Annotated in this window: 86 protein-coding genes, 1 tRNA gene and 1 pseudogene (2 of these 88 running past the window's edge); 48 read left to right on the top strand and 40 right to left on the bottom strand. The window is 39.8% G+C overall.

Annotated elements, in window-relative coordinates; all coding sequences use genetic code 11:
* Positions 1–180 carry the beginning of a glycosyltransferase gene (locus CAL6303_RS16595; protein WP_015198969.1) on the bottom strand. 816 nt of this gene lie to the left of the window's left edge, so only the first 180 of its 996 coding nucleotides appear in the window; the start codon lies at positions 178–180; its stop codon lies beyond the left edge, outside the window.
* A 386-nt stretch (positions 181–566) separates the two neighbouring features.
* Here CAL6303_RS16595 and CAL6303_RS16590 point away from each other — a divergent pair, with 386 nt between their 5' ends.
* The gene (locus CAL6303_RS16590; RefSeq protein WP_015198968.1) at positions 567–1,565 is read left to right on the top strand and encodes a hypothetical protein; all 999 of its coding nucleotides are present in this window, start codon (positions 567–569) and stop codon (positions 1,563–1,565) included.
* A 2-nt stretch (positions 1,566–1,567) separates the two neighbouring features.
* Here CAL6303_RS16590 and CAL6303_RS16585 read toward each other — a convergent pair whose 3' ends face one another.
* Positions 1,568–2,587 (bottom strand): O-antigen ligase family protein, encoded by a 1,020-nt coding sequence (locus CAL6303_RS16585; RefSeq protein ID WP_238993704.1) that lies wholly within the window; start codon positions 2,585–2,587, stop codon positions 1,568–1,570.
* Between the two features lie 233 nt (positions 2,588–2,820).
* Positions 2,821–4,014, bottom strand: a complete 1,194-nt coding sequence (locus CAL6303_RS16580; protein ID WP_015198966.1) for a glycosyltransferase — start codon at positions 4,012–4,014, stop codon at positions 2,821–2,823.
* Positions 4,015–4,185: 171 nt separating this feature from the next.
* Between CAL6303_RS16580 and CAL6303_RS16575 the strand changes: the two genes are divergently transcribed.
* The 3 genes from CAL6303_RS16575 (at position 4,186) to CAL6303_RS16565 (ending at position 7,053) form a co-directional block, all read left to right on the top strand.
* The gene (locus tag CAL6303_RS16575) at positions 4,186–5,208 is read left to right on the top strand and encodes an aromatic ring-hydroxylating oxygenase subunit alpha (RefSeq protein ID WP_015198965.1); all 1,023 of its coding nucleotides are present in this window, start codon (positions 4,186–4,188) and stop codon (positions 5,206–5,208) included.
* Positions 5,209–5,272: 64 nt separating this feature from the next.
* Positions 5,273–6,097 carry a HEAT repeat domain-containing protein gene (locus CAL6303_RS16570; RefSeq protein WP_041740700.1) on the top strand — a complete coding sequence of 275 codons (825 nt, stop codon included), beginning with the start codon at positions 5,273–5,275 and terminating at the stop codon, positions 6,095–6,097.
* 230 nt (positions 6,098–6,327) lie between these two features.
* The gene (locus CAL6303_RS16565; protein WP_015198963.1) at positions 6,328–7,053 is read left to right on the top strand and encodes a HEAT repeat domain-containing protein; all 726 of its coding nucleotides are present in this window, start codon (positions 6,328–6,330) and stop codon (positions 7,051–7,053) included.
* Positions 7,054–7,246: 193 nt separating this feature from the next.
* Here CAL6303_RS16565 and CAL6303_RS16560 read toward each other — a convergent pair whose 3' ends face one another.
* The 8 genes from CAL6303_RS16560 to CAL6303_RS16525 form a co-directional block, all read right to left on the bottom strand.
* A complete protein-coding gene (locus CAL6303_RS16560; RefSeq protein ID WP_015198962.1) occupies positions 7,247–7,882 on the bottom strand; it encodes a hypothetical protein in 636 nt (211 codons plus the stop codon).
* Positions 7,883–8,205: 323 nt separating this feature from the next.
* A complete protein-coding gene (locus tag CAL6303_RS16555) occupies positions 8,206–8,865 on the bottom strand; it encodes a HEAT repeat domain-containing protein (protein ID WP_015198960.1) in 660 nt (219 codons plus the stop codon).
* Between the two features lie 33 nt (positions 8,866–8,898).
* Positions 8,899–9,984 carry a glycosyl transferase gene (locus CAL6303_RS16550; protein WP_041739704.1) on the bottom strand — a complete coding sequence of 362 codons (1,086 nt, stop codon included), beginning with the start codon at positions 9,982–9,984 and terminating at the stop codon, positions 8,899–8,901.
* A 152-nt stretch (positions 9,985–10,136) separates the two neighbouring features.
* Positions 10,137–10,427, bottom strand: a complete 291-nt coding sequence (gene gatC, locus CAL6303_RS16545) for an Asp-tRNA(Asn)/Glu-tRNA(Gln) amidotransferase subunit GatC (RefSeq protein WP_015198958.1) — start codon at positions 10,425–10,427, stop codon at positions 10,137–10,139.
* 666 nt (positions 10,428–11,093) lie between these two features.
* Complete coding sequence (gene aspS / locus CAL6303_RS16540; RefSeq protein ID WP_015198956.1) at positions 11,094–12,881, bottom strand: aspartate--tRNA ligase; 1,788 nt, start codon at positions 12,879–12,881, stop codon at positions 11,094–11,096.
* Between the two features lie 173 nt (positions 12,882–13,054).
* On the bottom strand, positions 13,055–13,453 hold the full coding sequence (locus CAL6303_RS16535) for a hypothetical protein (protein WP_015198955.1): 399 nt from the start codon (positions 13,451–13,453) through the stop codon (positions 13,055–13,057).
* A 108-nt stretch (positions 13,454–13,561) separates the two neighbouring features.
* Positions 13,562–14,407, bottom strand: coding sequence for a zinc metalloprotease HtpX (locus CAL6303_RS16530; protein ID WP_015198954.1), 846 nt, complete (start codon positions 14,405–14,407; stop codon positions 13,562–13,564).
* A gap of 513 nt (positions 14,408–14,920) precedes the next feature.
* Positions 14,921–16,288 carry an NAD(P)/FAD-dependent oxidoreductase gene (locus CAL6303_RS16525; protein WP_015198953.1) on the bottom strand — a complete coding sequence of 456 codons (1,368 nt, stop codon included), beginning with the start codon at positions 16,286–16,288 and terminating at the stop codon, positions 14,921–14,923.
* Between the two features lie 509 nt (positions 16,289–16,797).
* Here CAL6303_RS16525 and CAL6303_RS16520 point away from each other — a divergent pair.
* Positions 16,798–17,511 (top strand): Uma2 family endonuclease, encoded by a 714-nt coding sequence (locus CAL6303_RS16520; RefSeq protein ID WP_015198952.1) that lies wholly within the window; start codon positions 16,798–16,800, stop codon positions 17,509–17,511.
* 77 nt (positions 17,512–17,588) lie between these two features.
* Here the strand turns inward: CAL6303_RS16520 and murJ are convergent, their stop codons facing one another.
* Positions 17,589–19,211: a murein biosynthesis integral membrane protein MurJ gene (gene murJ, locus CAL6303_RS16515; RefSeq protein WP_015198951.1), complete on the bottom strand. Its 1,623-nt coding sequence runs from the start codon at positions 19,209–19,211 to the stop codon at positions 17,589–17,591.
* A 79-nt stretch (positions 19,212–19,290) separates the two neighbouring features.
* On the bottom strand, positions 19,291–19,872 hold the full coding sequence (locus CAL6303_RS16510) for a pentapeptide repeat-containing protein (protein ID WP_015198950.1): 582 nt from the start codon (positions 19,870–19,872) through the stop codon (positions 19,291–19,293).
* Between the two features lie 782 nt (positions 19,873–20,654).
* On the opposite strand from CAL6303_RS16510, the gene CAL6303_RS16505 reads away from it, so the two are divergent.
* Positions 20,655–21,242: an FKBP-type peptidyl-prolyl cis-trans isomerase gene (locus tag CAL6303_RS16505; protein ID WP_015198949.1), complete on the top strand. Its 588-nt coding sequence runs from the start codon at positions 20,655–20,657 to the stop codon at positions 21,240–21,242.
* Between the two features lie 305 nt (positions 21,243–21,547).
* On the opposite strand, the gene CAL6303_RS16500 is transcribed toward CAL6303_RS16505, so the two are convergent.
* Positions 21,548–23,164 carry a M23 family metallopeptidase gene (locus tag CAL6303_RS16500; protein ID WP_015198948.1) on the bottom strand — a complete coding sequence of 539 codons (1,617 nt, stop codon included), beginning with the start codon at positions 23,162–23,164 and terminating at the stop codon, positions 21,548–21,550.
* 32 nt (positions 23,165–23,196) lie between these two features.
* Complete coding sequence (locus tag CAL6303_RS16495) at positions 23,197–24,105, bottom strand: biotin--[acetyl-CoA-carboxylase] ligase (RefSeq protein ID WP_015198947.1); 909 nt, start codon at positions 24,103–24,105, stop codon at positions 23,197–23,199.
* A gap of 454 nt (positions 24,106–24,559) precedes the next feature.
* On the opposite strand from CAL6303_RS16495, the gene pgeF reads away from it, so the two are divergent.
* The 3 genes from pgeF to CAL6303_RS16480 all read left to right on the top strand — a co-directional run bounded on the left by pgeF (position 24,560) and on the right by CAL6303_RS16480 (position 28,539).
* Positions 24,560–25,345 carry a peptidoglycan editing factor PgeF gene (gene pgeF / locus CAL6303_RS16490; protein WP_015198946.1) on the top strand — a complete coding sequence of 262 codons (786 nt, stop codon included), beginning with the start codon at positions 24,560–24,562 and terminating at the stop codon, positions 25,343–25,345.
* Between the two features lie 293 nt (positions 25,346–25,638).
* Positions 25,639–26,118 (top strand): DUF4079 domain-containing protein, encoded by a 480-nt coding sequence (locus tag CAL6303_RS16485; RefSeq protein ID WP_041739701.1) that lies wholly within the window; start codon positions 25,639–25,641, stop codon positions 26,116–26,118.
* Between the two features lie 78 nt (positions 26,119–26,196).
* The gene (locus CAL6303_RS16480; RefSeq protein WP_015198944.1) at positions 26,197–28,539 is read left to right on the top strand and encodes a ComEC/Rec2 family competence protein; all 2,343 of its coding nucleotides are present in this window, start codon (positions 26,197–26,199) and stop codon (positions 28,537–28,539) included.
* A gap of 113 nt (positions 28,540–28,652) precedes the next feature.
* Here CAL6303_RS16480 and pstB read toward each other — a convergent pair whose 3' ends face one another.
* The 4 genes from pstB to CAL6303_RS16460 form a co-directional block, all read right to left on the bottom strand.
* Positions 28,653–29,447, bottom strand: a complete 795-nt coding sequence (gene pstB, locus CAL6303_RS16475) for a phosphate ABC transporter ATP-binding protein PstB (protein WP_015198943.1) — start codon at positions 29,445–29,447, stop codon at positions 28,653–28,655.
* Complete coding sequence (gene pstA / locus CAL6303_RS16470; RefSeq protein ID WP_041740695.1) at positions 29,441–30,325, bottom strand: phosphate ABC transporter permease PstA; 885 nt, start codon at positions 30,323–30,325, stop codon at positions 29,441–29,443. The genes pstB and pstA overlap by 7 nt, the downstream gene beginning before the upstream one ends.
* A gap of 117 nt (positions 30,326–30,442) precedes the next feature.
* Positions 30,443–31,477, bottom strand: a complete 1,035-nt coding sequence (gene pstC / locus CAL6303_RS16465) for a phosphate ABC transporter permease subunit PstC (protein ID WP_015198941.1) — start codon at positions 31,475–31,477, stop codon at positions 30,443–30,445.
* Positions 31,478–31,564: 87 nt separating this feature from the next.
* Positions 31,565–32,557: a PstS family phosphate ABC transporter substrate-binding protein gene (locus CAL6303_RS16460; RefSeq protein WP_041739698.1), complete on the bottom strand. Its 993-nt coding sequence runs from the start codon at positions 32,555–32,557 to the stop codon at positions 31,565–31,567.
* A gap of 494 nt (positions 32,558–33,051) precedes the next feature.
* Between CAL6303_RS16460 and CAL6303_RS16455 the strand changes: the two genes are divergently transcribed.
* Entirely contained in the window at positions 33,052–33,831 is a 780-nt protein-coding gene (locus CAL6303_RS16455) for a phosphate ABC transporter ATP-binding protein (protein WP_015198939.1), read from the top strand.
* 21 nt (positions 33,832–33,852) lie between these two features.
* On the opposite strand, the gene CAL6303_RS31200 is transcribed toward CAL6303_RS16455, so the two are convergent.
* Positions 33,853–33,996 (bottom strand): MFS transporter, encoded by a 144-nt coding sequence (locus tag CAL6303_RS31200; RefSeq protein WP_255348465.1) that lies wholly within the window; start codon positions 33,994–33,996, stop codon positions 33,853–33,855.
* 57 nt (positions 33,997–34,053) lie between these two features.
* Here CAL6303_RS31200 and CAL6303_RS16450 point away from each other — a divergent pair, with 57 nt between their 5' ends.
* The 4 genes from CAL6303_RS16450 (at position 34,054) to CAL6303_RS16435 (ending at position 44,325) form a co-directional block, all read left to right on the top strand.
* A complete protein-coding gene (locus CAL6303_RS16450) occupies positions 34,054–35,337 on the top strand; it encodes a valine--pyruvate transaminase (protein ID WP_015198938.1) in 1,284 nt (427 codons plus the stop codon).
* Positions 35,338–35,453: 116 nt separating this feature from the next.
* Positions 35,454–36,125 (top strand): ribosome maturation factor RimM, encoded by a 672-nt coding sequence (rimM, locus tag CAL6303_RS16445; protein ID WP_015198937.1) that lies wholly within the window; start codon positions 35,454–35,456, stop codon positions 36,123–36,125.
* 457 nt (positions 36,126–36,582) lie between these two features.
* Complete coding sequence (locus tag CAL6303_RS16440; protein WP_015198936.1) at positions 36,583–42,069, top strand: ATP-binding sensor histidine kinase; 5,487 nt, start codon at positions 36,583–36,585, stop codon at positions 42,067–42,069.
* Positions 42,070–42,510: 441 nt separating this feature from the next.
* Entirely contained in the window at positions 42,511–44,325 is a 1,815-nt protein-coding gene (locus CAL6303_RS16435) for a thiamine pyrophosphate-dependent enzyme (RefSeq protein ID WP_238993703.1), read from the top strand.
* A 168-nt stretch (positions 44,326–44,493) separates the two neighbouring features.
* Here the strand turns inward: CAL6303_RS16435 and CAL6303_RS16430 are convergent, their stop codons facing one another.
* Positions 44,494–45,597: a 3-oxoacyl-ACP synthase III family protein gene (locus CAL6303_RS16430; protein WP_015198934.1), complete on the bottom strand. Its 1,104-nt coding sequence runs from the start codon at positions 45,595–45,597 to the stop codon at positions 44,494–44,496.
* 995 nt (positions 45,598–46,592) lie between these two features.
* Positions 46,593–47,846 carry a vWA domain-containing protein gene (locus tag CAL6303_RS16425; RefSeq protein ID WP_015198933.1) on the bottom strand — a complete coding sequence of 418 codons (1,254 nt, stop codon included), beginning with the start codon at positions 47,844–47,846 and terminating at the stop codon, positions 46,593–46,595.
* A 428-nt stretch (positions 47,847–48,274) separates the two neighbouring features.
* Between CAL6303_RS16425 and CAL6303_RS16420 the strand changes: the two genes are divergently transcribed.
* The 3 genes from CAL6303_RS16420 to CAL6303_RS16410 all read left to right on the top strand — a co-directional run bounded on the left by CAL6303_RS16420 (position 48,275) and on the right by CAL6303_RS16410 (position 50,862).
* On the top strand, positions 48,275–48,937 hold the full coding sequence (locus CAL6303_RS16420; RefSeq protein ID WP_015198932.1) for an ATP-dependent Clp protease proteolytic subunit: 663 nt from the start codon (positions 48,275–48,277) through the stop codon (positions 48,935–48,937).
* Positions 48,938–49,056: 119 nt separating this feature from the next.
* The gene (locus CAL6303_RS16415; protein WP_015198931.1) at positions 49,057–49,653 is read left to right on the top strand and encodes an ATP-dependent Clp protease proteolytic subunit; all 597 of its coding nucleotides are present in this window, start codon (positions 49,057–49,059) and stop codon (positions 49,651–49,653) included.
* Positions 49,654–50,214: 561 nt separating this feature from the next.
* Positions 50,215–50,862: a J domain-containing protein gene (locus CAL6303_RS16410; RefSeq protein WP_015198930.1), complete on the top strand. Its 648-nt coding sequence runs from the start codon at positions 50,215–50,217 to the stop codon at positions 50,860–50,862.
* A 281-nt stretch (positions 50,863–51,143) separates the two neighbouring features.
* On the opposite strand, the gene CAL6303_RS16405 is transcribed toward CAL6303_RS16410, so the two are convergent.
* Positions 51,144–51,755 carry a pentapeptide repeat-containing protein gene (locus CAL6303_RS16405; RefSeq protein WP_015198929.1) on the bottom strand — a complete coding sequence of 204 codons (612 nt, stop codon included), beginning with the start codon at positions 51,753–51,755 and terminating at the stop codon, positions 51,144–51,146.
* A gap of 124 nt (positions 51,756–51,879) precedes the next feature.
* On the opposite strand from CAL6303_RS16405, the gene CAL6303_RS16400 reads away from it, so the two are divergent.
* The 5 genes and pseudogenes from CAL6303_RS16400 to CAL6303_RS16375 all read left to right on the top strand — a co-directional run bounded on the left by CAL6303_RS16400 (position 51,880) and on the right by CAL6303_RS16375 (position 56,961).
* Positions 51,880–52,218: a hypothetical protein gene (locus CAL6303_RS16400; protein ID WP_041739691.1), complete on the top strand. Its 339-nt coding sequence runs from the start codon at positions 51,880–51,882 to the stop codon at positions 52,216–52,218.
* Between the two features lie 42 nt (positions 52,219–52,260).
* Positions 52,261–53,371, top strand: a pseudogene (locus tag CAL6303_RS29375) (IS630 family transposase).
* Positions 53,372–53,448: 77 nt separating this feature from the next.
* Positions 53,449–54,207 (top strand): FAD-dependent oxidoreductase, encoded by a 759-nt coding sequence (locus tag CAL6303_RS16385; RefSeq protein WP_255348422.1) that lies wholly within the window; start codon positions 53,449–53,451, stop codon positions 54,205–54,207.
* Between the two features lie 260 nt (positions 54,208–54,467).
* Positions 54,468–55,649, top strand: a complete 1,182-nt coding sequence (locus tag CAL6303_RS16380; RefSeq protein ID WP_015198928.1) for an ABC transporter substrate-binding protein — start codon at positions 54,468–54,470, stop codon at positions 55,647–55,649.
* Between the two features lie 361 nt (positions 55,650–56,010).
* Positions 56,011–56,961, top strand: a complete 951-nt coding sequence (locus tag CAL6303_RS16375) for a branched-chain amino acid ABC transporter permease (protein WP_015198927.1) — start codon at positions 56,011–56,013, stop codon at positions 56,959–56,961.
* Between the two features lie 266 nt (positions 56,962–57,227).
* Here CAL6303_RS16375 and CAL6303_RS16370 read toward each other — a convergent pair whose 3' ends face one another.
* A complete protein-coding gene (locus CAL6303_RS16370; protein WP_015198925.1) occupies positions 57,228–57,593 on the bottom strand; it encodes a DUF2237 family protein in 366 nt (121 codons plus the stop codon).
* A 396-nt stretch (positions 57,594–57,989) separates the two neighbouring features.
* Between CAL6303_RS16370 and CAL6303_RS16365 the strand changes: the two genes are divergently transcribed.
* Entirely contained in the window at positions 57,990–58,184 is a 195-nt protein-coding gene (locus tag CAL6303_RS16365; protein WP_015198924.1) for a hypothetical protein, read from the top strand.
* Between the two features lie 337 nt (positions 58,185–58,521).
* On the opposite strand, the gene CAL6303_RS16360 is transcribed toward CAL6303_RS16365, so the two are convergent.
* Entirely contained in the window at positions 58,522–60,276 is a 1,755-nt protein-coding gene (locus CAL6303_RS16360) for an iron uptake porin (RefSeq protein WP_015198923.1), read from the bottom strand.
* A 185-nt stretch (positions 60,277–60,461) separates the two neighbouring features.
* Here CAL6303_RS16360 and CAL6303_RS16355 point away from each other — a divergent pair, with 185 nt between their 5' ends.
* Positions 60,462–62,726 carry a hypothetical protein gene (locus tag CAL6303_RS16355; protein ID WP_015198922.1) on the top strand — a complete coding sequence of 755 codons (2,265 nt, stop codon included), beginning with the start codon at positions 60,462–60,464 and terminating at the stop codon, positions 62,724–62,726.
* 27 nt (positions 62,727–62,753) lie between these two features.
* Here the strand turns inward: CAL6303_RS16355 and CAL6303_RS16350 are convergent, their stop codons facing one another.
* Positions 62,754–62,939 carry a hypothetical protein gene (locus tag CAL6303_RS16350; RefSeq protein WP_015198921.1) on the bottom strand — a complete coding sequence of 62 codons (186 nt, stop codon included), beginning with the start codon at positions 62,937–62,939 and terminating at the stop codon, positions 62,754–62,756.
* A gap of 413 nt (positions 62,940–63,352) precedes the next feature.
* Between CAL6303_RS16350 and CAL6303_RS16345 the strand changes: the two genes are divergently transcribed.
* Both CAL6303_RS16345 and CAL6303_RS16340 read left to right on the top strand, forming a co-directional pair.
* On the top strand, positions 63,353–63,640 hold the full coding sequence (locus tag CAL6303_RS16345; RefSeq protein ID WP_015198920.1) for a type II toxin-antitoxin system Phd/YefM family antitoxin: 288 nt from the start codon (positions 63,353–63,355) through the stop codon (positions 63,638–63,640).
* Positions 63,641–63,686: 46 nt separating this feature from the next.
* Positions 63,687–63,968, top strand: coding sequence for a type II toxin-antitoxin system RelE/ParE family toxin (locus CAL6303_RS16340; protein WP_083866321.1), 282 nt, complete (start codon positions 63,687–63,689; stop codon positions 63,966–63,968).
* 154 nt (positions 63,969–64,122) lie between these two features.
* On the opposite strand, the gene CAL6303_RS16335 is transcribed toward CAL6303_RS16340, so the two are convergent.
* Positions 64,123–64,485 carry a hypothetical protein gene (locus CAL6303_RS16335; protein ID WP_015198919.1) on the bottom strand — a complete coding sequence of 121 codons (363 nt, stop codon included), beginning with the start codon at positions 64,483–64,485 and terminating at the stop codon, positions 64,123–64,125.
* Positions 64,482–64,799 carry a hypothetical protein gene (locus tag CAL6303_RS16330; protein WP_015198918.1) on the bottom strand — a complete coding sequence of 106 codons (318 nt, stop codon included), beginning with the start codon at positions 64,797–64,799 and terminating at the stop codon, positions 64,482–64,484. The genes CAL6303_RS16335 and CAL6303_RS16330 overlap by 4 nt, the downstream gene beginning before the upstream one ends.
* 336 nt (positions 64,800–65,135) lie before the next feature.
* On the opposite strand from CAL6303_RS16330, the gene thrC reads away from it, so the two are divergent.
* Entirely contained in the window at positions 65,136–66,227 is a 1,092-nt protein-coding gene (thrC, locus tag CAL6303_RS16325; RefSeq protein WP_015198917.1) for a threonine synthase, read from the top strand.
* Between the two features lie 98 nt (positions 66,228–66,325).
* Here thrC and CAL6303_RS16320 read toward each other — a convergent pair whose 3' ends face one another.
* Positions 66,326–66,775: a hypothetical protein gene (locus CAL6303_RS16320; RefSeq protein ID WP_015198916.1), complete on the bottom strand. Its 450-nt coding sequence runs from the start codon at positions 66,773–66,775 to the stop codon at positions 66,326–66,328.
* 364 nt (positions 66,776–67,139) lie between these two features.
* Here CAL6303_RS16320 and CAL6303_RS16315 point away from each other — a divergent pair, with 364 nt between their 5' ends.
* The 4 genes from CAL6303_RS16315 (at position 67,140) to CAL6303_RS16300 (ending at position 75,158) form a co-directional block, all read left to right on the top strand.
* A complete protein-coding gene (locus CAL6303_RS16315; RefSeq protein WP_015198915.1) occupies positions 67,140–67,835 on the top strand; it encodes a sugar transferase in 696 nt (231 codons plus the stop codon).
* Between the two features lie 815 nt (positions 67,836–68,650).
* Entirely contained in the window at positions 68,651–70,621 is a 1,971-nt protein-coding gene (gene acs, locus CAL6303_RS16310) for an acetate--CoA ligase (RefSeq protein WP_015198914.1), read from the top strand.
* Positions 70,622–71,336: 715 nt separating this feature from the next.
* On the top strand, positions 71,337–73,718 hold the full coding sequence (locus tag CAL6303_RS16305; protein WP_015198913.1) for an ATP-binding protein: 2,382 nt from the start codon (positions 71,337–71,339) through the stop codon (positions 73,716–73,718).
* Between the two features lie 48 nt (positions 73,719–73,766).
* Positions 73,767–75,158 (top strand): response regulator, encoded by a 1,392-nt coding sequence (locus CAL6303_RS16300; RefSeq protein ID WP_015198912.1) that lies wholly within the window; start codon positions 73,767–73,769, stop codon positions 75,156–75,158.
* A gap of 8 nt (positions 75,159–75,166) precedes the next feature.
* Here CAL6303_RS16300 and CAL6303_RS16295 read toward each other — a convergent pair whose 3' ends face one another.
* Together CAL6303_RS16295 and CAL6303_RS16290 are read right to left on the bottom strand one after the other, a co-directional pair.
* Entirely contained in the window at positions 75,167–76,810 is a 1,644-nt protein-coding gene (locus tag CAL6303_RS16295; RefSeq protein ID WP_015198911.1) for an alpha/beta hydrolase, read from the bottom strand.
* Between the two features lie 205 nt (positions 76,811–77,015).
* Positions 77,016–78,032 carry a sulfate/molybdate ABC transporter ATP-binding protein gene (locus CAL6303_RS16290; protein ID WP_015198910.1) on the bottom strand — a complete coding sequence of 339 codons (1,017 nt, stop codon included), beginning with the start codon at positions 78,030–78,032 and terminating at the stop codon, positions 77,016–77,018.
* A gap of 261 nt (positions 78,033–78,293) precedes the next feature.
* Between CAL6303_RS16290 and CAL6303_RS16285 the strand changes: the two genes are divergently transcribed.
* From CAL6303_RS16285 to CAL6303_RS16275, 3 genes are all read left to right on the top strand, one after another.
* On the top strand, positions 78,294–79,211 hold the full coding sequence (locus tag CAL6303_RS16285) for an IS982 family transposase (RefSeq protein ID WP_015198909.1): 918 nt from the start codon (positions 78,294–78,296) through the stop codon (positions 79,209–79,211).
* A gap of 48 nt (positions 79,212–79,259) precedes the next feature.
* Positions 79,260–80,606, top strand: coding sequence for an AAA family ATPase (locus CAL6303_RS16280; RefSeq protein ID WP_015198908.1), 1,347 nt, complete (start codon positions 79,260–79,262; stop codon positions 80,604–80,606).
* Positions 80,607–81,026: 420 nt separating this feature from the next.
* Positions 81,027–85,268: a WD40 repeat domain-containing protein gene (locus CAL6303_RS16275; protein ID WP_015198907.1), complete on the top strand. Its 4,242-nt coding sequence runs from the start codon at positions 81,027–81,029 to the stop codon at positions 85,266–85,268.
* Positions 85,269–85,394: 126 nt separating this feature from the next.
* Here CAL6303_RS16275 and CAL6303_RS16270 read toward each other — a convergent pair whose 3' ends face one another.
* From CAL6303_RS16270 to CAL6303_RS16250, 5 genes are all read right to left on the bottom strand, one after another.
* Entirely contained in the window at positions 85,395–86,441 is a 1,047-nt protein-coding gene (locus tag CAL6303_RS16270; protein ID WP_015198906.1) for a PDDEXK nuclease domain-containing protein, read from the bottom strand.
* A 287-nt stretch (positions 86,442–86,728) separates the two neighbouring features.
* The gene (glmS, locus tag CAL6303_RS16265) at positions 86,729–88,636 is read right to left on the bottom strand and encodes a glutamine--fructose-6-phosphate transaminase (isomerizing) (RefSeq protein WP_015198905.1); all 1,908 of its coding nucleotides are present in this window, start codon (positions 88,634–88,636) and stop codon (positions 86,729–86,731) included.
* Positions 88,637–88,887: 251 nt separating this feature from the next.
* The gene (locus CAL6303_RS16260) at positions 88,888–89,913 is read right to left on the bottom strand and encodes a hypothetical protein (protein WP_015198904.1); all 1,026 of its coding nucleotides are present in this window, start codon (positions 89,911–89,913) and stop codon (positions 88,888–88,890) included.
* Positions 89,910–93,071 carry a WD40 repeat domain-containing protein gene (locus CAL6303_RS16255; protein WP_015198903.1) on the bottom strand — a complete coding sequence of 1,054 codons (3,162 nt, stop codon included), beginning with the start codon at positions 93,069–93,071 and terminating at the stop codon, positions 89,910–89,912. Before CAL6303_RS16255 ends, CAL6303_RS16260 begins: the two co-directional genes overlap by 4 nt.
* On the bottom strand, positions 93,068–94,444 hold the full coding sequence (locus CAL6303_RS16250; protein ID WP_015198902.1) for a helix-turn-helix domain-containing protein: 1,377 nt from the start codon (positions 94,442–94,444) through the stop codon (positions 93,068–93,070). Before CAL6303_RS16250 ends, CAL6303_RS16255 begins: the two co-directional genes overlap by 4 nt.
* 225 nt (positions 94,445–94,669) lie before the next feature.
* Here CAL6303_RS16250 and CAL6303_RS16245 point away from each other — a divergent pair, with 225 nt between their 5' ends.
* Complete coding sequence (locus tag CAL6303_RS16245; protein WP_015198901.1) at positions 94,670–94,963, top strand: TRADD-N-associated membrane domain-containing protein; 294 nt, start codon at positions 94,670–94,672, stop codon at positions 94,961–94,963.
* A gap of 165 nt (positions 94,964–95,128) precedes the next feature.
* Entirely contained in the window at positions 95,129–95,437 is a 309-nt protein-coding gene (locus tag CAL6303_RS16240) for a hypothetical protein (protein WP_015198900.1), read from the top strand.
* On the opposite strand, the gene CAL6303_RS16235 is transcribed toward CAL6303_RS16240, so the two are convergent.
* Positions 95,415–98,360: an NHLP bacteriocin export ABC transporter permease/ATPase subunit gene (locus CAL6303_RS16235; RefSeq protein WP_015198899.1), complete on the bottom strand. Its 2,946-nt coding sequence runs from the start codon at positions 98,358–98,360 to the stop codon at positions 95,415–95,417. The two genes, CAL6303_RS16240 and CAL6303_RS16235, sit on opposite strands and share 23 nt — an antisense overlap.
* A gap of 661 nt (positions 98,361–99,021) precedes the next feature.
* Here CAL6303_RS16235 and CAL6303_RS16230 point away from each other — a divergent pair.
* Together CAL6303_RS16230 and CAL6303_RS16225 are read left to right on the top strand one after the other, a co-directional pair.
* Entirely contained in the window at positions 99,022–99,420 is a 399-nt protein-coding gene (locus CAL6303_RS16230) for a phage holin family protein (RefSeq protein ID WP_015198898.1), read from the top strand.
* A 54-nt stretch (positions 99,421–99,474) separates the two neighbouring features.
* Entirely contained in the window at positions 99,475–99,669 is a 195-nt protein-coding gene (locus tag CAL6303_RS16225) for a YqaE/Pmp3 family membrane protein (protein ID WP_015198897.1), read from the top strand.
* 76 nt (positions 99,670–99,745) lie between these two features.
* Here CAL6303_RS16225 and CAL6303_RS16220 read toward each other — a convergent pair whose 3' ends face one another.
* Positions 99,746–100,381, bottom strand: coding sequence for a hypothetical protein (locus tag CAL6303_RS16220; protein ID WP_015198896.1), 636 nt, complete (start codon positions 100,379–100,381; stop codon positions 99,746–99,748).
* 218 nt (positions 100,382–100,599) lie between these two features.
* On the opposite strand from CAL6303_RS16220, the gene CAL6303_RS16215 reads away from it, so the two are divergent.
* Complete coding sequence (locus tag CAL6303_RS16215) at positions 100,600–101,787, top strand: esterase-like activity of phytase family protein (RefSeq protein WP_015198895.1); 1,188 nt, start codon at positions 100,600–100,602, stop codon at positions 101,785–101,787.
* Positions 101,788–101,826: 39 nt separating this feature from the next.
* Here CAL6303_RS16215 and CAL6303_RS16210 read toward each other — a convergent pair whose 3' ends face one another.
* Entirely contained in the window at positions 101,827–103,023 is a 1,197-nt protein-coding gene (locus tag CAL6303_RS16210; RefSeq protein ID WP_015198894.1) for an RNA-guided endonuclease InsQ/TnpB family protein, read from the bottom strand.
* Between the two features lie 1,121 nt (positions 103,024–104,144).
* On the opposite strand from CAL6303_RS16210, the gene CAL6303_RS16205 reads away from it, so the two are divergent.
* From CAL6303_RS16205 to CAL6303_RS16185, 5 genes are all read left to right on the top strand, one after another.
* Positions 104,145–105,776 carry a serine/threonine protein kinase gene (locus tag CAL6303_RS16205; RefSeq protein ID WP_015198893.1) on the top strand — a complete coding sequence of 544 codons (1,632 nt, stop codon included), beginning with the start codon at positions 104,145–104,147 and terminating at the stop codon, positions 105,774–105,776.
* A gap of 104 nt (positions 105,777–105,880) precedes the next feature.
* On the top strand, positions 105,881–107,428 hold the full coding sequence (locus CAL6303_RS16200) for a serine/threonine protein kinase (RefSeq protein ID WP_015198892.1): 1,548 nt from the start codon (positions 105,881–105,883) through the stop codon (positions 107,426–107,428).
* A 65-nt stretch (positions 107,429–107,493) separates the two neighbouring features.
* Positions 107,494–107,567: transfer RNA gene (locus CAL6303_RS16195), tRNA-Asp, on the top strand.
* A 133-nt stretch (positions 107,568–107,700) separates the two neighbouring features.
* Positions 107,701–109,155, top strand: coding sequence for a glutamate--tRNA ligase (gene gltX / locus CAL6303_RS16190; protein ID WP_015198891.1), 1,455 nt, complete (start codon positions 107,701–107,703; stop codon positions 109,153–109,155).
* A gap of 302 nt (positions 109,156–109,457) precedes the next feature.
* Complete coding sequence (locus CAL6303_RS16185) at positions 109,458–109,952, top strand: hypothetical protein (protein ID WP_015198890.1); 495 nt, start codon at positions 109,458–109,460, stop codon at positions 109,950–109,952.
* 66 nt (positions 109,953–110,018) lie between these two features.
* On the opposite strand, the gene xth is transcribed toward CAL6303_RS16185, so the two are convergent.
* On the bottom strand, positions 110,019–110,804 hold the full coding sequence (gene xth / locus CAL6303_RS16180) for an exodeoxyribonuclease III (RefSeq protein WP_015198889.1): 786 nt from the start codon (positions 110,802–110,804) through the stop codon (positions 110,019–110,021).
* 716 nt (positions 110,805–111,520) lie between these two features.
* On the opposite strand from xth, the gene CAL6303_RS29370 reads away from it, so the two are divergent.
* From CAL6303_RS29370 to clpB, 4 genes are all read left to right on the top strand, one after another.
* Positions 111,521–111,709, top strand: a complete 189-nt coding sequence (locus CAL6303_RS29370) for a hypothetical protein (protein ID WP_015198888.1) — start codon at positions 111,521–111,523, stop codon at positions 111,707–111,709.
* 109 nt (positions 111,710–111,818) lie between these two features.
* Positions 111,819–112,328 (top strand): globin domain-containing protein, encoded by a 510-nt coding sequence (locus CAL6303_RS16170; protein ID WP_015198887.1) that lies wholly within the window; start codon positions 111,819–111,821, stop codon positions 112,326–112,328.
* Positions 112,329–112,697: 369 nt separating this feature from the next.
* Complete coding sequence (locus CAL6303_RS16165) at positions 112,698–113,726, top strand: zinc-dependent alcohol dehydrogenase (RefSeq protein ID WP_015198886.1); 1,029 nt, start codon at positions 112,698–112,700, stop codon at positions 113,724–113,726.
* Between the two features lie 300 nt (positions 113,727–114,026).
* Positions 114,027–115,343, top strand: partial view of an ATP-dependent chaperone ClpB gene (gene clpB, locus CAL6303_RS16160; protein ID WP_015198885.1) — the 5' portion only. It continues 1,353 nt past the right edge of the window; the window shows 1,317 of its 2,670 coding nt (coding positions 1–1,317); it begins with the start codon at positions 114,027–114,029; its stop codon lies off the right edge, out of view.

Raw genomic sequence — 115,343 nt, 5'->3', positions numbered from 1 at the left:
AATTGATAAATCGAGATCAATTACATGTACACCCAATGAAGCAGCTAAGGCGACACTACCATCTGTTGAACCCGAATCTACATAGACAATCACCGCATCTTCCGATGCTACAGATAATAGGCACTGATGCAGACGTTTTCCTTCGTTTCGCCCAATGACAACTACACCAATTGGTTGCATATACAATCCTCACCCCAAATAACTCATTAAAATTAGCAAATTTTGAAAATTGGTTACTAGACTATTTTAACATTGTAACAATGATTATTTTTTGATAGAGTAAAAAATACCATGGGATCCTTGTAATTACTAGGTTTGACTTTAGATGATACGAACTCGTGAATCTATCTACTCCAATCCGATTTTTGTTCAAAATACTGAGCAGCCTACAATGCTAACCACCATTATACATTTTTAATTTGACCTGAATCCTGATAGCTACATTAAGACTAAATTTTCTCTATTGTCATCTAAGTATGTCTGTATTAAAAATGTCTTGATTGGCTTTATAGAAGCAGACTTTTGTAATAAATTTGACCCCTTAACTAAATTTTAATCTGGAAGATATGACAGAAACTGATCAAATTAGTTTTGTTTGCTGTGTAGAATCAGGTTGGCTAGAAACGCAAACAGTGAGAATGATTGAGAGTTTACGTTTGTGGGGTGGAAAATTTGCCAATGCTCCTGTATACGCTGTAACTCCCCGTTTAGGACCACCAATTACCCGCAAAACACGAGAAATTTTTGAGCGGCATCAAGTTCACCATTTAATTTTAAACGACCAAAATAAATATTCCTGGAATAAATTTCTCAATAAGTTAACTGCTTTGACGGCAGTGGAAAAAATTGCTCAAACTGATAGCATTGCTTGGTTAGATAGTGATTTGGTAATTGTCGGGGAACCTGATTGCTTGGAATTAGATGAAATAACTGATTTTCGAGCTTGTGCATCGGATGCTGACTCAAATATAGTTATCACTCATGCTCAAGAACAAAATTATTCCTACTGGCAAGAAATTTGTCAAATCGTTGATCTTGATGTCGAAAAATTGCCCTGGATTGAGTCACAACCAGAGACAATTCCAATTCGTTTATATTGGAATAGTGGAGTATTTGTTTATCGTCGTTCAACAAACTTTGCCAAATATTACCTACAAACTTTTTTAAAGCTTTGTGATGCCCAAATAGCATCAAAAAATTGTGGTTTTTTCTTTAATGATCAAGTTGTATTGGGTTTGACGGTGATTAAGATGGGTTTAGCTTGGGATACTTTACCTTACTCCCACAATTTTGCTTTGGGTAGCAAAGTACCTACAGATTGGTATGATGGGGATAAACTCAAAACCGCGAAAATCATCCATTACCACGATGCCATGTGGGATTGGTTTTGGGATAGGTTCCTGGAAATTTTACGTCCAAATCAGCCAGAAGTAGTAATTTGGTTAGAAAAATTGGGAGCAATGAGGAATGAGGCTCCTGTACAATGGAAAGCAACCAAGAAGGTTCTAGACTTAGTGCGATCGCGTCAAGAGTTGGCTTACTCAAAATCCTGCAAAACCCTTTAATACTAGTAAATTTCCTCACTATCTTCTAAACCTCTACCACGATTGGACAAATCCATTTTTGCCAAAGACAGGGCTGTAGATACGTAAAAAGTCCAGTAAATATTACTCTTGTAAAGCAGAAAACTCTCAGTAATATTATTCATAAACAGGAATAACAAAAAAGCCAAAAACCAGAGATTTTCAGAGTTTGTTGTTGCATAGGCAACCTTCAAAGAGCGAAAATAAGCGATTAAAAAACTAATTGCAAACAAAGCTACCCCAATCAAACCCACATCCAAACCCAAATCAATAAAACCGTTATGTCCATGGGGAGGAATAAAACCATTTGCCACCGCTAAACCAGCTTCCCGTGCATATGGACTATTAGGTTCCCAAAATGCCCCCCTCCCAAAGCCTAATAGGGGTCTTTCCATCAGTCGAGTTAGGGCAACACCCCACATTGGTGTACGTCCTGTTAAAGTTGGATCTCTCCCAAGTGATGTTAACAATTCTGACCAACTACTGAGAATAATAGTTACTAATCCACCCAGCAGCAAAATCAGTAAATCTAAGAAAACGATGGACAGCTTACCTTGCCAGCGATAGTTACGGTAAAATGTCAAAATCAAGAACAGGGTCACGGAAATTACCAGTGAGGTTTTGGAAGTGGAAAGTAAGACGATAGCGATCGCTAAACCTAATCCACCATACTTGTATAGTTTCTGAAGGATATTTTGCGAATTTATGGGTAATAAAAAAAAGGTAAACCCACAAATCACCATCATGCTGCTTAAGTTATTTTTATAACCATATACCCCCTTCCAAGCACCAGGATGATCTAGAGTATGAATCCCAATTTCTGGGACAGCTAAACAGACAAATAAACTCATCAATGCACCAATAAAAAAGGCAACAGCAATCAGTTGAATTTGTTCTTTGAGTAAAAATCTCGTAGCTATATACCAGCCAAAAAAGCTCATTTGCAGGATTTCACGATTATCTTTGAGTGTACTCATCCCTACATCTGACCACAGGAAAGACATAAAGATCACTACTGTTAGCAACAGTAAAAATTTATCGAGACAGATTGTACTAAGTGTATTTTTCCAACGTACACTTAGTAAAAGAAACGTAATACCCCAAATCCCATACCTCACCAGAGACATTGGTTTATCTGGTACTAATTGTGAAAATGTGCCTGAAAAAAACAGTATTCCCAGAACCGCAAAGGTATTTTCAAATATTGTAAATATTTTAATTAAAACCATTTCAGTCCTTATTTACGATCGTATAGTCCAGAAGTTAGACGATGCTGATATAACCAATTCAAACTATCTGAAGAAGCATCAACCCAAGCTGTAATTAAATCAGCCCATTTTACTGGTATTTGTAGTTGTTGCCATGCATCTGCGGCAGCATCGGAAAGATTGGAGTAAAGTTCAGGTTGAGAAAGCAGCTTAGTCATTGATGCAGCTAAAGCCAGGGAATTTTTAGCTGGAAATATCATCGCATTTACCCCATCTTGCAAGTTTCCCCGAAACATTGGATGATCAGAAGCAACCAGAGGAGTACGGGCACAAAAGGCTTCATAGATGGTTAAGGGAAATCCTTCTGGATATTCATGCCAACTGGGAACTATAACTAAGTCTCCTTGACGCATTAAATCTATAACTTTTTGGTGGGGAACTAGTCCCAAAAATTGAACATTTTCTGTAATTTTTAAGTTTTCAGCTTGATGAATGAAATAGTTAGTATCTCCACCTCCAGCTAATTGTAAATTTACAGATATTTTTTGCTGCTTGAGAATGGCTATAGCTTCTAGTATTTCTCCAACTCCTTTAGTTTTGCCTAAAGCTCCGACATATACTAAGTTAAATACATCTCTCTTGGGTAGCTTTTTAGGAGTATAACTATGGGGAGTTAAATCATGATGCCAATCCCAGGGAATAATTTTATCAGGATTGACACCAATGCTTTGCAGCGACAAACAGGAATTAATCCCATGATTTCCAACCCATTCAATATATTGATTATTGAGTAAATAGCTCAGGAAATAGTTTTTTATTCGTTGCCGCAATCCTGTTTTTAAAAACGAATCTGCTAATAAGCCTAAAGTCTTAACTTGTTTTTTGATTGCCCAATTAAATAGTCCAGGGATTGGTGAATGTATCACCAAATGTGTGGGTTTTTGCTCGGCAATAATTTGGCAGAGTAATTTATTTTCTTGAAACGGGTCTAAAGCTGCACCAATTGTCCTGATTCCTGGATACACTACCTCATTATATCTATCTTCAGTTTGACAACAAACTAATATGACTTCCTCAACTTTTTTACTCATGGCAATCATGTTATCAACCACATACTTTTGAGCATGATAGGTTTCAATGCCAGTTGAATTTATAGTTTGGATGGTTTTGCGATAATCACCACCATATTGGACAATTATCAAGCGTTTAGAGTTTGCTGTCATATCGAGTAGTACTAGTTTTCATACATTAATGCTCAAAAATAAACTGAAAGAGTCTTGAGTACTGCATGTATATGGAATTAAGGTAAAATTACGGAACTACATACTGAATAATTTTTGTCAGAATAAGCCTAGCAAAATATTAGTAAAAATACTAGTGAGGGTGAAACTGTTATGTTAGTTACGAAACAAGCAGTGTTTCGACGTTTTTGGTATCCTGTAGTGCCAATTAACCTATTATCTAAAAGTTCTCCCCATGCCTTTACGCTTTTAAATCAGAAAATAGTTCTCTGGCTAGATTCCCAAGGCAATCCCGCAGCAGTAAAAGATCGATGTTGCCATCGTTCAGCACAATTATCCTTGGGAAAGGTCGTAAATGGTGACATTGTTTGTCCTTACCATGGTTGGAATTTTAATTCTACAGGAACTTGTACCCATGTTCCTCAGTTAAATAATGGGATGATTCCCTCCAACTATCAAGTTACTAGCTATGCTTGCGTTGAACGTTATGGTTATGCTTGGGTATGTTTGGAAGATCCTTTGTGCGATATTCCCAATATTCCGGAAGCAAGGAATTTTGAATATCGGCTAATTCATGAGTTTTATGAACCTTGGAACTGTGCTGGGTTGCGAGTGATGGAAAATGAATTTGATACGGCACATCCGACGTTTGTGCATACAACGACATTCGGCAATGAGGAACACCCAATTCCCGATAAAATGGAGTTGGAAGAAAAGGAATGGGGAATTGAGTTTTGGGCAACTTTGGGGGTGACAAATCCCAAGTTACAACAAGAAAACCTGAAATTAGAGGCTGAAAAGACGTTGCGAACTATGCACATGTCTTGGTATATGCCGTTTACCGCTCAACTACGCATCGGTTATCCTAATGGTTTGGTGCATATTGTGGTGAATACAGCAGTACCAATTAATGATTCAACTTCGCAAATCGTCCAGTTTTGTTTGCGGAATGACACCGAAAACGAGACAAAAGCCGAGAATGCGATCGCATTCGACCGCCAAGTCACTTTAGAAGATAAAGTTATCTTGGAAAGCACCGACTATGATGTGCCTTTGGACTTTACCAAAGAACAACACATGATGACCGACAAACCGGGGATGATGATGCGCCGAAAGTTTCTCGCTTTACTCAAAGCACATGGAGAAGTTGAACAAACAAAAGATTCCCACAAATGATAATCTATTGATTGTGGTTGAATCGATCAACCACATAAATGCAATCGTAAAGGCAATTCTCTCCATGGATTCTAGCCTGGAAAATATTGATTCACCAAGCAATGGTGAATCACTCACAATTGAAAGCGCGATCGCAAATCTTAACGGAACTGATTTAGGTTTGCGATTTTATGCAGCTTGGTGGTTAGGAAGGTTTCGTGTCAATGAACCTCAAGCTGTATCTAGCTTAATTAAAGCTTTGGCAGATGAAGATGATCGTACCCCAGAAGGGGGATATCCACTACGTAGAAATGCTGCAAGGGCTTTGGGTAAATTAAGTGATATCACGGCTGTAGCGCCATTAATCACTTGTTTACAATCTTCCGATTTTTATGTACGTGAAGCTGCTGCCGAATCCCTAGGAATGTTAGGAGATAGTACTGCCATCTCTCCGCTAACCCAATTATTAGAACATGGTTTGGAAAATGGCGTATTAGTGGCAACTCAACCCGATACCAAAGAACCATATGATGCCATTTTAGAAGCATTAGGGGCATTAAAAGCAGTGGATACCATCCCCCTAATTCAACCCTTTTTACAGCATCCCATCGAACGAAACCAATATTCCGCCGCTAGGGCAATGTACCAATTAACAGGGGAAGTTGAATATGGCGATCGCTTAATTAAAGCATTGGCTGGAAATGATTTACAATTGCGACGTTCAGCCCTTGCCGACTTAGGTGCTATTGGTTACATTGCCGCCGCCGATGCTATTGCCCAAACCCTGGCAGAAAACAGCTTAAAATTAATCTCCCTCAAAGGATTATTGGAAAAACAGGTATCACCCCTCACCCCAACTTTATCCAGCGATGCTATCAAGGTGATGAATTTAATGGACTTATTGCTGTGAACTTCCTTAGCGTTAATCGTCTAGGAAGTTCCGCACTTTCGTAAAAATCAGGAAATACGGAACAGTAAACAGGGAACAGTGATGAAAATAATTACTTGATAAAAACTACACTAGGTTCAAGCAGCTTGAACTGATAACTGATAACTGGTAACTGGTAACTGATAACTGATAACTGGTAACTAGTAACTGATAACTGAATAACTGGTAACTGAATAACTGGTAACTGATTTATGACTAATTCTCTTACTACTCAAAAATTAATCGATGCTGTCGAACAAGCTGACTCTTCAGCCAAACTCCTAGAAGCAGTTCAAAATCTAGCAACAGCAGCCTCAGTAGAAACTGTCCCTATATTAATTGCCGCTTTAGGATATAATAACCCTGGCGCGGCAGTGGCAGCAGTCGATGGTTTAATCCAAATTGGCGAACCTGCTGTATTACCACTCTTGCAACTAATTGATGATTTTAACTATGGTGCTAGGGCTTGGGCAATTCGCGCTTTAGCTGGAATTGGTGATCCTCGCGGATTAGAAACCCTTTTAGAAGCTGCCGAAAATGACTTTGCCCTCAGTGTACGACGTGGTGCTGCTAGAGGTTTGGGAATTGTCAAATGGCATCAAATGATACCTGAACAACTGTCAGATGCACAGCAAAAAGCCTTTGAAGTTTTAATTAAAGCCAGTAAAGATCCAGAATGGGTTGTACGTTATGCTGCTTCTGTTGGCTTAGAAGGATTAGCGGAAAGCCTGACTGAAAGACAATCTCAGCTAGCTGCACAAATATTTGCCCAATTGGAACATCTCCAAATAAACGACGTGGAACTGTCAGTGCGATCGCGTGTTCACTTAGCGCTGGAAAAGCTACGCAGTCAAACGCCTGTAGAAATACTGAGGAAATTACAAGATAATAATACATCTGAATCAGAAAAAGTATCCCGTGGTGCAGGAAGAAGATAAGGTGCTAAGGAACGCAAATTTAATAACCTGCAATTATAACTAAACTTGGAATGATACGTTACGCAAGGCTTTTCTTGTAGCTTGCTTCCCGTAGGATATGCCGTCAGGCTATACACACCCGACTGTTGCACTTTATTTAATTCACATTCCTAAACCGAATCAATGGCAACAATTATGCGACTACTTAAAACACTCACAAAGTGTCTAAAAATAAAATCTCAGTTTGAATATTGTGACGTGCGACTTGTTCACAGACTGTAAATATTTGCGGTGTTTTGTAGATGCGTGGACGCAAGAGAAACTTCTGCAACACTTGCTTACGTCCTTTAACATAGTCGGTTGTGGCAACCCAATCGTATTCTTGACGAATCGACTTTGCATATTTTTGATATCCCTTCTCATCTGCCGCCAGAATCATCAAATCTGCATCAAGTAATATTTGACTATCTACATCGCCATCATCACATTTATGTTGCTTCGTAACTAAAATTAATTTTTCAACAGTTTTGATAGTTTCCCCATCAACATTCAAATTAGTTAATAGTTCTTTGGCAAAAATAGCACTTTTCTCCTCATTATCAGACCCTTGAGTATCATAAATAACATCATGCAACCAAGCTGCAAGTTGAACAGCGGGAAAATTAATCGCGTAACCCTGTAACTGTGCAATTGTTCCTAGCATTTGGCAAATATGCTCTAAGTTATGATAGTAGCGCTGGGGAGAATCATAAGCTTGAGTAATAGCTAAAAAACTACTTTGAATCAGCTTTGAATCAATTTTGAAGTCTTGAAGTGTTTCTTGCCACTTTAAAAATAGTTTTTCTCTCATACTTAAATTTTAAGTTTTTGCAGAGATATGTAGCAAATCTCAGGTAAATTAAATCCTGCAATATAAACTAATACAGCACTAAACTTATATTAAAGAAAACATATTAAATAAGTGTTGTTACTACTTATCAATTTTCTCCACCACTGCCATCATCAACGCTAGCACCACCACAATCGCAATTAGAGCCAAGATGATTAATCCCACCACCACTATTAGAATCGTCATAAAGTTGTCCTTAACACTATGACAACCTTTATAACCGATCACCGTCATCCTGGATATACTGTCATAAATTGCGCTAGTGGTATATCAAAATAGCTTCATTACGGTAGCAATTCTTCCAAAGCCGCACCCACAACACGGTGATCACTATCTTTCCTTAGCAATTGTAGTGCTTCCTTCGCCTGGGGATTCTCGAAGCGCTTCAAACTATAGGCAACTCGCTGACGTACTCGCCAAGATTCATGGTTGACTAAATTGAGTAATTGTGATATGGAGGCATCATGAACATCTGTGTTTGCTAATGTCCCCATCGCATCAACTGCGGATTCTTGTACGGTAGAATCTTCCCCTTTGATTGCTTCGATGCAGATATCCAGCAATTCGCTGGTGGTTTCCAAGTCTACTAGCGCACCCAAAATACTACGACGCACTAACCAATGATCATCTTGAAAAAATGTGGTGACAAGGTGGGATACTGCAACTCTACCAAATAAGGAGAGGGAATTCGCAGCTTCTGCGCGGACATTAGGTGTATCGTCAAATTTGATCATTTGCATCAATGCTGCAAAGGAATCTGCCGTCTGTTGTTTCCCCAAAGCCATTGCCACAAAGGAACGTACCAAAAATTCCGAATCGTGGAGTTTAGTTTTAAGTAATGGTATTGCAATTTCCGAATCGTAATCTTTGAGAGACGCGATCGCTTTCAGGCGAAACTGGAAATCTGGGTTGTTTAAATCGGTTTGAATTTGGGCAAGTTCCATATCGGCAAGCGGGATTCGGGGCTAAAGTCTATTCTACAGAGTTTTTTCCCTGAAATATTCTAAGACTGCATGGGCAATAGCCTCGTTGCCATTTTTAGCAATTGTCCCTCCACTCAATGGTGCTTTCGGTGTATCCTGCAAAAACTCCCAGTTACCGTGAAAAAATTCATCGGGTGTCAAAATTTGATGCTGATTATAGTTTTTAATCCCTTCTAACAAAAATGCCGCTTCAGCAAAATCATCACGGGTAATGGAAACTATTGGCAAATCCAGCTTCGTCGCTTCTGCAAAGGTACCATATCCAGGTTTGGAAACAACTCGACTGCAAATAGGCATAAAATCCACAGGACGGCATTTTTTATCGGCTATTTTCAACAGGTTTGGTAAATCGGGTGCAGATGCATCAAAGGTGATAAATTGCCAGTCGGGATACTGTTGGAGATTGTGATAGGGGATTGCCTGTAAACCTAAGCCACCAAAGGTGAGTAAAATAGTTTTTTCCACCGGGGTTTCAATTCCCCAACTTGTCCGCAACTCCTCTTTTGTAAAGCGAGGATCACCCCCAGTCAACCCCGTATCAACGATATTGGGAAAAGCAGACATCGGTTCATTAAAGGGTAAACGAAACAAGCGATCGCACTTACTATAACACCCACCAATCCAGTCAGCGATCGCTGTAAATTCACTACCCCAATTACGATAAATTAAATCCCAGCCAAAATTACTCATCATCCAACAGGGTATACCTGCCGCCTTAGCAATTTCCGTTGCCAGAAAAGGAACATCAGCCAAAATCAAATCTACCCGATTTTGACTAATAAAATTAACTTCAGCCTCAATTATTGCCTGTTGATTACTTTGAATCTCTTGCAACTTCGCCAAAGTAGCCAACTTATCCATCTTTAAACTATCAGCTTGCACCACACCCAAATCATAACTACGGGGACGATGGATAAAATCACCATTGATGTAGCACTCCAACAACCAGCGCGGCGCACTAGTAGTCAAAATTAGCAATACCTCTGGACATAACTTTTGAATAGTGGCAGCAACCGCAGCAGTGCGAGTTGCATGTCCAAAACCATGATTAGTAACAGCAATGTATAAAGTAGGACGCATAAACGCTATTTTTAACAAAAGTAGGGTGTGTATAGCCTTGCGGCATATTAAAAAAGACGCACGATTGGATATCATATTTAAGAAAAATCTAAATGCGTCGTAACACACCATTCAGTATAAATACTTACGCAGATAAAACAGATCTAGCTTGATCACTCAACATTCATAATTTTCGGCACCTTGAAAAACTCCCCTTCCTGCTGTGGCGCACCATTGAGAATCGCTTCCCGTCCTGGATATGGTTGCAGACGATCAGGACGTGTCACATTACTAACATCAATTGCCCTTGTAGTTGGTGCAACATCAGTCACATCCAACTCACTCAACTGCTCCACATACTCCAAAATACTACCAACTTGGGCAGTGAATGTTTCTTCCTCTTGGGGAGTCAATTCCAAACGGGCAAGAAGGGCAACTTTACGTACTTGTTCGCGGTCAATCATGGCTTATTGATTAATAATCAGCATCCCAAGATTAACATTCTTCTGGGGATACGAAGCTAAGACGATCTAAATCCCTTTTTGTGATTCTGTAGGGTTTCGGTGGGTGAGGAATCTAGCCCACCGATTTTATGTTGTGGCTTAAATCAGCAGCTATAAAATATATTTTTTCTGTAACATAAGTAACCAAAATCAATATAATTTGCTATGATTAGTTATAGAAAATACTTATACTACACATAGTAAGGGTAACAATCATGGCTCTCAACAGACTCGAGTCCACCGACAGCATTTACAAAGTTCATCAGCAAAACATTCGCAAAAGTCTGGAACGTAGGCTAGAAGTCGCCAGAAGCAAGGGTGACGAGAATTTGGTTCGTCAATTGGAAGCAGAAATGAGATCTTGCGGCTAATAACTATTACCTGAAAATGGGGATAAAAATAATTGCCCCGCAGGGTTTTGATCCTTCTCAACTTGCTATCTCTAAGAATTTTCACTCATTGTAAAAACTCCCCCTGCCTGACAGAGTTCAAGGGGAGTTTTGTATATCTAAGGAAGAATTTATCTCAGAAATAAGGGGAGAAGTTTTCGGTGGGAGTTCAAGCTTCCTTTAAAAACCCGCTTCTTACCTCCTGACTTGCAAGTGAGTAAGGAGTCAAAAAATACACTTAAACCTTAGGTTTATAAGTTGATGCAACGTGGAGTTCTTTGAGTTGTTTTGTATCGACTCCAGAAGGTGCATCTGTGAGTAAGCAGCGTGCTTGTTGTGTCTTGGGGAAAGCGATGACATCACGAATTGATTCTTCACCAGCAAGTAACATCACCAATCGATCTATTCCGAAGGCGATACCACCGTGGGGAGGTGTACCATATTCAAAGGCTTCTAGTAAGAAACCAAATTTGCTTTGGGCTTCTTCTGGGGTGAGTCCGATTGCTGCAAATACCTGTTCTTGGATTTCCCTTTGGTAAATGCGGCGACTTCCTCCACCAACTTCAAAGCCATTTAATACTAAATCATAGGCTTGAGCGCGGGCGGTTTTCAAGTCGTTGATGTCATCCGGATGCGGTGCTGTGAACGGGTGATGTAGTGCTTCCAGCCGTTTTTCGTCGGCATTCCATTCAAACATGGGGAAATCTACCACCCAAAGCAGGTTGATTTTTTCGGAATCAATTAATTTAAATTCTTTGGCAACAAATTGACGTAATCTATCGAGGGTTTTGTTGACTGTAGCAGTGTCAGCGGCAGCAAAGAGTAGTAAATGTCCGGCTTTGGCGTTGGTACGACGGAGAATTTCTTGTTTTTGTTCTTCGCTGAGGTTGTCTTTGATGGCACCGATGGTGTCGATTTCACCGTTTTCTCGCACTCGAATGTAGGCGAGTCCTCTAGCTCCGGCTTCGCTAGCTTCTTTAAAGATATCACCACCTGGCTTGATGCGAACGTTGGAGATGGCATCGTTGCCGTTGGGAATGGGGAGAATTTTGACGGTGCCACCATTTTTAATTGCGTCGGTGAAGACTTTGAAACCGCTATCTTTGAGGATATCGGCAACATCCACTAGTTCCAGTCCATATCGGGTGTCGGGTTTATCGCAACCATAACGTTCCATTGCTTCCGCGTAGGTGAGACGGGGGAAGGGATGGGGTAAATCAATGTTTTTGACGGTTTTGAAGATATGACAAACTAGTTTTTCGTTGAGTTCGATAATTTCCTCTGCGGACATAAAACTCATTTCCATGTCCAACTGAGTAAATTCGGGTTGTCTATCTGCCCGTAAGTCTTCATCACGGAAACAGCGGGCTACTTGGTAATAGCGATCGCATCCTGATACCATGAGTATCTGTTTAAAGAGTTGGGGTGATTGGGGTAGGGCAAACCACTCGCCTTCATTCACACGGCTTGGTAAAATGTAGTCGCGCGCTCCTTCAGGGGTGGAACGTGTAAGAATGGGGGTTTCAACTTCGATGAAGTTTTCCACATCTTCTAAATAGCGACGTACAGCTTTGATGACTTGGTGACGAAGTTGGAGATTTTTCGCCATTCTTTCTCGTCGCAAGTCAAGGTAACGATATTTTAAGCGTAAGTCTTCGCGGACATTTTCGGTGTCTGCCGTGGATACTTGGAAGGGTAACTGTTTGCGAACAGCGTTGAGGAGGGTGATTTTTTCTGCGTAAATTTCGATTTCGCCAGTGGGAATCCGGGTATTTAGGGATTCTTCGGGACGTTGGGTAACTTTGCCGATGATTTCCACAACATACTCGTTACGCAGATCATTTGCTAGTTCATAGGATTCTGGTGTGCGTTGGGGGTCGCTAACTATCTGGACAATGCCAGTGCGATCGCGTAAATCTAAGAATATCACGCCCCCATGATCGCGGCGACGGTCTACCCATCCATATATAGTGACAGTTTTTTCAATATGGGTTTTTTCAAGTTCGCCGCAATAGTGAGTTCGCATAATTACTTAATTATTTAGTCTGATGGTTGGGGCTAGATTTTCGAGTCAATCTTAAAGCTTTTTTATTATCTAGCATCAATAGACATTGTGGTTAATTCTCATTAAATGATTAATATCCCCGACTTCTAGTTTAGAAGTCGGGGATATTTAGGATCAATATACCTTATAATCTACTATGGGCGTGGTGCGTGGAAGGCATCCCATGCAGCTTTTCCTGCATCCTGGAACCGTAAACCCAGTTCTGTAAACTGCTTCACCAACTGCTGCCAGTTTTTTTCTGCTTCCTGTTGAATTGAGTTGAACGAATCCTCAATGCGATCGCGTTCAATGATTTTCTCACCTTCTATGGTTTCTTTGGCGCGTCGCACTGCGTTAAGATAGGTTTCCCGTGTGAGAGTACCAGCCGATTCCGCTTCTGCTTTAGCACGTCTTTTCAATGCTTCAATCAGCGCTTTGGTTTCACGCTTGAGTTCGTCGGTTTCGTTAATCATTTCTTGATCCACCATTTCGTTAGTTTGGGGAGTGATTTCGATTTCTACGGTAGGTGTCGATTCCATATTGTTATGAGTCATAATTTTAGTTTCCTGATTATTTCTGCTTAATAATTCGTATTTTTGTTGACACAGAAGTCTGAATTCAGTTCCTGGGGATGTTTTAAAACCCTGATAACTGTTCACTGTTTACTGATTTAATCTCAGCAATGCTTCCACACGTTGTTCGGTGGTGGGGTGAGTTCTAAATAGGTTGCCGAAGAATTGACCAGAAAATGGATTAATGATTAATAATGGTTCAAATGCTGGATTCGATTGCATCGGAATTTGTCTAGCTGTAGACTCTAATCTTTGCAAAGCACGGGCTAAAGCGCGGGGATTACCTGTAATTCTTGCTGCACCAGCATCAGCAGAAAATTCACGGGTGCGGGAAATAGCCAATTGAATTACAGTTGCGGCAAGGGGTGCCAAAATTACTGTTGCGATTATCCCTAAAGGGTTTCCACCTCGTTCATTGTCGCGGGAACCACCAAACCACATACTGTAACTTAACATTTGTCCCAGGAAGGAGACAGCACCCGCAATAGTCGCAGCAACTGCTTGGGTAAGGGTGTCACGGTTGGCAATGTGGGTAAGTTCGTGGGCAATTACGGCTTCCAGTTCATCTTCTGGTAAAATATTTAAGATACCTTGAGTTACGGCTACCGCTGCATGTTCTGGATCTCGTCCGGTTGCAAAGGCGTTAGCGGTGGCACTATTAACTATATATACTCCCGGCATCGGTAGATTTGCTCTTTCCGATAAACGGCGTACCATTCTGTAAAGTCCTGGTGCTTCAGCTTCACTGACTTCTTGAGCACCATAAGCTGCTAAGGCAATTTTATCAGATTGATACCAGGAAAATAGGTTAGTTGCAGCAGCTATTCCAATCCCAACGAATACACCTGTTGTTCCACCAATTATCCAGTAACTAATTGCAATTAAAAGACCACTTAGGGCAGCTAGTAAAGCAGCTGTCTTAAATTGGTTTCCCATAGTATATACTCTCCAGATTTATACCTATTTTATTTTTTTAAATTGTCTGAATCAACAACTTTATTTCAACTACACTCTGATTGTATCGATTCAGATGTTAGTTTTTCAGGTAGGAATTGTGCTGCAATCATGTTCGGTTCTCCCACTTGAAATTGCTGTTATTTTACTAAGAAGGTGTTTATTAATAAAGAAGAAAATTATTGTAGGGTGTGGAAGACGCACTACTACTCATTTTGAGCAACAATCTAAATGCGTCGTAACGCACCAACTAGCTGGTGCGTTACGACAAACTCACACTGATTCAAACCCCCAAATCCTTACGTAGTCGTAACATACACTACTTAATATTTATTTTATAAAGACCCTCTAAGAAATCCAAATTCAACAATATTGGGGGTCTAATTTCAAATTGGTATAACTCACAAACTACGTCAACTTGAACAAAAAAAACCCCGACTTCTTCAAAAAGTCGAGGATCTAAACCTTTAGATTTAAGGCTATGCCAACACAAATCTATCTATTCACAATTATTTTGCTGCCAGCTTGTTGGTGTGATGTTTCTTCATCAGTAATTAGAACTGATTCCGGGATAATCGTTTGTTCTCCAGTAATGAGTCTGGCACCACGATTCCGAGTAAAGTAGTTCCATGCCCATTGAATCATCACAACAACTTTGTTATCAAATTCAATCAAGAAATAGATGTGGATAAATAACCAAGCAAACCAAGCTGGGAAACCTTTAAGTTTGATAAAACCTAAATCTACGACTGCACAGTTGTGTCCAATTACCGCTAGGCTACCTTTATCAATATATTTAAATTGAGGCAAGGTTTGACCCTGAAGTTTTGCTTTAATTAAAGAAGCAACATATTCACCTTCTTGGATGGCGACAGGTGCAACACCAGGTAAAGGTTTACCATTTTGATGGGAGAAGTTTGCTAAGTCTCCAACAACAAAAATATTAGGATGTCCTTTAATGCTGAGATCTGATTCTACTATTACACGTCCAGCGCGATCGCACTCAGCACCCGTTGACTCTGCTAAAATCTTTCCTAGGGGAGATGCTTTAACTCCAGCAGCCCATAATACTGTTTTGGCGGGGATTTGATGAACTTCCTCACCTTGTTTGATGGTGACAACATCATTCTCGATATTGGTAACAAGGGTTTTGGTTTGAACCGTCACACCCAATTTAGTTAAGGAAGTTTCCGCTTCCTGTGATAATTCTGGTGCAAACGGTGGTAAAACTCGATCTAAGCCTTCCAATAATAAAATCTGCGTTTCCGATGTATCGATATTGCGGAAATCATCCTTCATAGTGTGATAGGCAATTTCTGCGATCGCACCAGCTAATTCTACACCTGTTGGACCACCGCCAACAATTACAAAAGTTAACCAAGCCCGACGTTTTTCTGGAGATGTTTCTTTCTCTGCTGCTTCAAAAGCACTGAAAATCTTGCGACGCATCTCAATTGCATCTTCCACCGTCTTCAATCCTGGTGCGACATTTTCCCACTCATCTTTCCCAAAGTAGGAATGCTTGGCACCTGTTGCTAAAATTAATGTGTCGTAGGGTATTGCCTCATCACCCATTAATACTTGTTGAGTTTGGGAATCGATATGGTTAACTTCTCCAAGTATCACCTTTGTATTTTTACTTTTACTCAGCACTGAGCGCAATGGGGAAGAAATATCCGCAGGTGAAACAGTCCCTGTAGCTACTTGGTACAACAATGGTTGAAATAGGTGAAAATTACGCTTGTCAACCAAGGTGACGCTGACGTTAGTATTAGCTAACGCTTTTGCTGCATACAATCCGCCAAATCCACCTCCCACGATCACTACTTGATGAGGTGGCTTGTTATCAACTGTATCTACCATAAAATCGTTTCCTTCCCTTTTTTATGACATCCCTGTCATTATTCTTAACAAAATCTTATCAAAAATTCACCAGAGTTTTTATGTATTTTTGGTATGTAAAGTTTTGGTAAAGCAAGTGTTATTGCCGGAGAAACTCCAGAAACCCGATTTTTGCACCACTCAGCATGATGATTATTAATATTAACGATGAAAACCGGCTTTCTCTCGTGAGACGAGAAGTCGTGATGAACCTGGTTATCTGGGAGATGAGAAAATCAGATTGCTGCGGGTTGACTGCTTGCGTTGGAAACCCGGTTTTTTTGTGTTAGTCGTTTCCTGCCTTTTCAACTCAGTTAAAATAGGTGTAGTCTTACAGCAATGTCACTGCCATTTCCAGACTGGGTAAGTAGTAGTGCAAAATTAATCATACATTCAGAAACGCTCAAACCCTTGGGATTCCTTCGTTCCTCTATATTTAATTTTGCGTAGCCACTTAATAACCCAGATTAGCAATTAGCAAGGAATGACAAATGGTTACACAATTACCCATCCAAACAGCAGAAATCATCTACCCTGACAGCGACGGACAGTTAATGGCAGATAATACATTACAATACCGCTGGATTGTGACAATTCAAGGCGGACTTGATAGTTTGTTTCAAAATGATCCAAATGTGTTTGTCGCTGGCGACTTACTTTGGTATCCTGTGGAGGGTAGCAACGTCATTCGTAGAGCGCCTGATGTGATGGTGGCTATTGGTAGACCAAAGGGTGATAGAGGGTCTTATCAACAGTGGCGAGAAGAGAATATTCCTCCACAAGTGGTATTTGAGATTCTTTCCCCTGGTAATAGCGTGAAAGAAATGGTCGCCAAACACAACTTTTATCGTCGCTATGGGGTGGAAGAGTATTATTTATATGATCCTGATAAAGGTGATTTAACAGGGTGGATACGTGACGGGGAAGAATTACCAGAAATCGAACAAATGCTAGGTTGGGTAAGTCCCCGTTTGGGAATCAGATTTGAATTATCCCAGGGGCAATTAGAAATTTACCGTCCTGATGGGGAGAAGTTTGTTAGCTACGTTGAACTTGCTAGACAAAAGGAAGTTGTACAACAGGAGTTAGAACAGGAAAAACAACGCGCTGAACAGGAAAAACAACGTGCTGAACAAGCAGAAGAAGAGTTAGAGACTTTACGTGCTTTGCTAGCACAGAAGGGAATTAACCCAGATGAACTTTGATTATCGATAAAATCCCGAATAAAAATATTGAATATGGAGAGACGCGACATGTCTCGTCTCTCAACATTCCAGAAAAACTACTTTTTGAGGATTTTTTGCCGCATCCGCACTACAAAGGTATCGATTTCTGGTAGTTTCATTACAGATGCGATCGCGCCAAATACCAAAAGCCCAATAAAGCCTGCTACTGCTAGTTCAAACAACAGGGTGAGCATATTTTCTTTAACTACTATAAACCGTTGCACTACTTGCAACGCAGCAAAACTGGAGATTCCCCCGGCAAAACTGGCAGCAGTTAACCCCAAAATTGGTAAACTCCATTCTATCCAGGGTAAACCGTGTAATTTGCGGTTGAGTAAATACAGCAGCATGAGGGTGGAACTCAAGTTTACTCCCACGGTTGCCAAAACTAAACCAGGTGCGCCAAAGGATTTGATAAAAATCAAATCTAGAACCACATTTAACAAGATATTAAATAAGCTAATACGGAATGGGGTATCACCATCACCCAAAGCATAGAATACCCTAATTAAAACATCCCGTGCTAAATACACAAACATTCCCACCCCGTATGCCACCAGCAGCGAGGCAACCAAGTTTGAGGCGTTTTGGTCAAATGCTCCCCGCTTGTACACTATACTCACAATGGGCTGTGATAGAGCAATCATTATTGCCCCTAGGGGTAACATTGTAAAAGCTGAGAGAATTAACCCTTGCCGAATCCGTTGTTTGAGTTCACCCCAATCTTGAGGATCTGTAAGACGGGAAAATATTGGTAGTAAAGGGACTAAAACAATGTTGGAAATTACCCCCAAAGGAGTCTGTACCAAAAGGTTTGCGTAGTTTAACCCGGAAGCAGCACCAGCAATATAGGAAGCAAAAATAGAATTTATTTGCCAGTTAATATAAAGCATTCCCGATGAAAAAGTTGCTGGTAGCATGATTTTCATCACTTCTTTCACTGCTGGTTGATTAAAGTCAAACCGCAAGCGAAAGGAACCCATGCCAATTTTGGCTTGTGCTACCAATTGTACTCCCCATTGCAGCACAGCCCCCGCAGTTGTTCCCACAGCTAGAATTGAACCGCTGTATATGACATTTTCAGTTGCATAGATGTTGCTACCCAATTGCAACCAGAGAAATCCCACAGCAATCACAACTGTAATACTTGATAGTAAAGGACTAATGGAAGGTAGCCAATATTGATTAGCTACATTTAGTGTGCCAAAACCGATACCAATTAACCCTGCCAGAACAGCAATGGGTGCCATAATCCGCAATTGTTGAACAGCAATGGTTCTAATCAACTCACCATCCGGACGTTGATTTAAACCTGGTGTTGTCAAATCCAGAATATTTCCGGCAAAAACTACCAATAGAATTGTCACCACCAGCAGCACACAACCCACCAACGTCGTCATGGTTTCTACTAAGGGTGCTGCTTCTTCCTTTTTCCGTTTAGCTAAAACACTGACAATGGCACTGTAAAAAGGGCCATTCACCCCACCCAATAATATCAGTAGAAATCCGGGGATAATATAGGCAAAGTTATAAGCCTCAGCAATAGCATCTGTACCGAATGCAGCCCCAATAGCAACTTGTCGTACTAGCCCAACAACTTTACTAATGATGGTAGCAGCGGCAACAATCCCTGCAATTCCAGCCAGGGAGCGATTTACTTTTTTTTGTTCTTCTGTCACAGGTGATTACCGACAACGGACTGGCAATGGGAGCCTCATGAATACTTATCATGAAATTGGTGGTTATGTCAGGGAAATATTAACGACATTCCAAACTATCGCGGGTATCGACACCAGTTACAGGGTTTGTACCGGAAGCGCGATCGCATAATAGCTTCATCTGGTAGGTATCAATCAGGGCATTACTAAAATCAGCACCAGTAATATCTGCGTCAAATAAACGACTTCTTGTTAATGTGGCATCAGTAAAATTAGCGTTTTTTAAGTTAGCACCATCAAGGGCAACACGATCAACCAAAGCCGCAGTCAGGTTTGCACCTTCCAAGTTAGCCTTCAGCATCACACCCTTAGTTAACATGGCATTGGTTAAATTAGCACCTTCAAAATTTATCCCCCGCATTTCAGCAGCTACAAAATTAATGCCAACTAAATCAGCATGGGAAAAATCACGGTTTTCTAAATTGGCATTATTGTAATTCATGGCGTTGAGTTGACCTATAGCCATAGCTGGGGTTGCATCCAATATTACCCAGAAGCAAGCGAGGGCAATAATTACAACCCAACTGAAAATTCGCCGACAATGCTTCTTGATAGCACCATCAAGACGATGTAATTGAGGATGATTCAAAACCCCTGTTTGGCTGTTTTTAACGCTACTCATAAAAATTAATCCAGATAATCAAAGTAATATTGATTTGAGAGTGTCGATAATTAGTTTATCAAGTTCTATCAACCAACAGAAAATAGACATCTCCAGAAATTAATTATGCGTTAACCAGAACCCTTGTAGAGACGTAGCATTGCTACGTCTCTACCTGTTTTTCGGAGATGTCTAATATCCAACTTAAGTGAATCGGCAGAAATAAACAGAACTATATCAGGAATTACACAATTATTAGGAATTTACGTCATTGCGTAGCTTGCGTCTTCGTAAGGTAGACGCTGAGTCGCAAAGCGACATGCTTCCCGCAGGGTAGCATAAGCCTTTCAGGCTGGCTTCGCCTACTCAAAGTCTACTTCGTTACGATTGCGTGAGTCTTATATAATCGGATGTAAATAACTTTAGACTTTTACCCCTACTGCCTTGTCCCGGTTACAATTTTCAATGCCGATCTACTTATAGGATCAAATTAAAATCGAAAATACTCACCCATTACAACCAATCAAAATATTACCAAAACCTGATACCATTTGCCATGAGTGTCTTTTTTCTGCTTTAGTAAATCAATCCCTAGTGTGTGTTAACCCAGATGAAACAGGAGCAACTTGTGCAGATATCATTTTCTGCAACTCATTCACACCAAAAGAAGAAGTTGAAAGTCCCTGTGTCTCATTTGGGGAAGACGAAGCTGAAAATATCTAACAAGGAAAAGTTACCAATTTTGACAAAGTGAATGTATAATTTACGGCTTGTCCACAAGCAACTAGGAAATTGACTTGAGAATGTTAAAAGCAATGTTATCTCGTTCGGGATTGGTGAGTATATGCTGCTTGATGGTAGCCTGTGCATCAGACACTAAAGTGAGTGAAACAACTACCACGACTACAGCGTCAACAACATCCGCAACAGTGACAGCTAGTCCCACAGCAACTGTAACAGCTGCTCCTACCGTCACAGCTACCGCGACGGTGACAGCTACCCCAATAGTTACAGCAACTGCTACCCCAACTTCAGCAGAGGGAAGCAAAAAAGTCGTAACCACAGCTTCAGGACTGAAGTATACAGATGTTAAAGTCGGTACAGGTGCAACACCAAAAACAGGTCAGACTGTGACAGTACATTATGTTGGCACCTTGGAGAATGGAACCAAGTTTGATAGCTCACGCGATCGCGGTCAGCCATTTGACTTTACAATTGGTAAGGGAGAAGTAATTAAAGGTTGGGACGAAGGCTTAAGCACCATGAAAGTTGGTGGTCGTCGTAATTTAATTATCCCAGCTAAACTTGGTTATGGTGAACAAGGTGCTGGTGGTGCGATTCCTCCCAATGCCACACTACTTTTTGATGTAGAATTACTCGGTGTGAAGTAATATCGGCTTTTCGTGACATGCTCGCCACACTCACGAGTCAGGTGAGTGTGGGCTTCTGAGCGACGCTTCTATATGGTGATCTTGTTTTACCAATTAGATCTCAAGGAAATTGGTCTTATGTGCGTGTAATTTCCGGATCAAATAACCGAGTTAATGGTGTTGAAGGTTAGGTAAATGCTAATTATTTAGCCTGTTCTTGATCACGTTAGAGTATTCCAACAAATAAATTAAAAATATAAAATTAAATCCCCGACCTTTTCAAAAGGTCGGGGATTTATACTACTACAACTAATTTCCAAGCCGCTCTAATTACTTGGTTTTTGAGAAACTTGATTAGTTTGTAAAGCCTGTACCAACTGACTCACAGCCGATTGTAGTGATGCGCCAGCATCAACAGCTACCCAACCATTTTGTGTTAATTGACGTACTTCAAAGTGGAGGTGAGGACCAGTAGAAACACCAGTGCTACCTACCAAGCCAATTACAGTTCCTTGCTGGACAATTTGACCTGGTTGTACATATACCTGTGACATGTGACCATAGAGGGTTTGTTGGGCTGAATTGTGATTGAGAATCACCGTCAAGCCGTAACCACCAACGTAATCAGCTACTTCCACTTGACCCGTAATTGCCGCCAAAACTGGGGTTCCTTCCGCTGCACCCACATCCGTACCGGAGTGGAAACGTTGATCACCTGTAATTGGGTGTGTCCGCCAACCAAAAATTGAAGTAATTGGTGCAGGTATGGATAAGGGGAATATCATTCCCGATGGGTTGTAAGTTGCTGAAGCGTTGTAGGTAACTTGGGGTAGTGTGGTCGCCAAGGGAATATTGTAGGCTACTATACCAGGACGAGGTGCCGTGTTATCGGCGTTGATTGGTAGTGGCAATACTCCCGCACTTGCTGTTAGAGGTGTACCAGTAGTGGTGGGGACAGGTAATTGAACAAAGTTACCAGGGGTTGGAATAAACCGATTTGGATTGTAGTTATTTTTATTTACAGCTTGAGTATTAGGAAGCTGACTAGGTTGGATATTACGAACAATAGCCTTACTACTAATAATGCGAGGTTTACGCCAGTTTGGACTATCGCTAACATTGGAGTTAGGAGCAACAGTGCGCGCGGAAACTGTTTTTGCGGCTGTAGCTGTGATATTTTGTCCTTTTTTAATCCAGCTTGGTGCGTTAGCGCGGGTGATTGGTGCTTGCAGGCAGTTTCCAGTACCTTTTCCTTGACTAATAACTGCTTGGCAACCGCTGGAACGTTCGGTGATTATTACCGAATTTGGAGCTTCTTGATCTCGATTTTGAGCAGTGCTGTAGTCAGTTGGATCAATATAGCTGTTGTTGTAATCTTTACCTGAATTGGAATTATTATTTGTCGTTGCAGGTTGCTTTGTACGTGATACTTCCGGCAGCTTCTCCGGAATGATTACGGGTGCATTTGAAGTTTGGTTTTTTTTGTCACGCGATGCTTCAACTTTTGCCCGTAGACGTTCTACGCCTGTTTTAGGGGTAGAAATTTCAACTTGGGGACGGGTTACTCCTTGTGGAGATGCATTTCGTTTTTTGGGAGTTTCTACCGATTCTGCAACTTGGGAACGATTTAAACGTTGCTTAAGTCGTTGACGACGGGAGGAAAATTCCACAGGGGAAGTTTGCTCGACGGAAGTCGTTCGCATTGTCTCAGGAGCGGATACTTGAGGGTTTCGCTCTATTGTCACCTTTTTGACGCTGTTGCCCGAAGGCTGCGTATTTTCCGAGGTAGGAACAATATTGTCTACTGCGGACTCGCTTTGGGCAAGTACCAAGCCGCTGCTGAGGATGCTAAAGCTACCAAGCAAACAGAGGCTTCGTGCTGGCAGGGAGTGCTGCCATATTTTGTGCAAGTTGTTACGAGCAGGGTCTTTTCGCTGCGTCATTTCTTCTCTGGTGTTGTGTTTAATTAGCCTAGTCAATTCATGCTGTTGGTTTGGTTTGCCGAGTTTGGCTGGGAGTATCCCATAGGTTTTTCAGTAGAATTACCATAGCCCAAACTGATTGTACCTGGCTTCAAGTAAATTTCTGGTGTTCTTACTGATTTTGATTTGGAAGTTTCCATGCGAACATGGAGACAACCTGTAGAAGTTACACCCACTACAGTTCCTACAGTATTATCTACGTTTACTTTATCTCCCATATTGGTTAAATAATTTAAATAGCTAGGCAAGAGTATATCTATTCCTTCTTCAAAAAGGCACCGTACACCGGATTCGATTCCCAGTAGAACTTTACAAATTAGGGTTTCGATTTCTAAAATCTGGTTAGTGCTGCTTTGAGTGGATTTTTGGGATAAATGCGATTTCTCGCACTTGTGCGATTTCTCGCAGAAATGCGATCGCCATAATTCTAAACTAATACCTGTATCGGGAACAGAGTTACGCCAATTGATTCCTACACCAATTACGGCTTGGGTAATTTTTCCCTGGTTGATTTTGGTTTCGGTTAATATACCACCTAGTTTAAGTTGATCTAAAATCAGATCGTTGGGCCATTTGATTTCTACGGGAATATCACAATTTCGCAATTGTTGAGCAATACCCCAAGCAGTGGCAAAGGTAAGTTGATAACTGTCTGTTGCTGTCAAATTTGGTGCGACTGCCACCGAAAGATATAATCCCCCAGTATTAGATACCCAATTTTTTCCCCATTGCCCCCGTCCTGCCGTTTGTTCGGTAGCAATAACTACTTTTCCAGGGACGGCACCTAATTCCCAAAGTGTCTGGTTGGTTGAGGCTAGGTTGTCGTAGAGATGGAGAGAGAAAGGTAAGTAAGGATTTGAACGTGCTGAATTTAACAGAGTTTCGATTTGAGTTTGGTTCACGGGAAGGAAGGGAATGGGGGAGGGGGACAAGGGAACTTAGGGTGTATACACAAGTATTGAATTCGCTAGATTTTCTATAATCCCATGTCCGCCAACGGTTGAAACCGTTGTCTAATAGCTAAAGTCATCTACAAGATGACTAAATGTTTTTCGCACTGAGTTCATTTTAATGGACTTGTGCTGTGAGACTGGGATTTTCAATCCTAGACGGAGTGAGGGATTTACCGAATTGTGTACACCGTAGAACAAGGGAGCAGGGTAAGAAAGAATATTGCCGTAAAACCCCGAAATTTATGCTTGTATCGGGATGTCGGCAATTGAGGTTTGTATTCTGGCTCTTCTGTTAACCTCAAAGTTAGACATCAAGTCTTTTGACACCAACCTTATGCCTTCTTTATCTTGCCTGACTGCAATATATTAGTTTAGTTGAATTTTGTTTCGGGGTTTGATTAAAATGCACACTTGGCAATGGCGTACTTGGAATGAACTGCCGTATTTAACTTGTAGTTTACTAGAAGATTTTCCCCATGGTTTTTTTACCTCTGGGTTTTGGTTACGTCCTCCAGTTGAGTTAACGCCGATTTTAGCTCCGCAAGCATCAACTTATCGCCTCAAGCAGGTTCATGGGAATGTGGTTTTAACACCCCAGGAGATTACCGCGAAGTTAGAGGTAGGTGGGGATGATGTGGAAGATGATTTGGTAATGGGGGATGGGGTGAAAAGCGATCAACCCCAGCAAGGGGTATGGGTAGCTAGTGCAGATTGTACACCTGTTTTGATTGCTGATGCGAAAACCGGTCAGGTGGTGGCGATTCATGCAGGTTGGAAGGGAACCGCGAAAAAAATTGTCCCGGTGGCTATCCAACGGTTGTTGGATGCTGGTAGTAAAATAACAGATTTACGGGTGGCGATGGGTCCTGCGATCGCAGGTGAAGTATATCAGGTTTCGAGGGAAACTGCGGCGGAGGTGGGGGCAACAATTTTGACGGAAACTGAACCAGAAAAAATTGTCAAAACTCTGATGGAGTTAGATAACTCTCCCATACTTCCAGATCCAATTCCTGATAAAGTCCGTTTGGATGTGCGACGGGTGAATGCAATACAGTTGGCTAATCTGGGTATAGGTTCTGAGCAGATAGCGATCGCATCTTACTGTACTTTCCAAACTCCTGAATACTTTTTCTCTTATCGTCGGGAAAAGGCAAAAAAAGTTCAATGGTCTGGAATTGTAAGTCAATAGGAAGGCAGGAAAAACTTTACGAATAAATGCGAAAGTTGACACTCCCCGGCATCAATGCACGGGGATTCTTTGTTCACTCAGATTAATCGGGTTTGCTTTTAATCGCAAAAATTTTTCACAACTACGATGGAAGTGCGAAGCTTCCGCTGTTTCTTGGATGCCAGAATGAATGAGTGTCAGTTCGCGTTTCTTGAGAAGATACTGATCATGGTGTCCTTTTTCCTATACAAACTTTACATTTATTAACTAAGATATAGAAGCCTAATTTTGATTAATGATTTGTAGAGAGGGGAATCGTGAATTTAGCTGAAATTTTAGAACCGATTGCGGCATGGTTCCGTGGTTTTGGGACACCGGATATAATTGTACATTGGGGACATCCGGCGATGATGGGGATTGTGATCGTGGGGATGGGAAGTTTTGTTGGGTATACGGGTTGGCAGGGAAGGTTAGCGGTTGATAAAGATGTGGCTGTGAAAAATCGTGGTGAACATCGGAAGTTAGCACCGCTAATGTTTTTATTTATGGCTTTGGGTTACATAGGTGGTGTCCTTTCATTGGTAATGCAGCGGAAACCAATTTTGGAAAGTTCTCACTTTTGGACAGGTTCAGGTTTGTTATTATTGCTAGCAATTAATAGCGCGATCGCGTTTACTAAATTTGGTGGCAATAAAGCCGGATTGCGATCGCTTCATGCTTATATAGGTAGTACTGCTTTGGTTGTAATGTTAGTACATGCAGCTTTGGGACTCAAGTTAGGTTTATCTTTATAGTTCAAACCTAGAAGCAAAGCTGCTAGAAGTAGACTTTGCTTCTGTCATGAATTTTAGAAGTTTTATTTTTGGATACCGATGATTCAGATTCCCGGTGTAATAATCTGCCTTGGTTATATTTTGGGATTAATGTTGGCTGCACTACCGTGGGGTGGTTGGTGGACATTGGTTTTAGGAATTGGATGTGCGGTGGTTTTTCAAAGACTTCGCCTGATGAGACGTAAATCAAAACCAGGTGCAGAAGAAAAAACAAAAACTACTTCCCAAACTATTCCTCATCCCAGATTTTTTTTGATTGCTGGTTTAGTGGGATTATTAGCTAGCTTTTATGTACAATGGCGGATTCCTCATCCTCAAGCTAATGACATCAGTAATTTTGTACCACCGGGAAATAATAGTAATCAAGAGCAGCTTTTTGTGGTGCGGGGAACTGTAGAAAGTACAGCCCGTGTGACTCGTAGCCAACGGGGGCAGTTTTGGTTAGAAGCAAGTCAGCTGTTGGATGATGTGAAGAAAGAAGAGGGAAATGATGCTGGCAGTAAAGCTGCTACTGGAAAAGTTTATGTAACTGTACCTTTACTACAAGCAACAGGTTTGCGTCCTGGACAACAAATTAGTGTCACAGGTGTGTTGTACAAGCCAAAAGCGGCTGCGAATCCTGGTTCCTTTGATTTTCAAGAATTTTTGAAAAAAGAAGGTGCATTTGCTGGTTTGAGTGGACGACAGGTAAACATTTTACAGGAAGATAAAAAGTGGGGATGGTGGAAGCTACGGGAACAGATTATGCGATCGCATGTTCGCTCTCTAGACATTCCTGAAGGTCCTTTGGTAAGTGCGATGGTTTTGGGTAGTAAGGCGGTAGATATGCCTTACGATGTGCGGGATATGTTCGTACAAGCGGGTTTGGCTCATGCTTTGGCGGCTTCTGGTTTCCAAACTTCGTTGATTTTGGGTGTGATCCTGAGTCTAACAAGGAGAGCAAAACGCAGTACCCAATTAATCGTTGGTTCCATTGCTTTGTTGGGATTTTTGGGTTTGACGGGGTTCCAACCTGCGGTGCTGAGGGCTGTAATTATGGGGTTTGCCGCCCTAATTGCTTTGGTGTTGCGTCGCAAAGTTGTACAGTTAGGCTCTCTAATATTAGCAGCGACACTATTACTGTTATTTAACCCTTTGTGGATTTGGGATTTAGGATTCCAATTGAGCTTTTTAGCAACTTTAGGACTAATTGTCACAGTCCCGGCAATTACGAGACGCTTGGGTTGGATGCCACCTGCGATCGCATCTTTGATTGCAGTCCCATTAGCCGCGACTATTTGGACTTTACCTTTACAAATTTACAGTTTTGGTGTGGTTCCAACCTATAGTTTGTTGTTGAATATTGTCACCACACCCCTGATTTCGGTTATTAGTATTGGTGGATTTCTGAGTGCGATCGCTGCTTTGATAGTACCCGATGCTGGCAGCGCCATCGCCGGAATTCTCCACTACCCCGTACAATGGTTACTGCAATTGGTGCACTTGTTCGCCAAATCACCCGGAAATTCCCTAGCGGTGGGAACTATATCTACCATTCAAATGGTAGTTATCTATACATTATTTGTCTTAGTATGGTTAGTAGATTGGTGGCGTAGACGGTGGTTGTTGGCTGGTGCGATCGCCATTACTTTAATTTTGATTCCAATTTTACATTCGGCAAATACTTTATTCCGGGTGACTATGTTGGCAGCTAGCGGAGAACCTGTCATTGTCATCCAAGATCAAAATAAAGTTACTGTAGTTAATAGCGGTGATGAAGGTATTGGCAGATTTACAATATTACCATTTTTGCAACAACAAGGTGTCAATCAAATTGATTTGGCTGTTGCGTCTGATTTTCAAGGTGATGGAGATAATGGTTGGTTAGAATTATTGCCTCGCTTACCCATCAAAGCAATGTATGATTATTCTTCCAAACCAGAAAATGCTCTAACTAGCATCGCTATCCAAAAAGAAGTTCAAAAACGCCAAGGTATTTATCAACCCTTAGCAGTTGGTCAAACTATAAATGCAGGTTCTGTGGTAATGCAACTTGTCAATGATCAGCTACCAATTCTCCAAATGCAAGTACAAGGTAAAACTTGGTTGTTTATTGGTAATTTGAAAGCTGGTGAAATCCAGCAGTTAGTTAAGGCTGGAACCCTTCCCAAACCTCAGGTTTTATGGTGTCAGCCTCAAACTTTAAAGGAATTAGTTCCTCTGTTGCAACCAGAAGTTTCAATCACAACTAATGCAGATTTAGATGCTCAAGCTTTGTCAGAATTGAGTCAGGTGAAAACAAAACTGTTTTTTACCGGACGCGATGGGGCTATTCAATGGACTCCTAAGGGTCAATTTGAGGCTTTTATTCAGGCAAATGAAAACAAATCATCGGTACTTTAGATTGAACATTGCACATTCTTCATTATTTGCCTTTACATTAAATAGAAAAGAGAGACGTGACATGTCTCGTCTCTACAGGGTTGAAATTTGTTCTCAAACAAACTGCAAAACTCTTAACCGAAACGTCCGCTGATGTAGTCTGCGGTTTGCTTTTGGGTTGGGTTATTAAAAATTGCTTCGGTTTTATCGAATTCCACCAATTCACCCAAATACATAAAAGCTGTAAAATCAGAAACCCGTGCTGCTTGCTGCATACTGTGGGTGACGATGAGAATTGTCACTTGCTCTTTCAATTGGTTGATTAATTGTTCGATGCTGTCGGTAGCAATCGGGTCAAGGGCAGAAGTTGGTTCATCAAATAATACAATTTCTGGCTCCGTAGCTAAAGCCCTGGCAATACATAACCGTTGTTGTTGACCTCCAGAAAGGGCGGTACCAGGTTCTTGCAAACGGTCTTTGACTTCGTTCCATAGGGCTGCTCCCCGCAGGGCAGTCTCGATTTTCTCGTCAATTACCATTTTGCGTTTTTCACCCCGTACTCGCAGCCCGTAGGCGACGTTCTCGTAAATAGATTTGGGGAAAGGATTAGGTCTTTGGAACACCATACTAATCCGCATCCGCACTTCGATGGGGTCTACTTTCGGACTTAAAAGGTTGATACCATCAGGTTCCAAGGCGATCTCACCACGGTATTTATTACCGGGGTATAAATCATGCATCCGATTAAAGCAGCGCAACAGAGTAGTTTTACCGCATCCCGATGGACCAATCAACGCTGTGACTTTGCGATCGCATACTGGCATGGTGACATCTTTTAGGGCATGTTTAGTGCCACCATAATAAAAGTTGAGGTAATTTACCGCTGCTTTGATGGGTAATTGTGATTTTGCTAAACTAGTTTCTACCATGTGATATGCTTCCTGAGACGGTAACGAAGATAAATAGCGATCGCGTTCATTGCTAAAGTCATAAATACTAGTACCAAACCTGCGGCAGCAGCATTTATTTGGAATTCGGTATCAGGTACGTCTGTCCAGCGATACATCTGAATTGGCATGACTGTGTACTGCGATGACAAAGAGTCGGGTAAAAAGGCGATAAAGGCAACTGCACCCACCACAATTAGGGGGGCTGTTTCGCCAATTGCCCGTGATAAAGCAACTATAATTCCTGTGAGAATTGTCCCAAATGAGTATTTGAGGATGTGATCCCAAATCGTTTGCCATTTAGAAGCACCGCAAGCATAAGCTGCTTCCCGAATACTACTAGGAACTGCCCTCAAGGCTTCACGGGTAGCAACAATTACTATAGGTAAAATTAGCAATGTCAAAGTCAATCCGGCAGCAATGATACTTTGTCCTAATTTAAACCCATAGACAAAGACACCCAAACCCAGCATTCCGTAAATAATCGAAGGTACGGCAGCTAAATTTGCCACATTAATTTCGATTAAATTTGTAAACCAGTTTTTCTGGGCATATTCTTCCAAGTAAATCCCTGCTGCGACACCTAGGGGAATTGAGGCAAATGCAGTGACTAACATTACTAATAGGGTTCCTACCCAAGCTGCTAAGATCCCTGCTTGTTTGGCATCACTACTGGCAAAAGAGGTGAAAAATTGTCCAGTTAAACGGGGGAAACCATCTATGAATAAATCGAAAATTAAAGCCAATAATACTAAGATTGCCAATCCCATCGACAATAAGCCAATAATGCTAAAAATATTGTCAGAACGTTTGTTACGGGCAATAACTTGGCGAATTTTTTGAATATTTGGACTATTCATCATTAATTTTTAGTTAGTTTTAACAAGTTGGGAGGCTAATTCCCCTAACTTGTAAGTGAGTGGTGAGTAGGGGAAAAGCGCTTAGAGACTCATTACTAATTACTCATTACTTGTTTTTTAATAAACTTCTCGATAGCGCTTAGTTAACCAATGACCGATAATATTAAAAATTAAAGTCATCAAAAACAAAGTTAATCCCACTGCAAAGATACTTTCATAATCCAAAGTTCCATAAGCCACATCACCCTTACTCACCTCCACAATGTATGCAGTCATTGTCTGTCCGGGATCCATGGGATTGAGAGTGAGGTTAGGTTGTCCACCAGATGCGATCGCTACTATCATTGTCTCCCCAATTGCGCGGGAAATTCCTAAAATATATGCTGCACTAATTCCCGATATTGCTGAGGGTAGCACTACCTTTGTAGCTGTTTGAAATCGGGTAGAACCCATCGCATAGGAACCTTCTCGCAGATAATTAGGTACAGAGCGCATGGCATCTTCACTGAGTGAGCTAATGTAGGGAATAATCATAACTCCCATCACTAAACCTGCACTCAACATACTAGAAGCACCCAAAGTTGGTAGAATTGCTTGTAATATTGGTGTCACAAATAACAGTGCAAAGTAACCATACACCACCGTTGGTACACCAGCCAGTAGTTCCAAAGCTGGTTTGACTACTTCCCTCACCCTAGGACGAGCAAATTCACTGAGATATATAGCAGCAATAGTTCCCAAAGGTACAGCGACAAACAAAGCCACTACCGTAGTCACGATTGTCCCAGAAACCAATGGTAACACCCCAATTTGGGGAGGTTCAAAACCAGGTGCCCAAGAAGTACCCAAAATAAAGCTAAATACGGCATCAAAAAAGGCACCAACCGAGACAGTGGTATTCGCAGCTAATTCCTCTACAGATATGCCTTGAATCACAGCTATTTTCATTAGGGCGACATTTTGGAAGAATTTGACCGATTCAAACAGCAAAGTCCCAATAATCCCCGCAGTGGTTGCCACAGATGAAAATGCAGCGAGAAATAACACAATCTCAATCCCTTTTTCGAGGATATTTCGCCACAATTTGGGAGATAATTGATCTTGGTAATTATGCGATCGCTTTAATGCTTTAGCCACAGTCTTCCCTTTCATTTCAACTCAATTCTCTGTAATGCATCAGATCCCCAACCTCTCCAAGAAGTTGGGGATCTGACACATCGAAATTCAACAAACAGATCACTAATCTCTTGGTGTACCCATCAATTGACCGACAGTCACCCCGACTTTTTCCTTACCACCAAATACAGAACCAGTTTTTCCAGAGTTGAATCTACTTAAAGCAGAACTGTATACATTACCAGGTAAAGGAACTGTTTTGGCTGCTTTGGCAATATTGGCACCATTATTCAGGTAGAATGCCACAAACTGCTTAACCTCTGGTTTACTAGCAGATTTAGCATTGACGTAGATGAACAAAGGACGTGAAAGAGGGTTGTATTGACCACTCTTGATGGTAGCTTCCGAAGGTAAGACACCATTTACTGCCACAGCTTTAAGTTTGTTTTTGTTAGCAGCGTAGTAATCATATCCAAAGTAACCCAAAGCATTTTTATCGCGGGAAACACCGCTAACTAGTGCATTGTCATCTTCAGAAGCACTATAATCGGGACGGCTTTGCTTTGATTTACCATTTATAGCTTCAGTAAAGTAGTCAAATGTACCCGATTTTGTACCAGGTCCAAATAACTTTAATGGTTGGTTAGGAAATCCACTTCTAACCTGACTCCAGTTATTAATCTTACCCTGTGCTCCAGGTTCCCAAATTTTTCTAAGTTCAGCAGTTGATAAATTTTTAGCCCAATTATTTTGGGGATTCACAACAACAGTAATTCCATCAAAAGCGATAGGAACCTCTATATATTTGATTCCAGCAGCTTTACAAGCACTAATTTCCTTCTGCAAAATTGGACGAGAAGCATTAGAGATATCGATCTCACCACGGCAAAACTTTTGGAACCCACCACCAGTACCTGAAACACCTACAGTCACACGGACTTTACCACCTGTTCCTCTTTGAAATCCTTCAGCGGCAACTTGACTAACTGGAAAAACAGTACTGGAACCATCGATTCTAATGCCTTGATTTTGCGACATTGCCATCGGAATTGAAACACCGACTGTTGCTGCTATAGATGCTACCGCACCCAATACTTTCAAGTTAAATCTACTCACAAAACTTACTCCCCACTTAAAGACGTGTATATTTTTGTTGAACACACAATCTTTAGAATCTTTGCATAACATTAAGAAGTGATTATTTTTACAGACAATCGACTTTAACTTTTAGGGAAAAACAAGTTATAATTTGATTAAGCTTAAGTTAATAGTAATTAGGAACACAATTGAGAAGTTTTTTAGCAAAAATTTTGAGTAAACTATATCAATATCTCTCGGTTTGTTTACAAGCTAATAATATTGAGAGAACTTTTTTCGATAAAGATGCAATTTTGTATTCTTTTCTGAAAATTAGTTAAAGTTGTTTGCTGGATTACCTAATAGTCATAAAAACAATCATTGTCCAAATAATTAATAACCCTTAAATTGCATTTTTCAGATAACTAAATAATAATTCAATCATCGAATTAGACGAACGTCTTTAAAGACTTGTTGCCAAAGGTCAAATATCATCAAAACAAATAATACAGATTTAAATTTAAATAAATTTTATGCAGAAAACCGTCTCAGCAATTAACGTCGAAAAATTCAATTTATATTACAATTCAAAACATTTATTGTCTGATGTTTACCTAAGTATTTATGAAAATCAAATCACAGCAATTATTGGCTCACCACATTCTGGAAAGTCAGCATTTTTAAAATCACTTAATCGCCTAATTGAATTAGAAGCAAATATCAAAATAGAAGGAACTATTGAGTTTTTTGGTCAAAATATCTATGGTCGTAGAATTAATTTAAGCCGTCTACGTCGTCAAGTTAGTAGCATATTCCAGACACCCAACATTTTCCCAGTTAGTACTTACGAAAATGTAGCCTATGGTATTAAATTGACAGGGTGGTATCCGAAATCAGAACTAGATCACATCGTTGAATTTGCCATCAAGCGCGCCGGATTATGGGATGATGTCAGGCACCGACTCTATAAATCAGCCTTAGATTTACCAATTCTGCTGCAACAACAGTTATGTATCGCCCGTGCCTTAGCAGTCAAGCCCAAGGTATTATTAATGGATGAACCCTGTGGTTCCTTAGGAGCAGCAGCAAGTGTAAAAATAGAAGAAATTATTCAGAGTTTACGCGGGCAAATGACAATTGTCATAGCTACCCAAGATACTCAATTTGCTTCCCGAATCTCCGATTTTACTGCTTTTTTTAGTAGCGACGAAAAAGGTACATCACAAATGTTAGAATTTGGCACAACTGTACAAATATTCACAAAGCCCATTAATTCACGAACTTCTGATTATGTTTGTGGTCGTCATAAATAAATTGGGTTCAGTGAAAATACCTCAGAGGTGATTGCTATGAAACAATCCCGGTGAGATAGTTGATGCACCCAATAAAGTCGTAACTAACAGCATCCAACTTTGAGTAAATAACAGCATTTTACGCCGATCCACGACATCTGCGATCGCACCTGCTGGTAAAGCCAGTAAATTAATTTGCTAGAATCATCATCTCAAATATATTTAAACTAATTAAACTAACTTATGAATCCAACTCTAACTAAAATCGGCACTCAAATGTCCAACCTAACAGGCGTTCGCGCTATTATGAAGGACATCATCGAAACATTGCGCGCAGGTGCTGGGCAAGAATTTATTAATTTAAGTGCCGGAAATCCATTAATTCTGCCAGAAGTTGAACAATTATGGCGTGATTGTACCGCCGAATTACTGGCAAGTTCCGAATATGGTGAAGTTGTTTGTCGTTATGGTTCATCTCAAGGTTATGCACCATTTATCGAAGCTGTTGTAAACGACTTTAATCAACGCTATGGATTGAGTTTGACAGCACAGAATGTTTTAATTACCCCTGGTAGCCAAACCTTATATTTCTACGCGGCAAACGCTTTTGGAGGTAATACCGAGAGTGGAGAACTGAAAAAAGTTGTTTTACCACTGAGTCCCGATTATACAGGCTATGGCGGAGTCGCCTTATCTCCAGAATCCTTAGTCGCTTACAAACCAACCCTAGATGTAGACTCAGCAGCACACCGCTTCAAATACCGTCCCGACTTCAGTCAATTATCCATCGATGAAACCACAGGTTGTGTAATTTTTTCCCGTCCCTGTAATCCTACAGGCAACGTCTTAACAGCAGAAGAAGTCAACAAAATCGCTGCATTAGCCGCCCCCCATGACATCCCCGTATTCGTAGACTCCGCCTATGCCCCACCCTTCCCCGCCTTAAACTTTACCGAGATGACACCGATATTTGGTGGCAACATCATCCACAGCATGAGTTTATCCAAAGCTGGCTTACCAGGAGAAAGAATCGGCATTGCCATCGGAGACGTACAAGTGATTCAAGCACTTGAGTGTTTCCAAACCAACATGTGCATTCATCCCTCTCGGTACGGACAAGCGATCGCATCTCGCGCCATCACCTCTGGTAAACTAGCAAACATCTCCGAAACTGTAATTCGCTCCTTTTACCAAAATAAATTTACAGTATTAGAAAGCACATTAGATGCCACCATGCCCAAAGATTTACCCTGGTTTCTCCATCGCGGTGAAGGTGCAATCTTTGCCTGGTTATGGCTCAAAGACTTACCCATGACAGACTGGGAATTCTACCAACTTCTGAAAAAAGTCGGTGTCATCGTTGTCCCCGGAAGTAGCTTCTTCCCCGGTTTGCGCGAAGACTGGCAACATAAACACGAATGTATCCGCATTAGCCTCACAGGTAGCGACGAAGAAATTACCACAGCCATGCAACGATTAGCCAAAGTCGCAGAAGATGTTTACCAACATACGGTTGTAGGTGTTTGAGATTGATGTAGTCTATAGAAAACTAGCATTATTTATAACCCGGGTTTTTTGACCTGGGAATAAAACGTAATTGCCAAAAAACTCAGCAAGCCCTAATTAAAAAAGCAACAAAATAAATGGATCAAACAACGGGAAACTTCGTCAGGAAAAAACAAAAAGCTAGAGAAGCAAAAAAAATTAAGAAAAGTCAAAAACCCTTTTCCCCTATTGCTGATTCCTTTTTAGATGGTTGGTTAGCCATTGGCACAATCGTGGCACCCCAAGGACTGCGGGGAGAAATGCGAGTATATCCTGATACTGACTTTCCCGAAAGATTTGAAGAACCTGGAAAGAGATGGTTATTAAAAGCCAACTCAAAACAGCCGGAAGCCATAGAACTCACATCTGGACGCTACATTGAAGGCAAAAACCTCTACGTAATTACCATCAAAGGCATCAACGACTGCAACCAAGTAGAAGAATTACGCGGCTGTAAACTACTAGTACCAGAAGACGATCGTCCCCCACTAGGAGAAAACGAGCATCATATCGCAGACCTCATTGGTTTACAAGTCTTCATGCAAACATCCGGTGACTATATTGGTAAAATAATTCGGTTAATTCCAGCAGGAAATTACCTACTAGAAATTCAACCACAGCCAGATAGCAGTCAAGAAGAGACAGTAAATAATCAACCCAGAAAAAACATTTTAATTCCCTTTGTCAAAGAAATAGTTCCAGTAGTAGATCTCGTCGCAAAACGTGTAGAGATTACACCACCAGAAGGATTATTAGAAATCAACGACTAAAATTTACCTTCTACCTCAGTACTTCTAGCTAGTTTTCAGCACAAATTATAGATAGCTCAATACGGTACTTCGCAGTAGTAGTCTCTAAAATTTTATTTTGACGGTTGTGTACAAATCCACAATTCCGTAGAGACGTGGCATTGCTACATCTCTACAAGCGTCATTTTTATCTTGACAGACTAGTAGTACCGTATTGGAATATAGCTTATCTATACCGTGACGACCACAATGTTCCCGTGTGATTCCCTACTCTACGTGGACAACAGTCCCATTGCCAACAGCTTGGGCAGATTTGGGGAGTAAGATAGATTGAGTTGAGGTTGCATATTAGATTTGCCCTTTATTTTATCCATATTCCTCATTTATTGTCTCAATTGTTCCATATTTCATTAAATATTTCTGATGGGATTGGGAATAATACTTCTAGGTGTAATACTAATCACTGGGAGTAGGCGAAATGAAGCTAACTGGTTATCAATTCCTAGAACAAATTTACTCTGGCTCAAAAACACTTGTATATCGAGGAATTCAAGAAAAAAGTGACAAGCCAGTAGTGATCAAATTGTTGCGAAGTGAATATCCAACTTTTCAAGAACTACTTTTATTCCGTAACCAATACACCATTGCCAAAAACCTTAATTTTCCTGGTGTCATCAAAACCTATAGCTTGGAACCTTACCAAAATAGCTATGCGTTGGTGATGGAAGATTTTGGAGGAATTTCCTTACAAGAGTTTACTCAAGGAGAAAAAATTAATTCCCTAAAAGATTTTTTTTCCATCGCATTACAAATAGTTACAACTCTAGAAGGATTATATAGCGATGCCTGCGGCGGGCTACGTCTACGCATCATCCACAAAGATATTAAACCTGCGAATATTCTCATTAACCCAACAACAAAACAAATAAAGCTGATTGACTTTAGTATCGCTTCTTTGCTCCCAAGGGAAACACAACCACCCAAATCTCTGAATGTATTAGAAGGAACCTTAGCTTATATTTCACCCGAACAAACTGGACGGATGAACCGTTTAGTTGATTGGCGTAGCGATTTTTACAGTTTAGGTGTAACTTTATTTGAATTACTTGCCGGACAGTTACCATTTACCAGCAATGATCCGATGGAGTTGGTATACTGCCATTTGGTAAAGAAACCTCCTTTGGTTAACAGTATTAATCCAGCAATTCCGGAAGTTCTTGCGAATATCATTGCTAAATTAATGGCGAAAAATGCTGAAGAACGCTATCAAAGTGCTTTAGGATTGAAATTCGACCTCGAAAAAGCTTGGCAAAATTATCAGGAAACTGGAGAAATTGTTAACTTTGATTTAGGACAAAAAGACATTTGCGATCGCTTTGCCATCCCCGAAAAACTCTATGGTCGTGAAGTTGAAGTAAAATCACTTTTATCAGCTTTTGAACGCATTGCTAACCCCAGTAACAAGAAAAATAAAGGGGTAGAAGTGATGTTAGTAGCTGGTTTCTCCGGTATCGGAAAAACAGCAGTAGTCAACGAAGTCCATAAACCCATAGTGCGGCAACGGGGCTACTTTATCAAAGGTAAATACGACCAATTACAACGTAATATTCCTTTTTCGGCATTTTTAGAAGCTTTTCGTGATTTAATCGAACAACTACTCTGTGAAAGAGAAACCCAACTTCAGCAATGGAAAACAAAGATTTTGGTAGCATTGGGGGAACAGGGTAGAGTTATTACTGAGGTAATACCCGAACTGGAAAAAATCATTGGGATACAACCAGCAGTTGCAGAACTTACAGGTAATGCGGCAACAAATCGCTTTAATTTACTATTTCAAAAATTTATTCAAGTTTTTACAAATAAAAAACATCCTTTAGTTATTTTTATCGACGATTTACAATGGGCAGATTCAGCATCATTAAATTTGATGCAAACATTAGCTTGTGAAAAAGAAACTCAACATTTATTGTTAATTGGAGCTTATCGAGATAATGAAGTCTCACCAGCACATCCATTAATGTTGACATTGGATGCAATTTCTCAAGAAAATGTCGAAGTTAATACAATTACACTTAAACCTTTATCCGAAAATAATCTTGCGTATTTAGTTGCTGATACCCTGAAATGTACCCCAGAAATCGTCCAACCGCTAACAAAACTAATTTATCGAAAAACCCAAGGAAATCCCTTCTTTAGCAATCAATTTCTCAAATCATTATACCAAGAAGAGTTAATTTACTATAACTTTGATGCCGAATGTTGGCAGTGCCATTTATCTCAAATCCAAGAATTGTCGCTTTCCGATAATGTCGTCGATTTTATTGCAGTTCAGCTTCAAAAGCTACCACAAGTAACTCAACAAACTCTGAAATTAGCTGCTTGTATTGGTAATCAATTTGACTTGGGAGTGCTTGCAATCGTTAATAATAAATCACAAGAAGAAACCGCAACTGATTTATGGAACGCATTGCAAGAAGGATTGATTATTCCCACTAACGAAGTTTATAAGTTTTTTAAAGTAGACTCCGATGATTTATTGTTAGTAACAGAGCAAGAGAACATCGATAAAATAGTGAGTAATCATAACCAAATAGCAACTTATAAATTTCTGCACGACCGCGTACAACAAGCTGCATATTCTTTAATTCCCGAAGACGAGAAAAAATCAACCCACTTTAATATCGGTCAATTGTTACTCAACAATACTCCCGAAGCAGAAATAGAAGACAAAATATTCAATATAGTTAATCAGTTGAACTATGGTGTAGAACTAATTAGAAACCAAGAAGAACTACATAAACTTGCAGAATTAAATTTAATTGCTGGACGAAAAGCCAAAAGTTCTACCGCTTATATAGCAGCGATTAAATATTTGAATTTAGGATTAGAAATCATTACCCCAGATAGCTGGCAAAATCAATATGCCTTCTGTTTAGCACTACATGAAGAAGCATGTGAAGCAGCTTATCTCAGTGGTGACTTTGAAAAAATGGAGAAATTAGCAGAAAAAGTTATTAATTCTGCTCAAAGTCTGTCAGAAAAAATCAAAGTATACGAAATCAAAATTCAAGCTGATATCGTCCAAAATAGACTTACAGAAGCTTTAAAAACAGCGTTAGATATTCTCAAACTCCTCAATGTTGAATTTCCAGCATCTCCATCACCAGGAGACATTCAACAAGCATTTCAGACAACAGCAGAAAAATTAAATGGTCAGGAAATAGCAGATTTAATCAACCTGCCAGAAATGATCGATTTAGAGATTCTAGCAGCAATGCGTATTTTATCAAGTATGTTTACTGCTGCATATCTTGGACATCCCGACTTTGTACCTTTAGTCAGCCTGAAAATGGTTGACTTATCAATTGAACATGGTAACACGGGCATATCAGCTAATGGTTATTGTACTTATGCATTTCTTTTGTGTGCTGTAGTTGGTGATATAGATTCTGGTTATGAATTTGGAAACTTATCTTTAAATGTATTATCTAAAACCAACGCTACTTCACTACAAGCTAAAGTTTTACTTCCTTATAACAGCTTTGTTGGACACTGGAAAAATCATGCAAATAAGTTTTTAAAGCCATTACAGGAAGTGTATAAAATTGCATTAGACATTGGTGATTTAGAGTTTGCAGCTTATGGATTAAATAATTATTCTTACATTTCATATTTTACTGGTAGGGAACTGACAGAACTTGAGCATGAAATGGCTACGTATTCGGATACACTTAAATCTTTGAAACAAAAAACCAGTCTTGGGTATATACAAATTTGGCGACAGACAGTTCTAAATCTTCTCAATAAAACTGAGAATAAAGCTTCTTTAATTGGGGAAGCATATAATGAAGAATCCATGTTACCAATTCATTATAAAATGAATGATGCTACTGCTATATGCATGGTTTATCTCAATAAATTTATTCTTAATTATTCATTTAGTAATTTTCAGTCAGCTTTAGAATATTCAGCAAAAGCCGAAAAATATATTGCTAGTTTAACAGGCTCGTTGATTATACCTGCATTTTATTTTTATGATTCACTTACCAGGTTAGCTGAATATTTTGATAATAAATCATTACAACAGAATCAATTTTTAGAAAAAGTAAATGCAAATCAAGAGAAAATGAAACATTGGGCAAACCATGCACCAATGAATTTTTTACATAAATACTATCTTGTTGAAGCAGAAATGCATCGAGTATTGGATGAAAAAATAATAGCGATGGACTATTATGATAAAGCCATTTCTCTTGCCAAGGAAAATCAATATATTCAAGAAGAAGCCCTTGCAAATGAACTTGCAGCTAAATTCTATTTAGGATGGGATAAACAAACGATTGCTCAAACCTATTTAATTAACGCTTATTATTGTTATGCACGTTGGGGTGCATTAGCAAAAGTTGAATATCTCGAAAAACACTATCCTAATTTATTGAGTGCAATAAAACAAAGTGAAATTAGCAGTTTAAATTCTAAAGAAACTATTTCCATTAATAGTAGTTACGGAAAAACTATTACTGGAAGTAGTACAAAAATTATCGAAACATTAGATTTTGTGAGTTTAATCAAAGCTTCTCATGCAATTAGTGGAGAAATTGAACTAGATAAATTGCTAGTTAATCTCATGCAAGTTTTGATTGAAAATGCTACTGCTTCTAAAGCTGTACTTATTTTGCCCGACTCTGATAAATTGGTAATTGAAGCGATCGCATTATCAACTAATACAGTCATCAACGTTTTACAATCCATACCAGTTGAAGAAAGTCAAGATGTTCCTCTTAATTTGATTAATTATGTATCACGCAAGCGAGAACATGTCATTTTCAATGATTCTAAACTAAAAATTGAAGATTCAAAGTCTCAAAATCAAAACCTGACTGATCCTTATATTATTCAAAATCAACCTAAGAGTCTGTTATGTAATCCAATTCTCAAGCAAGGTAGGTTGGTTGCTATTTTGTATCTAGAAAATAATCTTACTAGTGGAGCATTTACTAATGATAGATTGCAAGTGATTAACTTGCTTTGTTCCCAAGCTGCGATTTCCTTAGAAAATGCTCGTTTATATCAACAATCTCAAGATAATGCTCAACAGCTAGAAGATTCGATTGCAGAACTAAAACAAGCACAATTGCAACTCGTACAAAGCGAGAAAATGTCTACTTTGGGTAATTTGGTATCAGGAATAGGACATGAAATCAACAACCCAATTAACTACCTCTCTGGTAATTTGCAACCTGCACAAGAGTATGTACAAGACTTATTAACCTTTATTGACCTTTATCAAAAATATTATCCTCACCCAGTTGCAGAAATTGCCAAGGAAATAGAATCTAGAGATTTAGATTATGTAAAAGAAGACTTACCTAAAGTCATCTCTTCTATGCAACAAGCGATTGACCGTATTTATGATATTAGTATCAGTTTGCGTACTTTTTCGAGAGCAGATACTCAGAAAAAAATTCCCTTTAATCTCCATGAAGGTATTGATAGTACCTTAATGATTCTCCAGCACCGTTTAAAAGCATCAGAATCTCGTCCCAGAATTCAAGTCGTTAAAAATTATGGTAATTTGCCTGAAGTTAAGTGCTTCCCCGGACAGTTAAATCAGGTATTTATGAATCTGCTGGCAAATGCTATTGATGCACTAGAGGAATCGAATACTGGAAGTACTTTTCAGGAAATTGAACTAAATCCTAATTGCATTACGATTAGCACCAGTTTGGATGAAGTGAAAAAACTGGTTACGATTATAATTCAAGACAACGGATCGGGAATGACAGCAGAAGTAAAAGCAAAAATATTCGACCATTTATTTACTACCAAAGCTGTTGGCAAAGGAACAGGTTTAGGACTTGCGATCGCGCATCAAATTATAGTTGAAAAGCATGGCGGAATTCTAGATGTTGATTCCGTACCAGGAGAAGGAGCAGCATTTATAATATCCATTCCTCTTGAGTAGGAAGCATCCCAATACGGTACTCTTGCGGAGAAGCAAGCTAGGGTTAATAATTTTTCGTGGTGATTTCGGGAATGTAGAGACGCGATATATCGCGTCTCTACAATTATTTTGGGTTTACGAATTTTCTTATCAGAACCGTATTGGGAACCGTCCCATTCTATGGTGTCGCGGGATTTCGGACATCCTAAAAACTATATACTACCAAATATTTAGGATTGATAGCCCTAAACCAAGAGATACTGCTAATAATAACCTGTTATATTTCTAAGCGTTGACTAAGTTAAAACACCTAGTAAAATGAACTATATTTGTAAATATTTTGAATAATTTTTATTTTATAACCTTAATTATTTAAAGCTACTTTATAGTTTTTACTAATATTAATATTATTATTGAGAGAGTTTCAATTGATTATAAAAATACATTTCAATCAAAATTTAAATGTCAGAGGGTTTCACAATGTTACTCACAGATAAAATTATTTTTAATCAAAAATCTAACCAGACAAATTCTCTTGTAAATCCCAGAAACAAACAATTAATAGAACCAACAGTAGCAGATAGTATTGTTCAAATATTGACTGGATTAGGAGTATGTCATGCATTTGGAATTGGAGGAGGTGCGATCGCGCCAATATGGGAAGCTTTAGAACAAAGCTCAATAGATGTGCTGCACTTTCGTCACGAAGCAGGAGCAGCTTTTGCAGCAATGGAGGCTTATTTTGCGAATAACTCTCCTGTTGCAGTATTTACCACAACAGGACCAGGCATTATGAATACCTTAACTGGCATTGCTGCTGCACGCTGGGAAGGAGCTAAGGTAATTTTAATATCAGCTTGTACTCCAGAAAATAAACAGGGAAAGTGGGCATTTCAGGAAACAAGCCCTAACACCATGCCTGAAGAAATTTTTACTAATGGCAGTCTGTTCGACTATGCACGTCGTATCAAGTCAAGTGATGAATTAGCAGAAATTGATCAACAGCTTGCCATTGGATTTTCTAAACCAGGTGGATTTGTTGCTCATCTCAGTATTGCTACTGATATTCAAACCCATAACGGTTGTCGTATTTTTCCAGACAAATCCAAATTGCCATTATTTATCCCAGATGAGAAAGTAATCAATCAAGTTAGGGAAATATTATCTAGTGAGTCTTTCGCTATATGGGTTGGCTTTGGTGCCCGTGATGCTGCCAAAGAAATACTCCAATTAGCAGAAAGAACAGGTGCAGCAGTCATGAGTTCTCCCCGTGGTAAAGGGATATTTCCCGAAAATCATCCCCAATATCTTGGTGTAACAGGATTTGCAGGACATGACTCAGTTTTGGAATACATGCAATCTACACCACCCCAACGTATTTTAGTCTTAGGTACTCGTTTGGGAGAATTTACCTCATTCTGGAATCCCGTGATGATACCCCCGAAGGGATTTATTCATGTCGATATTGACCAACAAGTTCCAGGGGCGGCTTATCCAGAGGTGAATACAATTCCCGTAATTTCAGATATTAATATATTCGTAAGTACGTTGCTGCAAAAACTATCTCATACCACGGCATCTAAATTATCGAAAAAACAAACTAAATTTTCAGCGCAACATTACCAGCATTCTACATTCTCAAAACGGAATGGGAATTGTTACACAGGTTTAGTTAGACCACAAACGCTGATGAATGAAATTCAAGAAATAATAGTTGAAGGAAGTAATTCTATAGTTCTTGCTGACGCTGGTAATTGTCTTTCTTGGGCAACTCATTATCTCAAATTTAACCAACCAAAGCGTTGGAGAGGAAGTACGGGTTTCGGCTCGATGGGATATGCCACAACTGGTGTTATTGGAACAACTTTAGCAAGTGCTAAAAAAGCAGTAGTAATAGTCGGTGATGGTGCAATGCTGATGAACAATGAAATTAATACAGCCGTGCAGTACAATATCCCCGCAGTTTGGATTGTTCTTAATGATGCCAGCTATGGAATGTGTGCCCAAGGAACTAAAAAACAAGGATACACAAACGTTAAAACAGAAATTGCACCAACAAATTTTGCAATGCTGGCGTGTAGTATGGGTGCAGATGGAATTTGTGTAGACAATGAATCTCAACTCAAAGCTGCAATATCAAAGGCAATGAAATCTAAACTGCCATTTGTCATAGATGTTAAAATCAACGCTGCCGAAACTGCACCAATTGGTATGCGGATAGATAGCTTAATTCAGCAGGCAATTAACACTAATGTGAAAAATAAATGTAACATATAAATTACTGTAAAATATAAACTTTTACCTCTATAGCAAAACAATATTTAATAATGAAGACGCATAAAATTAAATTGTTACAACTATTATTTTTTAATAATTAATTCCCCAAAACTTACTAATAAGATTAGGGGAATTAAATTTACAGGTATTTTAGATTTACATGTATAACTAATAAACCAATTCTAATGTATTAACCGGAGCCTTACCCAAAGCCACATCACCCCAACGCATTACGCTGGCAGAAGCACTACTTGCAGAGCCAAAACCATAGATTAACACTAAGTCATTTTCACGAATTTTGCCCAGTTGTGCAGCATGATAAAGATTCGCTAAACTCAATACTGCGCCAACATTGGCATATTCAGGATAAAAATTAATTGTTCGTTTCGGATCAATATTTAGCACCCGAATACAAAAGTCTACAAACCAAGCAGTGGCTGTTGTGAAAACGAAAAAATCAATATCATCTAAAGTGACAGCAGCAGCAGCAGCAGCACCTTCACAACAAATACGAACCATATCCGCAGATGTATCGCCAATTATTTTATTCAAGTCTTTAGCTACTTTTAGACGAAATTTTTGATTTCCTTGCTCATCTTCCGTTACTCTTAAACGTAATTGGTCACATAAGCAACTAGTGTTGATAGCCTTTGTGCCTAATATTCCCTGATGGGCAGATAGGGAACTAATAACGAAAGCCCCAGCTCCATCACCAAAAAACCAAGAGAGAGTATCATCTTTATCGACAAGGCGAGAATAGGTGCAAGAAACAACTACTAATACATTATGGTATGCCCCTGATTGCACTAAAGCAGAGGCAGTTTGTAGTGCAATTGGAGTGCTACAACAAGTCGCATCAAGGTTCCATGCGGCACATGTGAGATCCAGTTCACGTGCAATAAAAGCTGCATTACCCAAACCCAGATGTTCGGATAAAAAGGAAGAGCCAATTATAAGATCTATATCATCGGGAGAAAAATTTGCAGCATCAAGAGCATCCTTAGCAGCTTTATACTCTAGGGTTAGTGAAGATTCTCCCTCTCCTAATACTCGTCGTTGAACAGTACCACGAAATGGATCTTTTAGATATGGTTGCATTTCCAATTCAAACTCGTTACTGGGAGTTACATTCACCAATGACATCAATCTTGCCAGTGTTTTTTCTTCAGACTTTGCAACTAAATTGGGATATTTTTCTCTGTAATAATCGTTTGTACGAATAACGCTAGGGAAACTAACAGCAAGCGATTTAATACCTACGGGAATATGCATCTTAAAAAATCTCCAGAAAATTTGTATAACTTTGCAGATGGGTTCCCCTGACATTGAAAATTTGTCACCTTTGTCTAGAAAGATTTGAAAAGATGCATTTTATAATTATTTATCTAATAACCTAAAACCCTGAACATAAAAATTTCCAGACAAAAACTTTAGATAATTATCTGTGGCATCAATATTTGAAGAAATATGCGATTGGAAATAAAAAAACTACGCTAGCTAATGTAAACAAAAGCAAACACAGCAGTTAATATGTAGTGGGTAGACTGCACTTTCGTTAACCCGATACATTTATTGTTTGATGTACCTGATTTGAATTTTACTCTTATCACTATTCTTGACTCGAATATAACTCAAATTTAATCACTAAAGCCTTACGGTATTTGCGGAAAATCGCAAATCTTTTTTAATTCAAGTATAAATATGTACAATATATATTAGGCATTGTCTACGAAACAGTTAGACATCTCCGGAGATAATGTATAGATCCCGGATTTCTCACAACATTTTCAAAGCCCTACAAAATCTAGGTTTCTACATTTGCTTCTGTACTATAGCTAGAAGTCAAAACCTGCAAAATAAAGTCTAGTAAAGACTTTGCCAAACCCATCCCAAAACTTGTGACATTGAGTAGGCGTAGCCAGCCCTACGGGCTTATGCTAGTCTGCGACAAGCCGCTTTGCGTCTACCTTACGACCCTCCGGGAAGCCGCTACGCGTCTACGCAATGACGCATTTGAACCGCTCAAAAAACTCCGGGTTTCATCATGGACGAGGTTTAGTTCACAAATAATTTATTTTTTAGGAATAGACAGTAGCGTTACTTATTTGTTTATAAGGGCAAAATGATCAAAATGACAGTGCCAAACTTTACTAATTATCAACCCCACTTTACTTAGTTCCTACTTCATAAAGATGGGGAAGATATTAACACTTACCTTGCTTCGATCAATCACCAGCCCCAATACCAGCTTAAACATTCCCAAAAAATCAGGAATCTTGCAAGATCGTTTTGGAAACAATCCGAGTTTTTTTCCGTTCAGCTTCCGACAATTCCTCACCAGCTTGTAAACGAGTGGCAGAAGTTTGTAGAACCGTTGCTGCGTTTTGATCACCCATTTGGAGAGCAGTTTTCGCTGCCGTTTGTAACATCGTTGCAGCTCCAGCGCGATCGCCTTGCTGTAACTTTGTCTCTGCCAACTGAGTTTGGCGGTATTTAGCCAAAGCTAAAATATGCTGCTGCACCTCCGCATCAGCCACAGATTGGTAAGACTTCTGGACAGTTGCCTCAACCAAGATCAACTCAGAAAGCAATTTAGTCTGATTTAGAGACGGATCATCATAACGAACTTGTAACTCAGCAATTGGCTGTTTACCCTCTGCTAATTGCCCAATATAGAAATTCGCCAACACCACCCGTTCTGCATCCTTCATCAAATCGCCCAAACGCACAGAGAAGCGTCCATCAGGCTCTTCTTGCACAGGTAACTCAATGGTATCTGGAGCAACCTGGGCAATAGGTTTAAGTTCCGCCAATCGCACCCTAGGAGCTAAAGAAAACAGTAAATAGGCATTAGTTAAACCCACCGTTTGAATGCGGGTAAATAACTGGCTGAATTTCGCCTCAGCATCATCTGGCTGTTGGATGTGAGATAAACTACCACCACCCTCATCAGCGATTTTTTCCAAAATATCTTGGTTCCAATTATCCCCGAAACCCAAGCTATTCAGAGTCAAATTATAGCTAGCAGCTAATTGGGCAAACTTGAGACAGCGATTATTATCACCATGTTCATTTTCCCCATCGGTTAACAAAAAGGCTTGGGAAATTGTTTCCTTTTTACCCTTTGCTAATTCCTCAATTCCTAACCTCAAACCTTCATCAATTGCCGTTCCACCATCAGCTTTCAGACGGTTGATCTGTGCTTTGATCTTTTCTGGATCCTCAACAGTTTGATTGGGAACCAAAACCTTTGCTCGGTGATCAAACACCACAACACTGAGGCGATCGCCAGGATTTAAGCGTTCGACAATTCGATTTGCAGCTTGTTTAACGGTTTCGAGGGGTCTACCGCTCATGGAACCGCTGTGATCGAGAATCAAGCACAAATTCAGTGGGACATTTCGTCCCAATCCTGCACCATCAGCGATCGCTGAAACCGAAATCGCTAGCTGACGCTGACTATTGACTTGGTTCCCATCCAGGTTGCCATCATTCAAAGCAGGCTGTAAGAAAACCTTCATAAATGTTCCTATCCAGGCGATACTTAATAATATGTTAATGACTTCACTACACGATACAGTGGCTACGGAAAGTTTCGCCAGTCAATCACAACTCAAATCAGTTAATAGCTAGAGCCGAGCAGAGTCGAGGCTTTAATAGTTATCATGGCTTGATTCGAGTTCTCTTTAACCCTCTAAAACTTTACATCTAGACCACCAGCCAGTTAAGACATCCTAATTACTAGATTAGCGAGAATATCCAATTAAAATTTAGCCCCTCCAAACTTAATTCCTGGATCTCAACAAAAATGCCCAAAATTTCAGCCAAAAATATTTAATCAGAAAGCTTACACTCACTCATCTAGAGTGTAATCCGCACCTCCCATAGAGGCTTACGTCACGCTAGGATGTATTACAGTTAACGGCACATATTTCAGGCAACAGTTGCTATGGACATCTCCCCCATCAAGGCTGTGCAAGCCGCTTATTCCGGCGAAAACTCATACCGCACACCGCCACCAGATTTAGAATCCTTACTCCTTAAGGAAAGAATTGTGTACCTGGGTCTGCCACTGGTGCCTGCTGTGACAGAACTAATAGTTGCCCAACTGCTGTATTTACAGTCAGACGACCCAGAAAAGCCAATCAAAATTTACATCAATTCGACTGGCACCTCCGGTTACACTGGAGATCCCGTTGGCTTTGAAACAGAAGCTTTTGCGATCTACGACACAATGAAATACATCAAGCCCCCCATCCATACAATTTGTATGGGTTCGGCTATGGGTATGGCTGCCATGCTGCTTGCCGCTGGCACCAAAGGCTGTCGCGCCAGTTTACCAAATGCTTCGATTGTTTTGCACCAGCCTAAAAGCTACGCCCAAGGGCAAGCTACAGATATTCAAATCAGGGCAAAGGAAGTTTTGGCAAACAAAGCCACAATGCTTGATATCTTCTCACGAAATACTGGGCAAACCAAGGAAAAAATTGAGAAGGACATGGATCGCCTCTTCTACATCACTCCCCATGATGCTGTTGCATATGGTCTGATTGATCGAGTGTTTGAAAAGAATGAGGTGGCTAATCCTCCTCTACCAGCTAGCATCTTGTAATCTGAGATAGATTAATCGGTAGTGGGAAAAAACTATGCTTTAATTCCTAAATCAAGCCCCATATCTACCAAATATCTCAGATTACCTATCCCAGTTATTGAAAACGGAGTTTCCCCAAAATGCCCATAGGCGTTCCCAAGGTTCCCTACCGCTTGCCGGGGGGACAACAAACACAGTGGATTGATATCTACAACCGTCTTTTCCTAGAAAGGATTATTTTTTTAGGAAGAGAAGTTGATGATGACATCGCTAACAAAATTATCGCCGAGATGCTTTATCTCGATTCCGAAGATCCTGGTAAGGATATTATTTTATATATAAATTCCCCTGGCGGTTCGGTGAGTGCTGGTTTGGCTATTTTTGACACCATGCAGCACATAAAATCGGATGTAGCAACAATTTGTGTTGGTTTGGCGGCTTCGATGGGTTCTTTTCTTTTGACTGCGGGTACCAAGGGTAAACGCTTGGCACTTCCACACTCGCGCATTATGATTCACCAACCTTCTGGTGGAACCCGTGGACAAGCTACTGATATCGAAATTGAAGCGAGGGAAATTATCCGAATTCGCCATCAACTTAATAATATCTACGCCAATACTACAGGTCAGACACTGCAAAAAATCGAAAAAGATATGGATCGTGACTTTTTCATGTCAGCCGCTGAAGCAAAAGAGTATGGTTTGGTTGATCGGGTGATTGAAGAGAAACCGTTCTAAATTTCGTCCAGATTTTAGGTGTGGTGGTTCTTGTTCCAGTACACCAAATCCTAATCCCCTATAGAAAAAGTATCGACAAGATCACGTAGGGAAAATTTTACTTTTATCCCCTTTTAGAAGTACAAACTTCCGGAAGGGGTTTCGTGTATTGTTACGAATAAGACACGAATAAAAAGAGAATGTGCCATTACCCCTTTGCAAGACATAACTTCAGGGGGTAGTATATGTAGCGTGATTATTATAATTACTGAATATTTCAACAATTTGGCAATTAGGAAGCATAATTAAGTTTCCGGAAGAACAAACTTCAGGAATGAAAAAATTGTCAATGCTGATTTAAATCAGTAATGCAGTGAACAGTAAACAGCACGACCTGAACTCAACCTGATAACTGATAACTGATGACTATAAAGTAGATTGCTATTTCGATATATCGAAGCTTCTGGCTTTGGTGTGGAGATTGGCAAAAGTTAGAGAAAGCTGCCTCTTACAGGGTTATTTCCTCTAGCTTCATGATTATCCTTTAATTAAAGCTGACATTCGCGCTTTTGATAGCTCAAGATGGATCTTGGAGATTGCTACCGTATATTGGGTTTAAGGACTGGTGCCTCGTTCGCTGATGTTAAATCTTCGTACAGAAGATTGGCGCAGCTCTATCACCCAGATATAAATCCAGAAGATAGAAAAGCGAAAGATAAGTTTATTGCCTTAACTGAGGCTTATAAGTTGCTGTTGCAGGTGTTGCCAGCGACTGATGTTGTAATGCCACAGTCTAAAGCCACACGACAAGCTACAACCCAACAACGAACTGCAACAACTAGAAAACCCTCTGGCACGTCCCCAGCTGCTGCTGAGGCAACTACTGGGGTGGCGAAAGAAAGAGTACAAACTAAACCGCCGAATTTGGCAGAAATTGAACAACGCTTGAAGTGGAAGACTTACGAGCAACTACAGCGCTTTCTCCAAGAGCGTCGCTTTCCCCAAGCGATCGCACTCGCTGAAGCACTGGCTGAACGTCTACCTGATGATGCTGAAGTTAGGCAATGGCAAGCTGTAGCTTACCAAGTTTGGGCAAGGGCATTAATTACCGAAAAACAATGGCTCAAGGCAAGGATATACCTCAAAAAAGCCATGAAAACCGATCCGCATAACAAATCTTTACTTTATGAAGTGCAATGTGATTTTCAAAAGTTAGAACAGATTTTTTAGTTTTTTTGATGATTAATTATTTCCTCATCTTGAATGTTAATTTAAGATGAGGTTTTTTTATACAGTAGATTTTAATCCCAATTGGAAAAAAGAATGGAACACATCATAAGGGCAAACAACCGTTTGCCCTTATTTGTAGAGGTGTAAGTAACCGTAATCCGAAAATTACAAGTAAACTATGCCCTTACGTAACTGATACAAAATAGATAAGATTTTTCAAATATTTGTCAGTATATTACTGGATATTGTCAGCAACTGAATGATACAACTATCCCGAATATTTACGAATTCAGAGGTTGCCTGACACCTTTGAAGTTAGCTTCTCTCAAGTTTGCCTCCCAGAGGTTTGCTTCTTGAACAATTGCCCCTTCAAGATTGGCTAAGTATAAATTAGCTCGATGTAAATTAGCAGCGCGGAGATTTGCATTTGTGAGGTTTGCTGCGCCTAAATTTGCTGAACTTAAGTTTGCCCTTTCAAGGTTTGCACCTTTCAAGTTTGCAGCAGCGAGAATTGCTTGGTGTAAGTTGGCATTTTTTAAACTGGCATTCGTTAAATTGCTTTGATAAAAGTTTATTTGCTGTAAATTAGTATTATCTAGATTCACATTAGGAATATTTGTAAAACTAAGATCTAATATTTGATTTTTGGGATCATGTTGAACATTTCTATTACAAATAACATGCAGTGCTGTTTGAATATCAATACAAATTATGTCTAAATTATCTATTGGTGCTGATTGACGCAGAAAATTACTCAAAGCCTCCATGATATACCAGTGATGGGATGGATGAGTTTTGGTAATTTGTTCTAATTGATTAATTGCAAGTAAACGCTCTTGAATTTCTTGGGAGTTGAGTTGTTTGATTTGCCGTTGTAAGGTTTGTTTTAGCATCTTTGTCGTGATGATTTGATTGTTCCTGATTTCGTTTTTGTTGATTTTATCTAGTCTACGGCAGATGCAAACTCCACCATTTTAGTGAGTTAAACCAGAGAAAGAAACCAGGAAATAAAAAGTTATGATAAATTTAGTCATGATAGGCGGCGGTCATAGTCATACGATCGCATTACGGTTTTTCGCTACAAATCCCGTACCAGGTTTACATCTAACTCTCATTAGTGATGCTGAAGATACTCCCTATTCGGGGATGTTACCAGGACATATTGCTGGCTTTTACAGTCGCAGTCAATGTCATATTAATCTACGACGGTTGACTATTTCTGCCCAAGCAGAATTTTATGTTGAGCGGGTGGTAAATTTAGATTTAGAAAAAAAGTTAGTAATATGCGAGAATATACTACCAATAGCTTTTGACATAGTGTCAATTGATATTGGTAGTAAGCTAAAACGCATCTAGATGACATAAAATAAAAGCAGCAAATTTAGATAATAAGCCGAAATGCCAGCGAAGGGTCATCTATCATCAACAGAAAAGAAAAATCTACAACAGGCAGTAAAGACGGAAGAAAATCCGAAGATAAGAGAAAGAGCTTTAATGTTGTTGCTTTTGAATGATGGAAAGACGTATGAGAAGATAGCCGAGTTTGTAGGATGCTCCCTAAGAAGAGTAGCTTACTGGTGCGTTCATGGAGATCCAAATAATTTAGAAACACTAGAAGATGGAAGAGCAAAAGGTAATTACAGCAAAGCGAGTAAAGAATATATAGAGCGTTTGTTAAAAATTATAGATAAAGAACCGAAAGAATTCGGGTATGAATTTGGGAGGTGGACAGGGAAAAGATTATCAGAGCATCTAGAGAAAGAAACAGGAATAAAACTGAGTAAATCGCAAGTAAGCAGAATACTATCACAAGAAAAATATGTATATATTTGGGGAAAATATAGTTTAGAAGAGAAACAAGATAAAAAAAAAGAGAAGAGTTCAAAGAAAAATTATTAGACTATTTGAGATTAGCGCAAGAGAGCCCAAATGCACTTCAGGTATGGTTTTGGGATGAGTGCGGTTTTAGCTTAAGAGTGATAAGAAGAAGATGTTGGACTAAAAAAGGGAAGAGAAAAAAATAAAAGGAAAGAGGAGAAGAGGAAGAGTAAATATCATGGGAGGATTAAGATATGGGGATAAAAGAAGAATATGTTTTGTGATAAAAAAAGGAAATTCGGAAACATTTTATAACCAGTTAATTTGTTTGAATGAGCAAATACGTAAAGAATGGGAGTTTCAAGGTAATGAACCGCAAAAATTTCACAGCGAAGGTCCAAAGATAATCATAATTTTAGATAACGCAAGCTTTCATAAAAAGCAAGAGTTTTTAGAAAAAATAGAATCAGAATTACCTAATATAAAGTTGGAATTTTTACCTGCTTATAGTCCTGACTATAATTTAATAGAATTAGTGTGGCATTCTGCTAAAGAATATATAGCTCATCGAGAATTTGAAACACAAGAAGAACTAGAAAAAATAGTAAATAAACTTTTGAACGAAGGGGAATTAATTATTAATTGGACTAGGAAGGTAAAAAATAAAGGAAATTCTGTTAATGTCATTTAAATGCGTCTAAGCTTACTCCCAAAATAGGGAATGTAAATGTAAAGCATGTAATTCCTGCAAAACCTGTACCTCAGCTATTGGAAGCGTGGTATAAAATTTGTCAAGATTTCCCCAAAGACTCAACACCGATGAAAATAGCTGTAGTGGGTGGGGGTGCAGGAGGTGTGGAATTAACCTTGGCAATACAAGCAGGTTTACAGCAATTGGGAAGTAGGAAGTTGGAAATGCACCTCTTTCACAGTGGGAGGGAATTAATGTCAAATTCTTCAACTTCATTGAGGAAGTTGCTGAAAAAAATATTGCAGCAACGAGGAGTAGAATTGCACTTGGGCAAATTATCCCAAATTGAAAAGGTATTCCCAGAACAAGGATATAAAAAAATCACTAATTGCCCAGATTTATTTCAGCATGTATTTTGGGTTACACAAGCATCGGCAGCACCCTGGATACAAAAAACCGGATTAGCAGTGGATGCAGAGGGATTTATTTTGATAGATGAGACATTGCAATCTATCTCCCATCCCCACGTATTTGCCACAGGAGATATAGCCACTATGGTAAACCATCCTCGTCCCAAAGCAGGAGTATTTGCAGTCCGTCAAGGAAAACCACTATTTAGGAATTTACGGCAAGCAGTATGGGGAAAACCTTTGAAACCATACATACCCCAACAAAATTATCTAAGTTTAATTGGTACCGGAGATGGTAACGCGATATCTACGATTAGCTACGCCTACGCCTCACGCGGTAAATTAACATTACCACCCCACAAACTGCTGTGGTACTGGAAGGACTATATAGATCGTCAGTTTATGCGACAATTCGAGCGTCTGTAGTGGTAAAGCTGAGAAAATTAGCTTTACATGCTCCCATAAACATGACAAAATTCACTTGACCAAGAGGCTTAATAGTGGAAGAAGTTACAGGAAGTCTCGTCGTTGAACGGTGAGGTATGTGTGACTCTACGTTTCTTTGCGTTCACTTCCGTAGTTTTCCGGAATTCAACATTAGTCTGTGTTGATCATAGCATCGATCTCATTTCCCAATATTGGGTGTAGCAAAACCCAGTTTACAAATACAATTCAAATATTCAATTATGTCAAAAACACCTACATTCAAAACTATCTTATTTACAGCCCTTTCAATTACTATTACAGCTTGTACTAACAGTACCAAAACTTCCCAAACTATTCCCATTGGTATCGCTTTTGCCCAAACCAGTAACGTTGCATTATTAGGACAAGAAGGTTCCAATGGTGCGAAAATAGCTGAAAAATATTTTAACGATCAAGGTGGAATTAATGGAACTCCAATTAAACTAATTTTTCAAGATACAGGGGGGGAAGAACAAGGGGCAATCAATGCTTTTCAAACATTAATTAATAAAGATAAAGTAGTAGGTATAATTGGACCTACTTTATCACAACAAGGATTTAGCGCCCATCCTGTAGCTGATCGTGCTAAAGTTCCAGTTGTGGCAGCTTCAAATACAGCTAAAGGTATTCCCGAAATTGGCGATTATGTTGCCAGAGTTTCCTCTCCAGCTTCCATTGTTGCCCCCAATTCAGTTAAAGCAGCACTGAAACAAAATCCCAACATCAAAAAAGTGGCAGTTTTCTACGCCCAAAATGATGCTTTCAATAAAATTGAAACTGAAATTTTTCAAAAAACAGTCAAAGATTTAGGTTTAGAAGTTGTTACAGTACAGAAATTCCAAACCACAGACACAGACTTTCAATCCCAAGCAACTAATGGAATTAATGCCAAACCAGACTTAATAATTGTATCTGGATTAGCCGCCGATGGTGGAAACTTAGTTAGGCAATTGCGAGAACTAGGTTACAAAGGTTTAATTATTGGGGGAAATGGTTTGAATTCATCTAATGTCTTGAAAGTTTGTAAAGCATCATGTGATGGATTAATTATTGCTCAAGCATATAGCCCACAGCATCCTGGGAAAATTAATAAAGCATTTCGTGACATGTATTTTCAGCAATATAAAGTAGAACCACCTCAATTTAGCGCTCAAGCATTTACAGCCGTCCAAGTTTATGTTGAAGCACTGAATGAGTTAGATAAAAAGACGAAAATTAGTACTTTACAACTTCCAAAAATTAGGGAAGATTTGAATAAGCAAATGTTAGCTGGAAAATATGATACCCCAATAGGAGAAATTTCCTTTACACCCATTGGAGAAATTGTCCAGAAAGACTTTTATGTAGCTCAAATTAAAATGGAAAAAGATGGAAGTGCAGGTAAATTTGAGTTTATTAAGTAGCTAAATATGCAAAATTCTTAGGACTTACGCACTATACAAATTAACCATGATATGTTTCCACGAAAATAGGGAATTTCAGGCTTTGATGAATCATTTTTCGATCGTACATTAAGCCGCGTTGTAGGGTTTTAGCATTGCTAAACCCTCACGATAAATGTCTTTTTTAAAATCAACATACTTTGTCCTTTGTGTCAATGCGTAAGTTCTGATTCTGACTTCATTAAAGTAATTCGGAATTAAGTTTTATAACAGCGATTTAGACCCCATGACAAAACTAGCTACTTTTAATAGTGTGGACTTAAACCCCAAAATCATTTAAACAAATTGGGGCTTTAAAACTGACGATTTTTACTTTTATAACATGCATATATCAATATTCCTCCAACAACTCCTCAACGGATTATCAATTGGTAGCACCTACGCAATCTTTGCCCTAGGATATACCCTTGTTTACTCCATTTTAGGCATCATTAACTTAGCGCATGGGGCAGTATTCACACTTGGTGCATACTTTACCTATGCATTAATGGGGGGGACATTTGGGTCTAGTGGATTACTAGCAAATACAACATTACCATTTAAATTACCCTTTGCAACTGCTTTAATTATTGGGGGAATTTTGTCTGGATTAGTGGGAGTAGCAATCGAACGTTTTGCTTTTCTTCCCCTCCGTAAACAAGGTTCTGATGCATTACTCACGGTGGTTTCTAGCTTGGGTGTAGCGTTAATAGTTGTAAATCTAATTCTGTATATGGTGGGGGCTGAAAACTACACATTTCCCAGTGATACATACGGAAATTTACCAGTATCAATTAACTTCGGCACAGTAGAGAACCCAATACCGATAAGAACTGTACAGATAATAATATTTATAGTCTCAGTTGTGATAGTCGCAATGATGACATGGTTTATCAATCGGACAAAATATGGAAAAGCCATGCAAGCGATCGCAGAAGACGCAATGACTGCTAGCCTATTAGGGATAAATAGCGATCGCTTAATCGTTTTAACGTTCTTTATTAGTAGTTTTTTAGCTGGAATTGCTGGGACACTACTTGCATCTAGCGTCAGTATAGCAGGACCTTACTTCGGTATTACCTTTGGTTTGCGAGGTTTAGCAGTCATCGTTTTAGGTGGTTTGGGTAGCATCCCCGGTGCAGTTTTAGGAGGTTTCGTTATCGGTATCATCGAAGCATTTGTACCGGGAGAATACTCTGGTTATAAAGATGCTGTTGCCTTCGGGATTCTGTTTATTATGTTATTGGTACGTCCTCAAGGTTTATTAGGGAAACGATTTATTCAGAAAGTTTAATTTTGTGTAGCTGCTGATTATTACACGTTTTATGAGTGGTATTGAATATGAAATTTTTCTTGATTCTCGACATACTTCCAAACACTTACCAAATACTCTCCAAGTACAAAAATTATTGAAGCGAGGACAAGTATAAAGTCATCTTTGCGAGTTCAGACTCTGAGAAAGCCAAACTATGGCTACTAGAAGACGAGCATGATTTAGTGAATGGGCGACTTTCCTATAATGAAGAGTTTTAATAGGAAGTAACCCATTCTCTAGAATATCTAATCTAAAGCATGTTCTTTCAACACCTCCAAAGGAAGATACTCCAAAAGCTTTTCGTGAGTTGCTGCTAAAACTATCGGAGGTGCAACACCAGCTTTTAAAGCATCTTGCCAACGTGTTGCACACAAACACCAACCATCCCCAGGTTTCAACCCAGGAAAACCATATTCTGGTGCAGGTGTACTTAAATCGTTGCCTTGTAACTTTGTAAACTTGAGAAATTCCTCAGTTACTTGCGCGCAAACCACATGTACACCCATATCATTTATCCCGGTTTCACATTTTCCATTGCGAGTGAAACCCGTCATTGGGGAAGTACAGCAAATCTCTAATTCACCACCCAGGACATTTTTGGCATTTGTCATAATTACAACTAATACTTAGAGAGGGCAATCAAGAATATAAATAATCCATATTTATGATGTCACAGGCAAGATACCCAGCGCCAAAATTGAATAATTCTTTACTGTTAATAGCTTTATAACCCCGACTTCTTCAAGAAAGTTGAGAATCTTTGTGTTTATGTCTAATATCATTAAAACTTTTGTAGAGATGCGATATAGCCTCCTGCGGAGGAGCTACGCTAACGCATCTCTACATTATGGGCAATCAACTGGACATAATATAATTTAGGATAGGTAATAGCTGCAAAGCTTCATTAATTATTTAATTTTTGATAGGAGTTTTCACGCTATTTTTTTATGGGGGTACTAATTACTATGGAGTAGTAGTCTGAAATTTACTAAAACCATAGAAAAATCATGTCAAAAGAAGAAAATATTGAAAAGATATTATTAGCAACTGCAATTGTTGTGCAACCTAAAGTGGTTCCTGTAGTTACAGCTTATATAGCTGCAAAAGAAGCTGAAGAAACATCTAAAACTTTGTATAAATACTCTAAAAAAGCCTCTAAAATTGCATATAAAGGATTCAAAAAAGCTAAAAAATTCTTTTAGTAAAACCACAACTATGCGTAGGTTGGGTGAAACAAAGTGGAACCCAATATTTAAAATATTTCGTTTAGGTTAAGTCACACCTGATTTACAGAAATTTTCAGGTAAATAGACGACACGTAGATACGTTTTGGTGGAACATCTAGACAAAGTTTTAGTATTTATGTGTGGTTCAAATAAATTAAAATTGCTATAATGCCAATTTTCAAAAATAATACGACAGATGGGTTGCTAGGAGTTTAGCACTGCTAAACCCCTAGAGATTATCTATGTGTTGTAATGATTTTTTTAATTAGTATAACCTACGCAATTTAAAGCCTATTGTCTCTCATCGAATTCACTAAAAAAGGAAAGTAGTACGTAAAACACCTATCGTTACTGAATCACTATCAGGTGTATTTCCCGGTTCTATAAGATGAATAATACCTGGTGTCACACTAATATTATCAGTGACTTGAAAACGGTAAAATGCCTCAATGTGGGTAGTAGTTCCCGGTTGTCCTCCAGATTTACCTGAACCACCGCTAATAAAATCAGGAACATTACTCCCTAAAGGTAAATCACTGTTGGTAATTTTTGGTGGTTGTCCAACATAAATACCACCCAAATTTCCCTTGCCAAATAAATCAGGAAAGTTTAAATATACCATCCAATTAGTAGTTTCAACCTTACCAGATTTACCAGGGATATGGGAATTAGTATAACCACCCCAAGCACCAATAGTGAATTTGGGGGAAAGTTGCCAGTTAATAGTACTACCAATGGCGTTAGTTTGGATAGGTGCTCTTTTATTCGTCATGGGATCAGTTGCTGTTAAACAATCATCACCAATAAATGTAAGCAGGCAACCATTAGCCGCATAATTATTTAAATAATATAAACTAACGTCTATAGAATCAGTTGGTGTCACCAATAACTGTCCACCAGCAGTTGTATTTCCATCAAATAAACCATTTCTTTGGCTGGGATTATTGGCACTTACACTAGAATAAATACCTTGTAAACTAGCGCGTTTACTAAACTGCCAATCCACGGCAATTCCCGCTTGTCCAACATAGCCGATATCTAAAATTGGGTTGCGTTGAGCAAAATAAGATAAAGGTCCGATTGCTGCATTTTCAACCCGATTAGGACCTCTAAAAGCCGTAATTGTATTAACATTACTGGTTCCTATCATCACTGCTAATTTAGGACTAAGAAGTTGATGATAGTGCAAATCACTTAATACAAAGCTACTATTAGTATTAAATTCATAACCCAAAGTTATATCATTACTATTTCGAGGATTTGTTGATCCTTGTCCTGCTAAAAGTCCTGTAACTAAGTAACTAGTCGGGCTAGTTTGAGTTGTTAAAAATAATTGATTTAATGTAATTAAATTAGTATTTGTACCAGGGTCTTTTGTATCTCTTATTCCATCACGGGGATTAATATCGGCACGGTTATTACTGCGTCCTTGAACACCAATAATACTTACACCAGATAGTTTTGTGGTGGTAGAAAATTGATTTGCAGCAACTTCGGCTGAACGTGTTTCTAAGTTATCAACTCTACCGCGCAAAGCAACCAATTCTGCGGAAAAATCTTCTTGGAGTTTTTTTAGCTTTTCTAAGTCTTCGCGTGTAGTAATATTTTCAGTACCAGTGGCAATTAATTCATTCACGCGATTTAAACAGGCATTTAACCCCGCTGCAAATTCATACCTAGTTAAGGAACGATTTCCTCGGTATGTCCCATCAGGATATCCGGCAATACAACCATAGCGTTCAACTAGGGATTGTAATGCTTGAAATGCCCAATCTGTAGGCTGAACATCTTTGAGTTGAGATACAGATGTCACCTGTGACATCGATTCATCTGAGTTTTCAGCAGTTTCCGTAACCTGTGATATTTTTTGAGGAAGTTTACTGATTTCAAGTACAACTCCATCTGAACTATCTGAGGTTTCCACAACTTGGGATACTTGTTGAGGAAGTTTACTGATTTCGGCAACTTCTGCGGATGCAGCTTGATTGGGAAAGCCGAAAACACCTGTTATGATTAGCCAGAAAGTAATACAAGCTGCTTGTTCTGGGTAAAAATGCCTGCTTTTCACCTGATCATTATCTCACTAACGCACTTCATGGTTGAGTTTAGTGAATAAAAGTTACTTTTGGCATTGGAGAATTTACTTATATTTGGCGATATCTCCATCACTTGCTTTTGGGCAATATGGAGTAAACACGAGTATAAAAGAAAAATGCTGGACTGAACTTAGAGAGATTTACAGAGACAAATTGTATGGCAAACCCTCCACATCAGCCAAACCCGAATGCACGCATCATCAAACGGGTAATTAAGAAGACTGGGAAAAAATATCAACGTCAAAACAGCTTAGTTTCCTGGTTAGCGATCGCATTCCTCCTGGGAACTGGTAGTTTGGTTGTGGGGTTTGCTTGGATTAGCTTTTTGTATATCTTCAATCCGCAAAAGGTTTCCTGGTTAAATAAGGTGCTGCCAACATGGGCAAGAATTTCAATGCAGGGTGAAAACCCTCTTTCTCTGAAGCAAATTCAAACTGCCATCACCAAGCAAGGACTCATTCCTGGTGAAACCTTGACTTTGAAAAATAAAGGTTTTTTATTGCCCGTATACAAAAAAAGGGCAAATTGTCAAGATGATTGTCAAGAAATAATTGAATTACGACTGTACCAACAAGGAATAGATGGGGATTCCCAAGTAACTCGGAAATACCAGTTAATTAGCCAAACGACAGTTACAGGACCAGAGGAATCCTTTGTTGCTGCACCTCTAAGTAATGCCATCAATGAAAGTCCCGGTACTAGTGTGGCATTACCTTTGACGGAAATTGGACAAATGGAGGCAGCACCATCCCCAGGTATGTGGTTTTATTTGCGGGGACAGCGACAGGATTCAGCATACACCGCAGCATATGGACATATTATCTACTACAATCCAGAACGCGATCGCATTCAACAAATGTTGTCGTGGACAAGTCCCACTGGACAGTTACCCCAATGGCAAAAGCAGGGGTTAGTTATAAATCAAACTGTGGGTTTGGAACCTCAGCTACTGGTTTACCAAGTCAAATCAGTCAAGTTATTTCTCAACCCGGTTGAATTGGTAGAAATAACCCTCAAACCAGCAGCTTGGAAAAATGATAACTATGAAAAGGCTTTATCCCTTGCCCGTAGCGGGTTGTGGACTCCAGCTTATACATGGTTGCAATCCATTCAAAAGCAAAATAAAAATATCCCTGTATCTGCACAAGCACAAATAGAAGTCATTCGTCTTCATTCCCAACTTACTCAAGCACAAGCAGCGAAAAGCTGGGCAAGTCCTAGTCAAGAAATACTAGCAAACTTAATTGATGGACGCTGGAGTCAAGCTTTAGAGGTATTTAAACAGGGTTCACCAGAAAAAGCTCAAGAAATTGCTGCATTTCTCAAAACCGATGATGGTAGATTGTGGAATCGCTTAGAAGCAGCTTTGGAAGTGAATCAAAACCGTCCGGAAGTACAACTATGGGGAGGATTAATCGTAGCTGCGAGGGAAGGAAATGCGAAAGCAACTTCTTGGTTACAGAAAAGAAAAGCAACCTCCCAGACACTCAGCGATAGCAAAGTTTTGTTTGCCAAGTTGCGTGGTGAAGTAGTTACGAAGTCCCCAGTTATACCCAATCACCCTAGTAGAATTATTGGTTCAGTCCAAGCAATTACCAAAGTAAATCCCAGTGAATGGCTGCAACCTGAAGAAAAGTTGGATGTAGTTACCCATCAAAAATGGTATCAAGTAGAGGTGGCAGGCTTTCATGATGGTAAACGCTGGCTTTACCCACCATTTAATAATTTAAATTTACCCAAAACCTCAGCAGATAAGTATTTGTGGTCAAATTTGGGGATAAATTCAGATCCACTATTGCAAATTGCTATCTGGTTGCCAAATGGAGAACAAAAAGCCACTACCGCAACCATTAAAGCTGTAAAATTAGCAGGTGGAAGCCTGCGACTGTTAGCTTTACCCACAGAAAATATTATTGAAGCTAACCGCGCTTTAGCTGTAAGTAATTCCGCATTAGAGTGGGTGGAACCTCTGCCAATTAGTGTTTCCGAATTGGCACAGCAAAACTTACAGCAGCTAAAAGTGATTTTACCAAAACTATGGAAATCACTACAAGCGTCTGGGCAAATACCCAAATCTGATGTACCTAGTTTGCCTCAAATTCAACAAAAAGTTGGAAATTGGCTCGTACAGCGACTGGATTTAACAGGGAACAGTAAGGCTGAAACAGTATTTACCATTTCCCCAGAAGCATTAGCAACCCTAAATCCTGGGGCGAAAAAACCAAAGGGTAAAGAGTCCCCACGAACGGTAATTTTTTCCGATGGTGGCAGTATAATTTACACAGACTTTGCTGAAAAACCTCAACAGAACTTGAGTGCGATCGCTAAACTGGCAGAAGTAGATTCTTTGGCTTTACTAGTGGTAAATGGCAAAGGTTATAGCCTCAAGCGTTGGTCTGGAAAAAATCAACGCTTTGAGTAGTCGTTTCTATCCGAGCCAAAATTCTCACTAATTCTCGCAGGTGTCTGTACCAGATTTTTCCTGCTTCAAATTCTGCAACTGCTGGAGTAAGTAGTCTACTTCAGCTTGCAGGTGCATAAACTTATCTTGCTGATCTTCCCGATAGTAAGCCTTGTTTGTCTTGCTTACAAAGGTACTGTGCAAATCACGAGTGGTAACACTAGATGTTGTCATTACTTAATTCAACCCTTAAATTTAACTCACACCAATAGAAATATTATAATAGTGTGATTTTAAGAATAATTAAAATATTCTATATTTTTTATTAATGAATGTAATCTCTTACATTCGTAATTCTGAAGACCCGTAAGGTCATGGCTTTGTTCCTCATCTGTGGAGAGTGACTTGGAAAAGCGTCAGGGGGGGACATATAGCTATTGCCTATATGTCTTCAATGCTAGCAGTAAGCGATCGCGCTTTTCCAGTACAGGGTTAGTTTATGCGATCGCACCTAGTCTAAACTGAAATAGCGATCGCACCCAAGTAAATTTTGACAATTGCGATCGCTATAACTACAAACAATGGAATTTATCACCGCGATCGGATATCATTAAATTTCATGCATATTTCATGTAGAGGTCATAACCATGCTCGATCTACGGGAAATTTACCCACTTTCAGATTTTCAACGTAACGCTCGGCAGTTTATCGAGCAATTACAGGAAAACCAAAAACCAATTGTCTTGACTGTTAATGGTAAGGCATCTGTGGTTCTACAAGATGCAGCATCCTACCAAAAATTATTAGATGATTTGGAATTAGCAAAGTCAGCAGCCACAATTCGGCAAAGTATAGCAGAAGTTGCCGCAGGACAAGAACAAGATGCGATCGAAGCTTTAGAAGCATTGCGAGCAAAGCATGATATACCGCGTTAAAATAACCCCTCCGCATCTGCTAGTGCGGTAGGGGTTTTATTTATGGATTGGCGAGTATTCAAAAGAAAATGCTGCCAAATGGTTCAATGGATTATTTAATGTCGTTGAGACACTTACTTCCATGCCACAGCGTTGTCCAATTGCTCCAGAAAGAGATTTAGTAGGACAGGATATTCGATGTCTTTTTTACAGAAAAAATTATCGGATACTTTATACAGTTGAAGGAGAAGCTGTCACTATTTACCATATCCGTCACACTTCTCAATCCGTGATGACGCGGGAGGAATTTTTGCGCGAACCTTACCGGGAGGAGATTTTACCGGAATAAAATAGTCATAGTTGAATAGGCTTGATAATTCGATGCGATGCCTACGGTAAGCTCCGAAGTATCGCGCTTTTCTAGTACATGGTTATTTTGCGCGAAGTAGCTTGTCCGACGCAAGTCGTAAGTCGTTCGCGTTCTCAAACAAATCTAAAAACTTTCATCCTAGCGTCAATATTCCAGCTTGATAATTTACAACCAAAGGCAAAATTTTTAACCACGCAGAACCAATTAGAACTTCTGTAATTTCATCTCCTGCATAAACAGGAATTTCATACTCTTGTTCATCCAAGAAAACTTTACCCAAATATTTTTCAAAAATGGCTTCCCCTCTTGCTGTCAGCATTTGCTCGTCACCACGATAAACCCATTCAAGAACTTCTAAATCTTGTTTATTAATGACTAAAAAACCTGTAAAGCCAGTATCTAACATAGCATCTACAGGTAAATTCAATCCATCAGTAGTAATCAAATCAATTTCAAAAAATATATGCCCGATGTCGTCAAAATTCCCCTCAATCATATCGTGCCAGTGGCTCCTGTCTCATTTAGACAAAAAACACAATGATGATTGTGGGGATACTTTTGCAAGGCTCGATCGTGGGCAATTTCTATATTTGCATCTATGAAATAATCTCCGCTCTCTGGTTCGATGGCAATGTACCAACCGTAGTATGTATCTATTATTTGGGGACGTACTCCATCGAAAATTTCTCGACAGCGTTGAGCAAATATTTCATGTTCGGCTTTGCGTTTAGCTAGCTCTTCGGGTGATAAAGAACTGTTTAGAGAAATCCTACTCCGACGTTCTTTTGGTTTGAATACTGATTCTGTCATGATATTTAACTGACGTTATCTTAGTACAAAGCTAAGTTATTGCAAGGCAAAATATTGCTAATTTCATGTTACCAAAATCCGCTCGGAAATTGCCAACACTAACCCCGGATTTCTCACTAGCGATAAATCTGGAGTTATGTTAAGAGCTAGGGAATAGAGAGTATTTATGACTAATCGCCCAAAATATACAAAAAATAAAGTTTAGATTTGCAATCAGTACACAGCAGAGCGTATGCTAGATAAATGTCCAAATTATGATCTGTCATAAAGCTTGCCGCCCATAACCAAAAGCTGATAGCTTTTACTTTGATTTATTATAAAAACTGTAGAAACACCGTGACTGTAAGCCTGTCTCCTGCTACATCCTACCGCCAACCTTGGGCTGGGTTAATCGAAACCTACCGTCCTTACCTACCAGTGAGCGAAAGTACCCCAGTTGTGACATTACTGGAAGGTAATACACCCCTGATTCCCGCCCCATCCCTGGCGAGATACATTGGTAGAGGTGTGAAGGTACTTGTGAAATATGATGGTTTAAATCCCACAGGTAGCTTTAAAGACCGAGGGATGACCATGGCAATCACTAAGGCAAAAGAAGCCGGAGCCAAGGCAGTGATTTGTGCTAGTACAGGAAATACCTCAGCAGCCGCAGCCGCATACGCACGACGGGGTGGAATGAAAGCCTTTGTTTTGATACCAGATGGTTATGTTGCCCTCGGTAAATTAGCGCAAGCTCTGCTTTACGGGGCTGAAGTCTTGGCAATTCAAGGCAACTTTGATCGCGCTTTAGAAATAGTTCGGGAAATGTCAGAACAATATCCCGTGACATTGGTGAATTCTGTCAACCCTTACCGCATCGAAGGACAGAAAACCGCAGCTTTTGAAATAGTTGATACCCTGGGTGATGCTCCTGATTGGTTGTGTATCCCGGTTGGAAATGCCGGAAACATCACAGCTTATTGGATGGGGTTTTGTGAATACCACCAAATGGGAAAGTGCGATCGCTTACCCAAAATGATGGGCTTTCAGGCAGCAGGTGCAGCACCATTGGTATATGGGCAACCAGTAGCACACCCCGAAACCATCGCTACAGCAATCCGTATCGGCAACCCCGCAAGCTGGGATAAGGCAGTGGCAGCCAAATCTGCAAGTATGGGAGAATTTAATGCCGTTACTGACGAGGAAATTCTCAACGCCTACAGAATTTTAGCATCAGAAGAAGGTGTCTTCTGTGAACCTGCCAGCGCCGCATCCGTAGCTGGAATGTTGAAAGTCAAAGATCAAATTCCCACAGGTGCAACAGTTGTTTGTGTCCTTACCGGAAATGGACTCAAAGATCCAGATACGGCAATTAAACACAGTGGCAACCAATTTAAACAGGGTATTGCCCCAGATGTTCTAGATGTTGCAAAAGCGATGGGATTTTAGAGGGAGCAGGGAGCAGGGAGAATAAAAGAAATAGGTCTAGTTTAAAAATTGGATCATTTATTTTTTGAAAGACTCTAATCTCATGAAATTTGGAAAGCTTACGATCTTTGCTTCATGCCGTCTATAGCATCTCCGAGGGCTGTTGTCAAGTTCGTGCGAGTTTTCGCATGTTCTTCTTGCTCAGTCTTCAATGCTAGCAATAAGCGATCGCGTTCTTTTGTCGCCGCAATTAATTTGGTTTGTAATTCCTCCACAGATTGCAGTTGAATAACCTCAGCGTGAATCGCGCTGGAGGTATCAGCATCGGGGAGGGTTTTGTCATCAATACCCTTAATTTTTTGTAGCTGTCCGTTTAAAGACGCGATCGCTTGTTGAGCCAACTGGTTATCAGTACGGCGTTGTTCAGCCTCAGTATTATAGAGTTTACGCCATTTCTCGGCACTTTCCCAAGCTTCATTCCGCGCATTTTGGAGTTCAGCTAACTGCTGCTTTAATCCTTGGATTTCCCCTAACCATTCTTGTGTTAAATCTTTACCCATAACTGACATCCAGACAACCTCAACAGCTGAAGAATTAAGTTATATAGTGGCGAGTTGCGGATCATTAGTCAAGTTTATATAAAATTACAGTTGCGTACGAGTAATTTATTTAGCCTCTTCATCTTGAATTGTCTACGTATTTACCTCAAAAAAAGACTTAGAATATAGATATAGTCTAGAATTCGGATAAGTATTTATTATTCTTCTCTCATAAGAAAAAATACGGTAAATTTAAAAACCTGACACTTTAGAGCAAGATTAGATGAAATTTTGATTTTTGTCTTTCTTATACGCGTACAAGTTGACTATGATTGGTGAGTAAGGCGAAGAAAGAAAACTCAAGAAACTTAAGTAAATACACTGTTATCAACCTATGTCTGCTTTTATATTTAGTGCAGATGGCTCTGCTGCGGAAAAAATTACGAATCACCCTGATTCAATTAAATATCTGCAAAATTCCATCCACCCTTCCATATCAAGTAATACTAAACGGCTGCTTGATATTTTTGGTGCTGTAATCGGACTGTTAATTACTGCTTGCTTATTTATACCCATAGCTTGTATCACAGTTATTTCTGACCCCGGACCAATTTTTTATAGTCAGATTCGCTGTGGTTTGAATGGTAAAACCTTCCGAATTTGGAAGTTTCGTTCTATGGTTGTTAATGCTGACAGACTGAAACACTTAGTCAAAAATGAAGCCCAAGGTCATATTTTCAAATGTGTTGATGATCCACGCATAACCCCAATGGGTAAGTTTTTGCGACGCACTAGTCTTGATGAACTTCCCCAATTTTGGAATGTTCTCAAAGGAGATATGAGTCTAGTTGGTACTCGTCCACCAACTCTTGACGAAGTTGCCAAATACAAACCTCATCACTGGGAAAGGTTGCGTATTAAACCAGGAATGACTGGAGAATGGCAAGTAAATGGTCGTTCTAGCATTAAAGATTTTGAGACGATTGTCAAAATGGATATTAACTACCAACAAAAGTGGTCAAATGCTTATGACTTAATGCTAATCTTCAAAACTATATGGGTAGTTGTCGGGAAAAGTAATGCTTATTAAATTGGAAAAATAAAATAAGTGTATGCATCACCTAGATTTATTCAAAGGATGCCTGAACTGATAAAAATCAAAAACTACCAAAATATACATTGAAAGTGCAATGTAGCGGTTAATTATATGATTTGCTTCAGTTCGGTATTCTAATCTTGTTAGGTATATTAAAAACTTCTGGCTACAGTAAAAACGTAGACACCTTACCATACAGTCTTATTAGTTGATCTCAAGACTATTGCAAATAAAAAAATGCCCAATTGTCATTGCAGAAAACCTTTCCTAGCCCCACAAGGGCGGCTGCGCCTTTCTTGGATGCCCGCAGGGCATAGAGCCGTTTCTTGTATGCCCTTCGTGTAGCGTTCCGTGTAGCCCTTCGGGCATCCTACGGCAAGCGTACATGTAGGCGAAGCCGCCCTGAAAGGGCTAAGCGCTTAAGTAACTTAGACACGAAGTGCCTTCCCGCTTACAAAGTATGCAGCTAAGGGCTGAGGCTAGTGAAGCGTGGCAATCCCTAGATCTTGCGTTCGCAATGACGGATTCTGGATCATTTACTTGTTGGAACATTACAGAGAACGTAGTATTGATTTTTCTAAACTAATTTTAATTTTTATATCTGATATATATTTGACATCATTTTTGTAGAATCATCTCAAAAATCTCCTCATTATAAGACTAGACAAGACTCAGTATCGGTTCTAAACTCTCAGCAGCATAGGCAAATGCTCAAAATCCTCAAAGAAAAACTTGAGTAATTTAAGCATTTGTCAGCAAATCTTGCTAAAAATAGATTTCAGTAGCAACACCGAATTGCAGTCGTCACTATGTCTCAACCTACAATAGAATCAATTCTTCAGGAAAAGCGAATATTTCCACCTAGTCTGGAGTTTTCGCAGAATGCCAACATCAAGAGTTTAGAAGATTATCAGCAGATCTACGACTTTGCCAAAGCCAATCCAGAAAGATTTTGGGCAGAATTGGCAGAAAAAGAACTGCACTGGTTCCAAAAATGGGATACCGTCTTAGATTGGCAACCTCCCTTCGCTAAATGGTTTGTCAATGGCAAAATTAATATTTCCTACAACTGTCTTGACAGACATCTCACAACTGCCTGCAAAAACAAAGCGGCAATTATTTGGGAAGGTGAACCAGGAGATTCCCGCACCATCACCTACGCACAGCTACACCGAGAAGTTTGTCAATTTGCCAACGTCCTCAAAAGCCTCGGGGTGAAGAAAGGCGATCGCATTGGCATTTACATGCCGATGATACCAGAGGCAGCAGTGGCAATGTTGGCTTGTGCGCGGATTGGGGCACCCCATAGTGTTGTCTTTGGTGGCTTTAGTGCCGAGGCATTACGCGATCGCTTAAACGATGCCCAAGCTAAACTAGTAATTACAGCTGATGGTGGATGGCGTAAAGATGCTATTGTTCCCCTCAAGCCCCAAGTTGACAAAGCTTTGGCTGATGGTGCCTGTCCCAGCGTCGAAAACGTTTTGGTTGTGAAACGCACCGCCCAAGATGTCACAATGACAGCGGGAAGAGATCACTGGTGGCATGATTTACAAAAAACAGTTTCGGCTGATTGCCCTGCCGAACCCATGGACAGCGAGGATATGCTGTTCATCCTCTACACTTCCGGCAGCACAGGAAAACCGAAGGGTGTTGTCCATTCCACAGGTGGTTATAACCTATATACCCACATGACAACAAAATGGATTTTTGACCTCAAAGAAACAGATGTATATTGGTGTACTGCCGATGTTGGTTGGATCACGGGACATAGTTATATTGTTTATGGACCCCTTTCCAATGCTGCAACGACCGTAATGTATGAAGGTGCTCCCCGTGCGTCCAATCCTGGTTGTACCTGGGACATTATTGAAAAACATGGTGTCACCATCTTTTATACCGCACCTACCGCCATTCGTGCCTTCATCAAAATGGGAGATCAACACCCTAACACCCGTAATCTCTCATCCTTGCGATTGTTGGGAACCGTAGGTGAACCCATCAACCCAGAAGCCTGGATTTGGTACCACAAAGTTATTGGTGGAGAACGTTGCCCAATCGTCGATACTTGGTGGCAAACAGAAACTGGGGGAATTATGATTACCCCATTACCGGGGGCTATTCCCACAAAACCGGGCTCTGCTACACGTCCTTTCCCTGGTATCCTCGCAGATGTGGTAGATTTGGACGGTAATCCGGCAAATGATAATGATGGTGGCTACCTGGTAGTACGTTATCCTTGGCCCAGTATGATGCGGACAGTGTATGGTGATGATGAGCGCTTCCGTCGCACCTACTGGGAACATATTGCCCCAATTGATGGGCAGTATTTATACTTTGCTGGAGATGGAGCCAGACGTGACGAAGATGGCTATTATTGGGTTATGGGACGGGTTGATGATGTTCTAAATGTCTCTGGACATCGCTTAGGGACAATGGAAATAGAATCAGCTTTGGTTTCTCATCCAGCAGTAGCAGAGGCAGCAGTAGTAGGAAAACCTGATGATCTCAAAGGTGAAGAAGTAGTTGCTTTTGTCACCCTCGAAGGAACTCATACTGCTAGCGATGAACTCAGTAAAGAACTTAAATCCCATGTAGTTAAAGAAATCGGTGCGATCGCCCGTCCTGGAGAAATTCGCTTTACTGAAGCTTTGCCAAAAACCCGCTCTGGGAAAATTATGCGGCGATTGTTGCGAAATTTAGCTGCTGGAGAAGAGGTATCAGGAGATACTTCCACATTGGAAGATAGAGGAGTATTAGATAAATTGCGGGCAGGAAACTAAGAGTTAGCAATTTTTTAGGTATATCAGGTAGTCGCAACAAAATAAGTTGTCAAAAGAAGCAGGGGGGAAAACTCTCGCGGGAGAGAAGTCTAGGCTGTTGACTATGTGCTTTTTTGGAGCTAAAAGTTCACGCAATATCTGTAACATGACTTGTTCCTTGTCTCTGGCAAGGAATAGAGATTTCGAGGGTTCACCTTCAGTGAGGATAAGAGGTGGATCCTCAAAATCAGGGTTCCCAAGCACAGCCTAGGGAATAGTCGATGACACAAAAATTGTATGAAAGAAAAGCGTGAAAATCATATCAAAGTCAACAGCCTAGGCATAGCCACCCCAAATGTTTGCGTTTACCCCTACTCACTATTCACCACTCACTACTCACTCCCCACTACTTAGTTCCCCTATAACCACTAACCAGCGTGTTTGCTGTGGGGGTCAAATCTTTACTTACCTCACATCTTCACTTGCCAGTATGGCGAATTGTTTGAATGAGAATTTGCAATCCTCATCTACCTAAATGTAAATAGTTTCGGCAATTTGGGCAATATATATACATGTCAAATGTAGCTAATTACAATTAATCTGCTGAAGTAGTTTTTGTTGTAATTGTCTTTTTAAATCACTTTGATCGCTATTTGCATACAAGGCAAATACTGCAATAATTAATCAGATAATTTTGTAGAAACCGAGTAATTATACGTAGGCATAAGCTTATCCAATGGCACACTCAATCAAGAAATCTCCTGCTTCTGAAGCAGAAGTTTCAAAAAAAGAAACTCAGATGGCAAATTTGTTGGAAAAAAAACAAAATTTGCTGTCCTTACAATCCATTAAGCATTTAATTACAAATTTGAAGGTCCAGCAAAAAATTAATTTAGGATATGCAATTGGTTTAGGGTTTCTAATTTCTGGAAACTTGATAGGGTTAATTATTAGTGATAGGATTTATAATCACGCAAATGAGTCTAAATTGAAAATTCAACGGGAACGTAAACTGTTGATTGATTTGCAACAGTCAACTTTAAGTTTACAATTAGTTCCAGGTTTTCCTTTATCTTCAAAAAAAGTTGTAAATTCTCAGGATTTAAAAAACATAATTATTGATAAAATAGAACGAGCAAAGAGTTCTTTCAAAAAATTAAACCAGACTGCTGAAAATTCATCCATCAAAGGTTTAAAACCAGTATTGCTGAGTTATGGAGCAATATTTAAATCATTTATCGAGAACTTAGAAGCTATTTCTAGAAAAAATGACTTCACAAAATTTAGTATTCGAGCGGTTGAAGATCTATCAAAAAATCAAACTAGTCTAGATACACAAAAATTAATTAATCAGATAACTATATTTATTCAAATTGCCGAAGCTCAACAACTAAAAGCAGAAGCAGAATTGCAGCATACTTATGTCTTAAAAACAATAATTATTCTATTAAATTTGGTTTTGAGTGTCTTATGTATATACTTTATTAGCTTATATCTTAATCATGCGATCGCATCTCCGGTGGAAGCTTTATTAAGTAATTTTAAACGGATGAATCACCAACTTAATTTAGATTTAAAAATAAAACCCAATAACATCAATGAATTAATAGTTTATACTGATATATTAAACGAGATTAGCCAACAAATATCCGACTTAAAAAAGTCAGAAAAACAGCTAAAAACTGATGCTAAAATTGCTAACCAAACTCAAAATCAATTTCTTGCAAATATGACCCATGAGTTACGAACTCCACTAAATGGAATTCTGGGTTATGCACAGATTTTATCTCGCTCTAGAAATTTAACTGAAGAGCAAAAACATGGAATTCATACTATATATCAATGCGGCTTTAATTTGCTAAACATGATTAATGACATTTTAGATATTTCTAAAATTGACAATAATAAAATAGAGTTGAATTCCCAAGATTTTCATTTTCCTTCTTTAATTCAAGGATTGGTAGAATTTTTCCGTCTTCAAGCAGAAAAAAAAGGCATAGAATTTGTTTATAAAAAATCCGATAATTTGCCCATAGGTCTTATTGGTGATCAACAAAGGTTACGTCAAGTATTAGTTAATTTGCTAAATAATGCAATTAAATTTACAGATACTGGTCAAATAACATTACAAGTAGACACAAGTTATAATTTAGATAATGTTTTGATCCATTTTGCAGTTTCCGACACTGGTATTGGTATTATCAGTGAGCAGCAGGAAAAAATATTTTTACCGTTTGAAAAACTGGGAAATAGTCATAGTCAAACATCCGGTACAGGATTGGGATTAGCAATTAGCCAAACAATTGTGCGGATGATGGGTAGCGAAATTAAAGTACAGAGTCAGTTAGGGATGGGTAGTTTATTTGAATTTGCAGTGGAATGTCCAATTTCTGAAGATTGGACTGAAAGTATTAAGAATACTGCCAATGGTAAATTAATTGGTTATTCTGGAAATCCTCGAAAGATTTTAGTTATTGATGATAACTGGGAAAATCGTTCGTTTATTGTTAGTCTATTAGAACCACTTAATTTTATTGTTAGTGAAGCAATTAACGGGGAAGAAGGTCTGAAGAAATGTTTTGACATGAAACCAGACCTAATTATATGTGATCTGGAGATGCCAATCATGAGTGGTTGGGAATTCATGACAAAAATCCGATATATAGAAGAATTTAAAAATACCATCATTATTATTTCCTCAGCAAATAGATATAATTATGACCGAGATTATGAAAAAAATATCCTAGCAGGAGCGAATGATTTACTACTTAAACCAATACAAGTTGAGAAGCTATATTTGTTATTAGAAAAAAACCTAAAATTAGTTTGGAAATATGGAGATTATGACTTTGATCCATATCTGGAACAGAATACATATTCTAATGAATCTTCAGAAATATTATCTCAGGTTGAAATCATAATTCCACCAGTGTCAGATTTAACAACACTAATGAAATATGTGAAGAAAGGACAAATTAAAGGAATTAAACAAGAACTAGAAAAGATTGCAACCAAAGACATAAAATACGAGGCATTTGTAAAAACTTTGAACAAGTATGTAAAAGTGTTGAATATTCAAAAAATTCGTCAATTTTTACAAGAGAATATTCAAAAATAGTTGTGGGATAGATTCAGGATAATTACATCAAAAATATAATTATATATTATGTTAGAAAAGCACCTAAACAGCACTACCGAAATCACAGAATCAGTTCCGACAGAATCCTTCAGACTTTTTGATACTATTTTAGTAATTGATGATAGTTTAACTAATTTAGAAGTATTGTATGCTACCTTATCTAATCTTGGTTATGAAGTGCTAGTGGAAATGGATGGATTAAGTGCCATAGAACAGGTGAAAAATAATCCACCCGACTTGATATTATTAGATATCATGATGCCGAAAATAGATGGATTTGAAACTTGTCGGCGATTGCAAGCAGATCCAGAAACAAAAGATATTCCTATAATTTTTATGACTGCTTTAACTGATTCTGTGGAAAAAGTTAAAGGTTTAAAATTAGGTGCTGTTGACTATATTACTAAACCATTTCAACAAGAGGAAGTTTTAGCAAGAATTCAAGTACACATCAAACTCAGACGACTAAATCAAGAATTAGACGAACAAAAGCAGCAGTTAGAAGAAAGAGTTCAAGCCAGAACCGCAGAATTATCACAAACATTAGAGGAATTAAAAAGGACGCAGTTACAATTAGTTCATACGGAAAAAATATCATCATTGGGACAATTAGTAGCAGGTGTTGCCCATGAAGTGAATAATCCGATTGGTTTTATATCGACCAATTTATATCATGCCAACCAATATGCCAATGACTTGATTAATTTAGTTAAACTTTATCAAGAAAAGTTTCCGACTCCAGGAAATGAAATTGAGGAAGCAATCGAGACAATCGACTTGGGACACATCAGCGAAGATTTACCCCGTTTAATTTCCTCGATGAAGTTGGGAAGCGATCGCATTCGCGGTATCATGCAGTCATTGCGTAACTATTCCCGCACTGATGGAGTAGAAAAAAAAGCTATAGATATCCACGAAGGCATTGAAACTACATTAATGATTCTTCAGCATCGTCTCAATGCCCAAACTTACCGTTCGGGAATTCAAATCATGAAATCATATGGTAACTTACCTATGATTGAGTGTTATCCGGGACAGTTGAACCAAGTTTTTATGAATCTTTTGGCAAATGCAATAGATGCAATTGAAGAACAAATGGAAGGTAAAGAGTACGACAAAGGTAAATCCCGTAGCTCTGATGGAGAAGAGTTTACACCAATAATTTATATTTCTACCAGTCTTGATCGGGAATATGTCTCAATTCAAATTAAAGATAATGGACAAGGAATTCCCGAATCAACCAGAGAGAAAATTTTTCAACCTTTCTTCACCACAAAACCAGAAGGAAAAGGAACAGGTTTAGGACTTTCAATTTGTTACCAAATTGTTACAGAAAAACATGGTGGCATACTAGATTGCAATTCATCAGCAGAAACAGGAACAGAATTTATTATTAAAATTCCCCTATATCATCACTAAAACTCGACTCATTTCATTTCTTCCAAAACCTTCATCGCATCGGGAGGAATTTCCCGAATTAAACGGATGGGAAAATCATTTGTCGAAGCATATTGAGCATAGTCTGAAGTCAAAAAAATTGAATATTTTTCAGCTTCAGGTGTAAGCTGGGCTGCAAATGCTACAACAATTGCTTTAAGATATTTACGAATATCTGCTGCTTGAGTATCTACAACTTCTCCACCACTAAGTGGTGTGTTGATTTTACCACGTTGATCCATTGTGGCACTAGGATCTTTAACACTGAGATGGGTTGCACCAATAACCCCTGCCAATAATTTAGGCTGTTGCATCCTCGAAAAACTGATAATTTGTTCAGTTAAAGCTGGAGTTGTTTTATCTACGGATGCACTCCACATCAATGTGGGAATGGTAATCTTAGATAAACCTGTATTTCCGAATAATAATGATGTGGTGGGACTAAGGGCAATGATACTTTTGACTCGTTCATCCCGCAATTGATAAGTATTTTCGGGGAGTTCTTGGGCGATACATTGGATACCTTCACCTAAGCTAGCAGTAGCTAAATTCTCCTTACAGCGTTGTTTTAGATATTCTAGCTGATACTCAGCACCTCCACTAACTAGGGCTGTACTTCCACCAAAAGAGTAGCCTAAAACTAGAGCTTTATTAGTTGCCAGTTTCCCCTTGATGGGTGATGAAGGTGTTTGATTGAGAATTTCCAGTTGATTTAATACTGCACTAATATCTTTGGGACGTTCGAGAAATTCCGCTGGTTTCATCAACCGAGTTTTCCCAGCTAACGCCTCCTCCAAATTTACACCATTACTACCAGGGTGTTCAAATGCCGCCACCGCATACCCGTGGGAGGCTAAATGTTCTGCCAGGTAACGTAATTCTGTGCGTACCGAACCCAAACCATGGGTAAATAGAATTACCGGACGATTCGGTGTGACTGCATCAGACCAATATAAATCAATGGGAATCCGACGTTGACGTTTTGTGTCATCAAAGTTGATATTGATGACTTTAACTTGACTTGTTCCAGGTTGGGATGGATCGAAAGGTAAACTTAGATCGATTTTACGTGGTTGTAGCCGAGGTGCTAAAGCTTCCATAAACCTTTGGGTTTGCCAAAAAGCCACATTCAAGTTTTTCCCAACCTGGAATGCTTGGGTTAAGTCAATTTCTAACCGCTTTCCGGGATATGCAGCAATAAAGTTCAACACCGAAAGTCCTTGGGGTGCTGTAGCACCTAAAACCAAACCAGCCCGAATTGCTTGGACACCAGATGCATCTTTGCGAATTATAGCCTTTGACAAATCATTTAAAATTGTGGTGCCAACGGGGGTATTAAGTAACCGATTCATTGTTACAACACCCACAGGGATCTCTGTTCGCAACGCGCCGATAATTTGTGTACGTTGTTGTTCAGATAAGCGTTTTGTATAGATTCCATAGCCATCAGGAAATTTCCCTGTAGTTGCCATCGTTTGTAATTCTGCCAAGGAAATAGACTCAGCAAACTCTCCAAAACGAATTACTACAGTTTCCGCAGCCTGAACTGAAGTATTTAATCCACACAACAGAACCGCTGTCAAAGCACCCCAAAAACTCGCCATTACTTGAATAACCCTGAGGCTTTGTCCCATGAATATTGTCACCTTAATTTGGATTAGAACAGTAAAAACACTGATTCACAAAGCACCGGAATTATAGTCCAGCATTATGCTATTAGTCCAGAGCTACTACTGTCAAAGTGCTAGGGTATCAAAGCTCTACATCACCCCAAAGTTTACAAGTATCCGAAATCATTAAAGAGAAGGCTAATCACCTTCTCTTTTTGTTTTACTTTGTTTATATTGAGTAATAAAGGGGAAATGATTTAGCATCTTTGGGTTTAACGTAGACCTTTTGTTGCGGTTCAAGGTTTAGTTCGTCAAAGCGATCGCGTGATAAATGCGCGCTTACTACTTGCCCATCATCTAATGTCAATTCTACTTGAATTTCCCAACCTAAATGTATTAATCTACTCACCCTTGCCGATACGCCTGTATCACTAGGCTCGGTGTCAATAATTACATCTTGGGGGCGTAAAAACATTTCTGGATGAACTGAATCAAATCCATTACCTTGGAAAATCCCCGAAGAACTAGGTAACACGTTCACCGGACCAATAAAACTCATGACAAATGCGGATGCTGGATGATCGTAGATATGTGCAGGTGTACCCACCTGTTCCACTTTGCCTTTATTCATCACCACAATTTCGTCAGATACTTCCATGGCTTCTTCCTGGTCGTGGGTGACAAATACAGTAGTTACATGGACTTCATCATGTAATCTACGTAACCAGACACGTAAATCTTTACGTACCTTCGCATCCAGCGCTCCAAATGGCTCATCTAATAATAAAACATTGGGTTCCACCGCCAAAGCTCTGGCTAATGCTACCCGTTGCCGTTGTCCTCCCGACAGTTGAGACGGATAGCGATCGCCTAATCCCCGCAGCTGTACTAAATCCAACAATTCTTCTACCTTTGCTCGGATCTTAGCTTTCGGTGCCTTGCGAATCTCTAACCCAAAAGCAATATTTTCCCGCACACTTAAGTGCTTAAACAGAGCATAGTGCTGAAATACAAATCCAATATTTCGCTCCTGTACACTTTGGTCTGTGGCATCCTTACCAGTTAATAAGATTCTGCCACTATTGGGCATTTCTAAACCTGCAATTAACCGCAATAGAGTAGACTTTCCTGAACCTGATGGTCCTAAAAGTGCCACCAGCGAACCGCTATCAATCTCTAAGCTGACCTCATCGACAGCTTTAAATCCGCCAAATTGCTTCGATACACTTTCAACTACTATGCCCACTTGTCTCTCACCTCTGCGACTAATCTACTAGTCTGTTAATTTTATTTTGACAGATTAGTAGTCTCTTTTCGGGTTTTTAGCCACTAGGGAAGGGTAAATCATCAGATGGTGTCATTAAAAATACCTGAAAAATTATCTTTGCTGTTGTAGTTACCTGTATCCTTACTTAAAAGGATACGCCTTATGTGAGTGAGAGAGGGTTTTCAAAATCAAGGGGAGACATCAAGATAAAGGTAACCACACCAATTCTTAATATCTCCTATGAACATGATAGACGCTCCCAGTTTATTGACCATCATTTATGTATTAGTGGATGATTGGTACACTCAACATGGCAATCGCCTTGTTCCTTCGTTGCCCGGACCGCAACCAGTATTCAGTGATAGCGAACTGTTGACTTTAGTGCTAGCAATGGACTATTTTCCATACCCTGGTGAGCAGCAGTTTTTAGGGTTTATCCGGGCGAACTACCTCAACCTGTTTCCCAAATTGTTAGATCAGAGCCAGTTCAATCGACGGGTGCGGCGATTAGAAGGATTGTTGGAGGAATTGCGACGCTTCTGGGTAAGCGAGATGGGAGCGACCTTCGAGCGTACCCTACTGCTTGATACCAAACCGATACCCGTATTGGGCTATAAGCGTAGCAAACGCCAGAGTGATTTTACCCGAAGCGCTAGCTATGGTCACTGTGCTAGCCGTAAGATGAATTATTTTGGCTACAAGTTGGTGGTTATAAGCACCCTGGCGGGTGTGCCGTTGGTATATTCTCTTGTGCCTGCTCATACCGATGAACGAGAAGCGGCGGAAGTGGTTTTACAATTCGTTCGGGGGTGTAACATCCTGGCAGATAAGGGCTTTATTGGCACCCAGTGGCAAGCTGAGGTATCAAGAACTACCAACAATCGTATCTTTACCGCCAAAAGAGTTAATCAACACCAACAAACTCCTGCTGCCTTTGAGCGGCTCCTTAACCATTTTCGAGAACGGATTGAGGGAGTGTTCAATGAGGTACAAAATACAGGACGCAACCTCGAACGCTTGCTTAGAAAGAAAGTTGACGGACTTTGCACCCATGTTGCCGCTAAAATGGCAAGTCATACGCTGCGTATCCTATTGCGTCAGCAATTTGGCATTGATGTTCTCACCTTTGAGCAGACTCCTGTTCAATCCTATTCATAACTCACATAAGGCGTAAAGGATATAAATACTTACTAAATCAGCAGCATAATGGCTATAGATTTACGCAGATTTTTTGAAGCAACTGACCCTAGTAAAACTCTAGTTGTCAATCAGCCAGAAGATAGAAAATATTATATTGATTTTTCTTCGGTGCGGGGTGGGGATGTGATCACCAAGTTGAAGCAAAAAATTACCTATTTCAAGCCGAATGATCCTACTTGTCAACTATTTACCGGACATATTGGTTGTGGGAAATCGACGGAATTATTACGTTTGCTCGTAGAATTGGAGAAAGATGGTTTTCATGTGATTTATTTTGAATCCAGTGAAGACTTAGAAATGACCGATGTGGATATTGGTGATGTTTTACTTGCGATCGCACGTCGTGTTAGTCAAAGTTTGGAGAAAATAAATATTGCTGAACCTCGTAAGCTGAAAGAGTTACTTCAAGGTGCTTGGAATGTCTTAAACTCGGAGGTTACGGGGGTAAAGTTGAAGGTTCCCCATGTGGGTGATGTGGGATTTTCGGCAGAAAAGGAAAAATATTCCCTGTCTCTGGGGATTGGGGAAATTACCAGTAAGGCAAAAAGTGATTCAACATTGCGGGAAAGGTTGAACCAGTATTTAGCACCACAAAAAGTTAAATTGTTAGCTGCTATTAATCAAGAACTTTTGGAACCTGCCATTATCCAACTCAAACAGCAGGGAAAAAAGGGTTTGGTGGTAATTGTCGATAATCTCGATCGCATTGATAATCGAGTCAAACCTTGGGGAAGAACCCAACAGGAATATTTATTTGTCGATCAGGCTGAATCCCTCAACAAGTTAAGTTGTCATGTTGTCTATACAATGCCACTGTCGCTAAAGTTTTCCAACGATTATGGAATGTTGACACAGCGTTTTGATGACCCGAAGGTGTTACCGATGGTTCCGGTAAAATTGCCAGATGGGAGCATCCACGAACAAGGAATGGCTTTGATGCGGGATATGGTTATGGCAAGGGCATTTCCTGACTTGAATTCAGTGGATAGATTAAGTAAAATTTCGGAAATATTTGATAACGAAATGACCTTAGATCGTTTGTGTATCGCAAGTGGGGGTCATGTGCGGGATTTACTGAAGCTACTAAATACCTGCATTCAGGAGGAGATGACACTTCCCCTTACCCGTGGGACTTTGGAAACCGTGATTGTTGGTCGTCGCAATGAAATGGTGCTACCAATTTCCGATGAGGAGTGGGAATTATTACATCGGGTGAAGGAAAAGAAAAAAGTTAGCGATGATATGGGGTATCAAAAGTTGATTCGCAGTCGGTTCGTGTTTGAATATCGGGATAATGGGGAATTTTGGTTTGATGTTAACCCGATTTTGGCAGAAGCGCGGGAATTACAGTAGGGTGCAAAATGCGATCGCATTTTGCAAATTTGAAGAATATTTCTGGAAACAGGGAATTTATAGCGTTTCCCAATCACATCAGAATACACCCCACCCGCCCTATCGGGCACCCTCCCCGCTAGCCTACGGTGTACACACATCTCTGTTCAAAATCAAAATCGTCGTAGATCCCCCTAAATCCCCCTTTTCAAGGGGGACTTTGAGAGACATTTGCCCCCTTTTTAAGGGGGTTGGGGGATCGAAAAACCTGGGAGACAACTCTAAAAGACTTGTGTGTACACCGTAGCCCCGCTAGCGGGGAGGGTTGGGGAGGGGTTCTTTTGTACTTCATCGGAGTCGGAAAGGGTATAATTTCCTCTCTAACAACCCAAGTTCTCTAAAAAGAGGACTACTAAAAAAACTATCAAAATCCAAAATCCTATGCAGGAAGAACAGCGGGAAACCTCATTAGAAGTAAATAATGAAAAAGCTTTACAGCAACTCGCTTGGGCTATTGAAAACTCTGCGGGTAAGTTTAAGCTGATTTTGGCAAGGTGTAATTATGCGAGTTTGCGATCGCGTATTATATCCAGGTTAATAGAAATCTGTCCGGTAGAAATTAGTGTGTTGCAGTTGCGGGAGTCGGGGAGAACTCTGTTTGCTGCGATTGGGGAGGAATTTGGTGAGGATTTACCTGCTGCATTGATGGTTTTGGGTTTGGATAGGGTGGAAGGACTTCCACAGATGTTGACGGCAGTAAATCAGGTACGGGAGGATTTTCGCAAGCATTTTCCGTTTCCATTGGTGTTGTGGATTAATGATGATGTTTACAAGCAATTAATGCAGTTTGCCCCAGATTTTGAAAGTTGGGCAACTAGTAAAAATTTTGTAATTCAGCAGGATGAGTTAGGAAATCATTTTCGGGATATTGCTAATTTATGGTTTAGCAATAATTTGAGATTGGGTGAAGATGATTATTTGGTAGATGATTATTTAATATTAAAATTAGAATTAGAAGCAGCGCAAAGAGATTTATTAGGTGATAAAGATTTTTCCAGTTCTCAAATTTTAGATTGGGAATTAGAAGCTGATTTAGAATGCTTGTTGGGTTTTGTTAATAAAAATATTAATCAAAAAGATACAGCACTGGAACATTATCAAAAAGCTTTAAGTTTGTGGAGACAAGTTGATCGTGTAGAAAACAAATTAGCAGATGAATCAAATGAAAGTAACTTACATAATGGAAACAAATTAGAACGTCAAGTAAAGATTCTTGGAGAAATTTGTATTTGCTATTATTTAAAAGCTATTAAACATACAGATAAGAATCATCTTGACTGGCAAGCTACGAAGAATTACATTCAAGAATATTTAGGTTTGATTGAGAATAATCAAAGACTAGATTTAATTAATCATGATAGCGTTATATTTGGCGAAATCCTGCGAAATTTACAGGAATGGAATGTTTTAAAAAAGATATTTACTCAATTATTAGAAACGCATCGCGCAGAAAATAAACCGCTAGATTTGGCGAGAGATTATGGATTTTTAGCTGAAGCTGCTTTGGGTGAAGAAAATTGGCGAGATGCTAATAGTTATGTTCGGCAAGCATTGGATTTAATAAAACACCTCTCCCCAACCCCTCTCCGACGTGGAGAGGGGCAAGAAAATACTTCTTTGACAACAGGCTCCCCAGTATCCTCGTTTCCAGGCTCCAGCCTGGAAATGACTTTCTCAGAGGCTCTGCCTCTTGTTAGAGAATCGAGGCAGAGCCTCGGTGAATCCGTTCCCACGCAGAGCATGGGAATGAGGGAAAATTTAAAGCCTCTCTCCTCGCAGGAGAGAGGTTTGGAGAGAGGTCTATATCTATGTATTTTAGCTAAGTCTCAATATTATTTAGGTGAGAAATCAGAAGCAATTAGCAATTTAGAAACAGCGAGGGAACTAAGCAAACCTCTAGCAGACGTAAGACTTTATCTAGATATATTAAACTATTTACAAAAACTGTATTTTGAGCAGAAAGAATATCTCAAAGCTTATGATATTAAACAAGAGCAATTTTCTGTCGAACAGCAATTTGGTTTACGGGCTTTTATTGGTGCGGGAAGATTGCAGTCATTTAAAGGTGATGGTTTTAGTACAGAAAATCAGAGAAATATTCAACATAATAAATATAGCGAAAAAGTCGCGCCGGAAATAGCTGCATCTACTCGTCAATTGGATGTAGAAAGATTAGTTGAACGTGTTGGTGATACTCAGCATAAGTTAACGGTAATTTATGGACAGTCGGGTGTGGGTAAGAGTTCGCTGGTAAATGCGGGACTTGAGCCAGCTTTGAAAAATAAAGCGATTGGGATTAAAGATAATTTACCTGTGGTAATGCGAGTTTACACGAATTGGCAGGAAGAATTAGCAAAACAAATTGGATTTGAAGGGTTAGGTTCTACGATATTTGAGAAATTAACAGAAATTGAACAGCGTAATATTCGCACGGTTTTAATTTTTGACCAGTTTGAGGAATTTTTCTTTGTTTGCACGGAACCAGAACAAAGGCTAGAATTTTTTGGATTTTTGGCTGATTATCTCAATCTTCTTTCGGTAAAGGTAATTTTGTCGTTGCGGGTGGATTATTTGCATTATTTGTTGGAATGCAACAAATTATCAAGTATGAATATTATTGGTAATGATATTCTCAGCAGTAATGTTTTGTATGAATTGGGAAATTTTAAACCTGACGATGCCAAATCAATTATTCAGCGTTTAACTGAGGGTGCAAATTTTCCTTTGGAAGCTGCTTTAGTTGATAAATTGGTGGAGGATTTAGCGGGTTCCTGGGGAGAAGTGCGTCCAATTGAGTTGCAAATTGTGGGGGCACAATTGCAAGCTGAGAATATTAATACTTTGGCGAAATATGATTTATTAGGTAATCAAAGTGGTGAGAAAGCCAAGGAAGAATTAGTTAAGCGCTACTTGCAAGCAGTTGTGAAAAACTGCGGTACAGAAAATATGCAGGTGGCAGAATTTTTGTTGTATTCCCTGACGGATGATAAAGGAACTCGTCCGTTGAAAACTCGTGCGGAATTAGAGCGAGATTTAGAGGAATTGGTTAATAGTTCTCATGGATTAGATATTCACCAATTAAATTTAGTTGTAGAGATTTTAGTTAAATCTGGGTTGGTGTTGTTGTTGCCAGAAAAAACTGATGACCGTTATCAATTGGTTCATGATTATATTGCTGTGTTTATTCGTCAGCAACAGGAACCAAAATTAAAGGTGTTGATGGATGAATTGGAGAAGGAAAGGGAACAAAGGAAAATCAGCGAAACCAAGTTAAATAAATTTCTCAAACGTGCTTTGACTGGTTCAATAGTTGCGGGATTTGGTCTGGCTTTATTGTCTGTAACGGCAGGTTATCAAGCATGGGAAGCAAATAAGCAAAAACAACAAGCTGATGAGCAAAGACAACAAGCTGATGTTAACGCAGTGGAAGCACAGCTAAATTCTTCCGATGCACTTTTTAATTCTGGGGAAACTCGTGATGCTTCAATTGCAGCTTTAAAAGTAGCAGGAACCCTAAAACAAGGAAAAGGGGTCACAACAGCCAACCAGATGCAGACGACAGCAGCATTACGAGAAGCTGTACATTCAAATTATCCATTTACTGAACGCACAACCCTGATTGGGCATAGCGATGCGGTCAATGGTGTGGCATGGAGTGCCGACGGCAAAACCCTCGCTTCTGCTAGTGGCGACAAAACCATCAAAATCTGGGATGCAACCACGATTAAACCACTCAAAACCCTAACTGGGCATAGCGATAGGGTCAGAGGTGTGGTATGGAATGCCGACGGCAAAACCCTCGCTTCTGCTAGTTCGGACACAACCATCAAACTCTGGGATGCAACCACGGGTAAACTACTAAAAACCCTAACTGGGCATAGCTCTGCGGTCAATGGTGTGGCATGGAGTGCCGACGGCAAAACCCTCGCTTCTGCTAGTTCGGACACAACCATCAAACTCTGGGATGAAACCACGGGTAAACCACTCAAAACCCTCACTGGGCATAGCGATGGGGTCATAAGTGTGGCATGGAGTGCCGACGGCAAAACCCTCGCTTCTGCTAGTTTGGACAATACCATCAAACTCTGGGATGCAACCATGGGTAAACCACTCAAAACCCTTGCTGGGCATAGCGATGCGGTCTATGGTGTGGCATGGAGTGCCGACGGCAAAACCCTCGCTTCTGCTAGTTGGGATAATACCATCAAACTCTGGGATGCAACCACGGGTAAACCACTCAAAACCCTGAATGGGCATAGCGATCACGTCTATGGTGTGGCATGGAGTGCCGACGGCAAAACCCTCGCTTCTGCTAGTGACGACAAAAAAGTCATTTTATGGGATTTAGATTTTAATAATTTAGTTAAAAGTGCTTGTAGTCGTTTAGATAACTATTTACCTTTCCGTGCTGAAGTTTTAGGCGATTTAAAGTCATGCCAAAGTCCATCTGTTTTAGCTAGGGCTGCTGAGATGTTGGTGGTTCAAGGGGAAGAACTAGCGAGAAATGGGGATGCTGAGGCTGCGGTGACTAAATTCCAGCAAGCACAGAAGTGGAATCCGCAGTTAAAATTTGACCCTGAGACGAAAGCACAGGAAGTTAAGGATCGAAGAACTGTGGAATAGCGCTAATAATATGATTCAAAATTGGTCACAATGGTGGAAATCAAGATAATTTTCTCAATTAGTGCCAAGCTTGCATTAATCCATGTCCTTGCATAGGTTTATCGATTAGGCATGAAAACATAGTTATCATTCTTCATCCTCAACATCCACAGATAAAGCCTCCAGTTCTGCCTCCAATTGCTTAATTGTGGGTAAACTTCCTTGCAATTGTTCCGGTAAAATATCCCGTAGCTGATAAGTTGAAACTCCAATTGGTTTATTCATTTCCCGCAGAGCATATTCTACAATTGTTTGATTCTTCGTCTTACATAAAATCATGCCAATTGTTGGTTTATCATCTGGATGACGTAATAAATCATCGACAGCCGAAACGTAAAAACTCATTTTTCCGGAAAACTCAGGTTTAAAGTCTTCAATTTTTAAATCAATCACCACATAACAGCGTAAATGTAAATGATAAAACAATAAATCTATATAAAAATCTTGGTTTCCAACTTCCAAGTGATATTGGCTGCCAACAAAGGCAAAACCAACCCCTAATTCTAATAAAAAATCACGAATATGTTCTATTAAAGCCTTTTCTAAATCGCGTTCTTGCGCTTCTTTTCCTAAACTGAGAAAATCAAAATTATAGGGGTCTTTTAATAATTGTTGCGCTAGTTCAGATTGTGGTTTTGGTAAGGTATTTTCAAAATTAGTAGTCGCCTTGCCTTGACGGTGATATAACCCACTTTCCATCTGATGCACTAATATATTTCGACTCCAGCCATTTTCTATAGTTTTTTGGACATACCAGAGTCTAACTGAAAAGTCTTTGACAGCATCCAAAATACGGACATTATGTCCCCAAGGAATTAGTGCAACAACCTGTTGCACAATTTGCTCATCTGGGTAAGCCTCAGTAAAAGCTCGCATATACTTAAGATTCCGGGCGGAGAATCCTTTCATATCTGGGAAAGCTGCTTTTAAATCTTGAGCGAGACGTTCAATAACTTTTGCACCCCATCCCTGCTGTTGCTGTCTGATGATAATTTCGCGTCCAATTTGCCAATAAAGTAACACTAACTCACGGTTAACAGATAAAGCTGCTTTGATTTGAGCGCTGCGTATACGTTCTTTTAACTCCCGCAAAAATTCATCATAGCTATCCATTAGTGATAATTTATCCGCCATAACCCAAACCGCATAAATTATCTTTTATTATCGCTTCTAATCTCGCCGACTTCTCAAAGCGCTCCGCGCAATCCCGTCGAATTCGATTAATTGTGGAATTTAATCCTTCGCTGTGAATGCAACCTAGTCAATAGTCAAAGCGATCGCATTTCTTTTGGAAGTGCGATCGCTTACTGTGATCAAGAATCAAATTGATTTCACAGCAAAAATTAGTATAATAAGATATTGAGATAATTTAAAAGAACGATAAACAAAGGTTCTATGCCAACTATCTCAGTATTTGTACGCTATTCAACTGTAACACTTTTTGCCAAGTTTCTTGGCTGATCCACATCCAAACCACGTCTAGCAGCGATATGATACGCCAATAGTTGCAGTGGAATCACCGTGAGAATTGGTGATAATAACTCATCAACATTCGCCACAGGCAGCAAATCATTAAAAATTTCTCCAGCTTCCCCATCTGTAATAGGTGTGACACCAATTAACCGAGAATCTCTAGCTTTGGCTTCTTGAGAATTAGAAATCACCTTTTCATAGACACTTCCCGGCATTGCGATCGCCACCACTGGAACCTTAGCATCTAGTAAGGCGATGGGTCCGTGTTTCATTTCCCCTGCTGGGTATCCCTCAGCGTGAATATAGCTGATTTCCTTTAATTTCAAAGCCCCTTCTAAGGCAATGGGGAAGTTGATTCCCCTACCCAAAAAGATGAAATCTTGGGTTTCGGCGAATTCATGGGCTAAATGTTCGGTGAGTTTTTCTTGCTGTTCCAAGGTAGATTCAATTTCTGCCGGGATTTGTCGCAATCCTTCTAGAATCTCCTCCATCAATTCCCCTGGGATACTTTGGCGACGATAGCCCAAATCTAACGCCAAAGCATAAAATGCCATTAATTGAGCAATAAATGTTTTGGTTGCAGCAACACCAATTTCAATTCCCGCCAGAGTATTAATGATGTGGGGTACCATATGTCCCAAACTGCTTTCGGGACGATTGGTAATACCTAGTAGTTTCGCTTGATACTTACTTTCTCGACCTTGGCGGCGATCATTTTCCATTGCTAGGGCGGCGATGGTGTCGGCTGTCTCCCCTGATTGAGTCACCCCAATAGTAATGGTGTTGGCTGTTACAGGGGCAGGTGAGTAACGAAATTCAGAGGCATATTGAACTTGAGTAGGGATATCTGCTAACTGTTCCAGTAAGTATTTACCCACAAGTGCCGCGTGCCAACTCGTACCGCAGGCAACTATTTGAATTTGTTCTAAATCTGCGTAAAGTTCGGCAGGAATACCAAGATTGATGGGAGAATCTTGGTTTGTTTCAGCTTTCCAATCAAGATTAAAATAAGCATTCAGGCTAGCACGGACAACTTCTGGTTGCTCATAGATTTCTTTGAGCATAAAGTGTTTGAATCCCTGTTTTTCCACCATGGTGGGACTCAAATTCAATAATCTAGGTTGTTTTTTCAACCTTCTACCAGAAAAGTCGTAAACTTCTACCCCTAGTGGTGTGAGACGGGCGATTTCGCCATTTTCCAGAGGTAATACAGCACGGGTGTAAGCAACAATAGCAGGTGTATCGGAAGCACAGAAAAATTCACCCTGCCCAAAACCAATAACTAAAGGTGCCTGCTGACGAACTACAATTAATTCATCAGGGCAGTCTGCGGAAATTGCGGCAATGGCAAATGCACCTTCCAGTTGATTTACAGTCTTCAGGACTGCGACAAAAAATGGCGAAGTAGCAGAATTAGTATCTTCAGAGACGGCGATTTCTTCGAGGAAAAACTGAGAAATTAAATGGGGGATGACTTCGGTATCGGTTTCCGAACGAAACTCAACTCCCGAACTCTTTAATTGTTCGCGCAGTTCCCGGTAATTTTCAATAATCCCATTTTGGACAACTGCGATACGATTAGTTGTATCCATATGGGGATGGGCATTATGTTCCTCCGGTTTCCCGTGGGTTGCCCACCGAGTATGTCCGATACCAATTGGTGCTGGGGAATCTACCTGTTCCAACTTAGAACGGAGATTAACTAATTTTCCTTTAGCCCGAACACAATTAACTTCACCTTCCCAAATTGTGGCAATACCTGCGGAGTCATAACCCCGGTATTCCAGCTTTTCTAGTCCAGCTAATAATATTTCCGTCGCTGCTTGAGTCCCGATATATCCTACGATTCCGCACATTGCTAACACCACTCTACTGTTCCCGTCTATTATACAAGCAGTATTAATGAGCTACTGGAACGATCATCTGAGGTTAGAAAGTAACGTTTAGAGTTTTAAGCGAAGCTTGCGGGACGTAATAAGCGATCGCACTCAAGATCTAACATACAAATTTTAAGCGATCGCCTACGGTGGTAAACTACGCCTAGCGCTGGGAAATGCCATCATTGAGTCTTGGCAATTAAAACTACAATTCTCCAAGCAGACAAGGTTTAACTCAATTTTTCTGCTAACCAATTACGAAAGTTAGGATGATACAAACTGTATCGGATTTCTTTATTTACTTGATGCTGTTGTAAAAACTCAAACCAATTTTCCAAAACTTCTTCCACATCAAATATATCTGCATCAAGAGTTGGTGGATTTGTCTGGTGAATCCTTTGAAGTATTGTACTTGCTGATATACCTTCATTTTCGGGAGTTGCGAGAACCTGCAATATTTTCATAGCAATATCTGAGAAACCCTCACCTTGCATTTGCTGCCAATGTTGGGTAAATGCTTGTTCATCATCCCAGTTTTTTAAGTCATGTTGGGATAAATCGAGAATTTGCGATGGTGCTTCGATGAGTAAACCGGATTTTTCGGTTTTGAAGGGACGACGGGTGAGGAGAAAATAAATACCTGGGGGAAGATATCGGGGAAGATATAACAGGTTTGTTCCTGGTGGTTGGTTGTTGGGGTTAATTGTATCTAGTGCGTCAATGGCGATTATTAGCTTTTGGTTGGGTGCGAGTTCGTCGCTAATTTGTTGGAGTAATAAGGACAAAAACCAACTTCCCTCCGTTGCATTATCGGGAAGAACCCCCCTCTGTCCCCCCGTGTACGGGGGGAAGTTAGAATCTTGCCCTCTCTGTTTCTCTTTATACGGAAGGAAGTTAGAATCTTGCTCCCTCCCCGCTAGCGGGGAGGGTTGGGGTGGGGTAATCAAGGAATTATGGAACTTTTCAATTAATTGACTACAAACATATTTGAGAAATTCTTCAGCAATATTTTTATTTTCTATTTGAGCGTTGTAATAAATAATATTGATATTTGAATGGGGATTGAAACTAGCAAATTGAGCCAGAATAGCACTTTTACCGCTACCGGGAGAACCAATGATGGTGAAATAACCCCGGTTATATTTGTGGAGAAAATCATTAATTGCAGTAAAAATAAATTCGCAGTTAGTAAAATTATGGCTTTTTTCTAATATTATTTTTTGAAATTGGAAATCTAATTGAGGTGGGGTGTTCATGACTGTACCTCAATATTTTCTAATTTGAGGAAATGCACCTTTCCCGATGCATCACCTGCGATAATTGTTGTACCATCGGGGGTAATAGCACAGCAACCGATACTACCTTCTCCGGTAAATGTGGCAATTTCCTTTCCTGTGTAGAAATGCCAGATTTTGACTGTTTTGTCCGAAGAACCAGAAACCACATATTTCCCATCGCTGCTGGTGGCGATCGCATTTACCGAATCACTATGACCACTGAGGGTGCGAATTTCCTTTCCTGTTGAAAATTCCCAAATTTTGACTGTATTGTCAGCAGAACCAGAAACGACATATTTACCATCGCTGCTGAGTGCGATCGCACTAACCGAATCACTATGACCAGTCAGGGTGCGAATTTCCTTTCTTAGTTTTATCCAATTCCAAATAAAGTTGAAAAATCTTTTGTTTATAGTTTCTAATTCCCAGATTTTGACTGTATTGTCCCTAGAACCAGAAACCACATATTTCCCATCATTCCTCAGGGCAAGCGCACTAACCCAATGACTATGACCAGTCAGAGTGCGAATTTCCTTACCTGTTCCTAATTCCCAGATTTTGAGTTTTTTGTCCCTAGAACCAGAAACCACATATTTACCATCCCTGCTCAGGGTGATCGCCATAACTGAATCACTATGACCAGCCAGGGTGCAAACTTGCTTACCTGTTCCTAATTCCCAGATTTTGAGTTTTTTGTCCCTAGAACCAGAAACCACATATTTACCATCCCTGCTCAGGGCAACTGCATAAACCGAATCACTATGACCAGTCAGGGTGCGAATAACATTACCTGTGTAGAAATCCCAGATTTTGACTGTTTTGTCCGAAGAACCAGAAACCACATATTTCCCATCGCTGCTGGTGGCGATCGCACTAACCCAATCACTATGACCAGTCAGGGTACAAATTTCCTTCCTTGTTCTTAATTCCCAGATTTTGACTGTATTGTCCCCAGAACCAGAAACGACATATTTACCATCGCTGCTGAGTGCGATCGCACTAACCCCATTACTATGACCAGTCAGGGTGCGAATTTCCTTCCTTGTTCTTAATTCCCAGATTTTGACTGTATTATCCCAGGAACCAGAAACTACATATTTTCCATCGCTGCTGAGTGCGATCGCATTAACCCAACTACTATGACCAGTCAGGGTGCGAATTTCTTCTCCTGTTCTTAATTCCCAGATTTTGACTGTATTGTCCGAAGAACCAGAAACCACATATCTACCATCATTGCTCAGGGCGATCGAACGAACATCACTACTATGACCAGTCAGGGTGCGAATAACATTACCTGTGGAAAATTCCCAGATTTTGACTGTTTTATCCGTAGAACCAGAAACTACATATTTCCCATCGCTGCTGAGGGCGATCGCACTAACCCAATCACTATGACCAGTCAGGGTGCGAATAACATTACCTGTGGAAAATTCCCAGATTTTGACTGTTTTATCCGTAGAACCAGAAACTACATATTTCCCATCGCTGCTGAGGGCGATCGCATTTACCCTACTACTATGACCAGTCAGGGTGCGAATAACATTACCTGTGGAAAATTCCCAAATTTTGACTGTTTTGTCCCTAGAACCAGAAACTACATATTTCCCATCATTGCTGGTGGCGATTGCATTAACCCAATCACTATGACCAGAAAGGGTACGAATTTCCTTCCCTGTGGACAGTTCCCAGATTTTGACTGTTTTGTCATCTGAACCAGAAACTACATATTTCCCATCATTGCTGGTGGCGATCGCATTTACCCTACTACTATGACCAGAAAGGGTGCGAATTTCCTTTCCTGCGGACAATTCCCAGATTTTGACTGTTTTGTCAACAGAACCAGAAACTATGTATTTCCTATCCCTGCTGAGGGCAAGCGCACTAACCCAATCACTATGACCAGTCAGGGTGCAAATTGCCTTTCCTGCGGACAATTCCCAGATTTTGACTGTTTTGTCCCCAGAACCAGAAACTACATATTTCCCATCGCTGCTGAGGGCGATCGCACTAACCCAATCACTATGACCAGTCAGGGTGCGAATAAAATTACCTGTGGAAAATTCCCAGATTTTGACTGTTTTGTCCCTAGAACCAGAAACTACATATTTCCCATCATTGCTGATGGCGATTGCATTAACCCAATCACTATGACCAGAAAGGGTACGAATTTCCTTCCCTGTGGACAGTTCCCAGATTTTGACTGTTTTGTCATCTGAACCAGAAACTACATATTTCCCATCATTGCTGGTGGCGATCGCATTTACCCTACTACTATGACCAGAAAGGGTGCGAATTTCCTTTCCTGCGGACAATTCCCAGATTTTGACTGTTTTGTCATCTGAACCAGAAACCACATATTTCCCATCATTGCTGGTGGCGATCGCATTTACCCTACTACTATGACCAGAAAGGGTGCGAATTTCCTTTCCTGTGGACAGTTCCCAGATTTTTACTGTTTTGTCATCTGAACCAGAAACCACATATTTCCCATCATTGCTGGTGGCGATCGCACTTACCCCATCACTATGACCAGAAAGGGTGCGAATTTCCTTTCCTGTGGACAGTTCCCAGATTTTTACTGTTTTGTCGTCATCTGAACCAGAAACCACATATTTCCCATCATTGCTGGTGGCGATCGCACTTACCCCATCACTATGACCAGTAAGGGTGCGAATTAAAGGACTTCCACCAGGAGGTGTGAGAGAACCTGTGAGACAACGGAAGCAAGTCTTATTAGTTTGCGATATTTGCTCTAATAATTTTTTGATTAAATCTTGTTCTTGAAAATAACACAAACGTCCTGATAATTGCCCAGCTAATTGAGTTTTATCATCAGTGATGACGGGAAAAGAGCGAAATAAAGCATTGGAAATAATCCTGAGGGATTCTATTGCTTCAAAATTACACTCTGGATGATTTGCATATTCGGTATTATCAATTAATTTATAGTCTTCAATCAGTGTTTGGATGCCAAAGTAACAATGATGGATTTTCGCTTCAATAAAATCGTAATTACTCAATAAATCACAATATTTATGGATATCCCCACCATCTAACAATAAACGCGGGCTTTCACCCAAAAAATGTTCGATTTCTTCCGATGTTTTTTCTGCCAACCAAGCGCGAAGATTACTCATAAAATCAGCCCCTCGGTCATATTATTGGCAACCTCAGCGCCAATATCTGGTAAATTTACCCCCACAGCTTGGACAATATCCCGACGGTGCAAAAATTCTCGAAAACTCTCGTGATAAAATCGATAACGTGGTGGTTGATAGCTTTCCTGTTTCTGTAAAAATTGTGCCCATCCATCCAGAACTTCTTGCACAGTCAATGCATTCTGCTTGGAATATTTAGCAATCACCTCACGAGAAGCAGCACTACGTAAAGCACACATGACATAAACAATTTTGATTTTATTTTTCGGCAAAGGTTTAGCTGTCATCCCCATAATATGCCAGTGGTTTTCATAATATCCTTCTAAACCCACAGGCAATTCATTCAAAGGCTTATCTTTGTAATAACCTTCAGCGATGGCTGGTAAAATACACCGCAAATACATAAAGTTATTTTCACTTTTCACCGCAATTGTCTCAACAAAATCCTCATGGGAAATATGATTTTGCTGTTGAATCCATTCCGCTAAACCCTGCTGATATTTGCCATCGCTTAATAATTCTCGAATATACTCCTTGACATCCTGCACACTTTCTTGGATTTTCTCTCTCAAATCCAACTCTTGAGTCGGGATACTGGGGGAAAGATTCAGCCTTTTTTCATTTTGATTATAGGGTCTTCTGGTGAGGATAAAGTAAACACCGTCGGGGAGAATTGTTGGTAAATATAATATATTTGCTGTGCCTTCCTGGTCAACTTCATCCAGCGCGTCAACAACAATAATTAATCTTTCTCCAGTGGATAACTTTTCCTTCGCTTTAGTCAATAAAGTTGATAAATCCGCATCAGCGACATCTGGTAATTGAAAACGAGCAATTAACTGTTGGCGAATTTTCTTCAAAAATAATTCAGGACGATTAGTTCCCTCGGCACGAATATTAAAAAAGCAAATAGTTTCTGGATTATCTAATACATATTTTGCAGAAATGGCACTTTTCCCCATCCCCGCATCACCAATAATAGTGAAATAGCCATTTGGGTTATTTTGGAAGAAATCCTCAATCGAATCAAATACAAATTTTCGTCCGCAAAATAATTGTGTTTTTTCGTAAATTAGTCGTTCAAACTCTGCTGGTAACTGCTGTTGAGGATACCAGTCTTTAACATCAACTATATCTGTAGGTTTAATTTTCAGAATTTTTGCAATATTCTTAACAGCCTGTCTTTCAACCCCGTTTGGACAATCCTTAGTACCAAGTAGGCGCTTAAGAGTATCAACCGACACTATTGCCTGCCGTGCTAACTCATCTTGTTTTAATCCAGCTTCTTTATAAGCTTGCTTGAGTCTGGCTTTACCTGACTCACTCGATCGCACTTTATCAGATTCACGCATTGCCGTAACGGAGTATTGATACTTGTATATAAACAATAGCGAATTAGTTGTTTCCCGAACTAGGGCAAATAGATTTTCTTTACTTCCCTATCTGCCCTAAATTACCACACAGCAATAGGGCAAACACTCAATACAAACAAAACCCATTTGCCCTGGCATGTATTTTTTAGTCTGAGTAGGATACCAATATCACGAACAAACAACACAGCATTTCGGAGAATCACCATGCAATTTAATTTTTTCAAACCCCAAAATAACGACGACTACAGCGATATCAAACAAGAAATTATCCGCGAATTATTGCGAATGACACGTAAAAGCTACAACCTCGCGTTAAGTATTACTGCTGCATCTGCCTTGATTACTCTCTTTGGTGTTGGACTTTTATACTTTGACAAAGTGTCTGAAGCTAGTCTCACAGCATCAGGTGGAGTGTTGACGACTTTACTTAGCGTTCAACATACCAAAGATAAAAAGGAAGAATTGTGCGAGATGTTAAAGCTACTTTCAGAGAAATAGACCACTTTGTAGGGGTTTAGCAATGCTAAACCAGGTTGATGTTGCTTTGTGACTAGCATTCGTCAGGTTACGCGTAGTTTACCACCGTAGCGAAGCTTGCGCGACGTAAGTCGTTCGCTATATTTGTAGAATGAGGATGCGCGGTAAAATATCAGAAAAACCTTTATGTTGCTACAAGAATTGCAGGAGCAAGTTTTTAAGTTACCACCAAGCGATGCCATTATTGAGTCTTTACAAAATGATCTAATCCCCCAACCTAATCGCTCTGATGCAATCCGTCGAATGCGCGGTTTGTTAAAAACAGATCAGCCAGCACCGACGGATGAAGAAGTAGCTGCAATGTTGGAAGAGCGACGAGTGGAGAAAGATCCACTTTTAAAATTAATTGGTTCTATTAGTGTAGATATTCCTGACTTAGCAGAAAATCATGACTACTATATTGGACAAACACTTACAAACTTTGCCTTGCCATGAGTTGAGCAAATAACCCTTTCTGCTGTGCCAACTCTTCAAAACTTCCATGTTGGGTAATTCTACCATTTTCAAATACATAGATGCGATCCGCTTTGCGTATGGTGCTGAGACGATGCGCGATCGCTATTCTGGTAACTTGCAGTCTCTCTAAGCTTTCACTGACGATTGCCTGGGTACGGTTATCTAAGGCGCTGGTGGCTTCGTCGAATAATAGTATACGTGGTTTCAGTACCAATGCCCTAGCTATTAGTAACCGTTGCCGTTGTCCTCCAGAAATATTCCCACCACCTTCACTAATTACAGTATGCATCTGCATGGGCATTGACTGGACATCTTCAGCAAAACCTGCCATCTTGGCTGCTTCCCAGCATTCTTCCATTGACACCAAGGCACCACAGGCGATATTTTCATAAATTGATGCAGAGGTGAGACGGCTATTTTGCATCACGACTCCTAGTTGCCTTCTCACGGCGTTGATATCTAAACCTGCCAAATCTTGACCGTCGTAATAGATACTACCTGATTCTGGCACATCAAAACCCAATAACAACCGAAACAGGGTTGATTTACCGCTTCCCGATGTCCCCACAAAAGCAATAAATTCCCCTGGGTTGGCATAAACGGAGACATCATCCAAGGTGAGAGGACCATCATCACGGTAGCGGAAAATGGCATGTTCCACATTTAATCTCCCCGTCAACCTTCCCGGATCAGCTTTATTGCTATCTACTTCTGGTTCAGCTTTGAGGATGGGTTGTGCACGTTGCCACAGGGGAACAATTTGGAGAACATCAATTACGGTGGTGCTGAGGCTGGTGGCACCTCCAATAAATATCCCAAATGCCGCATTGAAAGCCAGGAATGTCCCGGTGGTGAAGCCTTTACCCCCCGTAGCTGCGGCTTCTTGGATGGAGGTGGTGGCAACGAAAAACAGGACAGCGGTGGTTAAGGAAGGAAGAATTTTGTTAATTACAATCACTATATCTTCCACACCTTGGGTACTCAAAGTTAATTTGAGTTGTTGGGTGTATTGTTTCCCCCAATAGGCAAAGGCACGAGCTTCGGCACCTGCTACTCTGAGTTTGGTGACACCGTTAATTAATTGCACCATCACCCCAAAAATTTGTCCTTGGAGTTCCAGTTGGGGACGTACTTTTTTCAGGGTAATTATCCCGGAAACCACGGTGACAGCAATGTTGATGAAGGCAACGAGGAGAGCCACAAAGGCAAGGGTGGGACTGTAGTAAAATAGTAAGCCGAGATTTAGTAGGGAAAAAACGCTGGAAAATATCGATTTAATTACCGTTGTTCCCAGCATTTGCCGAATTTGACTAATGGATTGGACACGACTTTGTAAGTCACCAATGGCATATTTGCGGAAAAATGAGGCTTTGAGTTTGAGTAACCGATCCCACACTGCCGCTTGGGTGGAAGCATCTGCGTAGGTTTCCAACCGCATCACCGCTAATCCCTGCGCTAGTTGAAATAAGGTACTACCAAATGTGGCAGCAATTAATACTCCAGCAATTTGAATTAGTAAGTCGCGGTTGGTGCTGGGAATTGCATCATCAATCAGGATTGCAGTGACTTGGGGTGTGAGCATCCCCAACAAAGTCACAATTACCCCCGTAGCTAAAACTACGAATATCTCTCGATAATGTCCGCGAACTGCGAACTGAAGTAAATCGAAGGTGGTGAGGTTTTCCTTATCAGGAAGGGGACGGTAGAAAACATAGGCGCATTTTGATAGGGTTCTGGCGCGTTTGGCGGTGAGCTTGAGACGTTTGCGGAGGATGGGGTCAAACATCTCATAACTGGTGCTGGAGGTGGGTAAAAGCGCCACTGGGCGGTCGTCTTCCGCCGTATACCCCAGCATAGGACCACAATCCTTTTGCCACCAATCATCAGTTAGTTGGATACGACGCATTCGCATCTGGGAAGCACGCGCGATCGCATCCAGCGGTTCTTGCACTCTCCGCATATCTTCCGACTTTGCTGGGGGACGAATTTTAATCCCTAGCATTTTTCCCACTGCACCCGCTGCAATGAGTACCGCTTCGTAGTTATCGGTGACTTCTGCGGTAGAATCAGGTGTAACAGGCATTGGTTGCGATCGCACAACCTCCACAAGCTCACCCAACGTCTCCGTCATCATTTGTCGATTTAAGCGATCGCGTTCTTGAAATCGCTGCCTTTCTTGCTGCTTTTCTACCTCTTCCAACAAATCTATGCAGCGTAAAAAGTAATTTTGAACCTGATCTACACCCGCCAACAGTATATCTGCATCATCGATGGTATCGGTGTGTAACCGTTCAAATTCAACAATTTCCTCAGCAATTACCCACATATTCGCACCCAGTGGCATAATTTCATCCCCCGGTTCCAACCCTAACTGAGGAATTCCCATCCACCGCAACCTTCCCACCTGCATCCTAATCCAACAAACAGTATGGGGATAGGATTGGAAAATTTCCCCCATCGCTAACGACATATATTGAATCGCTGCATCGGGGACACTGGGACGTTCAGTACGGATACTTTCTAAGATTTCCCCTAACTGGTGAATCCAACGTTCCACCAAATTAATCACGGTGCGTTTTTGGCTTGCCAAAGATGTCTCAAAATCCGTTTTTGAAACCCTCGTTAACTCTGACTCTTCCAAAGAAACCGCCAAAATTTGCCTAATTCCCTCCTCCTTCGTATCGTGGGGAGTGGAAAACATCGCTTCTCCAGCTTTCACCGTAAACAAAAAACGCCGTGTTCCTTCCGGAGTGCCATTTTTTACATTAATAGCAAACAGCGCAAAGGAACCAGACTGCACAACCCAAATCGCCCTTGGGTCATCCAGGAGAATCGGTTCATTCCCATTGAACCGATATTTTTCTCCAGGTATATCTTGGATTTCGTGGATATTTTGCAGCATTTGTTATACCTGTTTACTAGCACCGGAGAATTGATCTATATATTTTTAATACAGTTATTTAGGGCTTGATAATAAAAATATATGCAATTGTTTGCAATTGAGATTCAGCTAATACTATCGCTTGATAGAGAACAGAAAAACAAGCTTTTAACTCTGAAAACCATACCTGTCAATGGGTAAGTCCTAGATCAATGAGATTATATAGCGTTTCTCAGTCTAGTGAGGTACAGATTAAAATCTATATACTTTGAAATATAAGCTTTGCATCAAAATTGGTGTACTTCATCTGCTAGGGAAACCCTATAAACTATATTTCCGTAGCTAATATGACTCAGTATTTAATCCTAGAGACTTCCAAATAAATATCCCAAAATTTCTTGTAGGCATTTTGCCTGCTACTAATACAAGAACAGGCAAGACTTCGGCGTGAGCGCTCAGTCCTTACCTCCGGTAAACTTCGTTCCGACAGGCTCAGGAAGCATCGAACGCTGCCTATCCCACAATATTGGATCATCTTTTTTGTGGAGTTATCCTACATCTCTAACATACGCCAAAATGTAGATATCTGGATCTATCTTTATAGAGAGGTTAAAGATTCAAATATCGTCAAATATAGGAAAAGAAAGAGAAAAAGAATTTTGGCGTTGTTGGGTAATAACTTATGATATCAGTATTTTTAACAGTTCTAGCTACTGCGCTCAGTTTACTAGTTGTAGATATCATCTTCCCAGGAGTTAGTATTGCTAACTTTCCTGCTGCGATGATTGCGGCTGTAGTTGTGGGCTTGATTAATGGTTCTGTAAAACCAATTTTTTCAACTTTATCTTTACCAATTAATATTGTCACCCTGGGAGCTTTTTCCCTAGTTGTAAATGGCTTTTGCTTCTGGTTAGCATCTGTAGTAGTTCCGGGCTTTGCAGTGCGTGGACTGGTTGCATTTATTGCTGCTCCCGTAATTCTATCTTTGACAAATACCCTCATTAATAATTATTTTGTCGAGAAGAATCTGGCTTTGAATTCTGGTGGCAGCATCAATAAAACTAACTTGCCATCTAACTAATTTAAGGATCTTTATTCTTTATATTTCCAACATTCACAAACACATTAGGTAATTATGAAAGTATTACGTTATATCTTGGCGATTCTCATACCTCCATTAGGTATATTCCTCACTTATGGAATTGGTCAAACTTTGATCATCAGTGTACTATTAACTTTGTTAGGATGGGTTCCTGGAAGTATCCATGCAGTATGGGCTATTTCTAAGCGCGATGAAGCTATTTCTTTGGGACAAAGGGAAACAACCTAAGTACGAATATAGTAGATATTCAAAAGACGTTCCACTGGAACGTCTTTTGAGTGGGTAAATCTCAAAAGCAGATGATTTACCAATCATCTGCAAAATAGATCACTTCCGAGGATGAAATATTAATTGCCACACCATATGTGTCAGAATGATTCCAATCATATTTTGGCGCACCTCTAGTATCATCAATGACTAAAATTTCATATTTAGATGGAACTTTGGGTAAATTATCTACTTTCTCGCTGGAATTTTGATCATCTCCTAAAGATAAATCATATTTAAAATTCACACGTATTCCCTGGGGACTCACTTCTTCCTGGGGACTACTATTCTTGATATCTCCAGGAATATATTTACGCTTGGCTTTGTTTCTAAATTCTGCTTGTAGAGATTTAATTTTTTCTGGAGGTAATGTCATCTTCAAGCGAATAATTGTTCCACCCTGTAAAAATCCAGGTTGGAAGTAAAATTTAACATTTTTAGCATCGGTAGGTATAGTTCTGGGAAAATGTTTGATAATTGGAGCATTCTCTCCAAAATTGGTAAAAATTTCTTTGTAGCGAGAAATATTAGTGGTTGATTTTGTTTCCTCTTCAAAGCCTTTGCCTAATAGATAGAGAAATACCCCACCACCAATAATTCCGAGTCCTCCAATTGTCGCTAGGGCAATTAAGATGATTCTGAATATTTTTTGACTAATAGTTTTTTGCTGCATCAGGTAAATTTGACAGTTGGTATGGAATATATTGATTAATGACTATACAACCGTCCCATTTAATTTCGCCAGATATACAGTATCTTTAAGTTAGTGTAAGACTTCTAGAGAGAGTGCGATACCTACGGTGGTAAACTACGCATCAGCTACTTTACCTTGAATATTACGTTCACCGTGGTATCGTATTTGTGGCTATAACAGGATCCCAAAGCTTAAATATGCAACTAATTAAAAAAAATAATATCTGGAAAAAAATAATTTACTTTTGCCTACCAATTATCTTAATTGGTTTATTTTTTGCGAACTTCACTTCACCATCTGTAGAAATTGTTGGTGCAGATTTCATTGGAGAAGCAGTATTAAAAACTGGGACTTTATTTCAGAATACCCAAGTTGGAGGTTTATCGGGCATTACCTACGATGCCAGCAATCAAGTATATTATGCCATATCTGACGATCGTGGAGATAAAGCTCCAGCTAGATTTTATACATTGAAAATCGATTTAAGCAAAGGTAAGTTGCAACAAGGGGGAGTTGTTCCCGTTGGTGTTACTTTACTTTTGGATGCTCAGGGTAAAAATTTTGCATCCACAACCACTGATACAGAAGGTATCGCTTTAACCCAAAAAGGTGACATATATGTGTCATCTGAGGGTGATGTGGGTAAGTCAATTAACCCATTTATCAAAGAATTTACTTTAGCTTCTGGTAAAGAAGTGAAAACATTACCCGTACCCGAAAAATTCTTACCAACATCTAGTAAACGTGGTATCCGCAACAACTTGGGATTTGAAAGTCTGACTGTTACACCTGATCATCAGTTTCTCTACACAGCCACAGAGAATGCATTAGTTCAAGATGGCTCGGAAGCAAAACCTAATACTAGTAGTCCCTGCCGAATTTTGCAATATAATCTTGCTACTAATCAAGCAGAAAAAGAATTTTTATATCCAACAGAAGCTGCACCAGCAACAATTAAAATTATTAATAAATATGCTAATGGTTTACCTGATTTAGTTGCATTAGATAATCAGGGTAATTTGCTAAGTTTAGAACGGGCTTTTACAGGCTTTGGCTTTTCAGTCAAATTATTTAAAGTTTCCTTAGAAGGTGCAACCGATATTCGTAATATTGATAGTCTTTTGGCAACCGACATTGCAAATATTCAACCAGTTCGCAAGCAACTACTTTTAGACTTGGGAAAAGAGAATGTTTTGCTGGATAATATCGAAGGTTTAACATTAGGTTCTCAATTAGCAGATGGACAACCTTCGTTGATCTTGATTAGCGATAATAATTTTAACAAGCTTCAGCGCACTCAAATACTGGCTTTGCGCTTAAAGACAGAATCTTCTTCACCCATTTTGAGATTCTTTCGCCAACTTGTTCCCAATTCTAATAAGTAAATACATTGACACTCCCCATGCCTAAAGGCGAGGGGATTCTTACTTCACAGGGATTCCAACGAATTTACCCTCAGCAAGCATCTTGACCGTATGACCTACGGCTGCAAGTCCGCGTATTGCGACTACTTGAGCGGCTGCAACATCTCTATCGGTTGTATAGCCGCAATTTGAACAAACATGAGTACGCTCAGAAAGCTCTTTCTTCCCTGTCTCAATTCCACAGTTAGGGCAGATTTGACTTGTTTTTCGTGGGTCTACTTTTTGGAAATAGACATCACGTTTAAAACAAGTTTGTTCAAGGATGTTGAAAAATTGACCAAATCCCGCATCAAGGCAATGTTTACCCAATATTCCACGAGACAAGCCAATTAGATTCAAATCTTCAACAAACACCATCCCTGCGTCGTCACAGATTTTGTGAGACAGCTTTCGATGCCAATCCTTACGACAGTTAGCAATGTACTCATGCAATTTTGCCACTTTCTTCTGTGCTTTTTTCCAATTGTTCGAGCCTAAGCGTTTTCTGGAGACACGCTGTTGCAGCAATTTAAGCTTGCGTTCGGCATCTACAAAAAACCTCGGACGTTTGACCAAAAGCCCACTAGAAGTGGCGACAAAACTTGTTAAACCAACATCAATTCCTACCGCTTCCCCGTGAGGTAATGGTTGAGGTACGTTGACATCCCATTGGACGGTTAACATTGCGTACCACCCAGAAACCCGCTTAACCACACACGCTTGCTTAATGACTCCACCGTCAGGGATAGAGCGAGATTGGCGCACTTTTACTGCTCCGATAACGGGTAATTTTACATACCCATTACTTAATGGATTTACACCCAATTGAGGAAAGGAGAAAGAGCGCATTCGCCCCGACTTTTTAAATCTTGGGAACCCATGATTTTGTTCCCACATACTTACAAAAGCCTTCTCAAGTCGCCTTAGCGTCTGCTGCAATGACTGAGCATTTACCCGTCGCAAATGCTCTGACTCTTTTCGAGCAGCAGTTAAAGACTTGCATTGACTCGCAAAAGTTGGGCGGGGAACATCGGCAGGAATAATGTAACAACTATGGGTGCTACAAGCATTTACCCGACAACTACGAGACTTATACCAGTCTTTTCGCTCTGCTAACGCATGATTGTAAACCCGCCTATGGGTTTCCAGCCATTCCTCAAACATTGTTATTTGGTTCTGAGTTGGCTTGAGCTTAAATTCGTAAGTCAGGTTGAACACTTTCATCACCTCCTGACTGTATTCTACACTAAACCTACTATTCGCTAAAATGATTTTTAGGACTGCGAATAAATTCGCAAACGCACCACACCCCTATAGTTAGAAACTAGGGGCACTGTGCGCGTTTCCGGTAGATTACACGTAAATCAGGTACGGAGATGAAGAATGAAGCTGTGGTGGTACGGGCAGCGTTCGATGGTTCCTGAGCCTGTCTAAGGACTGAGCGCTCACGCCGAAGTCTTGCCCGCTGTAGGTGTACCTCACTAAGATAAAATCTCCTATGTCTGTAAAATTTGTTTGCAGCTAAGTATAACGGTGCAGCGGCTTCTCTGGGAGTAGTATGTAACGGAAAGTAAAGTTATCCAAAAATCCTTGTGTAACTCGTTCCTTGTCTCCGGCAAGGAATGCATGTCCTTTGGCTCTGCCTCCACTCCAGATAAGAGGCGAAGCCTCAAAGTCAGGGTTCCCAGGCAGAACATAGGAACCAGTCAATGACACAAAAATTTTATGAAAGAAAACTGTCGAAATTCCATCACAGTCAACAGCTTAGGCACAGCCCAAATGTTTGCGCTTACCACAACTGCCCTTCGACAAGCTCAGGGCAACACCTAGTGCCTTGTCACAACGACAATTTTCAATAGCCACCTACTTAGGGTTACTTACGCGCTTATCAATGAGGGTGAACAACCGTACTCATAACCGTAGAAGCAAGGTACACCTGTACGATGCGTCCCATTCTTTTTTCCGATTGCTTAAACCAGGCAATGACGGATTTTGCCTCTTCTGAATCATTCATTTATTCAAAATATTTGTGGGAACAGTCTAGAAACAATTTCAGTGAATACACTGATTTTATTTGTGGCTATAGTTAATCGTTTTTCCTGTTTCCGTGTAATTTCTCATATAGATTAGTAAATAAATATGTTAAACCATGTTTAGTAGGTTTTACATAGGTCTACTAACCACTATTTATAAATGCTTGATGTTTATTTAAACTTAATTTCATTTAACCTAATTGACTCTATAAAAATAAATGGGTTTTTGCTAGATAAAATAAAATAGTACATATCACTGACTAAATAATAATCTGATTTTCTCCGCATAATAATATATATCTTTTTATGTTACAAGCTCCAGTTAATAATTTAGTGATGGCTAAAATAGATTTAGATGACTACATAGGAAAATTTCTAAACAATCGCTATTTAATTAGAGAATTAATTGGTCGTGGAGGCATGGGTAGGGTTTACTTAGCAGAGGATACTGCTAAAGGAGGGCTGCCTGTTGCTTTGAAGATTTTGTCATTAAGTTTGGCAAATCAGCAAATGTCACAGCGTTTTGCTAGAGAGATTTTTATTGGTGCTCAATTAGGACGTAAAAGTAAGCATATTATTAAAGTTCTAAGCTATGGTCTCACTGATGATAAAATCCCATTTTATGTGATGGAATATCTTCAAGGGACAAATTTGAAGAAGTTGATTAAATCATCGCCTTTAGATCTTTCTGAGTTTATCAAAATTATTACTCAAATTTGTTTGGGTTTACAATGCGCTCATCAAGGTATTAATTTAAAAGGAGAAATATATCCAGTTTTGCACCGCGATATTAAGCCAGAAAATATATTTATCGCTGAAGATAGCAAAGTGGGTAAAGTTGTCAAAATACTTGATTTTGGAATTGCTAAATTTTTAACTGAACGAGCGGGAATGACATTAACGGAAGCTTTTATTGGTAGCTTACCTTATTGTTCTCCAGAACATATGGAAGGGAGAAAACTAGTAGATGTGCGTTCTGATATCTATAGTTTGGGTGTAATTATGTACGAGATGTTAACAGGTATTCACCCTTTTGAGTTAACCAGCAACTCGTTTGGTAATTGGTATCAAGCACACCGTTTTCAGACACCACCCGATTTTTCAGAAATTGTTCCTCAGCTTGAGATTCCAGATAGTTTACAAAGATTAGTTTTGAGTTGTTTGGCAAAAGATGTCAAAAATCGTCCTCACAATTTACGAGTAATTTTAGATAAATTAGAAGATATTCAAAAGTATCTTAATGGTGAGGTTACACATGTAGCTAATAATAATTTCACTTCTAAATCATCAGCATTACAATTAGTTCCTGTAACTGAAGTTACAGAAAAAATTTGTTTGCAAAAAACCTGGCCCCGTAATAAACCAGTATCACCAATTTGCTTTCCTCATCTATTACAAACTAATCAAGGTAGTATCCCAACTCTATGGGCAATGCTACCCAAAGCTGAAATTTCAAAATTAAGCAAACAAATTAATTGTACAGAATTTATTTATCAGCCGAGCCTTTATCCAGTTATTTTGTGGGTGACGGCATTATGTGATGGTGATTTTGGTTTAACACGCTGGTTATCTTATTTTTTAGATCTTCAAGATAGTAAAAGTCAAAAAGTTGCTCAATCTCTAGCTAGTAATGGTTATTATCATTTATTATTTTTTGCTTTGGAAGATCCAACAAAATGTCAAGATGTGATGACTATTATGTTGAGTGCATATCAGCGTCAAGCACTGATGGATTGGTTAGAACAAAGCGAAAAAACAAAATCATTGATTGCTATTGATGATAGTAAAGCCATTCTGAAGTCACACTATGAGAAAATTAAGCCAGAAATTATTGGTGCGATCGCTGAAAACAACAAAGCCTTGAAAACTGGTATGAAGCAGTGGTTTAAAAAAATCCTCTCTAGGACGTTCAATGCTTTATCCCGTCCCGTATTCTAGATGTATAAGCTAGATATTACCAATTTTTAATCATGTAAAATCTTCAAAAATATTTTTATTTATATCGCTACATCTTTATTTAGATAAAATTTGAGGTATTCAAGGTGGAAGAGTTAACTGATATTTCCTCCCAAGAAGGGGAACTGATTTCTAATCGCTATCAGTTGAAACAACTAATTGCAACTGGAGGAATGGGAGAAATATTTCTGGCTCATGATATTTTGCTGGGAGGAACACCAGTTGCAATCAAATTTTTGTCTGGTATGATTTCAGACTCAAAAATGCAGGCTGATTTTGCCCATGAAGCACGAACATGTGCAATTCTGAGTCAACGTAGTATTCACATTGTCAAGGTGACTGACTATGGAATCAGTAATGCCGGAAAGCTTTATTATATAATGGAATATTTAGAGGGTAAAACATTAAGCGATTTGCTACCTTTGTCTTTACCTACATTTCTCAATATTACGTTTCAGATTTGTTTAGGATTACAATGTGCCCATGAAGGGATAAATATAGATGGCAAGATATCTCCGTTAGTTCATCGTGATATCAAACCAGCAAATATATTAGTTGTTTCTGACTTAATTTTAGGTCAATTAGTGAAAATATTAGATTTTGGGATTGCCAAGTTTTCCCATAATCCAACATTGATTAAAACTCATCAAGATGTTTGTGGAACTTTGCCCTATTGCTCTCCTGAACAACTAGAAAATCAAGAACTAGATTGTCGTTCTGATATATATAGTTTGGGTGTATTAATGTTTGAAATGCTTACAGATCATAAACCATGGAAACCAGATACTGATTATTTGGGAGCGTGGTATACAGCACATCACTTTCAGTCACCCCGTACTATTACATCTGTTAGTCCTAATCTTCAGATTCCCCAAGAATTGAATCAATTAATTATGGCATGTTTGGCAAAAAATCCTCAAGATCGTCCCCAGAGGATAGGTGAATTAATTGCAGTTATTCAAGATTTGAAAAACTCAGCGATGAAGTTACCATCTTTATATACCCAAGCTGCTAAATCGTCTCCGAATATAATTAATAAATATTCATTAGCCAATACTGGTTTAAGTAAAACAATTGAAAAAGCTTGTTGGCAACTTCCTTGGAGTAAAGATAAACCAATCCGACAAATTGTATTTCCCCTCCATCTGAATACGGAAAATGGAAAGATCACAGCTTTATCACTGATGATGTCTAAGTCGGAAATTGAAAAATATGTTACATCGACTCACTATAACGAGTTTGCTTTTATTGCTGCACCCTATCCAACGTTGTTGTGGGTGACTCTACTTTATAGTCGTGAATATGGGAAAAAATGGCTACCATGTTATTTGGATATGCAGAATAGCCAACATTTAAAACTAGTAGGATCTTTGGCTGAGTGCGATCGCTATCCGTTGATATGCTATACCCAGGAACCACCCCATGATTGTTTGACTGTTTTAGCTGCCACCATCAGCCTACAACAACGACAAATGCTCAAAACCTGGTTACAACAGTCCCAAACTCTTCCATCCGCACCAGCAGGAAATTTTCAGTTGAGCAAAAACCTGCTAAAACAACACTACAAAGAAATTCAAAGCCGTGTTATGAGTCAATTTGTTGACAAAATCTTATATGCAAGCAGTCAGTCATAAAAAAATTGTCCGATATAGTTGACAAATTTATCCAGCATTGGCATAATAGTTAAGTTGCCGATTGAGGGACTGTAGTTCAATTGGTTAGAGCACCGCCCTGTCACGGCGGAAGTTGCGGGTTCGAGCCCCGTCAGTCCCGTTAAATACCTATTGTTTACGTTAATGGTCGTGCTTAGAGCAATTGATTGAGATTATTCCAATTGCTCACTAATTGATGCATGGTACTTGATTTAAGTTAAATTAATAAAGCTTTACAAAAAAAAGGATTTGCTGTGACTGTTAGAGTTCGTATTGCACCGAGTCCCACCGGAAGTCTACATATTGGTACAGCGCGAACAGCTGTATTTAACTGGTTATTTGCTCGTCATCATGGTGGTACATTTATCCTGAGAATCGAGGATACAGATGAAGAGCGATCGCGTGCTGAATTCACCGACAATATTTTAGATGGTTTACGCTGGTTAGGTCTAACTTGGGATGAAGGACCATTTTTCCAGTCACAACGCTTGGACATCTATAAGCAAGCAGTACAAAAGTTGCTGGATAAAGGTTTAGCTTATCGCTGCTACACCACTGCTGAGGAATTAGATACCCTCCGAGAACTACAAAAAGCTAAGGGAGACGCACCCCGCTACGATAACCGTCACCGTAACCTCACCCCCCAACAGGAAGCTGCTTTTCAAGCTGAAGGACGTAGTTTTGTTATTCGTTTCCAAATCGACGATGGAAGGGAAATTCGCTGGCATGATTTAGTTAGGGGTGAAATGGTTTGGCAGGGTAGGGACTTGGGTGGGGACATGGTAATTGCCCGCGCTGCTGAAGATGGAGTGGGACAACCGCTGTATAATTTTGCAGTGGTGGTGGATGATATGGATATGGATATCACCCAAGTAATTCGCGGGGAAGATCACATTGCCAACACAGCAAAGCAAATTTTGTTGTATGAAGCATTTGGTGCTAAAGTTCCAGAATTTGCCCATACTCCCCTAATTTTGAACCAAGAAGGACGTAAGTTATCCAAACGAGATGGAGTCACGTCGATTTCTGACTTTCAACAAATGGGCTTCACGCCAGAAGCATTAGTAAATTATATGACATTACTGGGTTGGTCTCCAGTGGATTCTACCCAAGAAATTTTTAGTTTGGCAGGTGCTGCACAGCAATTTGGTTTTGAACGGGTAAATAAAGCTGGAGCAAAATTTGATTGGGCAAAGCTGGACTGGATCAATAGTCAGTATATTCACGCAATGCCAGTTAACAAATTAACAGATATGCTGATTCCTATTTGGGAAGCTGCTGGATATAAGCTGGATGGAAAACGCCATGAACGCGCTTGGTTGGAACAACTAACAGGTCTCATCGGTGCAAGTTTAACACGTTTGACTGACGCAGTGGCAATGACTAAGCCCTTTTTTGGTGATACGATTGAATTTCAACCAGAAGCTACAACCCAGTTACAGCAACCGGGTTCAGTGACTGTGTTAGAGGAGGTTCTAAAAATTCTCGCACAGGGACAAGAACTTACAGAAGCCAGCGCTCAGGATATAATTAAGCAGGTGATGAAAGCTCAAAACCTGAAGAAGGGTGTAGTCATGAAAGCATTACGTTCTGCTATTTCAGGGGAAGTCCATGGACCTGATTTGATTCAATCATGGTTACTGTTAAATCAATTGGGTTTAGATCAACCACGCTTACAGAATGCGATTACCGCACAAGCGAACTTTTAAGTAATTGAGGGTAACTGAAACTAAGTTTATCGTACTCAGTATTCCGTTTCTACCTATTTGCACCATACTTACTGTAGGGGGTTAGCAATGGGCTTTACCCCTACAGGACTCTATTTTCGCATGAAAATAGCTATAAGGTTTATAGCAGTGGACATCTGGGTTAGGACACAAATATTTGTCTAAAAGGGAACAGATAAATGTCCTAATAAAAATCGCTACAGCTATAATTTGGTATTTATTGGGGAACTTAACGCATAATATTGGTGTCATTTACAACACTTAAATGTAATTATGTAATTAAAATGCTGGGCATATTTTTTAACAAAACCTTAAAAATATCGTTGTTATTCACCACATTGATTGTTGCCTCGACAATCAGCACAGCTGTAAATGCACAAGAAACACCACAAATATTTGGTGATATGAAAATTGGGCATAAATTCAACCCCGACCCCTTCACAGTGCGGGGAATGAGTGGAGGTTCTGTATCTGGAAAGCGAATTGCTGGCAGAAGAGATACACTTACAGGTCCCTGTCAAGGTTTTTTTGATCGCAAACCGGATCACACTTTGGAACTGACGGATAAGTTTGAATATTTAAAGCTACAAATTCAAAGTCCGGAAGATACTACTTTAGTCATCAAAGGTCCCGGTGGTAGCTGGTGTAATGACGATTTTGAGGGCAAAAACCCCGGTATTGTGGGTGAATGGCTACCTGGAACTTACCAGATTTGGATTGGTTCCTACAATAAAAATAAATATCTTCCCTACACCCTGCAAATTACAGAGGTGAAGTAGATACAGCAGATTTCGGTTTACTGGATGTGGAGACGAGATATATCCCGTCTCTTTTTGTATTTTTGCCTAAAATTCCACGATTACAGGTGTGTGATCACTGGGTTTCTCAAGCTTTCTTGGTGCTACATCAATGATGCAACTGGTAGCGCGATCGCGTAACTGAGGCGTGAGATAATGATGGTCGATGCGCCAACCCCGGTTCCGATTAAATGCCATTGTCCGGTAGTCCCACCAACTGTAGTTTCCGCTTTCTTGGTTGAATTGGCGAAAAGCATCACTAAAACCTAATTCTAGGATGTTTTTTAAGGCTTCCCTCTCTTTTGGTGATGCCATGATGTGTTGATCGATTTTACTGACGTTCTCATGAATATCTCGATCTTCTAAGGCAATATTAAAGTCACCACACATACAAATATTAGGGGAAGTCAGAAGAAGTTTCTTGAGATATTGCTGTAATATTTCCAACCAACCTAATTTATAGGTATATTTTTCGCTATCAACTTCCGAACCATTGGGAACGTATAAATTCACAATTCTGACATCGTTAATGATACCTGTGATTACCCGTTTTTGTTCATCCCATATTGGTGATATTTCTGATAGAATGCTAGTAAATCCTGTAGTCACATCTGTTAGCGGTTGACGACTCAGCAATGCCACTCCGTTGTAGGATTTTTGACCAGTAATGTAGACGTGATAGCCAATTGTCTCAAAGTGCGATCGCGGGAAGTCTCCATCTACTACTTTGGTTTCCTGTAAGCACAGTACGTCCACAGGGTTTTGATTCAACCAATTAACTACATGTTCAAGACGAGTCCGAACTGAGTTGACATTCCAAGTCGCAATTCTCATTAAATTCTCATTTTATAAATATGGGTAACATCTAAATATCGGACTATTTTCTTCTGTAGACACAAAAGTATATATTTTTTTATATATATTTCTGAATATTTATTACAGATGGTAGGAAAGTTAGACTTTACCCTCAATTTGGCAATTTCAGTTGCTTTAATCAGGATATCAAAAATGTAGGTTTAAATTTCAAGAGAATCTATTTTCTTCTCTTTGTTCTGAGTAAAGCGTTGAGATTCTATGATCCCCTAGATAGATGTAACTCCTCATTTGTGAAGTTAAGCTATTTAGTATGGTTGCTAAAAACCTTTATTTCGCCATGTACTTGTTGAGTTAACCCCTACTTACCTAAATCAAACCCTAAGCATTTCGTTGCTTTGCGTTGTGTCAAGTACGGTTTACCGAAATTCATTGCCATCTGTAAGTCAAGCAAATTGATGTAGACTTCAAATTGTAGGTACAAATGCTCTGTCTGGATAACCGTACCATGAGATTGTTTCTCAAGCTACTAAATTCAAGCTTCCAGTTGATACTAAACATGGAGAGGGCAAGTTTAATATTAATTCAAATGATAAATCGATTGGAGACAGTTTTTGATATTTTTTTCAAAAACATAATTACCCAAAGTTTTGGTATGTCTACTCTACCAATATCACAATTTAAAGTCGCTTTTTAGCAAGTTTGAAATTAACCACATAGTTTAGGATGACATGATTATGAGTATGAGAGCCAGCAATTGTCCCTGCTGCGGCAGTTCTTTTCTTCTGCGTCACGTCCGTAACGGCGAAATCTACTGGTTTTGTCAATCATGCCGACAAGAGGTTTCGCTACTGACTGTTAACCGCACATCCACATCTGGTGTTGAGGTCAGAGGAAAGTCGGTAATTAAGACCCAAGTAGGGTAAAAGCTTGAATTAGTAACAGTCTTGCTCTGGACATGAGCGGGGAAGCACCGCGAAATGGTCGATTAAAGCTTGAGCATTGCTAACTTTAGGGATGAAGTGAGCGTCACAAATGGTTAGTCAAAAAACGATTGAAATTGTCAAGGCAACTGCACCAATTATCAAAGAAAAAGGTGAAGAGATTACCCTGCGAATGTATCAAATTACCTTTGAAGAGCGACCTGACTATAAACGCAGCTTTGAAAATACTTGGATGCAGCACTTAGATGGTGGTGGGCAAGCAGGCAAGTTAGCTGCATCTGTTTATGCTTACGCGACTCACATTGACCGGTTAGATCAGTTGGCTACGGCAGTAGGAAAAATCGCCCATCGTCATGTAGAAGCTCGCATACTACCCGAACAGTATCCATTAATTGGGGAAAAGCTGTTGCAGGCAATGAGAGATGTTTTACAGGATAATGGAACTGATGAAGTAATTGCAGCATGGGCTGAAGCCTATGAAGCTTTAGCAAATATATTTATTCAAGCAGAAAATGCAATTTATCAACAGGAAGATCGAGAGTTAATCGAGCGATTAACCACAGCTAATGAAGCAGATACATCCCGTTATTTAAAGCTTTGATGGGAAAGTGCGATAGCTTGCGCTGTGTGTTGGATGCCAGAATGGCTTTTGTCAGTTCGCTGTTTGATATCAGATAGGTTTTTTGTCCTGTAGTCAGTTTCCTTCAGCCAGCATTTGTTGATGAGCGATTCTGTTTTGAGGTTGGAAAACACTGAATTTGAAGTCAAACAACTTGAGGTGCCGAGGCTAGTGTTAAGAAATCCTTGGACTTGAGGACGTGGAAGCATGTCAAACTGTTTTATAAATTTATAGCTCCACCTGATAGAATCTTGTGGGGCTAATTTATGTATCTACACAACTTTCAGTCCTAAAGTACCTTATACCCTTAGCAATCTACTTAATACATCACAAAACTGGAGGTTAGATCCTTTGCTGGCAGCCTTACTCTACGGTCAAGAAGATTTACGGCTGGAAAATGTTGCCGAACCGACACCTGCACCGGGTGAAGTTGTAATTCAAGTTGGGGTTGCAACTACTTGCGGTACCGATTTGAAAGTGTGGCGGCGTGGTGGTCATGCGAAAATGTTAAAACCACCTACTTTGTTTGGACATGAAGCTGCTGGGGAAATAGTGGCAGTGGGTGCAGGGGTAATTGGTTGGAAAGTTGGGGATAGGGTGGTAGCCAATAATTCTGCTCCCTGCATGAAATGCTTCTATTGTCAACATCAAGAATATTCTTTATGTCCCAACTTAACTTGGAATAATGGGACATTTGCCCAATTTTTGAGGATACCTGCTGCCATCGTTCAGCATAATTTGTTACGAATAGCAGAGGAATTGCCCTACGAGTTAGCGGCAATGACTGAACCTTTAGCCTGTGTGTTACATGGGGTTGCCCGTTCTCATATTAAACATGGTGATCGGGTGGTGGTGTTGGGAGATGGGGCAATTGGGTTGATGTTTGTGGCGAAATTGGCACATGATTGGGCAGCGGAGGTGACACTGTTTGGTGGTAGTGATGAGAGGTTGGAAATTGGGAAAAAGCTTGGTGCTACCAGGGTTTTTAACTATCATCACAACCCAGAAATGGCTGAAATTACCAAAGAATTTACAGATGGCATGGGGGCAGATATAGTGATTGAAGCTACGGGAGTACCCAGTGTGTGGGAAAGCGCGATCGCATGTGCGCGTCCGGGTGCTACTGTAAATCTATTTGGCGGTTGTCCCCGTGATACAACAATCAATGTCAATACCGAACAACTACACTACAGTGAACTGACTTTGAAGGGAGTTTTCCACAACACTCCCCATTATGTTAGGGATGCCCTAGCTTTAATTAGTAGTGGGCGAATTCCTTTAGAATTATTAATAAGTGGTAAAAGAGAGTTGAAAGACCTAGAACAGGTATTCTGTGAGATGCGCGATCGCAAAGTCATCAAAGTAGGGATGATTCCGTGAAATAAAGTCCACTAGATGGAAGTTAGTGGTTTGAGTTAATCAAATTTTCACACATCTATCATACATCCAGTAGATGTGATGGAAATTAAGTCCATTTATAATACCTAAAGCACTGTAGAGATTATATAGTCGCGTTTGTTTTTTTAATCCTTCGACCTATTATCTAGCGATGTGTCGCAATCGCCAAAAATGCTATCAGGGTGGGGCGGTAGAAAACATGATGTACATAGTTCATAATGAAACCGTCCTGAATCCTAATTTGCTTCGTCTCCCCTATTCTAAAATCCTAAAGTTCAGAAAATGCAGCCTACAGATCCAGATAAATTTACTGATAAAGCTTGGGAAGCAGTTGTTAAATCTCAAGATATTGTCCGCGCTTACCAACAACAACAGTTAGATGTAGAACATTTATTACTTGCTACCTTACAACAAGATAACGGTTTAGCTACCAAACTAATTACCCGTGCTGGTGTCGATGCGAACAAACTTCAACAACAGCTAGAAGAGTTTGCGAGCCGCCAGCCAAAGGTGGGAAAATCAGAGCAGCTATACCTTAGTCGGACTTTAGACACGATGCTTGACAAGGCTGAGGAAGCTAGAGTACGGATGAATGATGGGTATATTTCTGTCGAACATATACTTTTAGGCTTTGTGGAAGATGATCGCATCGGACGGAAAATTTGCAAAGCGATGAATTTGGAAACCTCCAAGTTAGAGGCGACAATTAAAGCGGTGCGGGGTAGTCAGAAAGTGACAGATCAAAATCCGGAATCTCGCTACGAAGCTTTGCAGAAATTTGGCACAGATTTGACAGAATCGGCTAAAGCTGGGAAACTCGACCCGGTAATTGGTAGGGATGATGAAATTCGTCGCTTGATTCAGGTGCTATCTCGAAGAAGTAAAAATAACCCAGTTTTGATTGGGGAACCGGGTGTGGGCAAAACAGCGATCGCGGAAGCCCTGGCACAACGTATTATCAATGGTGATGTCCCAGAATCTCTCAAAAATCGTCAATTAATTTCCCTGGATATGGGGAGTTTGATTGCTGGGGCAAAATATCGAGGTGAGTTTGAAGACCGTCTCAAAGCGGTTCTCCGTGAAGTTACGGAATCAAGCGGGCAAATTGTTCTGTTTATTGATGAGTTGCACACAGTTGTAGGTGCAGGTTCTGGACAGCAAGGTTCTATGGATGCGGGAAACCTCCTCAAACCCATGTTAGCTAGGGGTGAACTCCGCTGTATTGGGGCAACTACTTTGGATGAATATCGCAAACATATTGAGAAGGATGCAGCTTTAGAAAGACGTTTCCAACAGGTATTTGTGGATCAACCCACCGTCGAAAATACCATCTCAATTTTACGGGGTTTGAAGGAACGGTATGAAGTTCACCACAACGTCAAAATCTCAGATTCAGCCTTGGTAGCAGCCGCGACACTTTCAGCACGGTACATTGCCGATAGATTTCTCCCTGATAAAGCAATCGACTTAGTTGATGAGGCTGCGGCACAATTGAAAATGGAAATCACCTCCAAACCAGCGGAGTTGGAAACCCTCGATAGACGCTTGATGCAGCTAGAGATGGAAAAACTCTCTTTGTCGAGGGAAGAGAAAACTGCA

Source organism: Calothrix sp. PCC 6303, from assembly GCF_000317435.1.
GTDB lineage: Bacteria > Cyanobacteriota > Cyanobacteriia > Cyanobacteriales > Nostocaceae > PCC-6303.
This window is presented reverse-complemented; position numbering and strand designations above follow the sequence as displayed.

What these genes read in the sequence shown, in the direction of transcription:
- CAL6303_RS16450 (WP_015198938.1), top strand. Translation starts at nt 34,054, where the DNA reads ATGAATCCAACTCTAACTAAAATCGGCACTCAAATGTCCAACCTAACA.
- CAL6303_RS16370 (WP_015198925.1), bottom strand. Translation starts at nt 57,593, where the DNA reads ATGACAAATGCCAAAAATGTCCTGGGTGGTGAATTAGAGATTTGCTGT.
- aspS (WP_015198956.1), bottom strand. Translation starts at nt 12,881, where the DNA reads ATGCGAACTCACTATTGCGGCGAACTTGAAAAAACCCATATTGAAAAA.
- CAL6303_RS16270 (WP_015198906.1), bottom strand. Translation starts at nt 86,441, where the DNA reads ATGGCGGATAAATTATCACTAATGGATAGCTATGATGAATTTTTGCGG.
- CAL6303_RS16405 (WP_015198929.1), bottom strand. Translation starts at nt 51,755, where the DNA reads ATGCTAAAACAAACCTTACAACGGCAAATCAAACAACTCAACTCCCAA.
- CAL6303_RS16435 (WP_238993703.1), top strand. Translation starts at nt 42,511, where the DNA reads ATGTCAGAGGGTTTCACAATGTTACTCACAGATAAAATTATTTTTAAT.
- CAL6303_RS16300 (WP_015198912.1), top strand. Translation starts at nt 73,767, where the DNA reads ATGTTAGAAAAGCACCTAAACAGCACTACCGAAATCACAGAATCAGTT.
- CAL6303_RS16565 (WP_015198963.1), top strand. Translation starts at nt 6,328, where the DNA reads ATGACTAATTCTCTTACTACTCAAAAATTAATCGATGCTGTCGAACAA.
- CAL6303_RS16380 (WP_015198928.1), top strand. Translation starts at nt 54,468, where the DNA reads ATGTCAAAAACACCTACATTCAAAACTATCTTATTTACAGCCCTTTCA.
- CAL6303_RS16255 (WP_015198903.1), bottom strand. Translation starts at nt 93,071, where the DNA reads ATGAGTAATCTTCGCGCTTGGTTGGCAGAAAAAACATCGGAAGAAATC.
- CAL6303_RS16375 (WP_015198927.1), top strand. Translation starts at nt 56,011, where the DNA reads ATGCATATATCAATATTCCTCCAACAACTCCTCAACGGATTATCAATT.
- pstC (WP_015198941.1), bottom strand. Translation starts at nt 31,477, where the DNA reads ATGAAAGGGAAGACTGTGGCTAAAGCATTAAAGCGATCGCATAATTAC.
- xth (WP_015198889.1), bottom strand. Translation starts at nt 110,804, where the DNA reads ATGAGAATTGCGACTTGGAATGTCAACTCAGTTCGGACTCGTCTTGAA.
- CAL6303_RS16455 (WP_015198939.1), top strand. Translation starts at nt 33,052, where the DNA reads ATGCAGAAAACCGTCTCAGCAATTAACGTCGAAAAATTCAATTTATAT.
- CAL6303_RS16550 (WP_041739704.1), bottom strand. Translation starts at nt 9,984, where the DNA reads ATGCGTCCTACTTTATACATTGCTGTTACTAATCATGGTTTTGGACAT.
- CAL6303_RS16250 (WP_015198902.1), bottom strand. Translation starts at nt 94,444, where the DNA reads ATGCGTGAATCTGATAAAGTGCGATCGAGTGAGTCAGGTAAAGCCAGA.
- CAL6303_RS16275 (WP_015198907.1), top strand. Translation starts at nt 81,027, where the DNA reads ATGCAGGAAGAACAGCGGGAAACCTCATTAGAAGTAAATAATGAAAAA.
- CAL6303_RS16555 (WP_015198960.1), bottom strand. Translation starts at nt 8,865, where the DNA reads ATGGAACTTGCCCAAATTCAAACCGATTTAAACAACCCAGATTTCCAG.
- CAL6303_RS16350 (WP_015198921.1), bottom strand. Translation starts at nt 62,939, where the DNA reads ATGACAACATCTAGTGTTACCACTCGTGATTTGCACAGTACCTTTGTA.
- CAL6303_RS16260 (WP_015198904.1), bottom strand. Translation starts at nt 89,913, where the DNA reads ATGAACACCCCACCTCAATTAGATTTCCAATTTCAAAAAATAATATTA.
- CAL6303_RS16560 (WP_015198962.1), bottom strand. Translation starts at nt 7,882, where the DNA reads ATGAGAGAAAAACTATTTTTAAAGTGGCAAGAAACACTTCAAGACTTC.
- CAL6303_RS16575 (WP_015198965.1), top strand. Translation starts at nt 4,186, where the DNA reads ATGTTAGTTACGAAACAAGCAGTGTTTCGACGTTTTTGGTATCCTGTA.
- CAL6303_RS16170 (WP_015198887.1), top strand. Translation starts at nt 111,819, where the DNA reads ATGGTTAGTCAAAAAACGATTGAAATTGTCAAGGCAACTGCACCAATT.
- CAL6303_RS16440 (WP_015198936.1), top strand. Translation starts at nt 36,583, where the DNA reads ATGAAGCTAACTGGTTATCAATTCCTAGAACAAATTTACTCTGGCTCA.
- CAL6303_RS29370 (WP_015198888.1), top strand. Translation starts at nt 111,521, where the DNA reads ATGAGTATGAGAGCCAGCAATTGTCCCTGCTGCGGCAGTTCTTTTCTT.
- CAL6303_RS16280 (WP_015198908.1), top strand. Translation starts at nt 79,260, where the DNA reads ATGGCTATAGATTTACGCAGATTTTTTGAAGCAACTGACCCTAGTAAA.
- CAL6303_RS16185 (WP_015198890.1), top strand. Translation starts at nt 109,458, where the DNA reads ATGCTGGGCATATTTTTTAACAAAACCTTAAAAATATCGTTGTTATTC.
- CAL6303_RS16505 (WP_015198949.1), top strand. Translation starts at nt 20,655, where the DNA reads ATGTTAAAAGCAATGTTATCTCGTTCGGGATTGGTGAGTATATGCTGC.
- rimM (WP_015198937.1), top strand. Translation starts at nt 35,454, where the DNA reads ATGGATCAAACAACGGGAAACTTCGTCAGGAAAAAACAAAAAGCTAGA.
- CAL6303_RS16510 (WP_015198950.1), bottom strand. Translation starts at nt 19,872, where the DNA reads ATGAGTAGCGTTAAAAACAGCCAAACAGGGGTTTTGAATCATCCTCAA.
- CAL6303_RS16245 (WP_015198901.1), top strand. Translation starts at nt 94,670, where the DNA reads ATGCAATTTAATTTTTTCAAACCCCAAAATAACGACGACTACAGCGAT.
- CAL6303_RS16535 (WP_015198955.1), bottom strand. Translation starts at nt 13,453, where the DNA reads ATGACTCATAACAATATGGAATCGACACCTACCGTAGAAATCGAAATC.
- CAL6303_RS16520 (WP_015198952.1), top strand. Translation starts at nt 16,798, where the DNA reads ATGGTTACACAATTACCCATCCAAACAGCAGAAATCATCTACCCTGAC.
- CAL6303_RS16315 (WP_015198915.1), top strand. Translation starts at nt 67,140, where the DNA reads ATGTCTGCTTTTATATTTAGTGCAGATGGCTCTGCTGCGGAAAAAATT.
- CAL6303_RS16215 (WP_015198895.1), top strand. Translation starts at nt 100,600, where the DNA reads ATGCAACTAATTAAAAAAAATAATATCTGGAAAAAAATAATTTACTTT.
- CAL6303_RS16570 (WP_041740700.1), top strand. Translation starts at nt 5,273, where the DNA reads ATGGATTCTAGCCTGGAAAATATTGATTCACCAAGCAATGGTGAATCA.
- CAL6303_RS16320 (WP_015198916.1), bottom strand. Translation starts at nt 66,775, where the DNA reads ATGTCAGTTATGGGTAAAGATTTAACACAAGAATGGTTAGGGGAAATC.
- pstA (WP_041740695.1), bottom strand. Translation starts at nt 30,325, where the DNA reads ATGAATAGTCCAAATATTCAAAAAATTCGCCAAGTTATTGCCCGTAAC.
- glmS (WP_015198905.1), bottom strand. Translation starts at nt 88,636, where the DNA reads ATGTGCGGAATCGTAGGATATATCGGGACTCAAGCAGCGACGGAAATA.
- CAL6303_RS16355 (WP_015198922.1), top strand. Translation starts at nt 60,462, where the DNA reads ATGGCAAACCCTCCACATCAGCCAAACCCGAATGCACGCATCATCAAA.
- acs (WP_015198914.1), top strand. Translation starts at nt 68,651, where the DNA reads ATGTCTCAACCTACAATAGAATCAATTCTTCAGGAAAAGCGAATATTT.
- CAL6303_RS16580 (WP_015198966.1), bottom strand. Translation starts at nt 4,014, where the DNA reads ATGACAGCAAACTCTAAACGCTTGATAATTGTCCAATATGGTGGTGAT.
- CAL6303_RS16220 (WP_015198896.1), bottom strand. Translation starts at nt 100,381, where the DNA reads ATGCAGCAAAAAACTATTAGTCAAAAAATATTCAGAATCATCTTAATT.
- CAL6303_RS16400 (WP_041739691.1), top strand. Translation starts at nt 51,880, where the DNA reads ATGATAAATTTAGTCATGATAGGCGGCGGTCATAGTCATACGATCGCA.
- gatC (WP_015198958.1), bottom strand. Translation starts at nt 10,427, where the DNA reads ATGATTGACCGCGAACAAGTACGTAAAGTTGCCCTTCTTGCCCGTTTG.
- CAL6303_RS16365 (WP_015198924.1), top strand. Translation starts at nt 57,990, where the DNA reads ATGTCAAAAGAAGAAAATATTGAAAAGATATTATTAGCAACTGCAATT.
- CAL6303_RS16585 (WP_238993704.1), bottom strand. Translation starts at nt 2,587, where the DNA reads ATGTCTTTCCTGTGGTCAGATGTAGGGATGAGTACACTCAAAGATAAT.
- CAL6303_RS16240 (WP_015198900.1), top strand. Translation starts at nt 95,129, where the DNA reads ATGTTGCTACAAGAATTGCAGGAGCAAGTTTTTAAGTTACCACCAAGC.
- CAL6303_RS16235 (WP_015198899.1), bottom strand. Translation starts at nt 98,360, where the DNA reads ATGCTGCAAAATATCCACGAAATCCAAGATATACCTGGAGAAAAATAT.
- CAL6303_RS16345 (WP_015198920.1), top strand. Translation starts at nt 63,353, where the DNA reads ATGCTCGATCTACGGGAAATTTACCCACTTTCAGATTTTCAACGTAAC.
- CAL6303_RS16415 (WP_015198931.1), top strand. Translation starts at nt 49,057, where the DNA reads ATGCCCATAGGCGTTCCCAAGGTTCCCTACCGCTTGCCGGGGGGACAA.
- CAL6303_RS16285 (WP_015198909.1), top strand. Translation starts at nt 78,294, where the DNA reads ATGAACATGATAGACGCTCCCAGTTTATTGACCATCATTTATGTATTA.
- pstB (WP_015198943.1), bottom strand. Translation starts at nt 29,447, where the DNA reads ATGGTAGAAACTAGTTTAGCAAAATCACAATTACCCATCAAAGCAGCG.
- CAL6303_RS16420 (WP_015198932.1), top strand. Translation starts at nt 48,275, where the DNA reads ATGGACATCTCCCCCATCAAGGCTGTGCAAGCCGCTTATTCCGGCGAA.
- pgeF (WP_015198946.1), top strand. Translation starts at nt 24,560, where the DNA reads ATGCACACTTGGCAATGGCGTACTTGGAATGAACTGCCGTATTTAACT.
- CAL6303_RS16295 (WP_015198911.1), bottom strand. Translation starts at nt 76,810, where the DNA reads ATGGGACAAAGCCTCAGGGTTATTCAAGTAATGGCGAGTTTTTGGGGT.
- CAL6303_RS16205 (WP_015198893.1), top strand. Translation starts at nt 104,145, where the DNA reads ATGTTACAAGCTCCAGTTAATAATTTAGTGATGGCTAAAATAGATTTA.
- CAL6303_RS16305 (WP_015198913.1), top strand. Translation starts at nt 71,337, where the DNA reads ATGGCACACTCAATCAAGAAATCTCCTGCTTCTGAAGCAGAAGTTTCA.
- CAL6303_RS16590 (WP_015198968.1), top strand. Translation starts at nt 567, where the DNA reads ATGACAGAAACTGATCAAATTAGTTTTGTTTGCTGTGTAGAATCAGGT.
- CAL6303_RS16330 (WP_015198918.1), bottom strand. Translation starts at nt 64,799, where the DNA reads ATGACAGAATCAGTATTCAAACCAAAAGAACGTCGGAGTAGGATTTCT.
- CAL6303_RS16430 (WP_015198934.1), bottom strand. Translation starts at nt 45,597, where the DNA reads ATGCATATTCCCGTAGGTATTAAATCGCTTGCTGTTAGTTTCCCTAGC.
- CAL6303_RS16425 (WP_015198933.1), bottom strand. Translation starts at nt 47,846, where the DNA reads ATGAAGGTTTTCTTACAGCCTGCTTTGAATGATGGCAACCTGGATGGG.
- CAL6303_RS16500 (WP_015198948.1), bottom strand. Translation starts at nt 23,164, where the DNA reads ATGACGCAGCGAAAAGACCCTGCTCGTAACAACTTGCACAAAATATGG.
- CAL6303_RS16530 (WP_015198954.1), bottom strand. Translation starts at nt 14,407, where the DNA reads ATGGGAAACCAATTTAAGACAGCTGCTTTACTAGCTGCCCTAAGTGGT.
- CAL6303_RS16480 (WP_015198944.1), top strand. Translation starts at nt 26,197, where the DNA reads ATGATTCAGATTCCCGGTGTAATAATCTGCCTTGGTTATATTTTGGGA.
- CAL6303_RS16225 (WP_015198897.1), top strand. Translation starts at nt 99,475, where the DNA reads ATGAAAGTATTACGTTATATCTTGGCGATTCTCATACCTCCATTAGGT.
- CAL6303_RS16525 (WP_015198953.1), bottom strand. Translation starts at nt 16,288, where the DNA reads ATGGTAGATACAGTTGATAACAAGCCACCTCATCAAGTAGTGATCGTG.
- CAL6303_RS16410 (WP_015198930.1), top strand. Translation starts at nt 50,215, where the DNA reads ATGGATCTTGGAGATTGCTACCGTATATTGGGTTTAAGGACTGGTGCC.
- CAL6303_RS16335 (WP_015198919.1), bottom strand. Translation starts at nt 64,485, where the DNA reads ATGATTGAGGGGAATTTTGACGACATCGGGCATATATTTTTTGAAATT.
- CAL6303_RS16230 (WP_015198898.1), top strand. Translation starts at nt 99,022, where the DNA reads ATGATATCAGTATTTTTAACAGTTCTAGCTACTGCGCTCAGTTTACTA.